Source organism: Streptomyces sp. NBC_00316, from assembly GCF_036158715.1.
Taxonomy (GTDB): domain Bacteria; phylum Actinomycetota; class Actinomycetes; order Streptomycetales; family Streptomycetaceae; genus Streptomyces.
Genome location: NZ_CP108023.1, coordinates 1 through 115343 on the forward strand (window position 1 = coordinate 1; position 115343 = coordinate 115343).

101 protein-coding genes, 1 tRNA gene and 13 pseudogenes are annotated in these 115343 nt (G+C 67.1%); 65 read left to right on the forward strand and 50 right to left on the reverse strand.

Going from position 1 to position 115343, the window contains the following annotated elements:
- Nucleotides 1-723 precede the first annotated feature (723 nt).
- Nucleotides 724-1368, forward strand: a complete 645-nt coding sequence (locus OG878_RS00005) for a hypothetical protein (RefSeq protein ID WP_328884794.1) — start codon at nt 724-726, stop codon at nt 1366-1368.
- 37 nt (nt 1369-1405) lie between these two features.
- A pseudogene (locus OG878_RS00015) lies at nt 1406-4068 on the forward strand (Helicase associated domain protein).
- A gap of 91 nt (nt 4069-4159) precedes the next feature.
- Here OG878_RS00015 and OG878_RS00020 read toward each other — a convergent pair.
- Nucleotides 4160-5365: an IS110 family transposase gene (locus tag OG878_RS00020; RefSeq protein ID WP_443049033.1), complete on the reverse strand. Its 1206-nt coding sequence runs from the start codon at nt 5363-5365 to the stop codon at nt 4160-4162.
- Between the two features lie 289 nt (nt 5366-5654).
- Here OG878_RS00020 and OG878_RS42085 point away from each other — a divergent pair.
- From OG878_RS42085 to OG878_RS00050, 5 genes and pseudogenes are all read left to right on the forward strand, one after another.
- Nucleotides 5655-6727 (forward strand): IS630 family transposase gene (locus OG878_RS42085; protein WP_443049034.1). Its coding sequence is split into 2 segments (ribosomal slippage): nt 5655-6101 and nt 6104-6727, totalling 1071 coding nucleotides; the frame shifts between segments, so codons are not numbered across the junction.
- 359 nt (nt 6728-7086) lie between these two features.
- Nucleotides 7087-7239, forward strand: coding sequence for a hypothetical protein (locus OG878_RS00035; protein WP_327340824.1), 153 nt, complete (start codon nt 7087-7089; stop codon nt 7237-7239).
- A 649-nt stretch (nt 7240-7888) separates the two neighbouring features.
- Nucleotides 7889-8346, forward strand: a pseudogene (locus OG878_RS00040) (hypothetical protein); the annotation flags it as partial.
- 347 nt (nt 8347-8693) lie between these two features.
- Complete coding sequence (locus OG878_RS00045) at nt 8694-9533, forward strand: hypothetical protein (protein WP_328884800.1); 840 nt, start codon at nt 8694-8696, stop codon at nt 9531-9533.
- Nucleotides 9530-9868, forward strand: a complete 339-nt coding sequence (locus tag OG878_RS00050; protein WP_328884801.1) for a hypothetical protein — start codon at nt 9530-9532, stop codon at nt 9866-9868. The genes OG878_RS00045 and OG878_RS00050 overlap by 4 nt, the downstream gene beginning before the upstream one ends.
- A gap of 156 nt (nt 9869-10024) precedes the next feature.
- On the opposite strand, the gene OG878_RS00055 is transcribed toward OG878_RS00050, so the two are convergent.
- Nucleotides 10025-10198, reverse strand: coding sequence for a hypothetical protein (locus tag OG878_RS00055; RefSeq protein ID WP_328884802.1), 174 nt, complete (start codon nt 10196-10198; stop codon nt 10025-10027).
- Nucleotides 10199-10625: 427 nt separating this feature from the next.
- On the opposite strand from OG878_RS00055, the gene OG878_RS42090 reads away from it, so the two are divergent.
- The gene (locus OG878_RS42090; protein WP_443049036.1) at nt 10626-10823 is read left to right on the forward strand and encodes a hypothetical protein; all 198 of its coding nucleotides are present in this window, start codon (nt 10626-10628) and stop codon (nt 10821-10823) included.
- A gap of 76 nt (nt 10824-10899) precedes the next feature.
- Here OG878_RS42090 and OG878_RS00065 read toward each other — a convergent pair whose 3' ends face one another.
- A complete protein-coding gene (locus tag OG878_RS00065) occupies nt 10900-11028 on the reverse strand; it encodes a hypothetical protein (RefSeq protein WP_267064037.1) in 129 nt (42 codons plus the stop codon).
- Nucleotides 11029-11415: 387 nt separating this feature from the next.
- Here OG878_RS00065 and OG878_RS00070 point away from each other — a divergent pair, with 387 nt between their 5' ends.
- The gene (locus tag OG878_RS00070; protein WP_328884803.1) at nt 11416-12423 is read left to right on the forward strand and encodes a PIN domain-containing protein; all 1008 of its coding nucleotides are present in this window, start codon (nt 11416-11418) and stop codon (nt 12421-12423) included.
- Between the two features lie 318 nt (nt 12424-12741).
- Here OG878_RS00070 and OG878_RS00075 read toward each other — a convergent pair whose 3' ends face one another.
- From OG878_RS00075 to OG878_RS00085, 3 genes and pseudogenes are all read right to left on the reverse strand, one after another.
- Nucleotides 12742-13503, reverse strand: coding sequence for an alpha/beta fold hydrolase (locus tag OG878_RS00075; protein WP_328884804.1), 762 nt, complete (start codon nt 13501-13503; stop codon nt 12742-12744).
- 717 nt (nt 13504-14220) lie between these two features.
- Nucleotides 14221-14979, reverse strand: a pseudogene (locus tag OG878_RS00080) (IS256 family transposase); the annotation flags it as partial.
- The gene (locus tag OG878_RS00085) at nt 14973-15137 is read right to left on the reverse strand and encodes a hypothetical protein (protein WP_328891531.1); all 165 of its coding nucleotides are present in this window, start codon (nt 15135-15137) and stop codon (nt 14973-14975) included. The gene OG878_RS00085 and the pseudogene OG878_RS00080, both read right to left, overlap by 7 nt.
- 273 nt (nt 15138-15410) lie before the next feature.
- On the opposite strand from OG878_RS00085, the gene OG878_RS00090 reads away from it, so the two are divergent.
- From OG878_RS00090 to OG878_RS00110, 6 genes and pseudogenes are all read left to right on the forward strand, one after another.
- The gene (locus tag OG878_RS00090; protein WP_328884805.1) at nt 15411-16205 is read left to right on the forward strand and encodes an SGNH/GDSL hydrolase family protein; all 795 of its coding nucleotides are present in this window, start codon (nt 15411-15413) and stop codon (nt 16203-16205) included.
- A 747-nt stretch (nt 16206-16952) separates the two neighbouring features.
- Entirely contained in the window at nt 16953-17351 is a 399-nt protein-coding gene (locus OG878_RS00095; protein ID WP_328884806.1) for a hypothetical protein, read from the forward strand.
- A 270-nt stretch (nt 17352-17621) separates the two neighbouring features.
- Nucleotides 17622-17735, forward strand: a pseudogene (locus tag OG878_RS42095) (DUF4158 domain-containing protein); the annotation flags it as partial.
- 76 nt (nt 17736-17811) lie between these two features.
- Nucleotides 17812-18288 carry an RICIN domain-containing protein gene (locus OG878_RS00100; RefSeq protein ID WP_328884807.1) on the forward strand — a complete coding sequence of 159 codons (477 nt, stop codon included), beginning with the start codon at nt 17812-17814 and terminating at the stop codon, nt 18286-18288.
- 479 nt (nt 18289-18767) lie between these two features.
- A complete protein-coding gene (locus tag OG878_RS00105) occupies nt 18768-19244 on the forward strand; it encodes an RICIN domain-containing protein (RefSeq protein WP_328884808.1) in 477 nt (158 codons plus the stop codon).
- 261 nt (nt 19245-19505) lie between these two features.
- Nucleotides 19506-19658 (forward strand): hypothetical protein, encoded by a 153-nt coding sequence (locus OG878_RS00110; protein WP_328884809.1) that lies wholly within the window; start codon nt 19506-19508, stop codon nt 19656-19658.
- A 130-nt stretch (nt 19659-19788) separates the two neighbouring features.
- On the opposite strand, the gene OG878_RS00115 is transcribed toward OG878_RS00110, so the two are convergent.
- A protein-coding gene (locus tag OG878_RS00115; RefSeq protein WP_328884810.1) for an IS3 family transposase occupies nt 19789-20957 on the reverse strand; the annotation gives its coding sequence in 2 pieces (ribosomal slippage) (nt 19789-20705 and nt 20705-20957; 1170 coding nt in all).
- Between the two features lie 68 nt (nt 20958-21025).
- On the opposite strand from OG878_RS00115, the pseudogene OG878_RS00120 reads away from it, so the two are divergent.
- Nucleotides 21026-21148 (forward strand): annotated as a pseudogene (locus tag OG878_RS00120) (RidA family protein); the annotation flags it as partial.
- 528 nt (nt 21149-21676) lie between these two features.
- Here the strand turns inward: OG878_RS00120 and OG878_RS00125 are convergent.
- Together OG878_RS00125 and OG878_RS00130 are read right to left on the reverse strand one after the other, a co-directional pair.
- Nucleotides 21677-22123 (reverse strand): hypothetical protein, encoded by a 447-nt coding sequence (locus OG878_RS00125; RefSeq protein WP_328884811.1) that lies wholly within the window; start codon nt 22121-22123, stop codon nt 21677-21679.
- A 595-nt stretch (nt 22124-22718) separates the two neighbouring features.
- Nucleotides 22719-23117 carry a hypothetical protein gene (locus OG878_RS00130; RefSeq protein ID WP_328884812.1) on the reverse strand — a complete coding sequence of 133 codons (399 nt, stop codon included), beginning with the start codon at nt 23115-23117 and terminating at the stop codon, nt 22719-22721.
- 133 nt (nt 23118-23250) lie between these two features.
- On the opposite strand from OG878_RS00130, the gene OG878_RS00135 reads away from it, so the two are divergent.
- Nucleotides 23251-23562 carry a transposase gene (locus OG878_RS00135; RefSeq protein ID WP_390838786.1) on the forward strand — a complete coding sequence of 104 codons (312 nt, stop codon included), beginning with the start codon at nt 23251-23253 and terminating at the stop codon, nt 23560-23562.
- The gene (locus OG878_RS00140; RefSeq protein ID WP_328884813.1) at nt 23559-24431 is read left to right on the forward strand and encodes an IS3 family transposase; all 873 of its coding nucleotides are present in this window, start codon (nt 23559-23561) and stop codon (nt 24429-24431) included. The genes OG878_RS00135 and OG878_RS00140 overlap by 4 nt, the downstream gene beginning before the upstream one ends.
- A 37-nt stretch (nt 24432-24468) precedes the next feature.
- Here the strand turns inward: OG878_RS00140 and OG878_RS00145 are convergent, their stop codons facing one another.
- On the reverse strand, nt 24469-24723 hold the full coding sequence (locus tag OG878_RS00145; RefSeq protein WP_328884814.1) for a hypothetical protein: 255 nt from the start codon (nt 24721-24723) through the stop codon (nt 24469-24471).
- 6 nt (nt 24724-24729) lie between these two features.
- On the opposite strand from OG878_RS00145, the gene OG878_RS00150 reads away from it, so the two are divergent.
- Together OG878_RS00150 and OG878_RS00155 are read left to right on the forward strand one after the other, a co-directional pair.
- On the forward strand, nt 24730-25242 hold the full coding sequence (locus OG878_RS00150) for a hypothetical protein (RefSeq protein ID WP_328884815.1): 513 nt from the start codon (nt 24730-24732) through the stop codon (nt 25240-25242).
- A gap of 253 nt (nt 25243-25495) precedes the next feature.
- Nucleotides 25496-26146, forward strand: coding sequence for a hypothetical protein (locus OG878_RS00155; protein ID WP_328884816.1), 651 nt, complete (start codon nt 25496-25498; stop codon nt 26144-26146).
- Nucleotides 26147-26183: 37 nt separating this feature from the next.
- Here the strand turns inward: OG878_RS00155 and OG878_RS00160 are convergent, their stop codons facing one another.
- Both OG878_RS00160 and OG878_RS00165 read right to left on the reverse strand, forming a co-directional pair.
- Complete coding sequence (locus OG878_RS00160) at nt 26184-27056, reverse strand: IS3 family transposase (RefSeq protein ID WP_328884813.1); 873 nt, start codon at nt 27054-27056, stop codon at nt 26184-26186.
- Complete coding sequence (locus OG878_RS00165) at nt 27053-27364, reverse strand: transposase (protein ID WP_390838786.1); 312 nt, start codon at nt 27362-27364, stop codon at nt 27053-27055. Before OG878_RS00165 ends, OG878_RS00160 begins: the two co-directional genes overlap by 4 nt.
- A 117-nt stretch (nt 27365-27481) precedes the next feature.
- Here OG878_RS00165 and OG878_RS00170 point away from each other — a divergent pair, with 117 nt between their 5' ends.
- From OG878_RS00170 to OG878_RS00185, 4 genes are all read left to right on the forward strand, one after another.
- Entirely contained in the window at nt 27482-27811 is a 330-nt protein-coding gene (locus OG878_RS00170; protein WP_328884817.1) for a hypothetical protein, read from the forward strand.
- Between the two features lie 322 nt (nt 27812-28133).
- A complete protein-coding gene (locus tag OG878_RS00175) occupies nt 28134-28517 on the forward strand; it encodes a hypothetical protein (RefSeq protein WP_328884818.1) in 384 nt (127 codons plus the stop codon).
- A gap of 20 nt (nt 28518-28537) precedes the next feature.
- Nucleotides 28538-29623: an IS3 family transposase gene (locus OG878_RS00180; RefSeq protein WP_328884819.1), complete on the forward strand. Its 1086-nt coding sequence runs from the start codon at nt 28538-28540 to the stop codon at nt 29621-29623.
- Nucleotides 29607-30775 (forward strand): IS3 family transposase gene (locus tag OG878_RS00185; RefSeq protein ID WP_328884810.1). Its coding sequence is split into 2 segments (ribosomal slippage): nt 29607-29859 and nt 29859-30775, totalling 1170 coding nucleotides; the frame shifts between segments, so codons are not numbered across the junction. Before OG878_RS00180 ends, OG878_RS00185 begins: the two co-directional genes overlap by 17 nt.
- Nucleotides 30776-31279: 504 nt before the next feature.
- Here OG878_RS00185 and OG878_RS00190 read toward each other — a convergent pair.
- Complete coding sequence (locus OG878_RS00190) at nt 31280-32668, reverse strand: N,N-dimethylformamidase beta subunit family domain-containing protein (RefSeq protein ID WP_443049038.1); 1389 nt, start codon at nt 32666-32668, stop codon at nt 31280-31282.
- Between the two features lie 785 nt (nt 32669-33453).
- Between OG878_RS00190 and OG878_RS00195 the strand changes: the two genes are divergently transcribed.
- From OG878_RS00195 to OG878_RS00205, 3 genes are all read left to right on the forward strand, one after another.
- Nucleotides 33454-33927, forward strand: a complete 474-nt coding sequence (locus OG878_RS00195; RefSeq protein ID WP_328884820.1) for a VOC family protein — start codon at nt 33454-33456, stop codon at nt 33925-33927.
- 290 nt (nt 33928-34217) lie between these two features.
- On the forward strand, nt 34218-35648 hold the full coding sequence (locus OG878_RS00200; RefSeq protein ID WP_328884821.1) for a dihydrolipoyl dehydrogenase family protein: 1431 nt from the start codon (nt 34218-34220) through the stop codon (nt 35646-35648).
- Nucleotides 35645-36700 carry an IS701 family transposase gene (locus tag OG878_RS00205; RefSeq protein WP_328891081.1) on the forward strand — a complete coding sequence of 352 codons (1056 nt, stop codon included), beginning with the start codon at nt 35645-35647 and terminating at the stop codon, nt 36698-36700. Before OG878_RS00200 ends, OG878_RS00205 begins: the two co-directional genes overlap by 4 nt.
- A gap of 481 nt (nt 36701-37181) precedes the next feature.
- Here the strand turns inward: OG878_RS00205 and OG878_RS00210 are convergent, their stop codons facing one another.
- The 5 genes and pseudogenes from OG878_RS00210 to OG878_RS00230 all read right to left on the reverse strand — a co-directional run bounded on the left by OG878_RS00210 (nt 37182) and on the right by OG878_RS00230 (nt 43581).
- Nucleotides 37182-38246: a CU044_5270 family protein gene (locus OG878_RS00210; RefSeq protein ID WP_328884822.1), complete on the reverse strand. Its 1065-nt coding sequence runs from the start codon at nt 38244-38246 to the stop codon at nt 37182-37184.
- Entirely contained in the window at nt 38243-38863 is a 621-nt protein-coding gene (locus tag OG878_RS00215; RefSeq protein ID WP_328891082.1) for an RNA polymerase sigma factor, read from the reverse strand. Before OG878_RS00215 ends, OG878_RS00210 begins: the two co-directional genes overlap by 4 nt.
- A 1128-nt stretch (nt 38864-39991) precedes the next feature.
- Nucleotides 39992-40330, reverse strand: a pseudogene (locus OG878_RS00220) (integrase core domain-containing protein); the annotation flags it as partial.
- An 85-nt stretch (nt 40331-40415) separates the two neighbouring features.
- Entirely contained in the window at nt 40416-42581 is a 2166-nt protein-coding gene (locus tag OG878_RS00225) for a SpoIIE family protein phosphatase (protein ID WP_328884823.1), read from the reverse strand.
- Between the two features lie 526 nt (nt 42582-43107).
- Nucleotides 43108-43581 (reverse strand): carboxymuconolactone decarboxylase family protein, encoded by a 474-nt coding sequence (locus tag OG878_RS00230; RefSeq protein WP_328884824.1) that lies wholly within the window; start codon nt 43579-43581, stop codon nt 43108-43110.
- A gap of 900 nt (nt 43582-44481) precedes the next feature.
- Between OG878_RS00230 and istA the strand changes: the two genes are divergently transcribed.
- The 3 genes from istA to OG878_RS00245 are packed head-to-tail and all read left to right on the forward strand — an operon-like array spanning nt 44482 to nt 47394.
- Entirely contained in the window at nt 44482-46077 is a 1596-nt protein-coding gene (gene istA, locus OG878_RS00235; protein WP_328884825.1) for an IS21 family transposase, read from the forward strand.
- Entirely contained in the window at nt 46077-46835 is a 759-nt protein-coding gene (gene istB / locus OG878_RS00240) for an IS21-like element helper ATPase IstB (RefSeq protein ID WP_328884826.1), read from the forward strand. Before istA ends, istB begins: the two co-directional genes overlap by 1 nt.
- A 34-nt stretch (nt 46836-46869) precedes the next feature.
- The gene (locus OG878_RS00245) at nt 46870-47394 is read left to right on the forward strand and encodes a DUF1877 family protein (RefSeq protein WP_328884827.1); all 525 of its coding nucleotides are present in this window, start codon (nt 46870-46872) and stop codon (nt 47392-47394) included.
- Between the two features lie 88 nt (nt 47395-47482).
- Here the strand turns inward: OG878_RS00245 and OG878_RS00250 are convergent, their stop codons facing one another.
- Complete coding sequence (locus OG878_RS00250; RefSeq protein WP_328884828.1) at nt 47483-48610, reverse strand: nitrilase-related carbon-nitrogen hydrolase; 1128 nt, start codon at nt 48608-48610, stop codon at nt 47483-47485.
- A 767-nt stretch (nt 48611-49377) separates the two neighbouring features.
- On the opposite strand from OG878_RS00250, the gene OG878_RS00255 reads away from it, so the two are divergent.
- Nucleotides 49378-49980 carry a DUF6518 family protein gene (locus tag OG878_RS00255; RefSeq protein WP_328884829.1) on the forward strand — a complete coding sequence of 201 codons (603 nt, stop codon included), beginning with the start codon at nt 49378-49380 and terminating at the stop codon, nt 49978-49980.
- A 286-nt stretch (nt 49981-50266) separates the two neighbouring features.
- Here the strand turns inward: OG878_RS00255 and OG878_RS00260 are convergent, their stop codons facing one another.
- Nucleotides 50267-51496, reverse strand: coding sequence for an IS110 family transposase (locus OG878_RS00260; protein WP_328891083.1), 1230 nt, complete (start codon nt 51494-51496; stop codon nt 50267-50269).
- Nucleotides 51497-52387: 891 nt separating this feature from the next.
- Here OG878_RS00260 and OG878_RS00265 point away from each other — a divergent pair.
- Nucleotides 52388-52603, forward strand: a complete 216-nt coding sequence (locus OG878_RS00265; RefSeq protein ID WP_328891084.1) for a hypothetical protein — start codon at nt 52388-52390, stop codon at nt 52601-52603.
- 113 nt (nt 52604-52716) lie between these two features.
- Nucleotides 52717-52893: a hypothetical protein gene (locus tag OG878_RS00270; protein WP_328884830.1), complete on the forward strand. Its 177-nt coding sequence runs from the start codon at nt 52717-52719 to the stop codon at nt 52891-52893.
- A gap of 104 nt (nt 52894-52997) precedes the next feature.
- On the opposite strand, the gene OG878_RS00275 is transcribed toward OG878_RS00270, so the two are convergent.
- Nucleotides 52998-53267 (reverse strand): YrhB domain-containing protein, encoded by a 270-nt coding sequence (locus OG878_RS00275; RefSeq protein ID WP_328884831.1) that lies wholly within the window; start codon nt 53265-53267, stop codon nt 52998-53000.
- Between the two features lie 61 nt (nt 53268-53328).
- Here OG878_RS00275 and OG878_RS00280 point away from each other — a divergent pair, with 61 nt between their 5' ends.
- The 4 genes from OG878_RS00280 (at nt 53329) to OG878_RS00295 (ending at nt 56629) form a co-directional block, all read left to right on the forward strand.
- A complete protein-coding gene (locus tag OG878_RS00280; RefSeq protein WP_328884832.1) occupies nt 53329-54096 on the forward strand; it encodes an IS5 family transposase in 768 nt (255 codons plus the stop codon).
- Between the two features lie 95 nt (nt 54097-54191).
- A complete protein-coding gene (locus OG878_RS00285; RefSeq protein WP_328884833.1) occupies nt 54192-54917 on the forward strand; it encodes a hypothetical protein in 726 nt (241 codons plus the stop codon).
- Nucleotides 54918-55236: 319 nt separating this feature from the next.
- Complete coding sequence (locus OG878_RS00290; protein ID WP_328884834.1) at nt 55237-55761, forward strand: cupin domain-containing protein; 525 nt, start codon at nt 55237-55239, stop codon at nt 55759-55761.
- Nucleotides 55762-55820: 59 nt separating this feature from the next.
- Nucleotides 55821-56629, forward strand: a protein-coding gene (locus tag OG878_RS00295; RefSeq protein ID WP_328884835.1) for an IS5 family transposase whose coding sequence is annotated in 2 segments (ribosomal slippage) — nt 55821-56165 and nt 56168-56629 — 807 coding nt in all. Because the reading frame shifts where the segments join, the coding sequence is not laid out codon by codon here.
- Nucleotides 56630-56638: 9 nt separating this feature from the next.
- Here OG878_RS00295 and OG878_RS00300 read toward each other — a convergent pair.
- A complete protein-coding gene (locus OG878_RS00300; RefSeq protein WP_328884836.1) occupies nt 56639-58327 on the reverse strand; it encodes a cytochrome c biogenesis protein DipZ in 1689 nt (562 codons plus the stop codon).
- Nucleotides 58328-59003: 676 nt separating this feature from the next.
- On the opposite strand from OG878_RS00300, the gene OG878_RS00305 reads away from it, so the two are divergent.
- Nucleotides 59004-59870: an arylamine N-acetyltransferase family protein gene (locus tag OG878_RS00305; RefSeq protein ID WP_328884837.1), complete on the forward strand. Its 867-nt coding sequence runs from the start codon at nt 59004-59006 to the stop codon at nt 59868-59870.
- An 8-nt stretch (nt 59871-59878) separates the two neighbouring features.
- Here the strand turns inward: OG878_RS00305 and OG878_RS00310 are convergent.
- Nucleotides 59879-60558 (reverse strand): annotated as a pseudogene (locus OG878_RS00310) (IS5 family transposase); the annotation flags it as partial.
- Nucleotides 60559-60737: 179 nt separating this feature from the next.
- Here OG878_RS00310 and OG878_RS00315 point away from each other — a divergent pair.
- Both OG878_RS00315 and OG878_RS00320 read left to right on the forward strand, forming a co-directional pair.
- A complete protein-coding gene (locus tag OG878_RS00315) occupies nt 60738-61352 on the forward strand; it encodes an FMN-dependent NADH-azoreductase (RefSeq protein WP_328884838.1) in 615 nt (204 codons plus the stop codon).
- A gap of 430 nt (nt 61353-61782) precedes the next feature.
- Complete coding sequence (locus OG878_RS00320; protein ID WP_328884839.1) at nt 61783-62970, forward strand: MalY/PatB family protein; 1188 nt, start codon at nt 61783-61785, stop codon at nt 62968-62970.
- 533 nt (nt 62971-63503) lie between these two features.
- On the opposite strand, the pseudogene OG878_RS00325 reads toward OG878_RS00320, so the two are convergent.
- From OG878_RS00325 to OG878_RS00345, 5 genes and pseudogenes are all read right to left on the reverse strand, one after another.
- A pseudogene (locus tag OG878_RS00325) lies at nt 63504-63695 on the reverse strand (sigma factor-like helix-turn-helix DNA-binding protein); the annotation flags it as partial.
- A gap of 118 nt (nt 63696-63813) precedes the next feature.
- Entirely contained in the window at nt 63814-64719 is a 906-nt protein-coding gene (locus OG878_RS00330; protein WP_328884840.1) for an NmrA family NAD(P)-binding protein, read from the reverse strand.
- Nucleotides 64720-64917: 198 nt separating this feature from the next.
- Nucleotides 64918-65721, reverse strand: coding sequence for a hypothetical protein (locus tag OG878_RS00335; RefSeq protein ID WP_328884841.1), 804 nt, complete (start codon nt 65719-65721; stop codon nt 64918-64920).
- A 98-nt stretch (nt 65722-65819) separates the two neighbouring features.
- Complete coding sequence (locus OG878_RS00340) at nt 65820-66020, reverse strand: hypothetical protein (protein ID WP_328891085.1); 201 nt, start codon at nt 66018-66020, stop codon at nt 65820-65822.
- 390 nt (nt 66021-66410) lie between these two features.
- Nucleotides 66411-66860, reverse strand: a complete 450-nt coding sequence (locus tag OG878_RS00345) for a MarR family winged helix-turn-helix transcriptional regulator (RefSeq protein ID WP_328884842.1) — start codon at nt 66858-66860, stop codon at nt 66411-66413.
- A 697-nt stretch (nt 66861-67557) separates the two neighbouring features.
- Here OG878_RS00345 and OG878_RS00350 point away from each other — a divergent pair.
- Nucleotides 67558-68331, forward strand: a complete 774-nt coding sequence (locus OG878_RS00350) for an alpha/beta fold hydrolase (RefSeq protein ID WP_328884843.1) — start codon at nt 67558-67560, stop codon at nt 68329-68331.
- Between the two features lie 308 nt (nt 68332-68639).
- Nucleotides 68640-69439 (forward strand): annotated as a pseudogene (locus OG878_RS00355) (IS5 family transposase); the annotation flags it as partial.
- 493 nt (nt 69440-69932) lie between these two features.
- Here OG878_RS00355 and OG878_RS00365 read toward each other — a convergent pair.
- A complete protein-coding gene (locus tag OG878_RS00365) occupies nt 69933-70166 on the reverse strand; it encodes a hypothetical protein (RefSeq protein ID WP_328884844.1) in 234 nt (77 codons plus the stop codon).
- 586 nt (nt 70167-70752) lie between these two features.
- Entirely contained in the window at nt 70753-71256 is a 504-nt protein-coding gene (locus OG878_RS00370; RefSeq protein ID WP_328884845.1) for an allene oxide cyclase barrel-like domain-containing protein, read from the reverse strand.
- A 1539-nt stretch (nt 71257-72795) separates the two neighbouring features.
- Here OG878_RS00370 and OG878_RS00375 point away from each other — a divergent pair.
- The 5 genes from OG878_RS00375 to tatC all read left to right on the forward strand — a co-directional run bounded on the left by OG878_RS00375 (nt 72796) and on the right by tatC (nt 76728).
- Entirely contained in the window at nt 72796-73269 is a 474-nt protein-coding gene (locus tag OG878_RS00375; protein ID WP_328884846.1) for a VOC family protein, read from the forward strand.
- A gap of 195 nt (nt 73270-73464) precedes the next feature.
- Nucleotides 73465-74586 carry an alpha/beta fold hydrolase gene (locus tag OG878_RS00380; RefSeq protein WP_328884847.1) on the forward strand — a complete coding sequence of 374 codons (1122 nt, stop codon included), beginning with the start codon at nt 73465-73467 and terminating at the stop codon, nt 74584-74586.
- 365 nt (nt 74587-74951) lie between these two features.
- Nucleotides 74952-75383 carry a Sec-independent protein translocase subunit TatB gene (locus OG878_RS00385; protein ID WP_328884848.1) on the forward strand — a complete coding sequence of 144 codons (432 nt, stop codon included), beginning with the start codon at nt 74952-74954 and terminating at the stop codon, nt 75381-75383.
- Nucleotides 75384-75532: 149 nt separating this feature from the next.
- Nucleotides 75533-75784 (forward strand): Sec-independent protein translocase subunit TatA, encoded by a 252-nt coding sequence (gene tatA / locus OG878_RS00390; RefSeq protein ID WP_328884849.1) that lies wholly within the window; start codon nt 75533-75535, stop codon nt 75782-75784.
- A 98-nt stretch (nt 75785-75882) separates the two neighbouring features.
- Nucleotides 75883-76728, forward strand: a complete 846-nt coding sequence (gene tatC / locus OG878_RS00395; RefSeq protein ID WP_328884850.1) for a twin-arginine translocase subunit TatC — start codon at nt 75883-75885, stop codon at nt 76726-76728.
- Nucleotides 76729-77071: 343 nt separating this feature from the next.
- On the opposite strand, the pseudogene OG878_RS00400 reads toward tatC, so the two are convergent.
- From OG878_RS00400 to OG878_RS00435, 8 genes and pseudogenes are all read right to left on the reverse strand, one after another.
- Nucleotides 77072-77468: pseudogene (locus tag OG878_RS00400) on the reverse strand (carboxymuconolactone decarboxylase family protein); the annotation flags it as partial.
- 177 nt (nt 77469-77645) lie between these two features.
- Nucleotides 77646-78098 carry a MarR family winged helix-turn-helix transcriptional regulator gene (locus tag OG878_RS00405; RefSeq protein ID WP_328884851.1) on the reverse strand — a complete coding sequence of 151 codons (453 nt, stop codon included), beginning with the start codon at nt 78096-78098 and terminating at the stop codon, nt 77646-77648.
- A gap of 642 nt (nt 78099-78740) precedes the next feature.
- The gene (locus OG878_RS00410) at nt 78741-82901 is read right to left on the reverse strand and encodes a carboxypeptidase regulatory-like domain-containing protein (RefSeq protein WP_328884852.1); all 4161 of its coding nucleotides are present in this window, start codon (nt 82899-82901) and stop codon (nt 78741-78743) included.
- A 32-nt stretch (nt 82902-82933) separates the two neighbouring features.
- Nucleotides 82934-83056, reverse strand: coding sequence for a hypothetical protein (locus tag OG878_RS00415; protein WP_328884853.1), 123 nt, complete (start codon nt 83054-83056; stop codon nt 82934-82936).
- Between the two features lie 131 nt (nt 83057-83187).
- On the reverse strand, nt 83188-86169 hold the full coding sequence (locus OG878_RS00420) for an ATP-binding protein (protein ID WP_328884854.1): 2982 nt from the start codon (nt 86167-86169) through the stop codon (nt 83188-83190).
- Between the two features lie 19 nt (nt 86170-86188).
- The gene (locus OG878_RS00425) at nt 86189-86488 is read right to left on the reverse strand and encodes a hypothetical protein (protein ID WP_328884855.1); all 300 of its coding nucleotides are present in this window, start codon (nt 86486-86488) and stop codon (nt 86189-86191) included.
- A gap of 668 nt (nt 86489-87156) precedes the next feature.
- Nucleotides 87157-87351, reverse strand: a complete 195-nt coding sequence (locus OG878_RS00430; protein ID WP_328884856.1) for a hypothetical protein — start codon at nt 87349-87351, stop codon at nt 87157-87159.
- Nucleotides 87352-87429: 78 nt separating this feature from the next.
- A complete protein-coding gene (locus tag OG878_RS00435; RefSeq protein ID WP_328884857.1) occupies nt 87430-87759 on the reverse strand; it encodes a hypothetical protein in 330 nt (109 codons plus the stop codon).
- 248 nt (nt 87760-88007) lie between these two features.
- Here OG878_RS00435 and OG878_RS00440 point away from each other — a divergent pair.
- Nucleotides 88008-88081, forward strand: a tRNA-Met gene (locus tag OG878_RS00440).
- Between the two features lie 59 nt (nt 88082-88140).
- Here OG878_RS00440 and OG878_RS00445 read toward each other — a convergent pair.
- From OG878_RS00445 to OG878_RS00455, 3 genes and pseudogenes are all read right to left on the reverse strand, one after another.
- A pseudogene (locus tag OG878_RS00445) lies at nt 88141-88254 on the reverse strand (IS5/IS1182 family transposase); the annotation flags it as partial.
- Nucleotides 88255-88264: 10 nt separating this feature from the next.
- Complete coding sequence (locus OG878_RS00450; RefSeq protein ID WP_328884858.1) at nt 88265-88675, reverse strand: RidA family protein; 411 nt, start codon at nt 88673-88675, stop codon at nt 88265-88267.
- 211 nt (nt 88676-88886) lie between these two features.
- Nucleotides 88887-90005: an FAD-dependent oxidoreductase gene (locus OG878_RS00455; protein ID WP_328884859.1), complete on the reverse strand. Its 1119-nt coding sequence runs from the start codon at nt 90003-90005 to the stop codon at nt 88887-88889.
- A 53-nt stretch (nt 90006-90058) separates the two neighbouring features.
- Between OG878_RS00455 and OG878_RS00460 the strand changes: the two genes are divergently transcribed.
- The gene (locus OG878_RS00460; RefSeq protein WP_328884860.1) at nt 90059-90751 is read left to right on the forward strand and encodes a TetR/AcrR family transcriptional regulator; all 693 of its coding nucleotides are present in this window, start codon (nt 90059-90061) and stop codon (nt 90749-90751) included.
- A gap of 210 nt (nt 90752-90961) precedes the next feature.
- Nucleotides 90962-91081 carry a hypothetical protein gene (locus tag OG878_RS00465; protein ID WP_328891086.1) on the forward strand — a complete coding sequence of 40 codons (120 nt, stop codon included), beginning with the start codon at nt 90962-90964 and terminating at the stop codon, nt 91079-91081.
- 396 nt (nt 91082-91477) lie between these two features.
- Here OG878_RS00465 and OG878_RS00470 read toward each other — a convergent pair whose 3' ends face one another.
- Nucleotides 91478-91855 (reverse strand): nuclear transport factor 2 family protein, encoded by a 378-nt coding sequence (locus OG878_RS00470; protein WP_328884861.1) that lies wholly within the window; start codon nt 91853-91855, stop codon nt 91478-91480.
- Between the two features lie 131 nt (nt 91856-91986).
- On the opposite strand from OG878_RS00470, the gene OG878_RS00475 reads away from it, so the two are divergent.
- Complete coding sequence (locus OG878_RS00475; protein WP_328884862.1) at nt 91987-92265, forward strand: hypothetical protein; 279 nt, start codon at nt 91987-91989, stop codon at nt 92263-92265.
- A gap of 289 nt (nt 92266-92554) precedes the next feature.
- Here the strand turns inward: OG878_RS00475 and OG878_RS00480 are convergent, their stop codons facing one another.
- Entirely contained in the window at nt 92555-92905 is a 351-nt protein-coding gene (locus tag OG878_RS00480; RefSeq protein ID WP_328884863.1) for a hypothetical protein, read from the reverse strand.
- A gap of 728 nt (nt 92906-93633) precedes the next feature.
- Between OG878_RS00480 and OG878_RS42100 the strand changes: the two are divergent.
- Nucleotides 93634-93876: pseudogene (locus tag OG878_RS42100) on the forward strand (TnsA-like heteromeric transposase endonuclease subunit); the annotation flags it as partial.
- 303 nt (nt 93877-94179) lie between these two features.
- Here OG878_RS42100 and OG878_RS00490 read toward each other — a convergent pair.
- On the reverse strand, nt 94180-94938 hold the full coding sequence (locus tag OG878_RS00490) for a DUF899 family protein (protein WP_328884864.1): 759 nt from the start codon (nt 94936-94938) through the stop codon (nt 94180-94182).
- A gap of 247 nt (nt 94939-95185) precedes the next feature.
- A complete protein-coding gene (locus tag OG878_RS00495; RefSeq protein ID WP_328884865.1) occupies nt 95186-95740 on the reverse strand; it encodes a MarR family winged helix-turn-helix transcriptional regulator in 555 nt (184 codons plus the stop codon).
- Nucleotides 95741-95806: 66 nt separating this feature from the next.
- Here OG878_RS00495 and OG878_RS00500 point away from each other — a divergent pair, with 66 nt between their 5' ends.
- The 6 genes from OG878_RS00500 to OG878_RS00525 all read left to right on the forward strand — a co-directional run bounded on the left by OG878_RS00500 (nt 95807) and on the right by OG878_RS00525 (nt 100334).
- Nucleotides 95807-96835, forward strand: a complete 1029-nt coding sequence (locus tag OG878_RS00500; RefSeq protein WP_328884866.1) for an alpha/beta hydrolase — start codon at nt 95807-95809, stop codon at nt 96833-96835.
- Between the two features lie 395 nt (nt 96836-97230).
- Nucleotides 97231-97557, forward strand: coding sequence for a PadR family transcriptional regulator (locus tag OG878_RS00505; protein WP_328884867.1), 327 nt, complete (start codon nt 97231-97233; stop codon nt 97555-97557).
- Nucleotides 97554-97910: a DUF1048 domain-containing protein gene (locus tag OG878_RS00510; protein WP_328884868.1), complete on the forward strand. Its 357-nt coding sequence runs from the start codon at nt 97554-97556 to the stop codon at nt 97908-97910. Before OG878_RS00505 ends, OG878_RS00510 begins: the two co-directional genes overlap by 4 nt.
- Nucleotide 97911: 1 nt before the next feature.
- Nucleotides 97912-98238 carry a DUF1048 domain-containing protein gene (locus OG878_RS00515; protein WP_328884869.1) on the forward strand — a complete coding sequence of 109 codons (327 nt, stop codon included), beginning with the start codon at nt 97912-97914 and terminating at the stop codon, nt 98236-98238.
- Nucleotides 98239-98544: 306 nt separating this feature from the next.
- Entirely contained in the window at nt 98545-99546 is a 1002-nt protein-coding gene (locus tag OG878_RS00520; protein WP_328884870.1) for an ATP-binding cassette domain-containing protein, read from the forward strand.
- On the forward strand, nt 99543-100334 hold the full coding sequence (locus OG878_RS00525) for an ABC transporter permease (RefSeq protein ID WP_328884871.1): 792 nt from the start codon (nt 99543-99545) through the stop codon (nt 100332-100334). Before OG878_RS00520 ends, OG878_RS00525 begins: the two co-directional genes overlap by 4 nt.
- A gap of 202 nt (nt 100335-100536) precedes the next feature.
- Here OG878_RS00525 and OG878_RS00530 read toward each other — a convergent pair whose 3' ends face one another.
- Nucleotides 100537-101763 (reverse strand): cytochrome P450, encoded by a 1227-nt coding sequence (locus OG878_RS00530; RefSeq protein WP_328884872.1) that lies wholly within the window; start codon nt 101761-101763, stop codon nt 100537-100539.
- Between the two features lie 267 nt (nt 101764-102030).
- On the reverse strand, nt 102031-102447 hold the full coding sequence (locus tag OG878_RS00535; protein ID WP_328884873.1) for a hypothetical protein: 417 nt from the start codon (nt 102445-102447) through the stop codon (nt 102031-102033).
- A gap of 359 nt (nt 102448-102806) precedes the next feature.
- Here OG878_RS00535 and OG878_RS00540 point away from each other — a divergent pair, with 359 nt between their 5' ends.
- Both OG878_RS00540 and OG878_RS00545 read left to right on the forward strand, forming a co-directional pair.
- Nucleotides 102807-103526 (forward strand): VOC family protein, encoded by a 720-nt coding sequence (locus tag OG878_RS00540; RefSeq protein ID WP_328884874.1) that lies wholly within the window; start codon nt 102807-102809, stop codon nt 103524-103526.
- 372 nt (nt 103527-103898) lie between these two features.
- Nucleotides 103899-104333 (forward strand): hypothetical protein, encoded by a 435-nt coding sequence (locus OG878_RS00545; protein ID WP_328884875.1) that lies wholly within the window; start codon nt 103899-103901, stop codon nt 104331-104333.
- Between the two features lie 523 nt (nt 104334-104856).
- Here the strand turns inward: OG878_RS00545 and OG878_RS00550 are convergent.
- Nucleotides 104857-105342, reverse strand: a complete 486-nt coding sequence (locus OG878_RS00550; protein WP_328884876.1) for a lamin tail domain-containing protein — start codon at nt 105340-105342, stop codon at nt 104857-104859.
- A gap of 678 nt (nt 105343-106020) precedes the next feature.
- On the opposite strand from OG878_RS00550, the gene thpR reads away from it, so the two are divergent.
- The gene (gene thpR, locus OG878_RS00555) at nt 106021-106605 is read left to right on the forward strand and encodes an RNA 2',3'-cyclic phosphodiesterase (protein ID WP_328884877.1); all 585 of its coding nucleotides are present in this window, start codon (nt 106021-106023) and stop codon (nt 106603-106605) included.
- Between the two features lie 138 nt (nt 106606-106743).
- On the opposite strand, the pseudogene OG878_RS00560 reads toward thpR, so the two are convergent.
- Nucleotides 106744-107492, reverse strand: a pseudogene (locus tag OG878_RS00560) (IS5 family transposase).
- A 585-nt stretch (nt 107493-108077) separates the two neighbouring features.
- Here OG878_RS00560 and OG878_RS00565 point away from each other — a divergent pair.
- The 3 genes from OG878_RS00565 (at nt 108078) to OG878_RS00585 (ending at nt 113304) form a co-directional block, all read left to right on the forward strand.
- Entirely contained in the window at nt 108078-111257 is a 3180-nt protein-coding gene (locus tag OG878_RS00565; RefSeq protein WP_328884878.1) for a S8 family peptidase, read from the forward strand.
- 702 nt (nt 111258-111959) lie between these two features.
- Nucleotides 111960-112778 carry a hypothetical protein gene (locus OG878_RS00580; RefSeq protein WP_328884879.1) on the forward strand — a complete coding sequence of 273 codons (819 nt, stop codon included), beginning with the start codon at nt 111960-111962 and terminating at the stop codon, nt 112776-112778.
- Nucleotides 112779-112974: 196 nt separating this feature from the next.
- Nucleotides 112975-113304: an antibiotic biosynthesis monooxygenase family protein gene (locus OG878_RS00585; protein ID WP_328884880.1), complete on the forward strand. Its 330-nt coding sequence runs from the start codon at nt 112975-112977 to the stop codon at nt 113302-113304.
- Nucleotides 113305-113416: 112 nt separating this feature from the next.
- Here the strand turns inward: OG878_RS00585 and OG878_RS00590 are convergent, their stop codons facing one another.
- Nucleotides 113417-113917, reverse strand: coding sequence for a nuclear transport factor 2 family protein (locus OG878_RS00590; protein ID WP_328884881.1), 501 nt, complete (start codon nt 113915-113917; stop codon nt 113417-113419).
- A gap of 378 nt (nt 113918-114295) precedes the next feature.
- Between OG878_RS00590 and OG878_RS00595 the strand changes: the two genes are divergently transcribed.
- Nucleotides 114296-115018, forward strand: coding sequence for a GNAT family N-acetyltransferase (locus OG878_RS00595; RefSeq protein ID WP_328884882.1), 723 nt, complete (start codon nt 114296-114298; stop codon nt 115016-115018).
- Nucleotides 115019-115343: the final 325 nt, after the last annotated feature.

Sequence of the window (115343 nt, forward strand, 5' to 3'; positions counted from 1 at the left end):
ACCACATCGCTGCGCGATGTGCAAGCGAACTGGGCTGCTTCGCAGCCCAGTTGTTCCCGCTTCGCGGGAACGGAGCGGTTCGCTTTGCTCACCGCGTTGCCCCCTTCGCTTCGCTTCGGGGGCAACTGCAGTGCGGGTGCACCGTGTTGCGGGTGCGGGGCCGGCCTTCGGCCGGCTGGTGGCCTGCGCTGCGCTCCAGCCACCTGGTGACGCTCCGCGTCACTGGGTGTGCCACGCTTCGCGCGGCACACTTGCGGGCCTTGCGGCCCGAGCAGCAGCAGGGGTGGTCGCTCTCGGGAGCCTGCATGAATCTCCGGGGCGGCCCTCTTGGCGGAGGAGGGGTCGATCGGCACATCTCACCGGTGAGCAGCTGCCGTCAGTGCTTCCAATACTTCGTCAAAAGGGCGGGGCCAGTGGGACGTGCAGACCTCCTCTCACACCATGCGAGTCCTCATCGTCTGCTCCACCACGTGCAGGGCGTCTGTCTTGTCGTCGGATGGCGTGACTCCCCTGCGGTTCCCCTGTCTGTGCGATTACGGGCTTCGCTCATCATGTGGTGACGGGTGGTCGGAAACCATCCGCCCGAGGGGCGGTGGTCGCTGTCCGGGTGTGGGGGCTGAGTGGGTGTCAGTGGGGGCGTGGGGGTGAGAACTGCAGGGGTCTCGGTGTGCTGCGATTGAGCGGTGTGTTCTTCACGGCAGCAGCACCTGTCGGGTGTTTGTGATGGTGAGAGTGCACAAGGTTTGCTTCAAAATTAATTGCAGATATAGTCTGGAACTTGTGGCCCTCCCTGATCCGAGGAGTGATGGAGTGCACCTCGCAGGTCTGAGGAAATGGTATGAGGACATGGAGCTGCTCGGGGTCGAGTTCGTGTCCGACTTCGAGGCGGTCCATGGGTACCTGCCCGGGGAGCACACTGTGTGCCGCGTCCCCGCCGGAGAGGGTCCCGTGTTGGTGGAAGTCTTGGCCCGGCAGGGCGTGGCGGGCCCGCTCCTGGAGTACTACGGGCATCTCGGTGGGGCAGAGCTGCCTCACCTCGGCAACGGGATCTGGATCGATGACGCCTCGTCCCTCATTGCCCAGGTCGCTGCAGGCAACTATCCCAACCGGCTCACTGGTGTTGTTGATGACACCGTGTCGGTGTTCGCCACAGACGGCGGTGGAGCCATGTACGCCCTCGGCCACACCAGCGGATACGTCTACCACCTCACCGCCGGCGCCCTCACGGGCAGCACCTTCGAGCTCGAGGAGAGCGGCTGCAGCATCGCTGCAGAAGACCTCGGGAGCTTCCTTGGGCAGCTACACGCTTCCCTCACCGCGGCCGTCGACGCGCAGCACGCCGCGCTGAAGGCGGCACACGGGCGGTAGAGACGGGCAGCAGGATTTCTGGGAAAGAGACGCCTCGATGGAAAAGAAAACACTCCGGCCGCATCAGAGAGAGGCCGTCGACGCGGTTATCCGTGCTCTCGAATTCCCTGCAAGATCACTTGTGCCCGAGCGAGGGCTCCGGACCCAGGTCATCATGGCAACCGGATCCGGGAAAACTCTCGTCGCCGTGCGCAGCGCGCAGGAGCTCCACGCGGGGCGTGTGCTCGTCCTCGTCCCCTCGCTGGACCTGCTGGCGCAGACCGAGGCCGCGTGGCGTGAAGGCGGCCGCACGGGCCCGATGATCGGGGTGTCATCGCTGCGGGGTGAGGAGGTGTCCTTCCCGAACACCACGGACGTGGACGAGCTGGTGGAGTGGACCCGGCCCTTCGACAAGGTCACCGTGTTCGCCACCTACGCCTCCCTCGGTCTGGGCACGCTGGAGCGCGCGCACACCGCGGGCCTTTCGGGCTGGGACCTGATCGTCGTCGACGAGGCGCACCGCACCTCCGGGCGGATCGGCAAGCCGTGGGCGGTCGTCCACGACAACCAGAAAATCCCGGCCCTGCGGCGCCTCTACATGACGGCCACACCCCGGCTGTGGCAACTCGGAGACGAGAACCAGGAACAGGCGCGCCGGGTGAGCTGGTGGCCTCGATGGACGACGATCCAAACGGCCCGTTCGGCAGCCGCTGCTACACGCTGACGCTCTCGGCAGCGATCGACCGGGGCATCTGCTCCCCCTACCAAGTCGTATGCGTCGACGTCACCGACACACAGCTCCAGGCCGCGCAGCTCCTCGGTGGTGAGGCCCGGTCCGAGGCCGTACGCGGGGCGCGGCTCGCCGCTCTGCAGACCGCCCTGGTGAAGGCGTCGGCCGAGGAGGGCTTCCGCAGGACGCTGGTGTTCCACCACGTGGTGAAGGAGGCCGAGGCTTTCGCGGCCGGCCTGCCGGACGTCGCTCAGCGGCTGCACGTGGCGGATCCGGAGCTGTACCCGAAGACGGTCTGGGCCAACTGGCTGTGCGGGGAGCACAAGCCGCTTCATCGCAGGCGGGTGCTGGACGAGTTCGCTACCGGGATCACGGGCGACGGCACCGTGGTCGAGAAGAGCTATCTGGGGTCCGTGAAAGTCCTCGGAGAAGGCGTCGACACAGCCCGATGCGATTCCGTGTACTTCGCCGACGTACGCGGCTCCATGCCCGACCTCGTCCAAGCCGTCGGGCGTGCCCTGCGGATGCAGCCCGGCGAAGGCAAAACCGCCTCCCTCGTGGTGCCCGTACTGCTGGGGCCCGGGGAGACGGCGGACAACATGCTCACGTCCCGGGCGTACGGCGGACTGGCCAAGCTGTTGGAAGCCCTCCGCGCACACGACACCCGGATCGTGGAAGCCCTCGCCGAACAGCAGGCCCCCAGCCGCTCCCCCAAGGGCCGCGAGCTGGGCGAAGAAGGCGAAGACCAGGAGCAGCAGGCGGCGTGGGAGGGCGTCAGCAGCCCGGCCAAGGCCCTGCTGAAATTCTCCACACCCCGCAACCCCGCCCAGCTGGCCGCGTTCATCAACCTCCGCGTCCTCAACCCCGAACACGAGCACTGGCGCCGCGGTGTGGAAGCCGCTGTCATCTACCACCGACTGCATGGCGACCTACGCGTCCCATTCACCTACCGAATCCCCACCCAAGGACAAACAGACACTGAAAACGGGACCCTAGGCAGCGCAGCAGAGGCAGGGGCCGAGGCAAGGGCCGAGGCAAGGGCAAGGGCCGAGGCAGGGGCAGGGGCAGGGGCAGGGGCAGGGGCAGGGGCAGGGGCAGGGCAGATCGTATGGCCGACCCCGCTGCACAGCTTTCCACTTGGCCAGTGGATCGCCGACGCACGCCGCTTCCACGCCCAAGGTCGCATGAACCAAGACCGCGCCGCACAGCTCGAAAAGCTCGGCATGATCTGGTCCCACTACGACCTCGCCTGGGAACAAGGCCTGGCCGCCGCCCGCGCATGGGCCACCGAACACGGACACCTGCTCGCGCCCCTGGACGCCACGTTCCAGGACGCGACGGTGGGCATCTGGCTGAAGAACCAGCGGGCCGCCGCCCGAAAGACACAGGAGAACGAACAGCGGAGTGCCGAAGGCCTCTCGGCCCAATCGTCGCCCGGGGCAATGTCGCAGGAGCGGCGCGAGCAACTGGAAGACATCGACCCCGCCTGGTGCCCGGCATGGCCCGTCACATGGCAGCGGTGCTTCCACCTCACCCGCCAGCACCTTGACGCCGGCGGGACGCCACCCACCACGCCGGGCGACGTCGTACGCCAAGGCGAAGACCTCGGACGGTGGGTACGGGCGCAGCGGCTCGGATGGGGCAGCCTCACCGCGGTGCAGCAATGGATGTGCGAACACATCCTCGGCATCACACCCGCCAGCGAGAACGAGAAACCAAAGCCACGGGTCAGCCAGGCCGACAAATGGGCCACGCACCTGGCCGCCGCCCAGCAGTACTACAAGCGCGAGGGACACCTGCAGGTCCCCCGCAAGCACGTAGAAACCATCAGCATGGGCGGCCCAAGCGACGGCGACGACCGCGACGGCCAGGAACAGCGGGACGTGCAGCTGAAACTCGGCGCCTGGATCAGCAACCAGCGAAGCAGGGCCGCGACACTGGCGCCCGAGCGGGCGGAACAGCTCACCGCCATCGGCATGCGCTGGACATGAGGGGCGTCGTCATCGCGGCCGTCGCGCTCACGGTCGGCTACTGATTCCCAATGAAGTTGTCAATCTCATCCGGTGACGCGCTGTGAGCGATTCATCCGAGGACGGCAGGTTTGGGCGGAGCGGTGATCTCGAAGACTCGGCCGTCGCGTATGAGGGCCCAGAGAACGTTCAATCGACGCCGCGCGAGGGCGATGACTGCTTGCCTGTGGTTCTTGCCTTCGGCTCTCTTGCGTTCGTAGAACGCCTTCGAGGTAGAGCAACAGCGGGCAGCGACCTGCGCGGACATGTAGAAGACCCGCAGCAGGCGCCGGCAGTAGCGTCGTGGGCGGCGCATATTGCCGCTGATCCGTCCAGAGTCCCTGGGAACCGGGGCCAGGCCGGCGACGCCGGCGAGGCGGTCAGGGCTGCCAAAGACACTCATGTCTCCGCCGGTGTGGGCGATGAACTCCGCGGCTAGAACGGGCCCTATGCCGGGCATGCTCAGGATGACCTCGGCATGCGGGTGTTCACGAAACCGGCCCTCGATCAGGACGTCGGTTTCGGCGATCTCTTCATCGAGGGCCATCACTTCCCTCGCGAGCTTGGCAACCATGGTGGCGGCCAGTTTCTCCCCGGCGACGGCAGTGTGCTGGGCCTCAGCGGCTTCGACGGCGGTGGCCGCGACGAGCTTGTAGTTGCGGGCCTTGCGGTTCTTCAGCCACTCGGCGAGGCGGTTCTTGCCGATCCGCCGGAGGGCGGCTGGGCTCTGGTAGCCGGTCAGCAGCACCAGGGAAGCCTTTGAAGTGCTGTAGTCGAAGGCCCGCTCCAGAGCGGGGAGGTACTCCAGCATCTGGGCCCGCAGCCGGTTGATGCCCCGGGTCCGGTCCGCAGCCAGGTCCAGCCGCCGTGAAGTGAGGATCCGCAGGTCGAGGGCGATGTCGTCGCCGTGGCGCATCGGTTGGAGGTCGCGGCGCATGCGGGCCTGGTCGGCGATGACGAAGGCGTCTTTCGCGTCGGTCTTCCCATCGCCCCGGTAGGAGCCGGAGGCGTGATGGACGGTGCGACCGGGGATATAGAGGACCTGTTGCCCGTTGCCGGTCAGCAGCGCGATCATCAGCGCGGCACCACCAGCGTTGAGATCAATCGCCCAGGTCACCGGCTCGTCTTCGCTCAGAGCGAGGACATCGCCAATCAGATTCAGCAGTGCGGTCTCGTCGTTGGCCACCCGCCGCGACAGCTTCCGCTGACCGTCGGAGTCGATCACCACGCAGTGATGCTCGGCTTTGCCAGCATCCGTACCGGCCCACAGTTCGGGCATGGCCACCTCCGAAGTCGTCCCAGTACTTGTCCCAGCAGACGACCTCGCCAGCGTGTCCTTACCAAGCGATCTTGTCGCGCGCATCCCAATCAGTGGCCGAGTCGTCGCGGGGCACCGGGCGGCCAATCAGTAGAAGCCACTCCTGCGGCATGAGGTTGACAGCCACACCCAGTGCCCCTGGGCCTCCCGATCCTACGAGTGACCGGAATCAACCCACCAACAACGTAAGGAGGTTTTCGTGTTGTCGTCGGGTGGTGACGGTTCATGATCCCTGCGGTATGCCGGTGGGGTGAGGTATTCGGAGGGTGGGGGCCTGACCGCTGAGCGTCGGGCGTTTCGTGAGGAGATCCGGCTTCAGGCCGGGCATCGGTTCGCGGCGGGTGAGAAGACCTCGGTGATCGCGAAGGACTTGCGAGTGAGCGTGCGGTCGGTGGAGCGCTGGCGCCGTGCCTGGCGCGAGGGCGGCATGGAGGGCCTGCGTTCCGCGGGTCCGGCGAACTCACCGACCATCACCGATACCCAGTTCGCCGTGCTGGAGGAGGAACTCGGCAAAGGCCCGGCGACGCACGGCTTCGAAGACGAACGCTGGACCCTGGTCCGGGTCCAGGCGGTGATCCGCCGTCGGCTGCGAGTGAGCCTGTCGGTGGCGACGGTGTGGCGGCTGCTGAAACGGCACGGCTGGTCCTGGCAGGCTCCCGCCCGCAGAGCACTGGAGCGTGACGAGCACGCGGTGGAGCTGTGGAAGAAGGAGGTTTGGCCCCGGGTAAAAGGCTCGCGGCGGCCTTTGGGGCCTGGATCGTCTTCGAGGACGAGGCCGGTTTCTCGATGACGCCGCCCCGTGCCCGCACCTGGGGCCGGCGCGGGCACACCCCCGTCATCCGCGTGCGTGGCAGGTCCCGCCGCCGGACCTCGGTTGCCGCGCTGTGTTGCTACAAGGCCGGCGAGAAGAGCCGTCTCATCCACCGGCCCCGCACACACCTCCTGCTCAAGGACGCCCGCAAGAGCTTCTCCTGGCAGGACTATCGCGACCTCCTGGTGCGGGCACACATCCAGCTCGACGGACCGATCGTGGTGGTCTGGGACAATCTCAACACCCACCTGGCCACGGGGCTGAAGCGGTACGAGGCCGAACACGACTGGCTCACCACCGTCCGGCTTCCGCCGTATGCACCCGACCTGAATCCCGTCGAGGCCGTCTGGTCACTCGTGCGCAGAGCAATGGCCAACACCGCTTTCACCACACCCGACGACCTCGACCGAAAGCTCCGCAGCGAGTTACGCAGGATCCAACTCCGGCCCCGTCTCATCGACGGCTGTCTCACCGCCACAAGACTGGCCATCAACCCGCCGACCCCACCCTGAAAACCTCAGTAACGCGCCGCAGAGCGGCCTCGCCGAGGAGAGAAGACGTCTTCGGCGGAGCACCGCGCCAACGGGTTCTCAGCGCACAGCAGTCCGGTTCGGTCGATTACCTGGAGGTGAAACGACTGTGGCCCCCCGCGCCAACGAGGGGCCACACAGCAGTCCGACGGGTCTTGTACCTGGCCTCGAAGCAACTTCAGCACTTCACGAAAGGACGAAGACCTATCAGTTCCAACCCCGAGGTTACGGGGCCGCCTGGCCTGCCGTCGACCCGTATCCCCCGTTGGACGGCGTGGCGGGTGGCCTCCCGTGCCTTCATCGCCCGGCGTTCCGCGCCGGTCTGGGCTCGCACGCGACGTGTGTGGGGAACCATCCGCGGCTTCATCAGAAGGCACCGCGTCCTGAGCACCGTCGCCGGAGCCGTCTTCCTCGGACTGTTCAGCGGATTCGGCAAGGTCTTCGGCCAGTACTTCGCCGAGGAGGTACTGGCCTGGATCACGATGCGGTTCTGACCAACCCGTCGTTCTGCACCCGGTCCCGCAACCCGGCTACCGGGTGCAGAACGACATCGACCTCATCATCTTCCTCATCATGTCGGCGCACGCTGACATCCGGCCGGTCGTTCAGCTGGCCGCCCGGCGGTGGTACGCCCAGGCCAGATGGGTCCGGCCGGGGGCATGGTGAGGTGATGACAGACTCCCGGAGTCGCGCAGCGCAAGAGCACGCCCCGGCGTGGCCGAGCACGGCCGCCAGCTCGCCCAGGCCGAGACGGAACACCTGCGGGCGCAGCTGGCGACCAGTGGTGAGCACATCGCGGTCCTCCAGAAGGCGCTTGAGGCCTTGATCCCCGCGCCGGAGCGGGCCAGTGCTCGCGAAGTCGTCGGCGCCGGGGCAGGCGGATCTGCGGGGGCCTCTAGGAACAACCGGTGGCTGGCGGCGAGCGGCGTCGGTGGTGAGGGTGTGGAGTACGCGATCGAGGCCGTCGACTTCACCTACAAGCTCGTCGAGACCGCCATGGGGATGGACGAGGTCAACGTCTTCGCCAAGGTGACCAAGCTGGACGTCGGTGGCAAGTTCGGCGAGACGTCCCGTTCCATCTTGCAGATGGAAGCTCCCGGGCATGTACGCCAACTCCCACACGGACCACAACGCCGACATCTCCTTGCGGTCTCCACCGGGTGCCCGTCCGGCGAGGTTGCAGACCGGCTCGGGCAGTTCGACGAGGCGGTCAAGGCGGCCTCCGACTACAAGGACATCTTCGGCGAGGGCAGGTACTTCCTGGAGCTGATGGACCACGGCATCGAGCGCCGCGTCCGCGACGGACTCCTGGAGATCGGCCGGAAGCTGAACATCCCGCCGCTCGTGACGAACGACTCGCACTACACCTACGCTCACGAGGCCACCGCGCACGACGCCATGCTCTGCATCCAGACCGGCAAGAACCTCTCCGACCCCGACAAGTACGAGGTGGACGTCATCACCAAGCTGGGGCCCCGATGTACTTCCTCGTCGTCGCCGACTTCATCATGCGGACCAAGAACAACGGCATCGCGGTGAGCCTCGGCCGCGGTTCCGGCGCAGGATCGATAGTCACATACGCACCCGACGTCGACATCGACCGGTGTTGGACCAGCACGAGAACGACTGGGTCCGTGGTGGCCCCGGTCGGATAGCGAGCGCGGCTATGCGGAGCTCGCTCGCGGTGGTCCGGCCGACCAACAGCGCCTCCTGGAGGGTGGCCAGGGGCACGGTCGGTTCGCCGGCCTGACCACGGCTCGCATTTGCCCTGGTCAGAGCCGTTCCCCAAGATTTCGCTTCGTTATTTTGAGAAAAGTTCAAAACACGGGTGACATTTCCAGGATCTGCTCGCACATACCTCCTCTACAACAAGGCATCTCCAAACCATCCTCGCGCGAGGAAGACATCGTCGAGGTTGGCAGGGGACCAGACCGAGGGGGGCTCTGCCATGAGGGCAGAAGACGAGATCAACGAGATCGTGACCGCGAACCTGGCCGAGGACCGGGCGGCTCGGATCCGACGCGACGCCGAGCGGATCGAGGAACTGGCCTACCACCGGTTCGAGGGGCGGGATTACAAGGTGTTCGAGGACGAGCTGTACCGAGAGGTGCAGCCGATCGTGCTCGGAATGCTCCGCAAGGGAACGCTCGCCCGGCTCGCCCAGAAGCATTCCGAGCGTCACGGGCGGGGGTTCATCATGCACCCCGACGACCTGGCCCTGCTGAAGAGCAGCAGCGAAGCGCGGGACACCATCATGGTGGACATGGTGATGAAGGCGCTGAAGAAGCTTCAGCGCGACCTGAAGAAGGGGCGTGGCTGGAGGGCGGACCACAACGGTCCCCGTGGGGCCAGCTGCCTGACGTCGTACTTCATCACCCTGTGCGTCTGGATGTTCCGCCGGGCGTACGTGGAGTGGGCGAAGGCCCGTGTGAAGTGGGCGCGCCTGCACTCCGTCTACGACTTCACGGAGGACGCGGCGAACGAGGTGGGCATCGGGCGCCTGCTCGCCACCACCGACTACGTGGTGGAGGACATCTTCGGCACAGCTTTCGAGGAGATCCTCGATGAGCAGACGCCGGCGACTCAGGCCGTCGTGCGGCTGACGGTCATGGGCTTCGGGGGAACGGAGATCGCCGACAAACTGAACATGCCCCACGGGACCGTGCGGAATCGGCTGACGCGCTTCAGGACGGCGCTCTACCAGGCCGCGGCCGATGGCCGTATCTGGATCCCGAGGGAACTGCACACGCGGAAGGCGCCGCGTCAGGCCGAGGAGGTTGCCGCGTGAGCGGGCTCAATTTCCTGGCTGTCCGCGCACGGACGTGGCGTGCTGCCCAGGTGCTGAAAAGGGTGTCGGTATTCGCGCGGCGTCGGCTGACCGCCGCTGACGTATGGGTTCAGGACCACCACGTGGGTGTGGGGGCCACCGTGGTCGTGTTCCTCTGCACGGCTGTGGGGCTCCTGCTGCGGTTCCGGATGGACCAGGTGCTCGAGCTGGCGAGGCAGTTCGCGCCGGTGTGCACCATCGTCTCCTTCGCTATCGGTGCGATCTTCAGTTGGATCAAGTGGGTCCGGAAGCGCAGGAAGGTCCGGCTGGCGACCACAGGTGTCGCCAGGCCGTGATGAGGGGCAGAGACGCCCTGCCGCACCGTACGGCTCTCGGCCTGCGCTCCCACCTTGGAGCGCAGGCCGAGAGTGTCACCCGGTCCTGAAGGGCTTTCCAGCACATCACGGACCTTCAGCGGTCCCTCACGGCGCCGCTCTGCGCCGGGCGTGCCGTCACCGGGCGGCGATCGGCATCACGACGGCCACCATGACCGCGGTGCCAGCCACGGCGAGCGCGAGCGGCTGGATGGCCCCGGGGTGGCGGTGCGCGAGGTAGGCGAGCGCGAGCGCCGTCTGGATGGTGACGACGACAAGGAGCAGCGCGACGAGCAGGTTGAGCGAGGACATGCTGGTGTCTCCAGACAGGCGGGACGGTCTCGGTCGTACCGCCCCGGCTGGGGCGGTGACGGCCATGCGGGAGACGTGGGCGAGGCCCGCTGCTCCCGCGCGGCACCCCTACTGGACTGTGTAAAGCCGCTCCAGGCCCAGCCTTTGAAGCGGTAGTGCCACAACCGACTAAACCGGGTGCCATGTCATCAGACAGGTCCGCGAGCCGGTAGTGCTGCTGTCCTTTGCCCCTGATGACAGACTCCCGGAGTAACAGAGAACCCGGGCGCCTGGGCGCAGTTTCTCCCCGAGCAGCAGGAGCGGTTGTCGAAGCTGGGCGTACAGCCCGACCAGGCCCCGTCCCCTGTCCCGGCAGCAATGCCTACGGCGAAGGGCCCGAGCAGCCCAAGCGGCGTTCCAACGCGGCCTGACCGCCCTCACGCAGTGGGTGGAGCGGAAAGGCACGCACCGGCCGGTACCGCGCGGGCACAGCGAAGAGATCACGGTCAACGGCGAGGCAGAGCCGGTGATCGTGAAGCTTGGCGTATGGATCTCCAACACCAAATCCAGAAGGGACCGGCTGGACACCGCCCAACTCGACGCCCTCTCCGCGCTGGGCATGGACTGGGCGAAGGCATCTGCCTGAACGGAAGAGAAGGTTCACCATTGCCCGGTGAACCTTCTCTTCGGAATGGGTGTGCGGACGGGCTCCGTCCACACACCTACTTCTTCTTGGGGGTCTCGTTGACCGTGGTCTTGGGATGACGCTTGACGGTGGACTGCTTGACGAACTTGCCGGTGATCGCGCTACGTCCGCGGCCGCTGCTGGAGGTGGAGGCCTTCTTGGGCATGGTGAGCTGCTTCCTTTCGAGCCAACCTCACCGTCTCGATTTCGAAACATCACGTCGAGACTAAGGGCTGTCCCGTAATCCCGGGTGGATCAGAGCGCGGCGTCAGATGCGGTGCATCGCAAGGCGGAGGGACGTCCGCATACTGGGCGTATACGGGCGTTCCGACAACGCGGCGAGGTGCCGTAGCTGTCGTCGTGCGCCCGCCAGGGGTTACGGGACAGCCCTTAGATCAGTATTGTTGTCGCCGAAGGTTGAGCGCGTGCCATCGCGGCCTGCGCCGAGGGCGGTAGGCGGTAGGGCTCAGCGCTCTCTGGAGGGGGCGGTGCGCCCTGCGCGCGGCGCCGGAATCCCGCACCGGCCGGTCAACGCCCGCAATACGATGCGCGGATGAGCGAGCTGGCGCCGGCCGGACGGCGCACCCTGTACCAGCGCGGGCCGCTGCGCCGCGCGCTGCTGGACACCTCCGTGCTGACCACGGACATCATCGCGGCCACCCGTCGGCGGGACCCGTCGTCGTTCGTCGCTGGGGCGCGGGCGGGGACGGTGCGGTGCCTGATCCCTGTTCACGTGTGGGAGGAGGTGCCGCGGGTGCTGGCCGACCGGCACCAGGAGGGCGGGCGGTTCGATCTGGGGCGGGCACTGGCGTTGTGGCAGTCCCGGTACGCGCCCGTCCTGTACGTCGTGGACACCGCCGGCCTGCCGATGACCCCCGAGGCAGAGGTTCTCGCCGGACGGGATGCCTCCGATGTGCCGATGCTGCTGTTGGCCGGGGTGATCGCCCCGGTGGTCATCATCGGGACCGATGCGGACCTGGTCGACAGTGGACTCGCGGTCAAGGAGTGGCGGGAGCTGCGCTCGGCCCTGGGGGACGTGGGGGTGACGGAGGGCAAGATGATCGACCTGGAACGGCAGGCCAGCGTCTTCCTGAATATCACGGAGCACCTGTTCAAGGGGGTGATCCGGCAGAGCAGCCCGAAGCATCTGGCGGCCGCAGCGGTGGTGGCCGGGGCGGTGGGCGGGGCGCTGTACTGGCGGCAGCGGAAGCGCCCGCGCGTCCCCTCGCAGCGGCAGCCGGTGTGGCCGGTGATGCTGGAGCACGTCTCGACGCGGATGGCCGCACACGCCGAGCGGCACACCCGCGGTGAGGACCGGTGGCGGCAGGCGGAGCTGGGGACGCCCGGCGCCACGCTGCTGCATCGGGTCGCACGGACATTGGTCAGGTCCCGGGAGCCTCTGACCCGCACGGCGATCGTGGAGCGCCTGGGCGAGGCCGTCCCCGGCGCCGGGCACACCGAGCGGATGGCGGCCGTCCGGGACGTGCTGAACGCCCACGCGATGTTCGTGGACGTCACGGGCCGGGGACACTGGCAGGTCGGCCGCCTCGGCAGCCGATAACTGGAGAGCGCTGAGCCCTACCGCCAGAACCGGTGCCGATAGTCCCTGCCCCTCTCTTCGGGGATCCATCTTTGGTCAGCTGCGGCGGATCCTCTTCAAGTTGTCCAACGACAGTTCGTGATGACCAGTGGCTTCCTTGCTCGATACCCAGGCCAGGACCTGCGGATCGGGGCGAGAGTCGCGTTGGCGGAGGCCTGCGGTCCACAAGCGGCCCCGCCCACTGGCGGAGGCGCACACCGTGTGCCCGCCATGAGGCGGCGGGCAGGTTACGGGGTGCGTCGGTAACCAGCCTGTCAGCTACCCACCTGGAAGGCGGGCTCAGGCCCGGTCTGCCTCCAACCGGCTCCCGGTTCGCGCGCTGCGCAGGACGTCCCGGATGGTCGTGACGACGAGTGAGGGCTCGTCCAGGTGCATGTCGTGGCCGGACCGCTCGGCCACGACATGCCGGCTGTCGTCTGACAGGCGGGCGAGCTCCTGGTGGAAGCCATGCCAGCAGCGCCAGGCGGCCGGTGCCGCCGTTCCGGCACCGTCCAGTTCGTTGGTCAGCAAGTCTCCGGGGGTACGGGTCAGCAGGGCCAGCGGCCGTGAGCCCAGTGCCCCTGGCTCCAGGCGCGCGGATGGTGCGAGCCTCATCCATCCCCGCAGCTCGCGCAGCAGCGTGCGGGGGTCGATGCCGCCCGGCTTCCTCCGCGACAGCGCTATGCCGACGGGAGTGAGCACCCGCTGCTCCAGCCTGGCCCGGAGGGGGAGGTGCCGGGCCAGCATGCGCCACTGGCCCTCGTAGGCGGTGTCGACCAGAACCAGCCCGGCTACCCGCTCGCCGTAGCGCGCCGCGAATGCCCGCGCGTACAAACCCCCAGCCGAGTGGCCAACCAATACCAGCGGCCCGTCGACGCCGACGGCGTCCAGCACCCCCTGCAGGTCACGGGCGACGTCGTCAGGGGTGCGCCGATCTCGCGCACGGTCGCTGGTGCGGTAGCCGGGACGGTCGTAGGTCACGACCGTCGTATCGGTGGCCAGGGCCTGGGCAATCGGCTCCCAGGACTCCACAGTGGCGCCCCAGCCCGGTTCGATGACCACTGCAGGTCCCCCCGAGCCCGTCACGAGGGCGCTGATGCGATGTCCTCCCACTTCCACCCGGTACTCCCCTGCAACCACCTGCGAGTCTCCCTAACGCCGTGGACAGGGTTACAGCCTAGGCGAGTTCAACTGTCTGGCCTGGCATACGGGGTGAGCAGTAGCGCACTGGTGCGGACTCTCCCGAGACTCCTGGCGTGGCTCAGGGCGAAGTCACGCTTGCCGTACTCGTCGAGTTCTTCCGTGGCGGCGCCGGTGAATCTCGGCCTTCGTGTGTGCCCAGCGCGGGGCCGCAGCAGGTCTCGAAGTTGGAGCGCCGGCACAGGTGGCTTCCGATGGGCTGCAAGGTGAGGGTGGCCGGGTCATCCCGGGCCGGGGTGAGATGCGCTTCTGCCGCAGGTAGGCGAATGACGTCCAACCGTCAGTTGACCGCAGATCCGTTCTCCAGATAGGCGGTCGCTGCTCGCGCGCGGGCATCGATACTGGCTTTCACCCGGCGGGCCAGCAGGGGTCAGCCTTTTGTCGAGCTGATCCGTCGTGGCGAATTCGAACGCGCGGAGCTCTTCAGGCTGCAACCGGCTTCGAGCTGCTCCGCCGACAGCTGGCCGCCGTCGAAGAGCATCACAATTCCTTCGCTGCGTTCGGGGCGGGGGCGATGTGGGCACGGGTTACCCGGGGCCGGGTCTGTAAAGCTAACGGCTGATCTTGGTTGTTGAGGTGTCAGTGGTTGGTGGGGGTGAGGCGGCCCTCGAAGGCGATGTGGAAGGCGTTCAGTGGTGCCTTCCAGCGCATGGTCCAGCGTCGTCGCCCCTGGCCAGTGGGGTCCAGGCTCATCAGCGCCATATACACGCACTTGAGAGCGGCGGTCTCGTTCGGGAAGTGTCCGCGGGCCCGGACGGCCTTGCGTATGCGGGCGTTGACGCTCTCGATCGCGTTCGTGGAGCAGATCACCTTGCGGATCTCGACGTCGAAGGACAAGAAGGGGACGAACTCGGCCCAGGCGTCGGACCACAGCTTGATCACGGCCGGGTATTTGGTGCCCCAGGTTTCGGAGAACTCCAGGAATCGCTCGGTGGCGGCGGCCTCGCTGGGCGCGGTGTAGACGGGCTTGAGGGCCTTGGCCATCTTGTCCCAGTCCTGCCGAGCGGCATAGCGGAAGCTGTTGCGCAGCAAGTGGATCACGCAGGTCTGCACCATGGTGCGAGGCCAGACGGTTTCCACCGCGTCGGGCAAGCCCTTCAGCCCGTCGCAGACCAGCATCAGGCAGTCGTCCAGGCCGCGGTTCTTCAGTTCGGTGAAAACCTGCAGCCAGAACTTGGCGCCCTCGCCGCCGTCGCCGGCCCAGATTCCGAGGATGTCGCGGGTGCCCTCGACGGTCACGGCCATGACGACGTAGATCGGCCGGTTCGCCACCTTGCCGTCACGGATCTTGGTTCTGGCGCGATTGCCGTGAAGGTGGGGGCCGAGGGCGTTCAGGGGCGCGGCCGGGTACGTCCTTCGGGGCGATCGATGTCGCTGGTGAAGCGCTCCAGGAAGGCGGCGAACGCGGCCACCCCCTCCGCGGCGGCCTGACTCTGGCGCTCGGCCCGGCCTCCTGGCTGCTGATTGCGACCTCGTACGACGCGGGGTCCTGCCACACCACCTGACGCCCTGTCCGACCGCGCCAGGAGCAAGGATCCCGTATCGAGACGATGCGAACCGCACCGGACTCGTCGGTGGCAAGTCCGTTATCAGGCCAGGTTGTTCGCCCCGGTCGAACCCCGACCGCACACGGCGCGGTCGTCGACCGATCCGTCGGAAAAAATCACCGGCGCCGGCTCCAGTCAGAAAAGCTGTTTGACATGAACACTTCCCATGGCTCCGATCGCTTGCTACCAAGTGGTAGCAAGTTTTCCTGTCAGGGAGGTTCCGTGAGACCGACCAAGTCGTTATCAGCCCTCGCCACGCTGATCCTCGCGATGGTGTTCAGCCTGTTGCTGACCGGTCCGGCGCATGCTGCCGGCCCGGCGTACGTAGCGCTGGGGGACTCCTACTCGTCCGGCAACGGCGCGGGTAACTACGACAGCGCGAGCGGCGGCTGTCACCGCAGCTTCAGCGCGTACCCGTACCTGTGGAAGAACGCCCACGCCCCGTCCTCGTTCGCCGACACCTCCTGCTCGGGTGCGGTGACCACGGACGTGACCAACAACCAGCTCGGCCCGCTGAACCCGACCACCGGGCTGGTCTCCCTCACCATCGGCGGCAATGACGCGGGGTTCTCCGACGTCATGACCACCTGTGTGGCCGGCTCGGACTCCGACTGCGTCAACCGGGTCAGCCAGGCCGAGGCCTACGCCCAGAACACGCTCCCCGCCCGCCTGGACGCCGTCTACAACGCGATCCGCGCCAAGGCGCCCAACGCCAAGGTCGTCGTGCTCGGTTACCCGCGCGTGTACACGCTCAACGTCTTCTGCGTCGGCCTGTCCGACACCAAGCACCGCAAGATCGACGAGGCCGCGGACGTCATCGACAACGTCATCTCCAGCCGGGCCGCCGCCCACGGCTTCGTCTTCGGTGACGTGCGCAGCACCTTCAACGGACACGAACTGTGCTCCGGCGACGACTGGCTGCACGCCCTGGTGGCCTCGCCGAGCTGGGAGTCGTACCACCCCACGGCCACCGGCCACTCGAGCGGCTACTTCCCCGTCCTCAACGCCAAAAGCTGACCACTCCCACGAACCGGCGCACCGCAGAGCCCCTGTCCGCCGCACTCCGCGAACAGGGGCTCCTTCCCGACCGGCGACCCCCCGCCCAGGCCGCGTGCAGCTCCCAGTAGACGGGGGAGATGGCCTACGGGCGGGGCCACCTGGGCCGCGCTTTCGATGACGGCGGTTCCGATGGATACGTCGACGCCGACGTGGGCGGCGCCTGGATGCCGGTCCCGGACAGCTCCTTGTACAGGTTGATCGCCCAGTTGCGCAGCGCTGCCGCGGCGGCGTTGATGTTGCCGACCTCCGGCACGGGGTCGATGGAGCCGGCGCCTGTGGTGTAGAACAGGGTGCCCGCGCCGGCCTCGCGCCAGCGGGCAGCAGCGACTTGGTGGCGGTGATCGCGCCGTACAGCTGGAACTCCATTTCGTGCTGTACGTGGGATGGGTCCGTCTGGCTCGGGGTGGTCAGGGCGGTGGGCCGAAGGTACCCACCGGGGAGTACTCCAGGACATCGATGCCGCCGAACCATGCAGCGGCGTCCTGAGCGCGTCGCGGTCGAGGACGTCCGCAGGAAATGCAGCGGCGGTGATGCCCTCGGCGGGCTGCGAGAGATCGGCGCGAGCGAGAGGTCGGCACCAAGCTCATGGCGAATTGCCGCCTCAAGCTGGTCAAAAAATGCGACAGCCTGCCTGTCGCAGCAGCATCTGCGCGATGTCACTCGCTCGCCCTGCTGCAGCTCTCTTTCTCACTGCTCCGCGCAGCGATGACGTCGAACATGGCCTACCAGATCCGCAGGATGGTTTGGTCGGGCCCCCACCGCTCGTACGACGGCATGCCGCCACCTGCCACCTCGGCTGCGAAGCACCAGTGCCTCGTCGAGGCACTGGGCTGGTTCGAGGCCGCCGTCTGCGTGGGCGAAGCCCTTCTGCCAGAGGACTTCACCGGTCTGTTGCCGAGGGATGACGGACCCAACAGCTGGTTCTACCGCGCTGTCGGCGGACTGGCCAACACGCTCTGGAGGCTCGGCCGGTTCAACGCAGCGGAGCACACGCTGCTGACTCTCCTGCACCTCAACCCGCTGGACAACTACGGCGCGCGCGATCTGCTGCCGCTCGTGCGCAGCGGCCGGCCCTGGACCACAGACCTCGTCGACCAGTGGTGACCACTCCTGTTTCGTCGAGGACGGCTTCCCCGGCAAGGACCGGGCGGTGTGGCGCCTGAGCCGGCGAGGCCGACGCCGAGGAGGTCTGTCGCTGGTCCGGTTGATTTTGACTCGATTGGCCACGCTCCTTCGGCGCGGCCGGGATCATGGCGCGCGTACGTGGCGATGCAGGGCGGGAGGGCTGTTCGCGGCTCTGATCGACGCTTTGACCTGGGCTGATCGTACGGCGCAGCCTTCGCGGGTCGATGTTGTCGATCTTCGGGGGACCTGGTGGCGGTCGAGTTTCTGTCGGATCAACAGGCAGCCCAGTACGGGGCGTTCAACGAAACGCCGTCTCGTGCGGAGTTGGAGCGGTACTTCTTCCTGGATGACTCGGATTTGGAGAGCCGTTGCCACGCCCGCTGGCATTCCTCTTTAATCTCCCTGGGTAGACGTCGTGTCACAAAAACGGGGAGGACACGTGCTGAAGAAGGTTGCCGCCATAGGTGCGGCCGCTGCGCTGTGTTGGGGCCTGGGTACCGCACCCGCACAGGCGGCGGGGATGGCGTACCAGCACGTGGGCAGCGCGGCTTATAACCTGGAGGATTGCCTCGATTACAGGGCCGACTACGGGCCCTACACGACAGGCTGCAACGGTGGCGCCTATCAGACCTGGCTGATGGTCGATGCCCTTGAAACGTTGACCGAAATTCGGCAGAACGTTGGTGACAAGCTGTGTTTGGTCGCCCGCAACGGTAAGCCCACGATGAGGCAGTGCTTGGCCAACGATCCGGCAGCCTTGTGGACCGTGCACAACATCGATGCCCGGGCGGGGTTCCAGCTGATCAACAACGCAACCAAAACCTGTCTTGTCGCGGGATCAGGGACGATCCGTCACGTAACCCTGAACACGTGCGACGGCGGTCTCTCCCGGCTGTGGGCCCCCTACTACGCCTGACCAATGCCAGCGGCCCCGGCCGTCTGCAATGGCCAGGGCCCCTGGCATTCATGGATGGGTCAGAAGAGATCGGTTAGGCTCGCGTCCTCGATGTCCCGCCGTGCCGCGGCCGCCTTTCCTGCGCCTCCTGCGATCACTCGATCAGACCAACGACGGCGCTCAAGACAGGGAAACGTGGCTCCTGCCTGCCACCCGACCTACCCTTGCGGCTGGTGTCTGGGCACGCCATGCCCGGCTGATGCGCGGCAACGACGCGATCTGTGGTCAGGACTCGCTGGTGGAAGTCGGCACCCTCAGCGTCCACCGGCTGAACCTGTCCTGGATCGGTTGCTGGGACAGAGGTGTCCCGATGAAATTCGACATCTCGCAGCACGAGGACGGCGTCATTACCTCGATCACCACCCACGCCACGTTCTCCGCCACGGCACGTGCAAGAAGCGGTAAAGTCTGGCGTCCTTCCACGAGACCGAGGAGAGCGCATGCTCAAGAAGACCGCTGCCCTGGGCGCGGCCACGCTGCTGTGCTGGGCGCTGGGAACCGCCCAGGCCAGTGCCACCTCGTCCTACCGCCACCTGCGCAACGTCGGCGCCGTGGGCGAGTGCCTCGACTTCCGGGCCGACCCCGAGTACGGGGTCTACACGACCGGCTGCAACGAAGGCGCCTACCAGACCTGGACCATGGCCACGCTTCCCGAGACCGCGACCGCGCTGCGCCAGAACGCGGGCAGTCGTCTGTGCCTGGTGGCCCGCAGCGGCCAGCCGACGATGAAGCCCTGCCTGGCAGGCGACCAGGCCGCCCTGTGGACCGTCCACGACTTGGGCCCCAGCACCACCGGATACCAGATCATCAACAAGGCCACCGGGACCTGTCTGATCGCCGGGTCCGGGGCGATTCATCACGTCTCCCTCGGGGCCTGCCCCGGAGGCGGCTCACGGCAGTGGATCGTGTACTCCTGACCTGCGAGCCGGGCTCCGTCCTCTGCGGAGGGCGGGGCGTTCGGGCGAACCCGACGGAGTACGCCAGGAACTCTGGGCCCTTCTCTGCGTCTATCAGGCACTGCGGACCCTGATCGCCAAGACCGCCGTAATCGCGGACATCGACCCGGCCCGCATCACTTTCCCTCCCGTCCTGGACGCCGCGAAAAGGTCCACCCGGACGGCTTTCCCCCTGAACTCCACGCCAGGACCCTGTCGTTCCTGATAGCTGACCTCCCCCGCATGCTCATCCGCGACCGCCCCACCCGCGCTGCCCCACGCACCACGAAGCGACCCCATCTCAGCTACAAGACCCGCAGCTCACCCGAGCCCGGCACCCGCCGCGTCACCCGCACCATCGTTCTCCCTCAACTGGCGCCCGCCGCCACGATCTAACTCATGGCCATTGGTGTCTGGGCTAGGACTCCAAGGCCATCACGGAGCGTGCAGACGCACGATCCGACACCAATGTTCCTCAACCCCTGAGGGGCCCTGCGCTTCTCGGACAGCGGTGTTGAGGTTCTGCCTATGCCGCTGCCTGCAACTCTTCGTACTCGGCGTGGACTTCTGCGGGAGTCTTGTAGCCAAGTCCGGAGTGGAGGCGCTTTCGATTGTAGAACATCTCGATGTAGCGGACGATAGCCCGGTGGGCATGTGCGCGTGTTGGGAACGTAGTTCGGTGCACAAGTTCGTTTTTGAGGGAGCCGAAAAATGATTCAGCCATCGCATTGTCCCAGCAGACACCGGTGCGGCCGACCGACGCTCGCAGGCCCAACGAACTGAGCTTGCAACGAAGTTCCCGAGACGTGTATTGACTGCCGCGATCGGAATGAAATATGCATCCTTCGGCGAGGTCGATGTTCCGGGCCGCCATATCGAGTGCATCCGATATGAGAGAGGTCTTCATGTGGTCGGCCATCGCCCAGCCGACCACCGCTTTGGTGTGGCAGTCGATGACGGTCGCGAGATAAAGGAACCCGGCCCAGGTGTGAACGTAGGTGATATCGCTGACCAGTTTGCGCCCGGGAGCGTCAGCGGTGAAGTCACGGGCCAGCAGGTCGGGCGTGGCCGGCGCCGCATCATCGGCGATCGTGGTCGCCCGCCAGGGCCGCGGCTGACACGGCACCAGGCCGAGCTCGCGCATCAGCGCGCGGACCAGTTCTGCTCCGGCCTGCACGTTCATCCGCTGGAGCGCGGCGTGGACACGCCGGTAGCCGTAGGTCTCCTGAGAGTCGGAGAAGACCTGGAGGATGACAGCCCTCAGTTCCGCACGACGCTTCGCGGTGGCCGACAATGGCCTCGATCTCCAGTGGTAGAAACCTGACGTGGATACTCCCGCCCAGGTGCACATCCGCTGCACAGGAAAGTTACCGGCCTCGCCGTCGATGAACTCGCACTTCTCCGTCACCGGTATTCCTGGGCGAAGAAGGCCGCCGCTTTTCCCAGGAACTCGGTCTTCATGCGGAGTTCCCGGTTCTCGCGTTCCAGTTCGCGCAGGCGAGCACGTTCGCTGATGTTCAGCGGAGGCTCCTCCCCGGCGTGCTCCTGCCGGTACCGGCTGACCCAGGTGCCCAGCGTTCCCTCGTTCACTTGTATCTCTCGGGCGACCTCGGCAATCGGGCGGGACTCCACGACCACCATCTTGACCGCCTCGTCCCGAAACTCAGGACTGAACTTCCTACGCTTCTGTGCCACGTGCTCTCTCCGCCGTTCTGGACTTCGATCCTATGGGGACCGCTGTCCGAGAACTTCGGGGCGCCTCACCCCTAGTCCGGGACTCGTTCGCTGACCATGACGTCCCCAGCACCTTGATGGGCGTCACCGTGCTCGGCTACAAGGATCAACTCGTCGAGATCGAGGCCGTCGCCGCCGTGCTCGATTCTTGAGCCCACTGACACGCTGTGGCGGCATGTGTGCGACATTCCGCGAGTTCCCCTGAGCCCCGCTGAGTCACTGGCCCGTGGCCATGGGGTTCTTCCTCCCTCGGGTGTTCTGCAGCTCTGTGACGTAACTTCGGAATTCTCGAAGCGTTCTCACTCCGTCCGACCGATCAGCGGTCGGACTGAAGGTGAGGAGGTTCGGGTTGGCGCTGGCAGTCGTACGCGACTGCGCGAGGCGGAGCAGGCATCGCAGTGAAACCCACTCGACCTGCTCAACCCACGGACGAGATCCGGCCTTGGGGCACTTCGGAACCATGGTTGGCGGTACCGCCAACCATGGTTCCGAAGTGCCCCAAGGCCGTACTCCCGCTTCAAAGCGCGTGCGCCCGCCCCCACGATATGGGGGCGGGCGCACGCGCGTTCTTCACTCTGGCACGGCCCGGGGATCCCCGGGTCGGATCATGGGCCAGCCCAGAGGAGAGATCAGGCCCCTGCCGGCGGACCCGTGCGCGGCGCGCAGGCCTGCCGCGGCCGTCAGTGGTCGTTGACGAAGCTGACGGAGTACGAGCCGTTACCGCCCTCCCCCTCGTAGGTGAGGCCGATACGCATTCCCTCGTCCGGGTTGTACTGGCTGCCGTCACTGGCCCGGCGGGTGGCGCAGCTGCCCTTGCCGCCGCTGGCCGTGACCTTGTAGCCCGAGCGGTTTTGGGTGAGGTCGTCGACGGTCACCCAGGCCGAGTGGCCGTTCGTGGACGTGTCGCACACCGAGATGATGTCCCCGTGTTCCTCCACGTAGACCCTGACACCCCTGCCGGAGTACGTGTGGTCCCAGCCGCTGCTGGGCGCTTCGACGGCGCCGGCGGACGGCGCAGTGACCGTGGTCAGCCCGGTCAGGGCGGCGGCACCGAGCAGGGCGGCGGCGGTGCGGCGGCCAAGACGGGCGCGCTTGGCGACGGTGGAGAGTGTGGTGATGTGAGACATGAAGCCTTCTCGGATCGGTGACGTGATGAAGTGATCACTCTATGAGCTGAGCGACGTCGATGTTGCACGAAGGAAGCTGGCTCTGCCTCAGCAGGCCCCGGCCCGCGAGACGGCGCGGGCTGGGGTCAGGTCCCCGAAGTGCCCCAAGGCCGACCCTTGCCTTTCTGAGCAACCGGCACAGGCAACACCGGTGCTCCACCTGCGAATCCAAGGCGCCTCGTGCGGTAGCTCTCTCGACACATAAGCGGAACCATCGCTACCGCCAACCACGGTTCCATTGTTCCAAGCGCCGCCAATTGCATCGGATGCGAACTGGCGACAGTTGGTGTGTCGGCGCCAGCGGAGGCGGATGACACCTCGCTGAACAGGGACGTCCGGCTCTGGCGCGTTGCGCGACCGTAGCGGCTGGCGAGGCTTGATGGCCAGCTGCCGTCACTCGTCCGGATGGATGGCCTGCGGTTTCGCCGTCGACTCGCATCCGATGCGGTTTTCTCGCATTGGATGCGAGCTACGGAGAGTGGTGGACGGTGAGGTTCAACGGGACGGTTCCGGGGAGCGAAGGCCCAACAACTGTTGCGAATGAGCTGGTGGGCAGTCAGATCGACTTTCCACGGGGCTGCGGGTAGCCGATCTCCGAGATGTCCTGGGCCAGGTCCGCCATGCTGACCTCTATGTTCAACGACGAGACGAGTTCCTGGCCCAGCGGCCGCAAGGCATACACATCGCTCACGGCTCCCAGGTCCACAGAGACTTCGTAGTAATCCTCGGCGAAGCGCTGGAACGCTTCAGGAGATCGGTCGACCAGGAGCTCGAACAGCCTCGTCGCCCCGTCAGGGTCAGCACGGTCCGAGGGGAAGTCGATCGTGCCGTGGTGCCACTGATCGTCCTTCGCCTCACGCCACAAGCAGGCCGTTACGACGGGCACACCGTCCTCGTCGGTAAACGCAGGCTCCTCGACGAAGGGCTTGAATGCCTCGGGAACATCGTCGATCACTCCCGGCCAAGGCTCGCCATCGTGGCCATACGGGCTCATCGGTGACTCGTGCCCAAAGCCGCGGACATAGTGGGCTTGATCCGCTTTGACGGACATTCGAGATCAGGGGTTCAGCCCCGGGAGGATGTCCATCATGGAGAGCATGGGGAAGAAGAAGCCTCGCCGCCCTCGTCGTTCGTTTACGCCGGAGTTCAAGGCCGAGATCGTCGGGCTGTGCCGACGGGGTGACCGCTCGGTCGGGCAGGTCGCCAAGGACTTCGAGCTGACCGAGACCGCGGTGCGGGACTGGGTCAAGCAGGCCGAGGTCGATGCGGGCGAGCGCAACGGGCTGACCAGCAGTGAGCGCGAGGAACTGGCCGCGTTGCGGCGGGAGAACCGCCGGCTGCGCGAGGATGTCGACGTACTCAAGCGGGCCACAGCTTTCTTCGCGAAGGAGACCCGGTGACGGTGCACCCGTTCATCGAGGCGGAGAAGCAGGCAGGTCACAGCGTCAAACGGGCGTGTGAGCTGATGAAGGTCTCCCGGACCGCCTTCTATGCCCGTCGCTCCGGCCTGCCTGGCCCCCGTGCAGTGCGGGATGCCGAGCTGACCAAGCAGATTGTCGAGGTCCATGCGAAATCGCGCGGAACCTATGGGGCCCCGCGCGTGCACGCCGTGCTCATGCGCGAGGGTGCCCGGTGCGGTCGCCGTCGTGTCGCACGACTGATGCAGGCCGCAGGACTGCAGGGCCGGCACCGCAGACGACGGCATTTGACCACGATCCCTGATCCCAGGGCTGCCTTCCGTCCCGACCTCATCGTCCGGGACTTCCAGCCCGACCGCACCGGGCTCGATGCCCGCTGGTGCGGCGACATCACGTATGTCCCGACCGAGGAGGGCTGGCTCTATCTGGCCACGGTCATCGACATCGCCTCCCGGCGCGTGGTCGGCTGGGCAACCGCCGATCACCTGCGAACCGAGCTGGTGGCCGACGCGCTGACAGACGCCTGCCGGCAGCGTCGCCCCACCCATCCCGTGATCTTCCATTCGGATCGCGGCTGCCAGTACACCAGTCAGCAATTCGCCTCGCTGGCAAGCGAGTTCGGGATTCGACTGTCGGTCGGCCGCACCGGTCAGTGCTGGGACAACGCGCTCGCCGAGTCGTTCTTCTCGACCATCAAACGCGAACTGCTCGGCACCTCCGCCTGGCCCAGCCGGGCCGCCGCCCGCACCGCGATCTTCGATTTCATCGAGGGCTGGTACAACTTGCACCGATTGCACAGCAGCCTCGGCTACCTCAGCCCCGCCGAGTACGAGACCGCACTCGCAGCCTGACCACCACACCAATGGTGTCCGTCAAAGCGGAGGAAGCTCAGTAGTACCGGCTTTCCCAGTCCGGGCTCAGGATCGCATCGAGCATCGCAAGCGAGCGGCACAAGTCTCGAAGGTTGGCGATGGTGGGAAGCTGGCGGGCTACGTCATAGACAGTCACGGGCACATCCAACCGGATGCCTCTGACATCCGCCGCCCGCTGGCAGGCGTCACGATCAGTAGCAATTCCAGAACCGGACAGGCCAACACGCGACAATTGAATACGCGAGCCCACCAGTACCGAGGCCGAGATCATGGACAGATGCTGTCGACCGAACCATCAGCCCGCGAGCTTCAGGACCGCGCCGTTCTCTGGAGCATGGGCGAGATCTGCGCAACCGACGTCGTCACTGCTGCCTGTGATGCACTCGTTGCCGGCCTCGACAGTCCTGCTCTGCGGACCCTGGCCGCGTGCACACGCGCGGAGGCGGATTACGACGTCCCCGACCTCCTTCCCCCAGCACTCGACGAACTGGGCCTCATCTTTCACCCAGTGGGCAGCGTTGCCGGACAGGAAGCCGTCGCACGGACGCTTGCCGCCCGGATGCTGGCCGGCGAGCTGACGCCTCGCGAGCTGGCCTTCCGGATCCACCAGCGCTTCGGGCACGAGCTGTCTCTGGCCGAGCGACTCGCGAATCTGGACGATGAGTACGACCTCTTCCAATACGACGGCGACGGAACACCGGCCCGGGTCGACGCCGATGTCACGGCCGAAGCTCTTCGGCTTGCGCAGCATCCTCGTGTTCCAACCGAACCCACGGGTCCGCCGGCCTGATGCAGACCGGTGGACCCGTGGGTTCAGGCTGAAGGGCCTTCGGTTTCCTTGAACCCACGGGGATCATGGGGCGTGACCCAGATGTCAGAAACCCGCCGCGGGGTGATCTTGGGCTCCTGACGGGTCGCCAACAGCGCGCGTCGTTATGGCGCCGGGGCCGCGGGTCCCACCGCGTGCATGGCGGGCTGGTGTGCCTGCGGCATCTTTGGTGAAGTCGTTGTCCCGAGCGGCTGCAGGACTCCATGATCCTGCCGTGGCCTTTTCATTCCTGCGCAAGCGCCAGGCCCCACGGGGCCGGTACACCCCGAACCTCTGGCCCGTATGGATCATGGCGCCGCTGGCCCTCGCCGCGGCCGGTGTCCTCGGGTGGGGCATCTTCGCCTACGCGTACGACCACTTCGCGATGGCGGCCGCTGACCAGAAGCCACCCCAGCCGGTCAACATCAATGACGTCCTCAAAGCAACCGTCACCGCCCTGACCCTGATCGGTGCCGTCCTCGCCGGTCTCTACGCTTACCGCAAGCAGCTGCTGTCCGAGGGCGACGCACACCGCGCAGACGCAAGCCAACTCGCCGACCGCTATACCGCTGCCGCCGAACAACTCGGCCACGAGCAAGCCGCCGTCCGCCTCGCCGGCATCTACGCCCTCGCCCGTCTCGCCGACGACTGGGAAGAGCAACGCCAGGTCTGCATCGACGTCCTGTGCGCCTACCTCCGCATACCCTACGAACCCGACCCGATGACCCCCGGCTACAAAGTGGGCGAGCGCGAGGTCCGGCACACGATCAATCTCGTCATTCGGGGCCACTTGCAGCAGCCGGACTCCCCCACTGCCTGGTGTACGTACCACTTCAACTTCAGCGGTATGGCTTTCGACCGCTTCGACTTCGACTTGTCGAGCTGAGCTTCCTCCGCTTTGACGGACACCATTGGTGTGGTGGTCAGGCTGCGAGTGCGGTCTCGTACTCGGCGGGGCTGAGGTAGCCGAGGCTGCTGTGCAATCGGTGCAAGTTGTACCAGCCCTCGATGAAATCGAAGATCGCGGTGCGGGCGGCGGCCCGGCTGGGCCAGGCGGAGGTGCCGAGCAGTTCGCGTTTGATGGTCGAGAAGAACGACTCGGCGAGCGCGTTGTCCCAGCACTGACCGGTGCGGCCGACCGACAGTCGAATCCCGAACTCGCTTGCCAGCGAGGCGAATTGCTGACTGGTGTACTGGCAGCCGCGATCCGAATGGAAGATCACGGGATGGGTGGGGCGACGCTGCCGGCAGGCGTCTGTCAGCGCGTCGGCCACCAGCTCGGTTCGCAGGTGATCGGCGGTTGCCCAGCCGACCACGCGCCGGGAGGCGATGTCGATGACCGTGGCCAGATAGAGCCAGCCCTCCTCGGTCGGGACATACGTGATGTCGCCGCACCAGCGGGCATCGAGCCCGGTGCGGTCGGGCTGGAAGTCCCGGACGATGAGGTCGGGACGGAAGGCAGCCCTGGGATCAGGGATCGTGGTCAAATGCCGTCGTCTGCGGTGCCGGCCCTGCAGTCCTGCGGCCTGCATCAGTCGTGCGACACGACGGCGACCGCACCGGGCACCCTCGCGCATGAGCACGGCGTGCACGCGCGGGGCCCCATAGGTTCCGCGCGATTTCGCATGGACCTCGACAATCTGCTTGGTCAGCTCGGCATCCCGCACTGCACGGGGGCCAGGCAGGCCGGAGCGACGGGCATAGAAGGCGGTCCGGGAGACCTTCATCAGCTCACACGCCCGTTTGACGCTGTGACCTGCCTGCTTCTCCGCCTCGATGAACGGGTGCACCGTCACCGGGTCTCCTTCGCGAAGAAAGCTGTGGCCCGCTTGAGTACGTCGACATCCTCGCGCAGCCGGCGGTTCTCCCGCCGCAACGCGGCCAGTTCCTCGCGCTCACTGCTGGTCAGCCCGTTGCGCTCGCCCGCATCGACCTCGGCCTGCTTGACCCAGTCCCGCACCGCGGTCTCGGTCAGCTCGAAGTCCTTGGCGACCTGCCCGACCGAGCGGTCACCCCGTCGGCACAGCCCGACGATCTCGGCCTTGAACTCCGGCGTAAACGAACGACGAGGGCGGCGAGGCTTCTTCTTCCCCATGCTCTCCATGATGGACATCCTCCCGGGGCTGAACCCCTGATCTCGAATGTCCGTCAAAGCGGATCAAGCCCAAACTGCCACTTTCAAGGTGGGCTCGGTTTCGGCGGCGCGACGTTCAGGGATGGTGTGGTCAACCTCCGGAACGCGACGTTCAGTGGTGGCGCGGCCACCTTCTTCCGCTCAGAGTTCAGCGGCGGCACGGTCGACTTCGCCCACTCGACGTTCAGTGGCAGCAGGGTCTTCTTCACCCGTTCAACGTTCAGTGGCGGCAGCGTCTTCTTCGAAAACGCAGAGTTCAGGGGCGGCACAGTCCTCTTCGCCGACGCAGAGTTCAGGGGCGGCACGGTCGACTTCACCCGCTCGGCTCTCACAGGCGGCACGGTCACCTTCGAGAGCCCCACATTCGGCGGCACCGTGTTTGGATGGGGCCCTCTTCCCATACCAGCGGGCGCCTAGACCATAAGGGTGCAGTGCCGGACACGGATGAGACGTGCCCGTGATCATTCCACGGCGGAGTTCAGGCATATCTGGGTTACGCCGCGTGATCAGCAGCCTTCACCAACGGCATCCCGATGCTGCGCTGGCAAGAGATCCAGTGCCTCCCAAACTCATCAACACCGCCCCTCCGTGGGTTGAGGCGCCTCCCAAACCCATCGACATGTGACTTCACTACTGCTCGACAAAGCCAGCCCGAGCCAACCCCTCTCTGTCAGCCTTGGGTGAGACATCCCGTTCTGCGGGGTTAGCCTGAGAGGGCACGACAGGAGAACCGTCCCTTATGCCCAGCACAGAGCCCGTCGGGTTCGACCCGGCGCCGAGGCCGAAGCGCCGCACTTTCACCTCGGAGTACAAACTGCGGATCGTCGCCGAGTACGACTCCGCGCCCAGGAACGAGAAGGGTGCGGTGCTGCGCCGGGAACGGCTTTACCACTCGCACGTCAAGGAGTGGCGGGCCGCCCGGGACGCCGGGGCCCTGGAAAACCTGGTCGACCGCCGGACCAGTCCCGCCCGGGCGAAGAAGTCCGCCGCGGAGGTGGAGAACGAAAAGCTGCGGCAGCAGGTGGAGCGGCTGCAGAAGGACCTGGCACGGAACAAGGCCGCACTCGAGGTGATGGGAAAAGCTTCTGCGCTCTTGGAAATGATCTCCGAGAGCGCGGACTGAAGCGTGCCGCCGACCCTGTCGTGGACGAGGCGTTTACCGGCGTCGAGGCTCAGCTGGGCATCACGGCCGCCTGCCGGCTGACCGGCCGCTCCCGCGCCACGCACTACCGCCGGCTCCGGCCGGCACCACCGCGCAGAACACGTACCCCGCAGGTGCAGCCGTCGGCCCTGACGGCCGAAGAGCGGTCTGCGGTACTCGAGTTGATGAACGGCGACGAGTACGCCGAGCTGGCGCCCGCACAGATCTGGGCCCGCGAGCTGGATGCCGGGCGCTATCACTGTTCCGTCTCGACGATGTACCCGATCCTGCGCGAGCAGGATCAGTCCGGTGAGCGCCGACGGCAGGCCACCCATCCCGCCAAGGCGGTGCCCAAGCTGGTCGCCACCGGGCCCTCGCAGGTGTTCACCTGGGACATCACGAAGGCGGCCGGGCCGGTCAAGGGCGTCTGGTATCACGCCTACGTGATCATCGACATCTTCAGCCGGTACATCGTCGGCCACACCGTCGAGCGAGCCGAGTCGGCGCTGCGGGCAGAGGAGTTGATCCGCGAGACCATCGCTCGTAACGGCATCGTGCCCCAGACCGTGCACGCGGACCGCGGCACCTCGATGACGTCGAAGAAGGTCTCCCAACTACTGATCGATCTGGGGGTGACGCGGTCGCACTCGAGGCCGAAGGTCTCCAACGACAACCCTTACAGCGAGGCCCAGTTCAAGACCACGAAGTACATGTCGGACTATCCCGAACGGTTCGATTCGCTGGCCCACGCCCGCGAGTGGTTCGACGCGTTCATCGCGTATTACAACCATGAGCACCGGCACTCGGGTATCGGCTGGCACACCCCCGCCTCCGTCCACTTCGGGACCGCCGAGGAGGTCCGCGACCAGCGCGCGGTCACCCTCGCCGAGGCATACGCCCGCCACCCCGAACGCTTCGGCCGCCGCCCCAGACCACCCGAGATACCCCAGACGGCCTGGATCAACGACCCGGCCAAACGCAGGGAACCCGCACCACAAACCTCTGAGGCGCCCCGAAGTTCTCGGACAGCGGTCCCCATAGGATCGAAGTCCAGAACGGCGGAGAGAGCACGTGGCACAGAAGCGTAGGAAGTTCAGTCCTGAGTTTCGGGACGAGGCGGTCAAGATGGTGGTCGTGGAGTCCCGCCCGATTGCCGAGGTCGCCCGAGAGATACAAGTGAACGAGGGAACGCTGGGCACCTGGGTCAGCCGGTACCGGCAGGAGCACGCCGGGGAGGAGCCTCCGCTGAACATCAGCGAACGTGCCCGCCTGCGCGAACTGGAACGCGAGAACCGGGAACTCCGCATGAAGACCGAGTTCCTGGGAAAAGCGGCGGCCTTCTTCGCCCAGGAATACCGGTGACGGAGAAGTGCGAGTTCATCGACGGCGAGGCCGGTAACTTTCCTGTGCAGCGGATGTGCACCTGGGCGGGAGTATCCACGTCAGGTTTCTACCACTGGAGATCGAGGCCATTGTCGGCCACCGCGAAGCGTCGTGCGGAACTGAGGGCTGTCATCCTCCAGGTCTTCTCCGACTCTCAGGAGACCTACGGCTACCGGCGTGTCCACGCCGCGCTCCAGCGGATGAACGTGCAGGCCGGAGCAGAACTGGTCCGCGCGCTGATGCGCGAGCTCGGCCTGGTGCCGTGTCAGCCGCGGCCCTGGCGGGCGACCACGATCGCCGATGATGCGGCGCCGGCCACGCCCGACCTGCTGGCCCGTGACTTCACCGCTGACGCTCCCGGGCGCAAACTGGTCAGCGATATCACCTACGTTCACACCTGGGCCGGGTTCCTTTATCTCGCGACCGTCATCGACTGCCACACCAAAGCGGTGGTCGGCTGGGCGATGGCCGACCACATGAAGACCTCTCTCATATCGGATGCACTCGATATGGCGGCCCGGAACATCGACCTCGCCGAAGGATGCATATTTCATTCCGATCGCGGCAGTCAATACACGTCTCGGGAACTTCGTTGCAAGCTCAGTTCGTTGGGCCTGCGAGCGTCGGTCGGCCGCACCGGTGTCTGCTGGGACAATGCGATGGCTGAATCATTTTTCGGCTCCCTCAAAAACGAACTTGTGCACCGAACTACGTTCCCAACACGCGCACATGCCCACCGGGCTATCGTCCGCTACATCGAGATGTTCTACAATCGAAAGCGCCTCCACTCCGGACTTGGCTACAAGACTCCCGCAGAAGTCCACGCCGAGTACGAAGAGTTGCAGGCAGCGGCATAGGCAGAACCTCAACACCGCTGTCCGAGAAGCGCAGGGCCCCTCAGACAGTCCCTGTGCGAGTGGGGACGATCTGACGGGGCAGGACACGCAGTCGCAACGTCTCGTACGGGGCGTCGAGCGCGGGGGCGGTGGTGACGCAGTCAATATCTCGATGTCCTTGTCAACATCGCTCATCGGAAGCAGCCGCATGCAGGCGAACACGCTCGACACCGAGGTAGGCAGTCGCAGCAGCACGATCCAGCAGCCTGACACGCCCATGCGGCGAACGTTTGCCACTCACGAGAACACACAGTTCAACGGCTATGGATGGGATCTCGGCACCCGCAGGTAGAGCATGACCTGCGGCTTGAAGTGGGGTCCTCCGCGCTCCTTGGCCATCATGGTGACGGCCGCGGTCATGTCTCCGCCCACCGGGTCTCGACGACTGCCTGCCGGCTGGGGGCGCCCACTTGGCGACGGTGCAGGCCTGCTCGACCGGGACCTCATCGGCGATGGCGGAGAGGTTCAGGATGTCGGCGATGGGTAGAGGGTGCTCGCATTCTCCTGGGGTTTGGGCCGATTCCTGCCGCACGGGCCCTCCGCGAACGCGCGGATCAGGTTTTCCGTGGTGCGGGTGACGAACAGTCCGGTGCGTGCGTCCATGCCATGGTTGCGGCCGTTGTCCTGAGTTCCGGCCATGAGGGCCTCGACCCATCGCATCGTCCCGGATGCGAAGACGCCCGCTCCGCTCGGCACGGTGTAGTACGCGGAGTCGGCATGGCTTGGCGCGCCCTTGCAGAAGACAGGGGAGTGCGCAATGACCTCGAGCGGCGCCGGGGTGGGCATCCCGGGGGTGACCCGGTCGTATTCCACCCCGACCAGATGGTCGAAGGAGTCTCCGCGTCTGACTCCGGTCCCTTCGAAGAGCCAGTGATCGTCGGCATGGACCACATACGGAGCGTCGACCGGATAGCCCTCGTAGAGGACGCCGGTCAGGGAGGATTCGGGGTCGGCTCCGGGCTGCCGTCGAAAGTCGTTGGTCGGCATGGTCGGATGGTCGGTCAGGTGCGGGTCCGCCCGGTAGTCGGTTTTGTAACAGACCACTGTGCGTGCGTCGCCGGTGGGTCCCCGCTCCAGCCTGATCCGGCGGAAGCAGGCATTGGCACCGAGGAAGGCCACATTGGTACCGGAGTCACGAGCCCGGGTCACGTGGTCCCGTTGCTGTTGGCTCCAGTACTCGTCGTGCCCGAGGGAGAGCGCCGCGCGCGCGCCGTGAAGCACGCCGGGTTCGCGGTGGACGTCCACTCCCGTGGTGTAGGCGAGCGGAATTCCCAGCCGCTCCGCGAGCACCACTACCGCCCTCTCGTAGACCATGAACTTCTCGGCGCCGCTGCGGTCATAGGGCCGGTCGAAACTGACCGCGAGCGACCGTGTCCCGTACGCACCGTCCTGGCCGTGATAGAGGCTGTACCCGCCCCACGCGTTGTATGCCTGCCAGGTCGACACCGCGTGCATCAGGACGGTCCTGCCCGCGCCGGACGCCGAACGGACGATCAACGGCACGTAGCGCTGGTGCCCATTGTCCGCTTCCAGTCGAAGCAGGTACGCCCCCTCCGGCCAGCCGTCGGTGCGTACGCCGAGCGTGCGGTTCCAGTCGGCCTGCACTGTACGAGTGACCTCCAGCAGCCGGAGCCGGGCCTGGACCGATCCAGGGATACGGCCCGAACGCCACACCAGGCGCGCTTGCTGTCCCCCATACCAGCCGACCCGGAAGGCCGAGACCCGGAAGCCGGAAGCGCTCGTAGACACGTACAAACCGAACTCCTCGCCCGGCAGCACGCTGAATCTGTCGGTGTATCCCTGGACAGCCTCGGGCGCTCCTTCCCAGCGGATACGCCAGTCGGGGTTTCCCACGCGCGTTCGCTCACCGTCCCCGGTGAACCGGGTAGAACCGGGCGAGGCGGTCTCGGTGCGGGCCCCCTTGGCACCGGAGGGGCGGCAGCCGGCCGCCATCGCACCAGCCACAGCAACGGCGAGAAAATGCCTGCGCTCCAGAGGACCAAGCGCTTCGGCATCCTGCCTTCCGGCCCGCTTCATGCCATCCACCACGTGTTCCCGCCGCGACACCGTCACAGCCCATCGTCACCCGGCGCGCGCCCGCGGACGAGTCAAATCGGGCACACGGGTGCGACCGTGAGGCGGTATATCGATACTCATTGATGATGCCGCCGACAGCCCTGGGCCGGATCCGGGGCCGTCCACAGCATCGCGCGTGCGCTGCTCCGCGGCGCATTCCGGCCGCTCGCGCAACCCGCCGCCGCCGACCCCCGACCGCGCCGCCGGGCCCGAACCGCAGGATGCCTCGCAGAAGCTTCCCCCCGAAAGCCCCGCACACCGGCTCCGCGCGACGACCGCCCGTGGCGCACCAGCAGCCCGCACGGCGAGAGCCCCGCCCAAGCCCTGGGATCGACCGCTTCCGGGGCCGCCACCCGGCCCCGGAAGCCGGGGCCGGCCCGCACTATTACCTTTGCCACACTTTCAGTGCTCTAGTTTTACTTGCGCACGACTTAAGTGCCGGATAGGTTCCTTGCAGGTTGAACCGCAGGGTGAGCCACTTCGCCGCCCATCCCACCACCTGTTGAACCGGTGACGCACAGATGCGTGAAATTCACCGACGCCAAGAAACAAAGGACATCCCCATGGATCTGAAACTCGAAATGATCGTGCTGCCCGTCTCCGACATCGACCGGACCAAGGCCTTCTACGAGGCGGTGGGATTCCGCCTGGACGTCGACTACACAGCCAGTGACGACTTCCGGGTGGTCCACTTCACCCCTCCCGGCTCCGAATGCTCGATCATCTTCGGCGAGGGAATGACCTCCACCGCCCCCGGCACGACCCATGGCCTGTACCTCATCGTCACCGACATCGAAGAGGCCCACGCCGAGCTCACCAGCCGCGGCATCGACGTGAGCGAGGTGTTCCACGACGCCGGAGGACTCCTCCACCACGGCCACGACGTCGGAAGCGCCGTCCACCACGGCACGGGCCAGGAACGACTGGCCGGCCCCCACCCCGACCGCACCTCCTACGGCTCCTACCTCACCTTCAGCGACCCGGACGGCAACGGCTGGGTGCTCCAGGAAGTGACGCAGCGCGCCCCCGGCCGCTGACACCACGTCCAACCACCCGACGGTGCAACGGCCATGACCAACCCGGACCGCGGCCACCCCCTTCAGCCCCTGGCCACAGCACCCGCAAAGCCGAACACCCGGACCCCTGCACCGACCCGCCAGGCGCAAAGGCGCGCCCCAACACCAGCGGTCCGACTACCACGCAACCGCGTCAACCGAGCACCGCCCTGCGGATCTCCCCAGTGAAAGCGGGGGAACAACGCGCGGCCAGTTGCCGGGCCGCCGAAACATCCGACCGAGTTACAGAAGCAGCGACGAACGGAGCAGCAATGAACGAGACCACCCGCACCTACGACGTGATCGTCATCGGCGCAGGCCCGGTCGGCGAGAACGTGGCCGAACGCGCCCGCGCCGCAGGGCTCAGCACCGTGATCGTGGAGCGCGAACTCCTCGGCGGCGAGTGCTCGTTCTGGGCATGCGACCCCAGCAAGGCGCTGCTGCGCCCGGTGGTGGCACGGGCCGACGCGCGCCGAGTGCCCGGACTGGGTCAGGCGGTCGCCGGACCGCTGGACGTCGAGGCGGTCCTCGCACACCGCGACAAGATGGCCTCGTACTGGAAGGACGAGGACCAGGTCGACTGGCTGAACTCGGTCTCCGTCGATCTGATCCGAGGCCACGGCCGCCTTGACGGCCCCCGCAAGGTGAGTGTGCAGACTCCCGACGGTGAGACCGTCGCCCTCACAGCTCGGCACGCCGTGGCCGTCTCCACCGGAACCAGCGCGGCTCTGCCCCCCATCCCCGGCCTGGACACCGTTCACCCCTGGACCAGCCGTGAGGCCACCAGCGCCGACAAGGTCCCCGGACGTCTGGCCGTGGTCGGCGGCGGTGTCGTCGCCGTCGAGATGGCCACCGCCTGGCAGGCGCTCGGCTCCCAGGTGACCATGCTGGTTCTCGAGGACGCGTTGCTGCAGCGGATGGAGCCGTTCGCCGGAGAGCTGGTCACCGACGGCCTGCGGCAAGCCGGCGTCGACATCCGGTTCGGGACCTCCGTAACCTCCCTCGCCCGCGAGGGCGGCGAGGTCCGGATCACCCTGGCCGACGGCGGACATCTCGCGGCGGACGAGATCCTGTTGGCCACCGGCCGTGCTCCGCGAACCTGGGACCTGGGGCTGGAGACGATAGGTCTCACCCCGGGCGACTGGCTGAAGGTGGACGACACCTTCCGAGTGACCGACGTCGCCGACGGCTGGTTCTACGCCGTCGGCGACGTCAACCACCGCGCCCTGATGACCCACCAGGGCAAGTACCAGGCCCGGATCGCGGGTGCGGTCATCGGCGCCCGGGCCAAGGGCGAGCCGGTCGACGACACCCGGTGGGGTGCGCACGCGGCCACCGCCGACAGCGCCGCCGTCCCGCAAGTGGTCTTTACCCACCCGGAAGTCGCCGCCGTTGGCCTGACCACCCGCGAGGCGGAGCAGAGCGGGCGTCGGATCAAGGTGGTGGACTACGACCTCGCACACGTTGCGGGCGCCCACCAGTACGCCGAGGGATACCGCGGCCAGGCCCGTATGCTCATCGATCTGGACCGTAACACCGTGGCCGGAGTCACCTTCGCCGGGCCCGGCGTAGGTGAACTGCTGCACTCGGCCACCATCGCCGTCGCGGGCGAGGTTCCGATCGACAGGCTCTGGCACGCCGTACCCGCCTTCCCCACGATCAGCGAGGTCTGGCTGAGGCTGCTGGAGACCCACCGAGGCTGAAGGCAGCCGCTGCGGGGATGCGTGATTACGTACGCGGGCTGCTCGCCCCGGTCGCCCGAAAGAACAGCTGGCAGCTGGCCGAGCAGGCAGGCCACGCCACTCCCGACGGTCTGCAGCACTTGCTGGCCGGCGCGAAATGGGAGCCCAACGACATCCGCGATGACCTGCAGCAATACGTCGCCGGCAAGCTCGGCGAGGACGACGGTGTCCTCATCATCGACGACACCGGCTTCATCAAGAAGGGCACTACCTCCACCGGGGTCCAGCGCCAATATTCCGGCACCGCCGGCCGCACCGAGAACTGCCAGATCGGTGTCTTCGCCGCCTACGCCTCCGGCCGCGGATGGGCCCTGGTGGACCGGGAGTTGTATATCCCCAAGTCCTGGGCCGAAGACCGCGAACGCTGCCGCGCGGCCAAAATCCCCGACGACCAGGCGTTCGCCACCAAGGGCGAACTGGCCCGGCGCATGGTGCTGCGTGCCCTCGCCTCGTCGCTGCCCATCACCTGGGTCACCGCGGATTCCGCCTACGGACAGGAAAGTCGCTTCCGCCGACTGCTGGAGCAGTCCGGCGTCGGCTATGTGCTGGCCGTCCCCAAGTCCCAGTTCACCGTGGGCTGTCCCCGCATCGAGGGTCTGTTCGCGCAAGCCCCGGCCGAGGCGTGGGAGAAGATCTCATGCGGCGACGGTGCGAAGGGACCGCGCGTCTACCACTGGGCGGCAGTGCGGCTGCCAGCCGTTGCCGAGTTCGACTACCAGGGCGAAGTCCCGCACCGGATACGGTGGGCGTTGGCCCGCCGCAGCATCTCCCGCCCGGACGAGATCGCCTGCTACCTCGCCTACACACCCGTGGAGATCACCGGCCGGGAGTTGGTGCGGATTGCCGGGTCCCGCTGGGCAATTGAGGAGTGTTTCCAGGCGGCGAAGAACGAGTGCGGGCTGGACCAGTACGAAGTCCGCCGTTACGTGGGCTGGTATCGGCACATCACCCTGGCCATGCTCGCCCACGCCTTCCTGGCGGTCACGGCCCACCAAGCCGACGACAGCCCTTAGGCGCGCTCCCTCTCGCTACCTGGCCTCTTTCGAGACCGGGGTAGCTGTGTCGACACTCGCCTTCCCACGTTCCATGCAGAAGCCGCAGACCGGACTCGCGCCGCCTCCATGCCGGACACCACCTGGCCAATAGACGGGAACCCGCCAGGCTCATCCCGGCGCCATTTAACCGCCCCGGTTTTGATGTCAGTTGCTTGTTTCGACACGTCGTCAGCGGTTCGCTCTCGCTCGCCTTTCCGGTCCCCACCTGACGCCTCTCGGACGCCTTTTCCTCAACGCTCACCACGGCGGACTTCAGCCAACGCAGCTTGAGGCGGTTTGGCGTCTCCCCCCGAAGGGCGACGCCGAAGGGCCACAAAACCTTCATCATCTGCACAGCACCGCATCAAGTGGGTCTACCTACATCAACCTCACTCTCTGCGCTCGTGGCGCACTTAAACGACAAGCCCATCGTGCCCCCGTTGCCGTCTATCGGCCGGAGTCAGCTGGCGGTAGTCGCGGGTACCTCGCCCTGCCGGTCGACAACCCCGCGTTCCATGACGGCGTCGATGCCGAGCAGCACGTCGTCCGTAGTACCCCTGGCGTTGGCCTTGTGGCTGATGAGGTACCCCTGCGAACCGGCGTAGGCGAGAGTGTCCTTATTGAAGATCAACACGGAGCGGGTGGCGGAACGGGTGTCCCTGCGGGTGATGCCGATGCCGTGTCGTCCGGCCGCGTCGGTGGCGTCGGGGATCCAGGTGATGCCGGGAATCTTCGCGGCGGCCTTGTAGAGGGCGGAGGCTGTCGCGGGCGGCATGATCACACTGCCCAGCAGGTCGCCGACCGTCCCGAAGACGGCCTCGTCCTTCGAGTCGCCCTTTTCCACCCTGGTCTGGGTGTAGAGCAGTTCGAGCAGGGCGTCGGGGTCGGTAGGCAGCGAGGCGAGCCACGTGTAGGTGGGGTACCACAGACCCGGTTGCACGGGAGATGTGGTGGTGATAGGACCCAGCTGACCAGGCATTACGGCGTCTTTCCCACTCGATCGAAGCCAGCCGACCGTGGTCACCGGGCCGGGCTTCTGAGACATCCACCGCTCTTCGTTGTGCGCCGCGCCGAGCACCACCCGGCCGCCGAGAGTTCCCTTGTTCTCGCGCGCCAAGCGCCGGACATATACGAACTGGTCTTCCTTCACCGGCGTCGCGTCCGTCTTCATGGCCGCGTCGGCAATCCGGCCAAGGGTGACTGACGCGTTGATTACCCGGGCCGGTGAGGAGACAGGGGGCTTGGCCGTCGGGGCAGAGGTGTGATCGCTGCCGGAGAACGTGACGACCAGGGCACCGGCCAAGGCCAGTGACGTGGCGGGCACCATCAGGGCCAGGCGCGGCAGCCGGCGGCGGGAAGCGGGTGACGTTTCGCCGAGAGAGTGGTGATCGCGATCGATCTGCTGCATCAGAATGTCCTTTTGGTGAAGATGGCGGCTCGGCGAGAGGTCCCAGTAGACCGGAGCAGCCAGCAGTTCTTCTGTCTCACTCCGGGCAAAGCCGGCGCGCGAGTGGTCGGCGTTCAACGGGTTTCCTCCTGCAGGAACAGGGCCGCGATTGCGGCTTCACTCTCTTTCTCTCCGCGACGGCCGCGCGGTTCCCGACGTTTTCGCGACATCGCGCTCAAGCTGTGGCCGGCCAGCCGGGCCCGGGCACGCGAGAGCCGCGACCTCACCGTGCCGACCGGAACACCCAACGCCTCGGCGGCCTGCTGGTAGTCCAGCCCGGCACCCACGCACAGAGCGAGCACCTCACGATCCGCCCGACCCAGCCGCCTCAGGGCGTCATGAACCAACCCGAGGTGACGGGCATCATCGACCCGGCCGGCCGTCTCATCCGCGAAGTCCTCCACCGGCCGGGGCTCCGGGCTACGCGCCAGAAAATTGAGCCGCCGGCGCAGAGCGCGGTTGGCGTTGTGCGCCTTGTGCGTGGCGATACCGAGCAGCCACGGTGCGAGGGAACCACCGTCCAGATCCACCGACTCCCGGGTGTGCCAGGCACCGAGAAAGGTCTCGGACACCACTTCCTCGGCCTCCGACCAGTTGCCGGTCAGCCTCAGGGCATGTCTGTAGACAGCGCGAACGTTCTGGTCGTACAGGTCGGCGAACGCCGCACGGTCCCCCGCCCGCACGCGCGCTCGCAACGACTCACTGGGTTCTGTATGCCTCACACCTATTAACTCTCCGCCGACACGACCTCGTTCCCGTGTCCTGCGCCACACCACCGCGAGAGGGACAGGACGAAGTGCCGCCGAAACACGAACAGGACAGACCCCCGGCAATACGCTCTCATTGTCCACGGACAGCCAGGACGAACCAGGGTCGGGGTCAGCCCCTCGTGAACCCGTTCGCGGTCCAGTGAAAAAGGTCGCTGATCTCGCTGGGCGTCTCCCGCACCCGTGAGCAACCGACGGCACTATCACGACTGGCATCGTTCACCGGGCCGTCTCAGTTTCCGTCTCATTCATCCACGGCCAAGGCCGTTCACGGGGGTCCACAGCTCCGAACCATGTACCTCCGCAAGCGACCACGTAGATCCCGCAGGTGCCCCAGGGTCCCGCTCGAACTCCTAAAGCGGATGTCATCGCACCACGGAACGCTCTCCCGGGGCCCATCGAGATTCCACCGACCTCAGTCGCCTATGCGGCGATCGTTGCCCGAATGGATGAGCAACGTGCGCCGACGCGCTTTCTTGAGCTGCTCCAGAAGGGCGGCATACACGTCATCCGGCGTCTGTCATCGCGAGTCGTCCCAGTCCACGCCACGTATGGCTCAACTGCTGCCAATGCCCTGCGCATTTCTTGGGTCGCCTCATAGAACCTCTCAAACCCCCTGAGAGGAAGTTCAAGGAAGTAACGAATAGCTTCGTCGCTAACTCCGAGCTCATGCTGGTTCACAGACCTCGGATAGTTTGCTGCCAGTTGCGCTCGCCTCACACATGCAATCGCGTGATCGATAGCCTCTCGACGAGACGTCTGCCAACCGAAGCGTGTAGTGGCCAGCGGAGCGAACACGGCGCCCACTAAGGGCTGTCCCGTAACCCCTGGCGGGCGCACGACGACAGCTACGGCACCTCGCCGCGTTGTCGGAACGCCCGTATACGCCCAGTATGCGGACGTCCCTCCGCCTTGCGATGCACCGCATCTGACGCCGCGCGCTGATCCACCAGGGATTACGGGACCGCCCTTAGAACACCTGTCAGCGCGAGCACAGGTCCGAGCCAAGGCATGGTTTGCATGGTCCCTTGAACCGCTCCGGGATCGGTGGAGGCTCTATGCGTTGGCTCCAGCCGCCGGTTGGGGCGGGTGTTGAGCGTAGTAGTTGGTCTCGTGTTCGTGGGGCGGGATGGTCCCGATCGCGGTGTGCAGACGCTGGTTGTTGAACCAGTCGACCCATTCCGCGGTCGCGAGCTCGACATCGGGCAGGCCGTGCCAGGGCTTGCGGGGCTTGATCAGCTCGGTCTTGTAGAGGCCGATCTGGGACTCCATGAGGGCGTTGTCCAGGGCGTCGCCGACAGTGCCGATCGAGGCGTCGATCCCGGCCTCGAGGAGGTGGGCGGTGAAGGCGAAGGACGTGTACTGACTGCCCGCATCGGAATGATGTATCAGCCCAGGTCCGGCGGGGTTTCCGGCCCCGGCACCTCATACACCGGGGGGATCACCGCAGGTGTCGCTAGCCCGCCCGGTGCAGCCCGCTTCAGGCATGAGGGATGGGTAGGTCCAGTGCGACCGTTTTACCCCGGCCGTTGGGAGTGCTGTTCCACGCGGTGCTCAGGGCTTCCACGATGAGGAGGCCGCGGCCGTGCTCGGATTCCGCTTTCTCTTCCTCGGCCAGGGCCAGGGGTGAGGGGACGGGCGGGTTGCTGTCGGAGTCCCGTACCTCCAGCCGGACGCGGTCGGGGAATGCCCGCAGACATACGTCGACGTCGCTGCCCGCGTGGATGAGGGCATTGGTGACGATCTCGCTGGCGATGAGCTGGAGGTCCTCCGACAGAGCTTCCAGTCCCCAGGAAGTCAGGTGGTCGTCGACGAAGGTGCGTGCCGCCTTGACCCCGTGCAGGTCGCGGCGCTGGATGCGCAGGCGCCCTGTCCGCAGCACGCTCTGGCCACCGGCCCCTTCGTAGCGGGCCAGGAGGAGTACCGCGTCGTCGCGACGTTGGCGGGGGCCCAGTGTGTCGGCAATGAGAAGGTCGGCCAATTGTTCGAGGTCAGTGTCGAATTCGCGACTGCCGGAGTCGAAAAGTGCTCGGGCGTCGGGGTCGGTTTCGTCGCAGCCGGTCAGCCCGTTGGAGTACAGCATCAGTACGGATCCGGGCTCCAGGGTGTGCTCGCGTTCCCGGTAGGCGTATTCCGTGGTGACACCCATGGGCAGGTTGGCCGACGCCTGGAGGGTGCCGATGCTTCCGTCGGGCCGTTGCACCAGCGGTTCAGGGTGGCCGGCCAAGGCCACTTTGGCCGTGCCGTCGGCCGTGTCCAGGGTGATGACGCAGCAGGTGACAAGAAGATCCGTCCCGAGTTCGGCGAGCAGCCGGCTGGTCCGGTCGATTACGGCCGTGGGTTTGTGCCCTTCGGTCGCGTAGGCGATCATCGCGCTGCGCGCCTGGCCCATGACGGCGGCGCTCTCTATGTCATGGCCTTCCACATCGCCGACGACCAGTACGACCCGTTCGCCCGGCCCCTTGATCACGTCGTACCAGTCCCCGCCCACGCTTGAGGTGAGCGTGGCGGGCCGGTATCGCGCCGTGGTGGTCAACCGGGGCAACTCAACGAGTGTGGACGGGAGGAGACGTCGCTGAAGACATTCGGCGACTTCGTGCTGCTTCGCGCTCAGTTCGACCCGATCCACCGCTGCGCCCAGCGATCCCGCCATCATGCCGAGGACGGCTCTCTCCTCGGGCGGGAAATAGCGGGGCCCATCGAAGGCCAGGCAGCAGACGCCGACGATGTGGCTGCTCTCGGTGATGGGCAGGTCGATGACGTGTCTGCTCCCGACGAGCGGAAGGTAGGCCTCCAACTCTTCACGGCCGAAGGGTTCCGAGGCGTCGGCCGACTGACGGTCGCCAGAGATGAACAGTGGACGCCCTCGGAGTGCCTCTGCCGCTGGTGTTCGGACGTCCAGTCTGGCGCCATGCAGGTTGCGGACCAGGCCGGAGGAGGCCCCGCAATGTCCCAGGACCCACAGGCGGCCCTCGCTGGCTGAGGCCAGGGCCAGGGCCCGGGCTCCGAACGGGGACACGATGCAGTGCTGGGCCGCTGCGACAATGTGGTCCAGAGTCGTGGCCTGGTTCAGCATGTCAGAGAGCCGTCGCACTGGGTACATGAGGCTCAGGCCCGCGGAACCAGCGACGCCGGGCACCCCCCAATCCGTCGTGCCGGTGCTCGCATGCCCGTCGAACACCGGCACGAGCGCGGGCATATGCCCCGGTGTGATCACCGTGCCACTGTCCGCCAGCTCGGCGAGAGCCATGGCCAGGTCGTCAGCGATCTTCTTCAAGCCGGTGCAGATCTCCGCCTCGCAGCTGCCGTGGGTTTCCGGTCGGAGGACCGTCAGAGAGCCGAAGCGGTGATCGGCGGCGATGACAGGGGCCGAGAGAGCGATGTACGGATAGGGCAGCACATGCTCCTGGTCCGCATCCGCCAGGTCGGGCTCGGCCAGTACCGCCACGCTTTCCGAGGCCAGGGCACGTGCCGAGGCGTAGGGAGCGTCCAGGCCCATCCGGCCGGGAAACGTGAAGAGGGAAGGCGCGTTGCCGCCGATCATCGCAACCCTGATTTGGCTGCGCTCATCGTCCAGCAGGTAGACCGCCGCCGAGGCGACACCCAGTCGGCGCACCGCCTCACGGAGGGCGCGGTGCAGCGCCACCGCCAGATCGCTGCCGCCGATCCGCGCGGACTTGCCTGTGCCGCAAAGATCTTTGACTGCGCTGCCCGCCTTTCACAAGGCTGCCCCCTATACCGTGAAGTATAGGTTTAGGTCAGCCGACGGGCGGGTCCAACGCGTCGAATGGGGCTGTCCGAACGTGGGGAGTAAACGCTTGAGTTTCGGAGGGTGTGTCAGGCCAGCACACCTTGCGCGAGGCGTCCCGCTGACTGCACGCGTCCCGAGCTGCCACATGCATGGGCGAATGGGGCTGACACGGGCACTGAGGCAGCGAAGGAGCAGGGGAGAGTGGATACGCCGGCGATCGGGTTCTGTGTCCGGCCGATGCTGCCGCCGCCGGGCACTGCGGCGTGCCTCGTGAAGGTGCCACGCAGAGACGGACCGGCCCCCCATATACATGGGTGATGGAGTGTCCTGCATGCCCGACGCCATCAACACATGGGGGCGACCTCGAAGGACTCGTCCTGGGACGACAGCACTCGCATGCCCGTACGGACTGCAAGCTGGTTCACTTGCCGGCGACCGGGTATCGGCTTGTGATCGCGACGCGGTTGAAGGCGTTCATCAGCGTTGACAGCCAGGCGACCGCCGAGACCTGATCTGCAGAGAGGACGGCTGCTGCCGCGTTGTAGTCGTCGTCGCTCACGTGCCCCTCGGACACGTGAGCGATCGCCTCTGTCAGACGTAGGGCCGCGCGGTCGGTCTCGGAGAAGTAACCAGTCTCTTCCCACGCGGGCAGCACTGCGATCCGGTCCGGGTTCTCGCCCTTCTTGAGCGCGTCGCGGGTGTGCATTTTGAGACAGAACGCGCAGCCGTTGATCTGGGACGTGCGGATCTTCAAAAGCTCGACCAGAAGCGGGTCAAGACCTGCCGCGGTGGCGGTGTCTTCCACTGTCGAGGACAGGGCGATAAGAGCCTTGTAATTGGCCGGGTGCTGCTTTCCGATGTTAACGCGCTGCTTCTCAGTCTCTGACTCAGTCATGGGTTCCTCCTCTTCACACGGCCGGACGACCCACAGGGTCAATCTGTGCCATCGCTACGAGCGGCAGTGATACTCAATGGGAATTGCGACTTAAAGCTTCTCGCCGCGCTTTTACTCCCGTCTGACGCCGACCAGGTGCCCGGTCCCATCCGGTGCGCGACAGCTTTCGGCTAAGGGCTGTCCCGTAATCCCGGGTGGATCAGCGCGCGGCGTCAGATGCGGTGCATCGCAAGGCGGAGGGACGTCCGCATACTGGGCGTATACGGGCGTTCCAACAACGCGGCGAGGTGCCGTAGCTGTCGTCGTGCGCCCGCCAGGGGTTACGGGACAGCCCTTAGCTTCGGGCATCCGGTCAAACGTGGAACACCTCCATGGACCAGCAGCCCTGGTAGTCGGCGAGCTTGAGGATGGCATCGGCGCCGCTGACGGGGCAATATCCCTTCGGCTTTGATCCGACACTTGTCGCTCAGCCGTTCATCCGGGCGCTTCCCAGGCGCGGCGGGAAAACCATGAAGCGGATTCGCGGCACCGCGACGCATTAGGCGCATATTTTCTTAATGGAAAGTCCCAGCGCCTGCGCCGCCCATCCCCTCTTGCCGCAAGTTGACAATGGGCGACATGAGACCGCGCGCCGACTTACGAGCGTGCACTCCTACTGTCCGGTTCGAGCCCCGGGCAGGACCTCCAGGCTCGGCAAACAGCTTGTGAGCGTTCACGTTTTTCCCCACGACGAGTGGTTTGAGCGTCATGTAATTCCCCATCCCGAATTCTCCTAATTCCCCAGGGGTACGACGGAGTTCGGGATCGAGGGACCTGGTCATCGCGGAGGCGCGTGGGCAGCTCTCGGCCTGTAGTGCGGATGGCCGATGGGCAGCCCGGATGGCGAGGAGAACGTTCGTCGTGGTCGACATCACCGAGATCTATGTCCACTGGTACGCAGGCCGATCGAAGAGCGAGCTGGCCGCGTCGCTGGGGGTGGACCGCAAGACGATCAGGAAGTACTTGGCACCGGCGGAGGCGTCCGAGATCGTCCCGGGCGGTCCGCCGATGCGAGAGGCCGACTGGGCCAAGCTGATCAAGAGATGGTTCCCTGAACTGTCTGACCGGCGGCTGCGGCAGATCACCTGGCCCGACATCGACCAGCACCGCGACTACATCAAGAACCTGCTGGGGACGGTGACCGTCTCCACGATCCACCAACGGCTGCGGGACGAGCACAAGCTCGACGTGTCGATCTCCTCGTTCCGCCGGTGGGTACATGCCACGTTGCCCGATGAGACGACAAGGTCGCAGGTCACGGTCTTGCGCGATGACGTCGAGCCGGGCTCAGAAGCTCAGATCGACTACGGCCACCTGGGCCAGTGGACCAATCCGAAGACCGGCAAACGGCACCGGATCTGGGCCTTCGTGATGGTACTGCCGTGCTCGCGACACATGTTCGTCCGCCCGGTCCTCTACCTGCACCAGCACGCCTGGACCGAGGCCCACGTCGCCGCCTTCCGCTACTTCGGGGGCGTCCCGCGCCGCCTGGTCCCGGACAACCTGCGGACCGGCGTCGACAAACCCGATCTCTACGACCCGAAGATCAACAAGGCCTATGCCGAACTCGCCACCCACTACGGCGCCTTGGTGGATCCAGCCCGCGCCGCCCGGCCCAAGGACAAGCCGCGGGTCGAGCGGCCCATGCCCTACATCCGGGACTCGTTCTGGCGTGGACGGGAGTTCACCTCGATCGAGCACATGCAGGCCGAGGCTGTCGCCTGGAGTCAGAAGGTGGCGGGCCGACGACAGTGCCGGCCGCTGCAGGGAGCCTCACCGATGGCAGTGTTCGAGGCCGTCGAAGCCCAGACCCTACTGCCGTTGCCACCCACTCCGTTCGTCCTGGCTCGCTGGTCAACAGCGACGGTCGGACCGGACATCCACATCAAGGCCGGCCGCACCCTCTACTCGGTGCCCTGGAAACTGATCGGCCGCCGGGTCGACGTCCGCTCCACCGCCACGATGGTGCAGGTCTTCCTCGACGGCGACCTGGTCAAGACCCACGCCTCGCTTGACCAGGGCAAACGCACCGACAAGGGTGACTACCCGCCGGAGAAGATCGCCTTCCAGATGCGCACGCCAATCTGGTGCCGGACCCAGGCATCCGAGGTCGGGGACGCCTGCCGGACCGTCGTCGACCAGCTACTGGAGGTCAACGCGCTCTACCGTCTCCGCGCCGCCCAGGGGGTCGTCGGGCTGAGGAAGAAGTACGACGAGACGCGGCTGGAGGCCGCCTGCGCGAAGGCAATCACGGTCGGTGATCCGTCCTACCGCACCATCAAGGGCATCCTGATCGCCGGCACCGAGACCGACCCGGAGCCCGAATCAAGCGGAGACGCGGGAGCCGCAGCCTTCCTCCACGGGCCCCAGCGACTGTTCGCCTCCGTCGCCCCGGCCGAGACGGCGGACGACATGCACGACGACCAGGTCCACGGCGAAGCTGAGGGAAGCATCTGATGAGCGTGATGGACACCGCCCTGCGCGAGTCGCTGAAATCCCTGCGGCTCTCGGGAATGCTGGAAACCCTCGACGCCCGCCTCGCCCAGGCCCACGGCGGCGAACTCGGACACCTGGACTTTCTCCAGGTCCTCTGCCAGGACGAGATCACCCGCCGCGAGACCGTCGCCTTCCAACGACGCCTGACACGGGCGAAGTTCGAGCAGCAGGTCACCCTGGAGGAGTTCGACTTCAACGCCTCCTCGAAGCTCCCAGCCGCCCAGATCCGAGATCTCGGGGCCTTGCGCTGGCTCCACTCCGGCGAGTCGGTCATCCTCTTCGGGCCGGTCGGGGTCGGCAAGACCCACGTCGCCCAGGCCCTCGGCCACCTCGCGATCCGCCAGGGCGCCCACGTCCGCTTCGCCAAGACCAGCCGCATCCTCGCAGACCTCGCCGGCGGCCACGCGGACCGCACCTGGGACAAGCGGATCCGCGAACTGGTACGGCCCGACGTGCTCATCCTCGACGACTTCGCCATGCGCCAGCTCAGCGCGGCCCAGGCGGATGACCTCTACGAACTGGTCAGCGAACGGCAGGGACGGTCCCTGATCATCACCAGCAACCGGGCACCCAGCGACTGGTATCCGCTCTTCCCCAACCCCGTCGTCGCCGAGTCGCTCCTGGACCGCCTGATCAACACCAGCCACCAGGTGATCATGAACGGCCCCAGCTACCGCCCCAACAAGCGGCCAAAGAACCCCACTGACAAGACCAAGTAGGAAAATCGGTGGACGTCGTCGGGATACTGCCCTCATGGCCGTCACTCAACAACTTGCCCGCATCCCTGCGGAGTACCTCACCTCCTGCCAGCAGTCAGCTGACGAGTCACCGGATGGAGATCCTCACTGGGATCCACCCACGGCGGACACCCTGGACCTGGACTGGGCGCCGACTCTGCTCGAACGGATCTGCGAGCTGGGAGGTCTCGATGACGTCCACCTCAACGCTCTGCGGCAGTCCACCGAGGGCGATGTTGCAATCGACCTCGGCTTCCTCAACACACACCCGCATGCCATCGGTCCCTTCGGGCCCGCTCCCACGGCCCTCTCCGCGGCTCAGGTGGCTCGCGTCTCGGAACTGCTCTCGCAGATCGACTTGACCGCCCTTCTGGCCGCCTTGCCGACCGACGAGACAGAGGCCGCTTCCTTGATCGGCGACGGGCCGGCCAGGATCGTCGGCGGCCCGAGGAAGTACCTGCTGGGGCACTTCAATGCCCTGCGAGAGTTCTACCGTGATGCATCCCAACGGCACCTTCTTCTCGTGCTGTGGTGGGACTGACACCGGGCGTCCTCCAGTCAGATCACAGCAGCACCCTGGGGAATTACGTGAACTTCCGCCTGGGGAATTGCGTGACCGTCCACACAGCTCACTGGGCTTCGACGGGGCGGCCTTCTTCAGCCGACCGGGCGGTCTGGACCGGCAGGCGAGTGCTGCGCTCGTGGACGTGGGGCGCCGGCGTGCGTTCGATCTGCAGGCTGAGCAGTTCCGGGCGGCTGTAGTGGCCGCGCGCATCCATCAGGCGCTTGCGCAGGTCGATCTGTGCGAAGTCCAGGTCGGCGATCACTTCGCCTTCCCCGGACGTGAGCGGCTCGCCGATGATGCGGCCCTCGGGATCGACGATGGCGGTGAAGAAGCCGCCGGACATCGCACCGACGGGGCCGCCGGTGTCCTTGGCGATCTGTGCCTGCTGGCCGGCATCGAGCCAGGCGGTGGCGTTGACCACGAAGCAGGCCGACTCCAGCGCATGCTGGCGGATGCTGACCTCCATCTGGTCGGCGAACTGCTGGCCGCCGAAGGAGCCGGGGTACATCGCGGCGTGGATCTGCTCGCCGTCGGCGATCAGGGCATAACGCGCCAGCGGCAGGTAGTGCTCCCAGCATGCGAGCTGGCCGATGCGGCCGACGGCACTGTCCACCGCATGCAGGCCCGAACCGTCGCCCTGGCCCCAGACCATCCGCTCGTGATAGGTCGGCGTGATCTTCCGGCGGCGCTGAATCAGTGTGCCGTCCGCGTCGAACAGCAGCTGCGTGTTGTAGATGGTGCCGCCGTCACGCTCGTTGACGCCGATCGAGACGACCATGCGGGCCTCCCGGGCCGCTTCGGCGATCGCGTCGGTCTCCGCGGACGGCACGGTGACCGCCTGCTCGAGCAGGCGCAGGTGTTCCTTGGCCATGGTGTAGGGCGGCTGCACGAAGGAGAAGTAGGGGTAGTAGGGAACGACGGTCTCGGGGAAGACCGCGAACTGAACGCCCTTCTCTCCCAGTTCACGGATCTTCTTCACGACTTTCTCGACGGTGCCGGCACGGCTGTAGAGCACGGGACTGATCTGGACTGCAGCGGCTTTTACGATAGTCATGGTGATACTCCTTGCAAATGTACGGTCGGTAAGACCTCGCGATGCTGCGCGCGCCCGGACAGACACGCGATAAAGAGCAGTCGAGGCGGTCCGGGAGAGATGGGGTCCGGCCGAGCGGACAACACCAGCTTCCGCCATGTGACTACTGACGGCTAACGCGAATCGCAGGGACTCACCAGCCAATAGGAGCATATGCTCTTATTGGCTGGCGGGCAAGGAGCCGAGCCTCCCGGCGCCTTTCGCGACTCGGCGACGCCGAGTCGCCCGGGCGCCCATCGCTGCGTCCCGAAGGGGTGGCCGCACCCGTTCTTCACATGGCGTCGTCTTTGGCGACATGTCACATCTGTGACGCCTGGCGCCGGTGACATACCGATATCACCGCGCCCACGACGCCTGTGCCGATCTGTAGATGCACTCCGAGCAGCACAATCGACCGCAGTCGTACAACCTCTGCGATCCGTCGCGGACCCGCGCCGAAGAAGCGCAGCCCCCAGCATGAGTGAGGACCTGAACCCCACACACCGCCGGCCCGGAACGGCGTTCCGTCCCGGGCCGGCGGCACCCGTCGGCGGTAGAACACCGCCCCAGAAACACAGTTGATGCCCAGGCGAGGAAGTACGCCGTGCAATAGACGCCCGGGCCCTGTACCGCTGGCTGACCTCTGGGCCTCCCGCGCCGGCCACTATCCCAACAGGCCGGGGCTTCTTCTTTGCGTCCTGGTGCGGTGCGACAGGTCGAACGCCGCCGTCAGGGCGCGCACCGGCGTCTCCGAGCTAATTAGGTAGATGATAACCTAATCATTCGAGTGTTTGATGATCATTAGTCGAGGGACTGACCGTATCAGCGCGACCCGTCCCGAAACGCCCGTTTGCACAGATGTGCGCGCACCTCAGCTGGAGTAGTTGATGATCGGGATACGCGCAACGGCGGGGGCGCTGAGCGGGGGGCTTCTGCTTGGGATCCTCACCAATCTCGCCCAGGGCTGGATCTGGATCCCTGATGCCTGGGGTCAGATCGCCAATTCCGGGGCGGTCTGGTCGGTCGCTGCGTTCGCTGCCGGATCCCTGTTGGCCAAGCGTTTGCCCACGGCGGCGGTGGCCGGCCTGTGCGCCGAGGTGGGCCTAGTCGTCGGGTACTACGGCTACGCGGAGTTCGGCCGCGATGGCATGGGGGACCTCTCCTTTCCCCTCGTGTGGCTAGCCCTGGCCTGCATTGCCGGCCCACTGTTCGGGATCGCCGGCTCCTGGTGGCGGCATGGCTGCACCACAGGGCGCCGGGCGATTGGCCTGGCCGCGCTTGCGGGCGTCTTCGGCATGGAGGGCATCCACTACGCGTGGACGCTCCACTACCACCCCCAGGCGTGGGCCTGCCTGACGGTGATGGTCCTGATACCGCCGCTAATGGCGCGCAGCCACAAGGAGAAGGCGCTCACCCTGGCAGCGGCCGTTTCCTTCTCGCTCCTCGCCTACACGGCCATCATGTTCCCTCTCAACCACATCTCCGCTTGATCGAGGGCGAGTTCACGGATTCGCTGAGGCAGGCCTCACCTTGGAATCGAAGGCACAGGCCAGCATCCGCATTCACCCTTCGTACAGGGCCTGGCCGATGAGGAGGTCGATGCGCGGGCCGTGGACCTGCTGGGACTTCGGGACGGCCACGACGTAGGAAAGCTGGTGACCTTCGAGGAAGCGGCGGCAGTGGGAGTCCTGGGGGAGTCCTGGCCTAAGAAGCCGTATCTCAACCGAACGTGATTCCTTGATTTCTCCTGGTCAGACATCCCATGCCGTTTTGGTGTCAAGTGGTGGCCGAGAGGGTCGCGTGGTGTGACCACCCGGTGGACTCGTCGTAGGGGGTGCGTGTCTTGAGGCATCCGTGGAGGATGCCGACGAGGCGGTTGCCGAGCTGACGCAGGGCGGGGTTGTAGCCCGCGTCGCGGGCGCGCTGTTTGTCGTAGTAGCGCCGGGCTCCGGGCGAGGTGTTCAGCGCCGAGAACGCCTGCCGGTGCAGGGCGTCAGCGAGGCGGTTGTTGCGTGCGTAGCGGGCCTGAACGGCGTGTGTTCGGCCGGAGGCACGGGTGATCGGGCTGGTGCCGGCGTAGTTCTTGCGGGCCTTCGCGGAGGCATAGCGGGTGGGGTCGTCCCCGAACTCGGCCAGCACCCGGGCGCCGGTGATCGCGCCGATGCCGGGCATCGACAGGTAGATCTCAGCGTCCGGGTGCTCACGAAAATGCGCGCTCACCTGCTCTTCCATCATGGCTATCTGCTCGTTCAGGGCGATCAGGAGCCTGGCGTGCGCGGTCGCGGCGGCGCCGTAGGCGGCCGCGACCGGGGTGGCGACGCCGAGCTGGGGCTCGCGGAGTGCGGCCTGGATCGCGCCGGCCTTCTGGTCGCGGTGGTGGCGTCGGTGCCGGGCCAGGACCGCGGTGATCTGCGGCTTCGTGAGCTTCGCCGCCTGCTCCGGGGTGGGCGCCTTGACCAGCAGTTCCAGGGCATCGGTGCTGGTCAGCTCCAGGGACGCGTAGGCAGTCAGCGCGCCCGGGAAGTACTCGCGCAGTGTGTTGCGCAGCCGCTGGAAGGTGCGGGTGCGTTCCCAGATCAGGGTCTGGTGGGCGCGGGCGACCACGCGGACGGCCTGGGCTTGGTCGCTGTCGCCTGCGACGGGTCGCAGCTGGGGGCCGTCGATGCGGACCATATCGGCGAGCGCGTGTGCGTCGCCCTTGTCGCTCTTGGCCCCGGAGGTGCCGTACCGTTCCTTGAACCGCGCGGCCTGGCGCGGGTTGATCGCGTAGACGCGGTAGCCGGCTGCGATCAGCGCCTGCACCCAAGGGCCGCGGTCGGTCTCGATCCCGACCGCTACCTTCTCGGACTCCAGGTCCTCGCCGCCGTGCCGGGCTATAAGCGTGTGCAGCTTGGCGATGCCCTCCACACCCTCGGGCAGCTGGGCTGAGGCCAGTTTCCGGCCTGTCTCGTCCTGCAGCTCGACATCGTGGTGGTCCTCGGCCCAGTCATCGCCTATGAACAGCAACAACACTCAACTCCTTGCCCTCGTCCGGTACTTGCCTGCAGCCGACGGAAGGCACGGCTCGCGCCCTAATGGATCCAGTGCTCACGCCCAACCGCCCGGCGGGCACGCCATCCCATCAGCAGTCAGGCCTCCCGGCCGACCAGCAGGGGCACGGTCTGACCACAGAGCTCGAATGGCTCCGGCATGGAGAGTGCTCACCTGCTGGCGGCTACGGACCGTAGTCTCTCTCACGGCCCGATGAATCCCATTAGGCATGGTCTCGCTCGGGGTGAGGGAGGCATGCGGCGTCTTGTGTCCGCTTCATGGCCGAGGGGTGCGCGGTGGCGTCGGTGCTGGGAATGCTGGAGGAGCGGGAGGCGGCTGCCCGTGTGCGGGTGTGGAGGGCCTGCGGGAGGAAGTCACGCGGTTGGCGGAGGTGTTGGAGGCCGCGGAGATGGAGCTGGACCGGCGGGTGATCGCGCGGGAGGAGCTGGTCGAGGCCCTGGCAGTCTCTGCGGCCGAGTCCACGGCCGTGACCGGGACCTGGGCGGAGGAGGAAGTGGCGCCGTCGCGGACGGTGACCGGGCCGACCTTGTGCCCGAGGCGGCGGAGTTCGCCGTGGACGCGCCGGCAGCGCTCGTACCCCTGCGTCCTCGAGGGGATGTCTCCGGCGCTGTACCTCCGAGTGGGCACCGACACAGCACACCTCCCTGCAATAGGCCTCCATATTGACTATAAAGTCATTCAATGAATATCATTTTCCCATGGTGCAAGACTCCCCGAACGCTCGGCAGCGGTCATTGAGACTCGCCTTACCCATCAGGTCCACCGTGTTGCCACCACCCTGCTGGCCGAGGCCGCCGTTCACCGCTCCTTGCCCTGGCGCAGCTGCGTGACTTCCTCGTCGCGAACCTGCGCCATCACCACGGGACCGAGGACGGCGACCTGTGGCCGCGGATCGTTGCTGTGGCGCCGGCCGCGGAGCGCGGGCTCGGCACTCTGCGTGAGGAGCACGAGCCGCTGGACGCGGCGCTCGACCTGCTGGCCGCGGTGAACCTGGGCGGCGACGAGGTTGAGGACGGGGTCGGTGAGGCCGCGCCGGCGCAGGTCTCGGTGGCGGCGGCGTAGCTGGACGGCTTCCGGGCCACACTGCGGGGTGCGGCCGTCGAGGTGCACGATCACCTGGCCCGTGAGGAGCCGATCCCCTTCCCCGCGTTCCGCGACCACATCAGCCCTGCGGAGTGGCAGGACTTTGCGCAGCGGGTGATCGCGACTGCGCCGCCGGGGCCGGACATGTGGTGGTCGGTTTCCTCGACGTGGGGACACTCGCGGAGGCGGAGCTGCTGCTCGCGGGTCAGCCGGAGACGGTGCGTTCGCTCCTTGCCGCTATGCGCCTGCAGACCACGGAGGACCTGTGAGTCCTGCGCGGCGTCCGCGCCTGACCTCCGTCCTGCTTGCTCCAACGATAAGCGCAAATCTAAGGGCTGTCCCGTAAGTGTCGTCACGGGCAGCCACAGCGCCGTCAGGTACGCGGGTTTTTCCACAGATGCCGCTCGTCCAGAGTCCCGAACCGTACGCCTCCGCTTTCTAGATCGACGAGGAGGGGCCAGCAGTCCAAGAGCTGCTGTCTCACATCGCGCGAGGCGAGGTACTGCAGGGAGTTGTAGGGCACGATCAGGAGCCCGTTGTTCTCGCGGACGCGCTCGGCGTCGATCGCAAGGGGCGGCTCGTCGTCGCGCTGGCTTTGTGCGAGGAACGCCACCGCGAGTTTCAGGGCTTCGTCCTGCTCCATCATCCGTCTCCCGTCCGTCGACACGACGAAGGCACCCTAACCGTCCTGGAATGATCTTCACGTGGCTGGTGTGATCACGGCGTCGGAGCCGTCCTGGATAGCCCCGTTCACCGGGCTGAGCCCCCGCCTGTTCGGGAAGCTGGTGACGGTTTTGCGGCGCGAGGGGGCGGACGCGGTCCGCAGGGGCCGGCCGTGGGGCTTGCCGCTGGAAGACCGGGCACTGCTGGTCGCGGCGTACTGGCGCACGAACCTGACCATGCGCCAACTGGCTCCGCTGTTCGGGGTTTCCAAGTCGGCGGCGGACCGGATCATCGATCACCTCGGGCCGATGCTCGCCCTCCAGCCCCGCAAGCGGTTCGCGAAGGACGCCGTGCTGATCGTTGACGGCACCCTGGTGCCCACCCGCGATCACACCGTCTCCGAGCAGTCGAAGAACTATCGGTACTCCACCAACCACCAGGTCGTCATCGACGCCGACACCCGGCTCGTCGTGATGGTCGGCCGACCGCTGCCGGGCAACCGCAACGACTGCAAGGCGTGGGAGGAGTCTGGCGCGAAGGCTGCCGTCGGCAAGACGATGACGATCGCCGACGGCGGCTATCCGGGCACCGGGCTCGTGATGCCCCACCGCCGCCGCAAAGGCGAAGAACTGCCCGACTGGAAACAGGCCCACAACAAGTCCCACAAGCAGGTCCGCGCCCGCGTCGAGCACGTCTTCGCCCGCATGAAGACCTGGAAGATCCTCCGCGACTGCCGCCTCAAAGGCGACGGCGTCCACCACGCCATGCTCGGCATTGCACGTCTGCACAACCTCACCCTCGCCGGATAACCGAGCGGGCCACACGGCAGCCAGCGCGTCCGCATCACCTCGAAGATCATTACGGGACAGCCCTTAGGAATTCAACATCAGAAAGGAACGCAAGTATGACGACGGTACTTGACCGCTATTTCGAGATCGTGAACTCGGCCGACAACGGCCATGCTGCCCTGGAAGACCTTCGTGACATCTTCGCGGAGAATGTGCTGCTGATGCACAGCGGGGAAATGGTCCAGGGTCGGGAGCTGGCCGTCGCCTTCCACCAGGACCAGGCGGCCAAGTGGCAGGAGTCCAAGCACCAGTGGACGGCTTCCGTGGATGCCGCCAACTCCATCACCGGCAAGTGGACCCAGGCCGGATTGGACCTGCAGGGCAACGGGTGCTCCGGAATCGGCCATGTCTCCGTTTCTCTGGACTCCGACGGGCTGATCGCCCACCTCCACCTGTCTCTGACCGGGGGGTCGGACCAGGCCCGGGTGCTCATAGCCAAGCACCTGGAGGTCTGGATGATCCCGGATGCGGCCGAGCGCGCCAAGGCGATGGAGGGCGTCTACACCGAAGACATCAAACTCATGGAGCCTGAGGATGTCATCGCAGGCCGAGATGTCATCAACGACTACATCAGCGTCGTGCAGCGCAAGGCTCCGCCCCTGAGCGCCCGGCTCGTGAGCCACTTTCAGAACAAGGAATTCATCCACTGGAGCTGGGATTTCGGATTCCCGGGAAACAAGAGGGCGCTGGGATCTGAGGTCCTCCACCTCAAGGGCGATCTGATCGAGAGGGTCGTCATATTCAGCGCGGACAGTGATGTCTTCACCGAGGGCACGCGGTAGGTCTCAGCACACGGTGTTGAGCCGGGCTGCCCGGCTCAACACCGTGTGCGGAACCGCACGCCTCGAGCAACTGCCGCTTGCTGTGAACCGGAGGCCGGCCAGGCTTCACGCCTACCAGCAGCAGCCGTTCCGACACCCTCCGCTGAGCGTCTGACATATCTCCGCGAGCCGCAGCGGGCCACAGCTGCTCACCGCACCAACCACCCGATCAACTCCCGAAGGGCTTCCGGAGCCGACCACTTGGGGTCTGTTTCGAAGGTGGACGAAGCCTGTGTCGTGATCCCGCCCATGTCACTCCAGAAATCAGAATTGAGATGCCATGACCTTTTCACTGGCCGAGCCGGACCCCCACGACCCGCACTGGAACACGCGAGGTGCGCTCTACATACCGTCCGGCAAGGGCCCGACGGTCTGGGCTGCGGGCGATGTCTACACGATCAAGGCCACGGGCGCACAGACGAACGGCGGGCTGGGCTTCATCGAGGCCACGGTTCCAGCAGGCGGTGGACCCATCCCCCACGCCCACCCCGAGCAGGAAGAGACGTTCTACATCCTCGATGGAGAATTGGAGTTCCTGGACGGCGATCACATCTTCACAGCCGTGGCAGGTGACTTCGTCCACATCCCGCGAGGGGTTCGTCATCGCTTCACGAACAAGGGCAACCACGCCGCCAAGATGATCTTTATTTTCACGCCTCCGGGTCTGGAACAGATCATCGCCGATCATGCACTTCCCGCCAGGCCCGGCGACGCGCCGCCGTCGGTTATCGACGACGATCAGCTCGAACGATTCCACACCATGACCCGGCTGGCGAAGTCGATCACTCTGCCGGAACCGTCCTGAATCCCGTACCACCTCTTTTAGAAGTCATCTCATTTGGTGGGGTCGGCAGGCTGTCGTTCATGGCGGGGATCGTTGAGCGGCTGGTGCCGGATGAGTTGTGGGAGCTGTTCCAGCGGGTGGTGCCGGAGGCGCCGTCGCGGCCTCAGGGTGGCGGTCGGCGCCGGCATGGTGATCGTGAGGTGCTGGCCGCGATCGTGTTCGTGGCCACGTCGGGCTGCACGTGGCAGCAGTTGCCCACTGCTTCGTTCGGGCCGTCGGGAGCGACAGCTCATCGGCGTTTTTCCGAGTGGACGAAGGCCAGGGTGTGGGCGAAGCTCCACCGCCTGGTCCTCGACGAGCTCGGGGCCTGCGGCGAGTTGGACTGGTCGCGGTGCGCGATCGACTCGGTGAACATGCGGGTCCTGAAAAGGGGGATCTGACGGGTCCGTATCCTGTTGACCGGGGCACGTACGGGTCGAAGATCCACTTGATCACCGAGCGGACCGGTCTGCCCCTGTCCGTCGCAATCTCGGGGGCGAACCTGCACGACAGCCAGGCCCCGATCCCCCTCGTGCAAGGGATACCGCCGATCCGCTCCCGCCACGGACCGAGACGCCGCAAACCCGCAAAGCTCCACGCCGACAAAGGCTACGACTACCCCCACCCGCGACGATGGTTACGCCAGCGCGGCATCCAACACCGCATCGCGAGGAAAGGAATCGAATCCTCACAGCAACTGGGCCGCCACCGCTGGACCGTCGAACGCACCATGGCCTGGCTCGCCGGCTGCCGCCGCCTCCACAGGCGCCACGAACGCAAAAGCGAACGCTTCCTCGCCTTCACGAGCATCGCCTGCACCCTCATCTGCTACCGCAGGCTCACCAATTGAGATGACTTCTTAGCCGAACGTGAAGGAGTAGGCGCTGAGCCCCGGGGAGAGGCTGAGAGTCAGGACACCGTGCCGTGAGGTGCTGCCGCGAACCACCGTGTAGGTGTTGGGCGCGCCCGACACTTTGTAGGTGATGGTCTTCCCGTCCAGCGTGGCGGTCACAGTGCCCGTACCGCCGACGTCGAAGTAGGCCTCTCGGGCGGAGAAGTCCAGCTTGATACCTGCGTTCCTCCTGCTGGTGAGCGCCTCCCGGCCGACGTCCCAGGTGCCGGAAAGAGAGAATGCGCCGGGCGGGGGCACGGCAGGATCGGAGAAGGCGAAGGTGCCCAGGCTGAGCGGACCGCCGGCGTGGGCCTCGGCGTGCTCCGCACCCAGGTCGACCTCCGGGGTGAGATTCGGGTCGGTCGGCGTGGTGTCGGGCACATCGGTGGGAGGTGCCAGCACGACGCCGGGCCGGGCGTCGGTCAGCAGCTGCCGGATCAGCGATTCGCTGGTGGTGTAGTCGCCCTCGCCGACGGAGACATGCCGCACACGACCCTGGGCGTCGATGAGGTACTGGGCGGGCCAGGCGTTGTTGTGGAAGGCGTCCCAGGTCCGGTAGCCGTTGTCGAGCGCGACCGGATAGGTGACGTGGAGCCGTTCGGCGCCTGAGGCCACGTTGCCGGGCACGCGTTCGAAGGTGTACTCGGGTGTATGGACGCCGACCACCGTCAGTCCGTCGTCCTTGTACTTCTCATACCAGGCGGCTACATGCCCGATGGCGCGCTGGCAGTTGATGCAGGAGTACGCCCAGAAGTCGACCAGTACGACCTTGCCGGCCAGCGAGTTTTTGGTCAGCGGCTGATTCCCCGGTGTGTTCAGCCACTGCTGGATACCGGATATGTCAGGCGCTTCACCGCAGTCGGCGAGCACGGGCGTCGGCTGCTCAGCGCACTGCTGCAGCGCATCGTCCGCGCCCGTCGAGCCGAAGGCGCCGGTGAGTCCGGAACCGTCGAGCGCCTTGTTGAGGCGGGCAGTGTAGTCCGGCACCGCACGCTGCAGGGTGTCGGTGACACTGAAGGTAAGGGCGAACGCCAGCGCGATGACAGCGAGGCCGGCCACGAACCGGACGCTGCGCTGCCGGTCGCGGAAGGCCCGGACCCGTTCCGCGACACCCCTTCCGGCGAGCGCGAAAAACAGCAGCGGAGCGGCCGCGCCGAGCGCGAAGGCGACGGTCAGCGCGACCGTCTGCAGGCCGATCCGGTGTGTGGCGCCGGCGACAGTGATCGCTGCGAGAACAGGACCGGCACAGGGCACGTAGACCGTGCCCAGAGCGAGCCCCAGTACGAAGCCGTTGTGTCCGGAGCCCACTTGCCGTTGCCCGATGCGCATGAACGGGCGCTCCAGCACATCCTGCACGGAGGGGAACATCATGGCGAAGCCGAGGAGGATCAGCACTGCGAGGCCGGCCCAGCGGATGATGTCCTGCGGCAGGGGCAGAGCGTTCAGCACAAGTGTGCCGAGCAGAGTGACGAGGCTGAAGCTGAGGGCGAGGCCCGCCACCACCAAATAGGGCCGTCTCCTGTCGGCCGGCCTCTCTGTGGTGCCGGCGACTTGAACGCCACCGGACAGGAAGACGACGGGCAGCACGGGCAGCACGCACGGCGAGATGCCGGTGATGAAGCCGCCGACCAAGCCGATGAGTACCAGCGTGAGCAATGAAACCTCCGGACAGGAAGGATCCGTACAGCCGGGATGCACGGGTTGCGCCGCCGGTACGTGTCCGGAGGCCCCACCCCGCCCGGTTCCTCGATGAGGGCACGAGCGCCCGGCTCGTCTGCGAGATACCGAGTCGCGGTGAGGAGAGGCGCTCTCCGGGGACGTCCCGGGAGAGCGCCTCTCATCACCGCTCAGAGCGGTGATGAGTCTGGCACACCGTCTATCACCCGTCAAACAGGTGACGTTATGTGCGTCGCCTCAGGCACCCGATGTCGCCGCCCTTCGGTCGGGCATAGAGATATCCGCGCGACTCCTTGTCGCGTCCGTGTCCGCTCAACGAAAGGCGAGTTGGACACCGGATCGGGCCAGGCGCCGCTCCTGGCCGGCGGATTCCGGCATCTTGATCCCCCTGCACCACCCAGCCGGGACGCCATCCTTGCCACCTCCACGAATGAGAGTATATGCTCGTAACAGAGACGGGTCCCCGCCTGTCGCGACCGTCGTCAGCCAGACCGAATATCGCCGCGCGTGATCACAAGCGTTCGGTCAGGCGGACATTGCCACCAGACCCGCGAACCCGGCTGGAGTGCCGCCTGGCCGCGCAACCGTGCCCGCAGGGGCCTTTGGGCCGCCCACAATTCGTATTGATTCAATTAGCTGAGGTCATATCCCAATCATGCCTTTTGAGTCCTTCGTCGAACCTTATTTGCTACGCCTCGGCCTTTCTCTTGATAAACACCGCACGCCCTCGGCCGCCGGGCTGCGGGCGCTGCACAGGGCCCATATCGAGCGGGTGCCCTGGGAAACCTTGGAAGTCCACTTGGGCCGGCCGACGACCGTGGATCCTCACGAGGCGATAGTCAGGATCCTGCGCGGGCGCGGCGGGTGCTGCCACCACCTCAACGGCGCCTTCGCCACTCTGCTGACCGCGCTGGGCTACGACGTCACGTGGCACCGAGGCGGGGTGCAGTCGGACACCGACTCGCAACCGCCCGGCGCCACCGGTGGACACCTCGTCCTCACCGTGGACTGCGACGGCCAGACCTGGGTCGTCGACGTCGGCTTCGGCGAGGCCCTGTACGAGCCGATGCCTCTGCGCGCCGGCAGCTACCGCCAGGGGCCCTTCACGTACCGGCTTCGGCCGTCGCAGGTCGAGCCGGGCGGCTGGCGGTTCGACCACGACGAGCGCGGCGATTTCGCGGGGATGGACTTCACTTTGGAGCCCGCTGCACCGGCGGACTTCGCCGAGCAACATGCGGCGACGTTCACCTCGCCGGACTCTCGACTCGTCCGCATCGCCTCGGTAATGCGCCGACGGGCAAACGGCGTTGACCACCTCCGGGGCTGCGTGCTGAGCAGCACCGACGGCACCGACCGTACGCAGCGGGCGCTGACCACCGCCGACGACTGGTTCGGCGCCCTGGCAGGCACCTTCGGCATCACGTTGGCCGAAATCGACCCAGCGGAGCGTACCGCCTTGTGGGAGAAGGTACGCGCCGCCCATACGGCCTGGCAGGCGAGCCGTGCCGAACAATCCGCCTAGAAGTCATCTCATTTGGTGAGTCTTCGGTAGCAGATGAGGGTGCAGGCGATGCTCGTGAAGGCGAGGAAGCGTTCGCTTTTGCGCTCGTGGCGCCTGTGGAGGCGGCGGCAGCCGGCGAGCCAGGCCATGGTGCATTCGACGGTCCAGCGGTGGCGGCCCAGTTGCTGTGAGGATTCGATTCCCTTACGGGCGATGCGGTGCTGGATGCCGCGCTGGCGTAACCATCGTCGCGGGTGGGAGTAGTCGTAGCCCTTGTCGGCGTGGAGCTTTGCGGGTTTGCGGCGTCTCGGTCCGTGGCGGGAGCGGATCGGCGGTATCCCTTGCACGAGGGGGATCGGGGCCTGGCTGTCGTGCAGGTTCGCCCCCGAGATTCCGACGGAGAGGGGCAGACCGGTCCGCTCGGTGATCAAGTGGATCTTCGACCCGTACGTGCCCCGGTCAACAGGATACGGACCCGTCAGATCCCCCTTTTCAGGACCCGCATGTTCACCGAGTCGATCGCGCACCGCGACCAGTCCAACTCGCCGCAGGCCCCGAGCTCGTCGAGGACCAGGCGGTGGAGTTTGGCCCACACCCTGGCCTTCGTCCACTCGGCGAAACGCCGATGGGCCGTCGCCCCCGACGGCCCGAACGAAGCGGTGGGCAACTGCTGCCACGTGCAGCCTGACGTGGCCACCATGAAGACAGCCTACCGACCCCACCAAATGAGATGACTTCTTAATCTCGCCAACTACGACGACACCTGGTCCATGGAGGAAGTCGTCGCCTGACCGGCAACCCGAGCAAAGTGACGCTTGGAGCTCGGGCTGGCACCCTGCTCCAAGCGGTCCCGCCCCCTGCCGGCCTGCTAACGAAAGCCAAGACAACATGCCTACGCTCCTGCAGATCGACAGCTCCATCTGGCCCAGCGGGGCCTCCGCATCGCGAGATGTGACGGCCATGTTCCGTGAGGAATGGGAGGCCCAGCACCCTCACGGCACGGTTATTTACCGCGATCTGGCGGCCGAGCCGCTCCTACACATCACCGGCGATGTGTTCACTGCTGGTGACGAGGATCCTCTGCGTGACACGCTGGCCTCCGAGCTCGAACAGGCTGACGTCGTCCTGATCGCTGCCCCGATGTACAACCTCACGGTACCCAGTACGCTCAAGGCCTGGATCGATCAGGTCATGGTCTGGGGTCGCACCATCGGCGAGCAGCCGTCCGCCGCCGGCACCCCGGTCGTGGTCGTCTCCAGCCGCGGTAGCTCTTACCGGCCGGGCACCCCTCGTGACAACTGGGATTTCGTCGTCCCCTACCTGACCACTCTCTTCGCCGGCTACTTCGGCATCACCGAAGTCGAGTTCATCATCCCTGAGCTCACTTCTGTCTCTAAGCAGGCCTCCAAGGCCGAACTCATCCCCCTGTACGAAGCTTCCCGCGCCCGCGCCTACGAGGACGCCGTCGCCAAGGCCAAGGCGTTGGCAGCTCGCTTTTCCTGAAGGCGTGCGCTGACCAGATCAGCCAACGCGCCCGTCGGCATCGTGCGCAGCAAGTTCGGCGGCGAATCGTCCGCACCAGAAGAGGACTGGGTTGATCAACGCGGCGCCCATCACATATTTGCAGGAGACGTGTTAAAAGATGCCCGATCTGCGATAAACAACATACCGGCCAAACAGTGACGCGCGCGCAGTGTACTGCTGGAATCAAATTCGCGCCATATGTCATTATGTGCGACTGGATACTCGAATGAAATTACCGAATCAATCGATGCGGAACTCATTCTTAATGATGATGCACCCCGCCGCTCGCCCAGCGTTCGCCGCGGAGGATGAGCAGAGGTCGAAAGCCCCGCCGACAGTTCCCACTGATGGGGCCGGCTGGGCAGACGCGAGCCGGCCCGAATCGCATGTCCATCGGAGGGAGGTCCGCATGAAACCCGCAGGATTCGAGACATTCGGTACAGTGCGGGAAGCGGGTAATCCGCTTCGTAGGCTTACGATCGACGACCTGCGCCGCCGCAGGGGCATCAAGTGGCGTCGCTATCCGGAGGACGTGCTGCCGCTGTGGATAGCCGACATGGATGCAACACCGGCCCCCGCCGTGGTGGACGCGGTGAATTCGGCCTTTGAACGCGGGGACACCGGCTACCCGCGCTTCGACACAACGATGGCGAAGGCCTGGGACCAATTCGCCGCGGAGCGCTGGGGCTGGCGCGTGGCGACGGAGCGGACGATGGTCGTTCCCTCCGCGCTGACGGGCATCGCCGAGACGCTCAAGGTGACAACGGCGCCCGGGGACGTGGTCGTCGTCAACTCCCCGGGGTACGGCGGCCACCGGCAGATCGCGGAGGGACTGGGCCGCCGCGTCGTGGAGGCGCCGTTGGGGCCGGACCACCGCATCGACGTCGACGCTCTGCGCGCCGCCTTCAGCCGGACCGCCGACGGCGACCGTCCCACGGTCTTCCTGCTGTGCAGCCCCCACAACCCGACCGGAACGGTTCACACCGCGCAGGAGTTGTTCACGGTGGCGGAACTGGCGCGGGAGTTCGGAGTGCGGGTCGTCTCGAACGAGGTTCACGCGCCGCTCGTGCCGGCCGGCGCGCGCCATGTGCCGTACCTCTCGGTCCCCGGCTCCGAGGACGCTGTCGCCGTCTACTCCGCCTCCAAGGGGTGGCATCTGTCGGGCTTCCGCGCCGGGATGCTCGCCTGGGCGCGGGAGGCGGATGACATCATGCGGCGCATCCCCCTGAGCATCGCCTACGACCTGAGCGGTGTCGGTGTCATCGCCCAGATCGCCGCCCTGCGGCTCGGCGGCGGCTGGCTGGACGCACTGCTCGCCGGCCTCGACGAGAACCGCCGCCTCCTTGCCGAACTGCTCGAGCTGCACCTTCCCGGCGTCCGGTACCGCCGGCCCGAGGGGACGTACCTGGCGTGGCTGGACTGCCGCTCGCTCGGTCTTGGCGACGATCCTGCGGCGGCCTACCTGGAACGCGCCCGGGTCGCCCTCTCTTCCGGTCTGGAGTTCGGAGCGAGCGGCGCGGGGCACGTACGCCTCAACTTCGCCACGTCGCCGGAGATCCTCGCCGAGGCCGTCCACCGGATGGGGACGCTGGTCTGATCTCGGCAGCCCCAACACAGGCGGCAGGCGCCAAGGGCCGTGCGTAAGCGGCCATCTTGGTCCGTACGCAAGAGCGCCGATCCCTCTCCAGGTCCGCGGCGAGCTTGGAGTCCAGCAGACGACGCACCACCAACGCCCTCGGCAGCACAGCCCCCCGGTCGGCTCCTACGCCTTGATCCACCCCACGATCACACCGGCCTCCCCCACCACACCGCATCAGAACTCACGAACCTGAGACAGCAACACCCACCATCAGACCCACGACAGCAACACCCAACGCGGCGAGGTGCCGTAGCTGTCGTCGTGCGCCCGCCAGGGGTTACGGGACAGCCCTTAGGCCGAAGGCTTCCGGCCATAGACCGGTCGCGACAACCGCGCATCCCACGGTGAGCGCCGCCCCGCCCACGGTCATTCGCCTGCGCCGCTGAACCCGCCGCCTGACTTGCGCCATCCGGTCGGGGGGCAGGGCCAGTTGTGGCAAGGCACGTTCCAGAAGGATCGGAAGATGCCTTTCCATCTCGTGGGGCTCCCTCTCAGGCACGCTGTGCATGCCGCTCACCGCCTTCCACCAGGCTCGGGACAGTTACCACCTTGGTTCGCAGCACGGCCAGCGCCTTGGACGCCTGGGTCCTGACCGTACCGGGCCGACAGCCCAGCACCTGTGCGGTCTCCTCCACGCTCAGATCCTCGAAATAGCGCAATATGACCACGGCCCGTTGCCGCGGCCCGAACAGTTCGACTCACTCGCCCATGCCCGCGAATGGTTCGACGCAGGGCCAGGCTCCGGAGGTGGTCCGCCCGCTCGTTACGGCGGCGGTGGACGTAGACGCTGACGCCAGCGCATCAGCCCAGGTAGAGATCCCTGCGGGCGGATACGAAGGCCTCGATCGTCTGCGGCAAGACACCCGTCACGCGCTCGACGTCGTCGGATGTACGGTCGTAGCGGTTCTGCTGATGCAGACGCGCCATGGTGACGATATGCGACTCAATGTGCGCCGGCAGACCCATCTTTGCCAGCCCCTCGGTATGCCACTGCTCCAGCGGCACGTCCACGTACGACACAGGGCGTCCCAGAGCTCGGGAGAATTCCGCCGCCATCTCGTTCATGTCAACCGAGCGGGGTCCGGTTAGCTCGTAGGTCTGACCGACATGCCGGCTCGGTTCGCGGAGCACCGCGGTGACCACTCGGGCGACGTCGTCCACGGCGACCGGCGATGTACGCCCGGCTCCGAACGGCAACGCGATCGTGCCGTTCGCCTGGATCGTGCGCGCTGCGAGTGACGTGAACAGCGGATTGTCCAGGAAGGACGTCGGTCGGACGTGCACCAGGGGGAGCCCCGACCAGTCGAATACCTGTTCCGCCAGCCAGTGGAGCCGCTGCTGGTGGGACTCATCGGTGCTGGTCGCAGTCATCTGGGACACCGTCATCTGGGACATGCCGACCAGGGCGTCGAGCCGCCCGTACTCACGGGCCGCAGTCGCCACCACCGTTGCCGCAAGGAGGTGGTCGGGCGACACAGGCATCGCGAAGTACATCCTGTCCACGCCCTCCAGAGCAGCTGCCACGGTTTCCGGGCGCGTCAGGTCGCCGACCACGACCTCAGCGCCGAACGATCGCAACGCTTGCGCGCGGTCGTCGTCGCGGCGCACCATCGCCCGCACCGGTATGCCCAGTGCACGCAGCTGCTCAAGCACCAGCCGGCCCACACCGCCTACGCCAGTCATGAGGACAGGCTTGCTCGTCACCATTGATTCGTCTCCTTGCGCGTTCGGTCTCTTGAGGAATTTCGTCCCGGCGCCGGGCGCGTGCCTTCGGGCGGGGGGATGTGCGGTGCCGCTGTGCCGCGGCCGCAGTCGGGCTGCGGCTCGGTCGCTTCGTCCGAAGACCTTGCCGGTCGGGCCATATGCGAGCGGAAGCGCGCCGCACACGCAGCGCCGTGGGGTGAGTCAGATGAACAGGACGCTCTCGATGTCGATAGCGACGAGTTCCACGTCCCGGAACACAGTGCCGTTCTCTCCGCGCCGGTAGACGCGCCGCCGGGTCGGAATCATGATCCCGTCAAACTTCCTGTACTCACCGACGTAGTGTGCGGCAAGTCCGGCGTTGATGACCTCAGGCGTGTAATCATGCCTGCGCAGCAACCCATCCGGGTCGAAGTAGAAGACCTGCTCCTGGCTGTGCGTCGCGATGTGGTCGGGGAAAGTGACCTTCAGGCGCCTCCACTTCTGTCCCTGCTCTGTGACAGGAGACAGTTCCACAGCCCTGAATCCCGGCCTGGTGAACGTGAACGGAGCCGTGAGGTACGTCCACATTGCATAACCGGCGAAGTAGGCAACGTGCAGATCGTCCCACGCAGCACGCACGTCAGCCGGGAACGAAGCACGAGGGTCGAATCGCTCGGCCGCCACCTCCCCCGCGTAGGTCTCGACGGCCACTCGCTGCGGGGTAAAGGAGGTCCGCAGGTGGGGCGCGGTAAAGGGAAAGTGGCTGACGCTCTGCCGGTACAGGTCGAGCGAGACAGCCGTATGACTCAGAATCCCCTCCTGCCCCTTCAGCCCCCACAGCGAACCTCCGACGCGGAGATGCGCGGTCGCTGAGCTGAACTGGTTGAAGCGTGCTAGGCCTCCATGCGCCTCAGTGGCAACTGTAACGAGATCACACATATCGAACATTCCTTCGATTATCGCAATGACCGGGGCCGCGCGCCCGCGGCCGACAGCAGACGACCGCGAACCCACAGTTAGGAGCATATGCTCCTAACTGCTTTGCGGCAAGGGTGGGTAGACGTGGCCGTTCATGGCTGGAGCCACGAGTCATCATCTGCGCGCCGCCATGATCTGCGGCCGAGCTACTGGAGCCGGCCCAGCACAGCGGGAGGATCCAAGGTTTCGAGCCGCAGTTCGCTGACGAGCCCGGCCACCCGCAGATGGCCGGCAACGTGGCGCGCCCAGTAACTCCAGTCGACAACCAGCCCATGCATCGCAGGATCAAGGAAGAATTGCCGTGCCAGGCCGGGCCGTCCGAAGCGGTCCAGGAGTGCAGGTCGCAGGAGCCGGCGCCACTACTCACCCGCGCTCGACGCCTGCCAGAAGAGCCGGGTGGCGCGGACGATTCAACAGGTCCGGTCACGTCCACAGGGCGGTTGAGCCAGTCGATCTGCGGCACATTCTCCGTGGCACTCAGAGCGGAGGTGTCAGCACGAGCAGCAACGGCGGCCCCGACTATTCCCCGCTCGCGGGGTGCTCAGCCACCTACGCAGGCCGTCATTCAATGCTGCTATCTGGATGCAGGTAACACGGTGCGTGATCCGGACACCAGCACGGACGAGGCACTTTGCCAATGGTTACGATCCGGTGGCGCTACGCACCGAACAGGGCGTCCACATTCCGCACGGGTGCCGCCCAACCAGCAGTGCTCGTCCCCAGGCGGCCGCAAACACTCACTCGGCCCAGGGATCGAAGCCAGTGCCGAGGACATTCTCGAGAAGAGTGCGCATCCGAGCCGCCGGCTCAGCGCCGAACTTTTCCTCGAACTCGGCTTGCACGCCCTCCCAATAGGGAAGCGCCGCCTTCATCCGCGCCAGACCTTCCGGTGTGATCATCACACTCCGCGCTCGGCGATCGGCGGCCGCCGTCTCAATGGTGACCAGCCCCTCACGCGCGAGCGGCTTGAGGTTGGACGCCATCGTCGTACGGTCCATGGCGATCACGTCGGCGAGACCGCTGATCGTCATTTCTTCGTGCACGCTGAGCTGCTGCAGGATGCTGAACTGCGTGGCCCGCAGGCCCAGCGGTGCCAACGCCTTGTCGTAGGTCGCGCCGAGATACCTCGATGCCTTTCGCAGCGCGAGGTTGTTGCACTCATCAGCCTTCGACGCCACAGCATTCATCGTCTCCTCCAGAGCTCATCCGCACTATACGAGCAACTACTCTTAAGTGCAAGGTTGCGCCCGCGCACCGCAGAGGCGGAGTGCCTCTCAGGCGGCCAGTCCTTACCCCTTCAGCAATACGCGCATATGCTCGCAATCTGTCGGGGGGTGTCGCCTCGACGCCCGTACCAACAGCCGCCGGGCCTGCAGAGGAGCTCACGCGCGCAGCTGACAACCCGCGTGGTCCACCCATACCGGCGTCGGAGCACTACGCGGCTTCCGCGCAGCAACACCGATCCGAGCGCTGGGCCTGAGCGCTGCGCTGCTGAACCTGAGCAACTCCACGAAAGGAACCAGCATGAACCCGTCGTCATTCGAATCGCACGACCAGGCAGACCCTGGCGCGATGCCGCCGTCGCATGAGGGCCAGCCCTCACCCCGGGTCTCCCGCCGCGCCTTTGTCGGCGGCGCGGCCGCGGTCGCCGCTGGTGCCGCACTCACCGGAGTTGCAGCGCTGCCCGCCGCGGCCACTCCCCGGCAGACACCGAAGCTATTCGGCTCGGTATCCGGCGTCCCGTGGCTCCCCGCAGGGTTTCGGCAGACATTCACCAGCCAGCTCATACACGCCGGCGGAATACGTCAGCACGCCGTCATCGGCGGTGACGGGCCTCCCCTGCTCCTGATACACGGCTGGCCTCAGAACTGGTACGCCTGGCGCATGATCATGCCGGTGCTCGCACGGCAATACACGGTCATCGCCGTCGACCAGCGTGGTATCGGACTGACCGACAAGCCCCGCGACGGCTACGACACCGCCACGCTCGCAGGCGATCTGGCCGCACTGATGGACGCCCTGGGCCACGAACGGTTCGCCGTCGTCGGCCACGACACCGGCATGCCGATCGCCTACGCGCTCGCAGCCGACCACCGCGACCGGGTCGACCGCCTCGCCGTGGCAGAGGCCGTCATCCCCGGTGTGACAGCTTCACCGCCCCTGCTCGGCCCGGCCCAGGCCAACAACATGCTCTGGCACTTCCCCTTCAACCGGCTCAACGACGTCAACGAACGTCTAGTGGCAGGCCGGGAAGACATCTACTTCGGCTGGCAGCTCGACATGAAAGCCGCGCGCAAGCTGCCCGCTTACGCCATTCGCTACTACATCGAATCCCTCACCTCGCACCGCAACGCCCTGAGCGGCAGTTTCGGCTGGTACCGCGACCTCGACACCACGTTCACCCAGAACGCCGACCGGGTGAAGCGACACCTGACCATCCCCGTTCTCGCGATCGGCGGAGCCGAAAGTGTCGGAGAGGGGGGTCGCGAACACAATGAAGCTCGCAGCCGACGACGTACAGCCTCTGGTCATCCCCGGCAGTGGCCACTGGGTCGCCGAAGAAGCCCCTCAGGATCTGCTGGCAGCACTCATCCCGTTCCTGGCCTCCTACCGCGCTGCCACCAGTTCCAGGACACGCCGATAGGCAATCGTGGGTAGCCTCAGGGTGTCGGTCATGTCGTGCTCCGCGGAGTTTCGGGGCTGGGCGGGTGGGGTGGGGGCCGCCTGCCGTGGCAGGCGGCCCGGGTGGTCAGGCGGTGGCCGGACCGCCGTCCTCGATTTCCATGCTGTCGGTCACGTTGAGGAAGCGGCACATGCCCATGTCCTCCTGGTAGCAGTCGTGTTGATGACTTGGCTGGTTCGAGAACACCCGGACGTCCTCCACACTCTGGGCCTTACTGATCGTTTCGGAATGAAATCGGTGTAGTGGCTTGGAAGTTGGGTGTTGTGTCGGCAGGATCTGTTGGGTGTCTGCTGACCTTGTGCCTGATGACCTGTGGGAACGCATAGCCCCGCTGCTGCCTCCTCGTCCGCCTCGTCGGCATCGGCATCCCGGGCGGTTGCCGGTGGATGACCGTGCTGCTCTGCGAGGCATTGTTTACGTGCTGTGCAAGAGCGTGAGCTGGCGGGACGTCCCCGCGGAGCGGGTCGGCTGCAGCGGGGTGACGGCCTGGCGGCGTCTGCGGGACTGGACCGAGGCCGGAGTGTGGCCCCGCCTGCACGAGGTCCTGCTGGCGGAGCTACGTGAAGAAGGCCTTCTGGAGATGGACGACGCCGCGATCGACGGCTCGCATGTCCGGGCGCTCAAAGGGGGGCTCACACCGGACCTTCGCCGGTTGACCGGGCCCGGCCCGGCAGCAAGCACCACCTGATCGTCGACCGGCACGGAACCCCGCTCGCCGTCTCTCTGACCAGCGGAAACCGTCACGACGTCACCCAGCTCATGCCGCTGCTGGACGCCATACCGCACATTCGTGGCCTGCGCGGCCGGCCACGCCACCGGCCCCGGCGGTTGTTCGCCGACCGCGGCTACGACTTCGACAAATACCGCCGTCTCGTCCGTGCTCGTGGGATCACGTCCAAGATCGCCCGCCGTGGCACCCCGCACGGCTCCGGCCTGGGCAAGACCCGATGGGTCGTCGAGCGCACCTTTGCCTGGCTCCACCAGTTCAAACGACTCCGCATCCGCTACGAGATAAGCGCCGACCTCCACCTCGGACTGCTCCAACTCGCCTGCAGCATCATCTGCTTGAGACGACTCCGAACCGCATTCCGAAACGATCAGTTAGTCCATGTGGTGAACCGACGGTGTGCCGTGGCCCCGGACTGCTCGTACGGCGCGGTGGGATGCTGCTGACACGTGCAGTCCGACCTCGCGACGAACACGATCGCGGCCGGCACCTCCCGATCGCCGTACCGACGCTGTTTGCTCGTGATGCGTTCCCGACCGAGGGACTGCGGCCTTGCCCATGCCCGGCGCGATGTCGCCCCAGTCGGAGGCACCGGGGTTCGGTTGGTGAAGGGGGTATCAACGGATCGGGCGGTCGGGCTGCCGGTCGAGCATGGAGTAAGAAGCGGGCATGAGTGCACAGAGCATCCAGCAATGGTGAGTTGGTCACTCTGGGGACTGATGCTCCAGCGATTGCGTGAGGCCTGGCCGGCGCGGGGGCCTCCGCTTGTGCGGCGGGTGCCAGAGGCTCGGGCCTCTGACACCCGCCGGAGAACGGCTGAACCTGTCCGCGTTGCCGTTGCTCTGCCTCTCAGGCCACGCCGCGGTGCAGGTAGGCCCGGTCCACCGTCTGCTGGACGCTGTTCCCGGCCGCGTCGGTCGCGGTCACACGCAGCGTCACATAGGTGTCGCCATGCACACGTGACGGCCGTTCGACGGTGGCGGTGAAACCGCTGGCCTTCCGTACCGTGGTGGCTTCGGTCCAGCTCTTTCCGTCGTCGTACGAGGTCTCGACCTTGAGCCTCACTCCTCTCGGGGCGTCCATCCCGTCGGAGGCCGCCAAGGTACGCCGGGTTCGGAGAGCAGCCTGGAGAAACGGGCCGGTGGCAACATCGGAACCGCGCTCCAGGCCGACTCAACCGCTCGCAGACGAACGCGTCCTTGAGCGCACGCTCAACAATCCCTTCACGCGCTCAGACCTCCCAGGGTGGATGCGTCGAATCGATGTCTGAACCTCCAGCCGTGCCCAGTTCTGACCAACATCCCCAGGCACGTCAGGCCAGAACTGCTGCCAACGCTGGCCAACAATCGTTCTTCGGTTTCACCTGTGCAGCCACCCGGCACCTCATGCACCGGGGGGATCACCGCAGGTGCCTCGCCAGCCCGCCCGGTGCACCCTGCTTCAGGCATGAGGGATGGGCAGGTCCAGTGCGACCGTCTTACCCCGGCCGTTGGGAGTGCTGTTCCACGCGGTGCACAGGGCTTCCACGATGAGGAGGCCGCGGCCGTGCTCGGATTCCGCCTTCTCTTCCTCGGCCAGGGCCAGGGGTGAGGGGACGGGCGGGTTGCTGTCGGAGTCCCGTACCTCTAGTGGGCCGGCCGTGGCGGCGAGGGCGTACGGCAGCCAACCGTCAGCGCTTCAGGTGGACGGTGAAGTGCCTCTCGGTGTCACCGGCGGGAACGGTGCGAACAAAGCCCCGGGCGTTGCGGTAGTCGCCTGATCCGCCGGTGATGCCGACGTCGACGTAGGACGGGGCGGGCAGGTGGAGCAGCGCCTGCGCGGCGAACTGCCCTTCAGGCAGAGAGAAGGTGCCCAGACACTGGAGCACGGCCGGATCGACGTGGGTATAGGTGCAGACGACACTGTGATCGCCGACCTTCTCGCCGTCGCGGTAGAGGTCTTCATGGATGACGCGCTGGTCACCCGGGCTGATTCCCGCCCGGCCCAGATCGAGGTCTTCGAGCGAGGTCTGTTTGCCGACCAGCTCGAAAGTTTTCGCGCGCTGGTCAACGACGTGCGCACTGATGGAAGTCGATGTGTCGGCCGACGCCAGCGGGGCGATGGCGACGCCACCGGCGACGACAGTGGCGATGCCGGCGGCTGCACTCAGGTAACGCAGCTTGTTGATCTTCAATTTAGTCGGCAACTTGCCGCTCCGTTCCGTGATGTGTCGATTCGGTGGCGGCAGAAGGGTGTAGAACCTCGGCCCGGATACGCGGGGCCGACGCCTGCTCCGATCGACTTGTGAACAACCCCTGTCGGGGTGGCATTTCGGCACTCACACAACCTACGTCACCTGCCAAGGCGGTGACGTATGATCAGGTGGTGACTGCCCCGGGTGCCGAGCCATGCTTTTGCTGGTGCAGACCTTGCGCAGCGCCAGGCTGTTGCACGTGTCGGCGAGATCCGTCTGCATCGGGGCCACGTCGCCATGACCGGGCTTACCGATAGAGACGATAGGAGCACATGCTCTCATTATCGAAACGGCAAGAGGCAGGCCTGGGGCGACGCCCACCATGGCCCCCAGTTCATCGCCGGGGGGCCACACCCGCCCGCGACGGACCAACCGGGACCTCGCCGAACAACTCGACCTCGCCATCGCCGGGATCCAGCACCTCGGCATCGACAAACGACCGCCCACGCGCGGCACTCCACGCCGAACGCGGCATCAGCCTCCTGCCACGGCAACCCCGCCGAACACCAGACTCAGGGCATCTTCAGTGCGCCGCAGAGCGGTCCCGGGCACGGCCGCATCCGGGGGCGCGCGGCCGTGGTGGGAACAAGTGACCATCCCGCCTGTCGCGAGGACCAGGAGCGGCACGACGTACCCACTCCGCCTGGTGGGGCGACAGGCCCGGTGACCGCCATCCCGTCCCGTCGCATCGCCGGGCGGCCACGACCGACGACGGAGATGCGGGGGCGCCGAGCTGGACGGCGGGGTGAACGCGGTCACCCCGAACTGGCAAGCCGTCCCACCTTCCGGGCCGCGCTCGTGGCCGCAAGCGCGCACCGCCGGCCGTAGGTGCGGCGCCTCCGGTCGCCGGGGCGCCGGTTCCCTCAGCTCGCTCGCCGACGTGCCGGGGAAGCGGCTGCCCGCGACTGCCGCCGTACCGGTGACGCGGGCCGGCGGCGGATCGCTTCGGCCGGCCGTTCGATGCGGGGGCGGGGGCAAAGAGCGGCGCCCCCTTGCCGTCCGGCCCGGTGACGGCACCCGCTTCCCGCACAGCGGCGAGGCGCCTTGGACCGGTTCGTCGTCGAACTGCTTGCCGCGAACCTCTCTCCACAGAAGGTTGCACGTTGCGAGCTAATGACTTACGGTCCTAACTGTGACGGCGCGGGAATCGCTCAGGAAGCACCGCTCAAGGGCTTCGACGACTGGGCAATTCGCTCGCGAGTGGACAAGCGCTTCGCGACCAGGCCGCATCCGCGCCGGCGACAGCGAACGCATCCATCGCCGTGGTCCGATGGGATCGACCGGAAGAGCCACCGCGCCACGCGGGGCGTACGCCCTGGTCACGGTTTCCCGAACACCGGGGGCGGACATCGTCCACCCCCCCCGGATCACAATCCCCGAGCCGGTGGGCAACTCGTACCGCTCCGCCGCCCCCAGCCCCCATGGACCGGTGACTCGCAGGTGTGAGATTCACCGACATCAAGAGAGAAGGACCCCTACATGTACATGAAGCTCGAAGTCACCATGCTGCCTGTCTCCGACGTCGATCGAGCCAAGGCCTTCTACGAGCAGATGGGATTCCGCCTGGACCTCGACAAGGCCGCCAGCGAGAACTGGCGCGCGGTGCACTTCACGCCGCCCGGCTCCGCGTGCTCGATCATGTTCGGCACAGGGATCACCTCCGCCGCACCCGGCTCGGCCCAGGGCCTGTACCTCGCCGTCTCCGACATCGAGGAGGCCCGCGCGGAACTCGTCGGTCGCGGCATCGAGGTGAGCGAGGTCTTCCACGACGCCGCAGGACTGCTCTACCACAGCCACGAGGCCGGAGAGGTCACCCACCGGGTCGAGGGCCAAGGCCGGCTTGCCGGCCCGCACCCCGACCGCGCCTCCTACGGCTCCTTCGCCACCTTCAGCGACCCGGACGGCAACGGCTGGGTGCTCCAGGAGATCACGCAGCGGTTCCCCGGCCGCTGACACCTCGTCAGTCACCCGGGGATGACAGGCGACGACCAGCCAGCAGGGCGGCCGGCCCCGATCACCCCCTGAACACAGCCCCGGCGCACCATCAGTCGGATCCCGAAGCCGGCACAAATACGAGTATATGCTCCTTAGCCTCGAGGGTTCTGGCTGCGCCCTGACGCTCAAGCAACGTTCGAAAGGAAAATTTTCATGACCATGTCTCCCATGGAGCCGCCCGCGCAGGAAGGCCCCGGATCAAAGCCGGTGTCACACCGTGCCCGGCGCGGGCTGTCCCGACGCGGCTTCGTCGGCGGCGCGGCTGCTTCTGCTGCTGCCGCAGCCGGTATCTCGCTGGTGGGCGGATTGACGCCGTCCGCCACCGCCTCTCCCGTCATGCGCAGGCCGAGGGGTTTCGGTTCGGTCTCCACGGCTCCGGGGCTGCCTGCCGGGTTCGCCAAGACGTTCACCAGCCGGTTCGTCCACGCCGGCGGACTGCGCCAGCACGTGGTCACCGGAGGCGAAGGTCCGCCGCTGCTGCTGGTGCACGGCTGGCCGCAGAACTGGTACGCGTGGCGCCTGCTCATGCCCGAACTGGCCCGCAACCACACGGTCATCGCCGTCGACCAGCGTGGCATCGGACTGACCGACAAACCCCACGACGGGTACGACACCCGCACCCTCGCCAACGACCTGATCGCACTCATGGACGCGCTCGGCCACCAGCGGTTCGCCGTGGCCGGCCACGACACCGGCCTGATCATCAGTTACGCGCTGGCGGCGGATCATCCAGAGCGTGTCGCCCGCGTGGCCCTCCTGGAAGTCCCCGGGCCCCCGACGCTGGAGGCCTCGCCGCCGCTGTTCATCGACGAGGCGCACAACAACAGGCTCTGGCACATCCCCTTCAACCGGGTCGACCACCAGCTGACCGAGCAGCTCGTCAGCGGGCGGGAAGAGATCTTCTTCGGCTACGAGTTCGACATCCAGGGCGGACAGAAGCTGCCCGGCTACGCGCGCGAGTACTACTTCCGTCTCTTCTCCGACCCCGAAACCCTGCGCGGCAGCTTCGGTCTCTACCGCGCGTGGGACGCCACCACCACGCAGAACGCGACACGCGCCGAGAACAAGCTGACGATGCCCGTCCTGGCGATCGGCGGATCGGAAAGCTGGGGTGACCTGGTCGGGAAGGCGATGGTTCCCCTCGCGAACGACGTGCAGCAGGTGGTCATTCCCGGTGCAGGCCACTGGGTCGCCGAGCAGGCCCCCAGGAAGTTGCTGTCGGAACTGACGGGCTTCCTGGCCCCGTACCGCCGCACCGCCGGCCCGTCCCGCTAGCGGACGGCCAGACGTCCGGGCCCGCCCGGGCGTGACGGAACGCGCTCGACCGGGCGGCAGCGTCGCCGCCTTCGAGCAGCCGGAGCTCCTCACCGAAGAGCCCGGTATATCCGCCCGGCTCCTGCGCTGATCCCACCGCAGGGGCTCTCGACCGAGGTCGTCCTGTCCGCCGGGTGTCCCGGCGGACAGGACCGGAGCGAACGATCTTGCGTAGTCGTACGCGGGGTGGTCAGCCCCCGGGGAGCCGCACGCCGTCGTGCGGCCGGCCTGCCTTCGGCAGGCTCCCTTTCGGACGACTGACGCGCCACGGTTCGCCTCCTGTTCAGGAGCGGCGGAGCCTTCACTATCCCCAACGGGAGGCATGGATGTTTTCCGACATCGGCCCACTCGAAGTTGTGACGCTGATCGTGCTCGCCGTCATTCTGGTCGGGCCCGACAAGCTCCCCAAGATGGTGTCCGACACCGTGCGGGCCCTGCGTAAACTCCGCGAGCTCTCGCAGAGCGCTCAGGCGAGCATTCGCGACGAACTCCCCGCCGAGCTCAAGGACCTGAATCTCGAGGACCTCAACCCGAAGACCTTCGTGGCCAAGAACCTGCTGGGTGACCAGAGCCTGGGTCTGGGCGACCTGACCGCCGACCTCGGCCTCGGGGACGAACCGCTCGACCCCGCCGGGACCAACACCTCAAAGGGCCTCGGAAAGGGCGCCGCACCCGGCCCGCTTGCCGCGGCCACCGGCCACCGGCCTCGGGAAGCCACCGGCGAGGGGCGCTACAGCCTCGACAAGAACGGCCCGTAATCGGGAAGGACCACAGCCGCCTCGCCGTCGGCCCGGCCCGTCAACACACCGACCGGCACGCAGCGCCTGGCTGCCGCATCCGCCCGCAGCCAGGCCACCGCGCAGGAGCACCGCCCCTGCGCCTTCAGACCCTCGGAAAGGAAACGCCCATGTTCGGAAGGCTCGGAGCACCCGAGATCATCCTCATCCTCCTCGTCGTCGTGCTCCTGTTCGGCGCCAAGCGGCTCCCCGATATGGCCCGCTCCTTCGGGCAGTCGCTGCGGATCCTCAAGAGCGAGACCAAGGCCATGCAGAAGGACGACGCGGACGAACCCCCGACCGCTCACGCCACCGCAGCCCACCAGCTCGCGTCCGAGAGCCGGCACACGGCCCCGGAGGCATACACCTCCCACCGGCGCTGAAACGCCGAAGCCACCGACCGGCACCCGCGCGGCTGGTGCCGCACTTGAAGGGACCGGGACCGCCCATGCCGATCCAACCAGCACATGACGCCGCGCCTATGTCCCTGGGGGAGCACCTGCGCGAGCTGCGCAACCGCCTGCTCAAGGCCGTCGGAGCGATCCTGCTCATCACCGTCGTTGCGGCTCTGTTCTACAAGCAGCTGATCGGATTCCTCATCGATCCCCTGCCCGGCTGCGCTCCGGGCCAACCGGCCGGCGCGGACGACGCGGGCCGCTGCGGCGTGATCTCCCTCAACGGCCTTCTGTCACCCTTCACCCTCGCGCTGAAGGTATCGATCACCGTCGGGGTCGTCGCCGCGAGCCCTCTGTGGCTGTACCAGCTGTGGGCTTTCGTCGCACCAGGACTGCACCGCAACGAGAAGAAATACACCCTGGCCTTTCTCGGGGCGGGCATCCCCCTGTTCCTGTCGGGCGCCGCCGTGGCGTACTGGAGTCTGCCGACCACGACACGGGTGCTGATCTCCTTCACCCCGGACAACGCCACCAACCTCCTGCCCGTCGACGACTTCCTCGACCTGGCCACCCGCATGGTCCTCGTCTTCGGACTCTCCTTCGAACTCCCCGTCCTCCTCGTGCTGCTGAACCTCGGCGGCCTGATCAGCGCACGCCGGATGGCCGGCTGGTGGCGCGGCATGCTCATGGGCATCGTCGCCTTCGCGGCGCTCGCCACCCCCAGCACCGACCCGCTCAGCATGCTGCTGCTCGCCACCCCCATCAGCCTGCTGTACCTGGCGGCATGCGCGATCTCCTGGTGCAACGACCGCCGCCGGCAGCGCACCGGCATCACCGGGCCAGGCGGAAGCCCGGACACCGAGGCATCCCCCATCGACCTCACCCCGGCCCCCCTCGACGCCCCCGACGACATCTCCGTCAGCCGACCCTGACGAGCCCCCTCTCAAGGAGCGGCCCGCCGCCGGCGGTCAAGGAAGTTGCTTGCGACGGGCCCGGGAGGCCCGCAGATTGACGGCGTTGCCGCAGTGCATACGTCGTGCCAGATCCCGCTTTGTTACGCGAGCGGTCGTAGAACGCCACGGCGCACTTGTTCGTGGTGACACGCCGGTTCCGGGGCGCCGGGTACCGAGGGCGTGACCGCGAGACCTGCGCAACGGCGGACCTTGCCCTGGGCATTCGGATCGACTCCGTAATCGAGTGTGGATGGGGTTGAGGAAGAAGGAAGCGAAGGCCGCGCTGCAGGGCGTGATGCCGTGGCCGCCGCCGACCGGAAAGTCAACGATGGAGGCGTCGAAGCCGGACCGGCCGCTGAATGATGACGTTCATGCGGTTGTAAGCGTTGATCAGGGCGATGAGGGACACCAACCTGGCCAACTGGTCCTCGTCGTAGTGGTTGGCCGCGTTCGCCCAGGCCTCGTGGGTGACGCCACCGGCCGCGTACGCGCGTGCCCTGTTCCGCCAGTTCCAAGGCCGCCCGCTCGGCCTCGGTGAACACCATGGCCTCACCCCAGGTCGCGATCAGGTTGAGACGTACCGAGGTCTCCCCGACGCGCATGGCGTCCCTGGTGTGCATGTCGGTGCAGAAGCCACAGCCGTTGATCTGGCCGGCCCGGATCTTCACCAGTTCCTGCGTCGCGGCCGACAGAGTCGACTCCGTGATGATCTTGCCTGCCCGCCCTGCCGCCGACACCCGATCTCACACACCCTCGACGACTCCCTCATGCGCCCGCTCCAGGGAAGCAGCCGCGTCAAGCGGGCAGGGGTACGTCGCGCCCGGCGTGTTCACGGGCACTTCGGTGACGTCAGGGCGACCGGCGTCAGCCCTCGGGAACGCCAGAAGCGTCGTGTCCTACTCGGCCCAGGGCTCGAATCCGGTGTGAAGGACGGCTTCGAGGTGCGCGCGCAGATGGGCTGCCTCGTCGGCGCCGAAGTTCTCCTCGAACTGGGCCTGCACGGCATTCCATAGTGGTAGCGCCGTCTTCAGTCGGGTGAGGCCGTCCGGCGTGATGGCGGCGATCCGTGCACGGCGGTCGGCTGCCGATGATTCGACGGTCACCAGACCCTCGCGGGCAAGCGGCTTGAGGTTGGAGGCCATCGTCGTGCGGTCCATGGCGATCACGTCGGCGAGGCCGGTGATCGTCATTTCTCCGTGCACACTCAGCTTCTGCAGGATGCTGAGCTGCGTCGCACGCAGACCGACGGGGGCCAGGGCCTTGTCGTAAGTCGCACCGATGTACCGGGCCGCCTTGCGCAGGGCCAGGTTGTTGCACGAGTCGCCGGGATCCGTCGGCGCAGTGGTCATTGTCTCCTCCAGAGCTTCGCCCACCCATGATACGAGCAGGTACTCCTAGATGCGACAGAGTCGCCCGCCGTCGACGGCGGGCCGACGGGTCCACTCCGAGCCACCCACTCTTGCCAACAGATAAATGCGAGCATATGCTCCCAATCGCGGCGTGGATGCATGCCCCCCCTGACCCCTCCCGCGAGCCTCGCACTCCCCCATTGGACGTGGCCGCCCGCAGGGGCTTCTACCTGGGCTGACCCGCTCCGGCCGGGGCCAGACCCGGCCGCACAAGCACGGCTTCGCGGCGCACCCCGGCCCGCGCCGGCCATGTCGGCCCACAACCGACCGGGAGCCGTCACCAAACTGCTGAGGAGACGATGCAATGCAACCTGCACCGGAGAGCCCCGACCCTGCCGAAACGGTGCGCCGCGCCCGGTTCGGCGAGCTGCCGAAGCGAATCCTCCCGAAGAGATGATCGAAGAACGGGCGGCCACGGTGCCGAACCCGATGGCTCGAACGGCTTCCGCGCCCCGCGCGGTGCCCTGCATCGCCGGAGCCACCTCCCGGAAGCCAGAGGCGCGCCCACCGAGGTTCAGAACGCGTACGGGGATGCTCCCGCCGGAAGTCTCCGGCGGGAGCATCCCCTGAGTGCGTCGGCGCTCAGCTGGCCGACAGGGCGAAGTCGGCCTTCGTCAGGCTGCCGCGCTTCATGCTCACCTTCTTGCTGCGCTTGCCGTATCCGTCATCGCTGACGGTGATGGCCGGCGCGGTCGCCTTCAGCCACACGTCGTACACGCCGCGGCTGTCGGTCGTGACCGTGATGAGGTGCTTGCCCGCGTGTGACAGGGAAACCGTCGCTCCGGGGAGGATCTTGCCGGTGGCCGCGTCGGTGACCTTGCCGGAGATCTCCGCCCAGGAGGCGGGGGCGGTCGCCTTCAGGGTGACCGGGACGGGCCGGTACACGTACGGCGAGTCGGTGATCATGGAGAGTCCGGCCGCGTATCCGCCGGGGGCCGCGAGGGCCTTGGCGTCTGCGGTGACCCGGATCCGCGTCGAGCGGCCGGGTGCCAGGTTCACCGTCGTCCTGTTCTCCGACAGCCAGCTCACATCGTCGCCGCCGCACTGGTCGAACCCGGTCAGCATCGCGGCGCCGGTGGTGGTGGATATCCCGAATGCGTCAGCTGTCCCGCCGATCCGGGAAAGCCCGCAGCCGGTGCCACGCCCGGCATCGGCGACCGCTTCGGGTGCGCCGGGCAGGCCGGTCCAGACATTGGCCACCGGGTCGTACTGCATGGCCCGGTGGGTCGTCGCCGCCACGCCGAACGGGGGAACGTCCACTCCCCCGACGACCTGGAGTTGACCGTTGGCGGAGCTGTACGTCGCGCGGAGCTGGGTGTGCGGCATGTCGGTGGCCCGCGTCCAGGTGTCGGTCTTCGGGTGGTAGATGTACGTGTTCGCCAAGGCAGTGACGAGCCCGTCCGAATCGTTCAGGCCGCCCGCGCACACGATGCCGCCGTCGATCCCACCGCATCCGCCGGCGCTCATGGCGACCGGATAGTCGGCGATCCGGCTCCAGGTGTTACGAGCCGGGTCGTAGCGGTAAACGGTCGAACTCGATGACCCGTCGGCCGGGACTCCTCCGATCACGTACAGCTTGCCGTCCAGTACCGCGACGGCGGCGTCAGCCAGTGCCTGCGGGAGATCCGCGACCCGTGACCAGCTGTCGCTGTCCGGGTGGTACGCGTAGGTGGTGGATGTCCATCCGACGGCCCCGCTCGCGTCGTAGCCGAAGCCGCCGGCCACGTACAGCGTGCCGTTCACGAACGCGCCTGTGGCGGAGTTCCGCGGCTGCGGCAGGTCGGCGATCCGCGACCAGGACTCGGCGGCCTGTTCGTACACGTAACCGTGGCTGAGTACGCGCCCTCCCCAAAACTTGTCCATTCCACCCACCGAGTACGTCTTGCCCCGGTATGAACCGACGACACTGCCCCTGACCGGCTCGGGGTAGTCGGGCAGCGTCTGCCACGACCCGTCGGCCGGGGCCGGCTTCGTGGCGGCGTCGGACGCAGGGGCGTTCTGCTCGACCACCGTGACCCTGAGCGGCGCGTGTCCGGTGTTGGTGAGCGTGATGTCCTGGCTCGCCTTGCCGCCCAGCGCGGTGTTCAGCGACACCTTGCCGGGCTCGACCTTCAACCGTCCGGCCTGCAGCGCGGGGCTGTAGGTGTGCACCGTGTCGGAGGCGGTGACGGTCGCCTTGTCCGTCACGTACCGCGGAGCGGTCGTGGTGAGCGTGTTCTGCCCAGCCTTCGAGCTGTACAGCCAGTAGAAGCCGTCAGACAGGTTGGGGTCGTTCGGGGTGGCGGTGCTGACTGCGGTGGGGTACATGTCCACGGCGTCGGCGGAGGTGTTCTTGACAGTGGCGCCGTTGACCGGCTGATGAGTGTTGGCCTCGCTGACGCTCCCCTGGATCAGCCCGCCGCCGAGCGTCCGGCACTGGCCGACCGACACACTGGACACCTCGAAGATCGACTGGCCGTCGCCGCTGAAGTGGAAGCGGACCTGGACATTGCGGTGGCCCAGTGCCTGGGTGAGCGGGACCTCGACGTGTCCGAAGAATTCGGCCTCGCCCTTGTACACCCGCGTCCAGGTTGCGCCGCCGTCGGTGGTGACGGACACGTCCGCCTCGGAGCCCGCCGGCAGCAAGGAACCCACATTGAACCGCAGGTCGGCATTCTTCTGCCCGGTCAGGTCGAACGGCGGCGAGATCAGAGCCGTGTCCTGCGCCTTGCCGCCGTTGCCGAACGGGTTGGCGACCGCGAAGCCCGCGTCGCCGATGACGTTCCACGACCCGTCGAACTGCCAGCCGAGTGCGGAGGGGTCCTTGTTGGTGACGGTCCACCCGTACTTCGGATCCGTGGTCCAGCCCTCGAAGGAGGCTTGTGCGGGATAGGCGAATCCGGGCGCGGTGCACTGCTCGAGGTCCGCGGCCACGGAGACGTTGCGCTGTACGTCGCCCGTACCGATCTTGATGGTGGAGTCGGACGACTTGTATCCGGGATAGACCGGCGTGAGGTGAATCGTGTAGTCGGCCTGTTCGGGCAGGTCCACCGAGTAGGCGCCGGTCTTCGGGTCGGTGTACACCGGCCCATTCGGGTAGCCGTCGATGGTGATCTTGGCGTAGAGCGGCCAGCCGTGCCCGGACCCGTCGGTCACCTTGCCTGTGACCTTGCGGTTCGGTGTCTTCGCCAGCGCCAAGTCCGCGGTGGCGGTGTGGTCGGCGGTCACGGCGATGCCGCTGCGGGTGCCGGTCCCGTAGCCGAAGAGCGACGCCGACACGTCGTAGGTGCCTGCTGGGACGGTGACGCGGTAGGTGCCTGCGCTGTCCGTCTTGGCGTGAGACAGGAACTGGTCGGCCTTGTCCGTCAGCGTGACGGTCGCCCCGGCGAGCGGCGTACCGGTCGTCCGGTCCGTGACGCGGCCGTTCACGACCCCGGTCGGAGCCGGGACGAGGGCGGAGACGCCGTCCGGTGTGCCGAGTCCGGTGGGCCCGTCCCAGCCGGGTCCGGCCTCGCACAGCACGTCGCCGCAGGCGCCGTTGACGCCCTCGGTGATGTCGAAGAGGCCCTTGGTCTGGTGGGCGTAGGGGGAGCGCACCGGGTACGTGCCCGCGGCCGGGGTTCCCGCCAGTGCGTACATCGCGGCGATCAGCGGCGAGGACAGGCTCGTGCCGCCCACCTGGAGCCAGCCGTCGTTGAGCGAGTTGTACACCGCCAGGCCGCTTTGCGGGTCGGCGACCGCGGAGATGTCTGCGGTGGCTCTGCGGGGACAGTTCGTCGCCGATCCGCTCTGGTAGTCCGGCTGCGGCTCGAAGGTGGAGCAGCCGCTGCCGGCGCCGGACCAGGCGCTCTCCGTCCAGCCACGTGCGGTGCCGGGGGCACGGGTCAGCAGCGTACCGCCGGTGGCGACGACATTCGGGTCGGAGGACGGCCAGATGACCTCGTTGCCGGTGTCGCCGGAAGATGCGGTGACCACCACACCGGGATGGTCGTAGTCGGCGCCGCTCAGGTCGGACGCATTGGCGTCCGCCAGACCGTAGGAGTTGGACACGAACTTGGCGCCGAGCTCCACCGCGGTATTGACGGCGGTACCCAGGTCACCCACGCTCGCACTGTCCCCCTGGACCAGCAGGATGTGGCAGGCGGGGCAGGCCGACGAGACCGCGTCGAGGTCGAGAGCGGTCTCCAGCGACCATCCCTGGTCGTCCGACGGGTAGTTGACGCCGCCTCGCTGGTCGACCTTGCGGAAGCACCCGTTCTCCGTGGTGCACGCGGGCAGTCCGAACTGTTCGCGGTACTTGCCGAGATCGGCCTCCGCGTCGGCGTAGCCATAGGCGTCCACGATCGCGACGGTCTGGCCCTGGCCAGTGGCCGGAAGGTGGTAGGCGGACTGGATGTCCGTGGGAGTCAAGGCCGTGGACGGTGGGCCGGCCGCTCTGACCATGACGCGCTGGTCGGATGTCGTCCGCACCAACGCCTGGCAGCTCGCGGTGTGCTTCTTCGGCGTCGGGGTGTTGCAGTCGGCGGGCGCGTAGCGGTGAACCAGGCCCGCGATTTTCGACGGCGAGGGCTTGTTGTCCTGCCGGGCCGCAGTAGCGGCCTTTTCTGCCTGCCGTGCCACCTCCGCCGGGACGGCGGCGGTGGGTTTCCGGGCCCCGGCCGCCGGATCGGCCGCGATGGCGGGAACCTGGGCCGCGGCGAACATGCCGAGGCATGCGGCTATGAGGAACGAAACAGGAGCGCGCAAGCGCCCACGTCTTGTCATGAAAACAATCCTTCAGTCGGGGTGGGGCGGGGTCAGAGCGGTTCGTAGCCGGAGGGCTCCTCGCGTTCGGCGTCCTCGTCGTCCGAGCCCTCCAGCTCGTTCTGATCGCCGTGAAGTTCGTGCTCGGACGAACTCATGTCCTTGACATCACTCATGAACAACCCTCAGTTGCTGCGCCCCCGGATGAACGCCGTGCGCCTGCGAGTATGGGTCTGGTGAGCGGACACGAGCGATTGGCCAAATGGGCTAAAGAATGCGTGGACGTGCACGAACGAGTCCGTGCCGTTCAGACGCTCCGCGCTTGCGTCACGTTCACGGCCAACGCCGTTCTGGACGTCACCCCGTACTTGCGCATGGCCGACTTCAACTGCGCCGTGACGGTGCTGGGCGACCTCGACAGCTCGACAGCTATCTGACGGTTCGTCAGGCCTTGCAGCATCAGCCGTACCACCTCCAACTCCCGCGGTGACAGCTGGTTCCCGTATCCGCGCCGCCCGCCCCGCGCGGCTGGCGTGCAGCGCTCGACGCCCTCCTGTGCCCGTGCCGCTGCATACGGCCTCGGCAGCTGCGACCAGGCCTGGGCCGCGTCGCCCCAGGCCCGCGCCGCCGCTTCGAACTCTCCCCGGCCCTCGGCGAGCGCAGCCCGGCACTCCTCCAGCCCCGCATGCGCAGCGGGCGCGCGCCGCCCGCTCAGCCCGTCCTGGAACGCAGTCACGAGGCGTTCGGCCTCCGCATGCCGCCCGGCCGCTGTCAGAGCGGTCACTCGCGCGGGTGCGACATCCGTCGCCATGAACCAGATGCCCTTGCGCATGACCAGCCGTATGGGGTCCTCGGTCAGTGCGAGTGCCTCCTCGGTGTCACCCGCGGCGAGCCTGAGTCGTGCCTGTGCCGCGGCGGGTTCCAGCCACAGGCTGATGGCGCCGCGCCGTTCGCCCTCCTCGCGCACCGTCCGCAGCAGAGCTTCGACATCCTCGTCCGCGCCAGTCGTCGCCAGTTTCACCTGGGCCACCACCAGCAGGGCCTGCAGCCGGCACAAGGGCTCTTCGGCCACGTCCGACCACTGCCCGGCCCGCTCGGCCAGGCCCTGCCACGTGCCGGTCAGGTAGTCGAGGTGGAGGAGCGTCACCCCTGCCAGGTCCGCGAGCAACTGGTACCCGTGCCGCCCCGCGACATCGACGGCGCTCGTCAGCCGCCGCCGGGCCTCTGCGTACCGTCCCCACCGAATCGCCGCGTCGCCGATGTTCAGTTCGGCTCGGCCGCGTTGGAGGGCCAGCTGCGGTGTCGACTCGTCGTCGCCCAGTTCCCCGGCAAGCACCCAGCCCGATTCCTCGCCGAGTTCGAGCAGCGCGGCCGTACGATTGACCAGCAGGGACAGCCGTTCGTGCGGGGAGAGCGTCGCACCGGCGGTGAACCGTCGAGCCCGCTCCAGCCAGCGCAGATGGGTCGTGGCCGGCCATGTTCCGCTCAGCACCGGATATCCGAGCGCGGTCATCGCCCAGGCGCCGGCGTACGTCCCGCCGACGAGGTCGGGTATCGCCGGCTCCAACTCCGCTGCCGCAGCCGCGTACTCACCGAGCTGGATGAGGATCTGGGCGAGCTGGCCGCGCACTTCGGCGCGGTCGCGCGCGCTGAGCCGGTCCGTTTCGAGGACGGCGCGCAACGTGGCCAGGACATCCGCACGCCGGGTGTAGCCGGTGAACGCCTGGAACGGCATCTTCCGCACCAATGGGGCGACCGCTTCCGCGGGCAGCCCCGATTCGTTGATCAATTCGTGCAGAAAGGTGAGGGCGGTGACGTGGTCACCGGACGCGAGGGCGATGTCCGCCGCCTGCTCGGCGTACTCGCACCACCGCGCGATCTCGCCGGCCTGCCGGAAGTGACGGGCGAGCCGGCCGACGGGCCGGGGCCGGGCGGTCTCCAGCAGCGCGGCGGCGCGGCGGTGGGCGGCGCGCCGTTCGGACGCCGGCGCCCGGTCGTACACCGTCCGGGCGGCGAGCGTGTGCCGGAACGCGATATGGCCCGAACCGGAGTCGTCCTCGGCCAGCAGGCCACTGCGTACCGCGTCGGAGACGGCTGATTCGACCACCGTGGCGGCGGACCCCTGAGCCGGCGCGATGGCGGAACCTGCCGGACGGCCTGTCCGCCCCTCGGGGTTCGCCTCCTGGCCGCTCCCGATCTCGGTCAGACCACTGACCGTCCCCAGCGTTCTCTCGTCCGCCGGATCGCTCAGGACGGCAGCCGCCAGCAGCACCCGCCGGGCGTCGGCCCCGAGCCGGGCCACCCGCTCGGTGACGGCGTCCCGGATAGTCGGTGGCACGGCGATCTCGTCGAGGGTGCGCCGCATCCATTCGCCGTCCCGCCGGACCAGGTCGGCCCGGTCCCGCAGCAGCCGGACGCACTCCTCCAGCGCGAGCGGCACGCCCTCGGTCCGGTCGTGCAGGAATGTGGCGAAGGCGGTGGAGACGTGTTCGTCGTCCAGCATCGACGACACGAGTTCCGCGGTGTCCGACACCGCGAGTCCACCCAGGCCGACGCGTGCGTGGCTGATCCCCGCACTCGTCGGTACCCGGGAGGACAGGCGCAGCAGCAGGGAGTCGGCGGCCACCTCCTCGGGCCGGCAGGTCATCACCAGAGTGAGCGGGAACGGCTGCCGGGAGGCCAGGAACAGCAGGAACTCCAGCGTCGCCTCGTCCGCCCAGTGCACGTCCTCGACGACCAGGACGTCGATTCCGAGACGGTCCAGGAGTTCGGCGAAGGCCCGGATCAGCCGGTGCCGGGCGGCGCCGGCATCGGCCAGCGGCTCCGGCGCGGACGGCAGGCCGTGCGCCCATTCCGGGAACAGCGGCCGCAGCGTACCGGCCAACGCCGACAGTCCGAGGACTGCCACATCGGTGCCGCTCGGTGCGGCCTGCCGGGCGGCATCGACGATCGGACCGAGGGGCATGCCCTCCCGGAACGGCGGGCACACCGCCACCAGCGTGCGCATACCCCCGGTGGCGACCGCCGCCAAGGCCTCCCGCACCAGGCGGCTCTTGCCGATGCCCGCCTCGCCCTCCACCAGGACAAGGGCGGGCAGTCGCCGCAACGCGTCCGTCACACGCCTCAGTTCCGCATCGCGCCCGACAAAGCGGGGGCGGCGGCATACCGCGGATGTCGCCGGTTCGGTCACGGATCTCACGTAACGCTTCCAAGGGTTCGGCAGGCGGATGGGCAGCAACTCGCCGGCTGTCCCGGTGTACTGGGGTTTCTTGGCACGCAGCTGGTCCACGGAAGTCGTTCCGGGTCTGTCAGGCGGCCGACGTCACGCCGACCGGGCGGACGGGCGTGAGTAGCGCTGCGGCTTGGCCCTGCCCGGTCGACAGGCATGTGTCGGTACGGGTTCGGACGCCGGCAGTGGAGTACCGGTAACCGCCCCGGCGGTAACCGGCGCGGACCGAGGAGATGGCGGTGATCAGCCATATCCAGCTGCCGGGCACGTCCTCGGGGGCGAGGGTGTGGCCCCGGACGCCGACGGACGCTTCGAGTTCGACAGAGCGGGTGCGGACGGTGGCCAAACCTTCGGAGGCCGTCAACGTGGTGCCCACCAAGCGGTGCCGATCGTGACCTTGTCACCGGTGATCAGGGTGACGCTGCGCGTGCCACCGCTCCCTGCCGGCTGGTGAACGACGCCGGCAAACGGCATGAGACCGGTGTCCGCCGCTACCGCGGCGGTGGCCGGTATGACCCCTGTCGTCAGAGCGGCGACCGCGGAAGGCGCGATCGGCCCTGGCCGGGAAATGGGAACGCTGCGCACGGAGACCCCTCGGGTGAGGTGAAACGCAGGAGCACATACGTTGTCGGGCGCCCTCCGCCACCACCCGGGGGTTCATGCGTCGATCACGCACCCGGGCCCGGGGTTGTATCGGTCATGTGGCTGCATGACCAACTCGTGGCTGCTCAGGTACCCGTGCGCCGTCGACTCCTGCTGACTGTGCGATCACCCTCACCTGCGAACGCCACGATCTCGACCTGATTCGGCCTGGCCCGAAGGACGACATTCCGGAAGGACCACTCCAGACTGTCAGGGTCTGCTGAGGGGCCTCGCGCATTCCGGACAGGCGCGTGACCGCCCATGTCACGCGGGGATCCCCAACTCCTCGTACCCAGCGTGGCCTTCGTGCGAAGGACGGTAACTCTGCGGGTGCCGAATATTACGTCCTCGCAGGTCAACCGGCATGAGCGTACTCATGGATGGGGGTTTTCGGCACGTGCAGGTTCACAGTGCTGTCCTCAGCCGGGTGGCCGCGAGGTCGGTCGCGGTCGCGAGCGTCGTCCGGCCGGCACGATCAGCGTTTGTGAGAATCTCGGCGAGCGCAGCGCCGATGTCGTGCACCCGGTCGATCGCCTCGTCGTGCCCGGCGCCCTCGACCTCGCGGGCCAGCGCATAGATCACGCCGCCGGCGTTGGCCACGAAATCGGGCGCCCAGAGTATGTCCCGTTGCCGAAGGGAGTCCGCGACGTCGTCGGTGACGAGCTGGTTGTTCGCCGGTCAGACGATCGCCGCACAGCGCAGTCGGGAAACCACATCGTGGTGCAGGATTCCGCCGACCGCGGCCGGGACGAGGATCTCGGTGTCGGTGGTGATCGCCTCTCCGGGTTCAACCCATGCCGCGCCGAGTTCCTTGGCCAGCATCCTTTTTTGATCATCCACATCGGACACCTTCAGCTCGGCGCCTTGCTCGGCGAGGCCGCGAGCCAGTCGCGGGTTGACGTTGGACCAGAACAGTGTGGTCAGGCCGCTTCGGTCCTCGTCGCTCAGCTTCTTCGCCCAGGCCGGATCGGCGAGCACCTGCTGGACCAGCAGCGTGTTGACATGCACGAGCGCGGCCGGCCGGGGAGCAGGTGCAGGGCGAGCATCGAGGTCTCGGCGCGCTCCTTGTCCGGGCTCGGAACGCGACCGCGAGCACGCCGCCCGCACCGCACACCGGCTGGCGCCTCATGCGCACCCCGCCCACCAAAACACGGGCGCCAACACCGGTACACGACCCCAACTGAGCCCCGCTGCAGCGCAAGACCGGCTGCCGATTCGGCCGAGCCGGGTCGGTGCCGTACAGTTCACCGTACCGACGCGGGGTGGAGCAGCTCGGTAGCTCGCTGGGCTCATAACCCAGAGGTCGCAGGTTCAAATCCTGTCCCCGCTACTCGAACGTGAAGGCCCGGTGGATACCGGGCCTTCACTGCATCTGGCCCCTGTCGAACCCAGAGGCCTGTCTGTCTGGCCGTCGTGGGTGTCGGCCGCGGAGAGTGCGACGCTTGGGGGCGGTCCGGTCGCGTCGGACAGGACATGCATCTTGGAACCGGGCTTACCTCGGTCCCCATGGATCTCAAGCATCGAGCACAGCGGCGACGGCTTCGATCTCGACGAGTTGGTCCTTGTAGCCGAGCACCGTGACGCCCATCAAAGTGCTGGGGACGTCATGGTCGGCGAACGAGTCCCGGACCACCTCCCAGGCCGCCACCAGATTTTCCCGCCGGGACGACGCGACGAGAACCCTTGTACTGATGACGTCCTGGAGCGATGCACCCGAGGCCGTGAGAGCAGCCTGCATGTTCTCGATGGCCTTGGTTGCCTGGCCCGCATAGTCCCCGACCGCTGCCGTGGAGCCGTCATCGTTCAGCGGACACGCCCCGGCGAGGAAGATCAAGCGTGACTCTGCGGGCGCCGTGGCCGCGTAGGCGTACTCGGCAACGTCGGACAAAGAGGCAGAGCGGATCAATGTGACGGCACGAGCCATAGTCGTCGGGTCCTTCCCATCGGGTGTCGAGCTCGGGCATCCTCCCAACGCCCCGTCGGTTCCCGCCCCCCTTTTCTTCACCGCCCCCACGGTGAATTCAGCAAGGGCGTCCGAACCGGGGGTGACGGGCGCGCAGCACGGTGATGGCCCCGGCCGGCCGCCGCACAGAAGCGGGCTTACGAGTTGGTGCTGGTGCTCTCGCGCTTGGCGGTCAGGATGGCTGGACTTGGTCGAAGAGGGCGAGGGCTTCGGCGGGGTCCGGGCTCACGAGGCGTTCCAGACCGGCCATCGTGATCTTCGCCCACCTGTCGGCCCGTGCCCACATCGGTTCCTCGAAGGCGCGGACGGCCTCGTCCAGATCTCCAGGGCCGGTGGCGATGGACTCGGCGAGTTCGGCGCCTTCCAGCATCGCGAGGTTCGCGCCCGCCCCCAATGGGGGCATCAGATGGGCGGCGTCGCCCAGTAGCGTCACCCCGGGGACGTGGGTCCAGGTGTGGGACACGGGCAGGACGTAGAGGGGGCGGTGGACGAAAGCGGTGCCGTGGCGGAGGAGGTCGAGGACGGGAGCGGCCCAGCCGTCGAACAGAGCCAGCAGGCTCGATCGCACGGCCTCGACGTCGGCCGGGTCCAGGTTCGTGTGCCAGTCCAGCGGCGCGCGGAACTGGGCGTACACCTTGACGTGGCCGCCGCTGTTGCGCTGGGCGACGAGAGCTCGGTTCACTCCGTACACCGCCACGGAACCGTCGCCGATCAACCGGGCGAGGTCGGGGTGGCGGGTGTCGACGTCGTCCAGGGAGGTCTCGACCGAGGTGACGCCGGTGTAGTGCGGCGTCACCGGCGAGACTGCCGGGCGGATCCGGGACCAGGCGCCGTCCGCGCCGACTACGAGGTCGAATGTCTCCTGTCGCCCGTCCGCGAAATGGACCAGTACGCCATCCCGGGTCCCCGGCACCACCTGCGTCACGCCCCGCCCCCACTGGACGTCGAGAGGGCCGAGCAGCAGGTCCCGGAGTTGCCCGCGGTCGATCTCGGGATTGGCCCGGTCATCTGGACGGGGTCGCCAGTCGCGCAGGACGGTCCCGTCCGCGTCCAGGATGCGCATGGCCTGCCCCTCGGGACGGGAGAGCGCCTGGAACTCCGCCAGCAGCCCCGCCTTGTCCAGCGCGAGTTGACCCATCCCTTCGTGCAGGTCCAGCGTGCCGCCCGGGGGGCGGGCGTCGGGGGCGGGATCGCGTTCGAGGACGGTGACGGGGTGATCATGGCGGTGCAGGACGCGGGCGAGGGTAAGGCCGGCAGGACCGCTCCCGACCACTGCAATGCGATGTCTCATGTCGATACACTGTATTTCTTCATTACGATGCATCGCAACGGTACGGTGTGACTATGACTGTGTGGGACCGGCCGGAGCCGCCGACTCAACCCGTGCCGCTCGACCGGGAACGAATCGTCGCCGCCGCCATCGCGCTGGCCGACGAGGGCGGGCTGGAGGCGGCGTCCTTGCGCAAGGTCGCCGCCCGTCTGGACGCCGGCCCGATGCGGCTGTACAGATACATCTCCACCAAGGAGGAGCTGTTCGACCTCATGGTGGACGAGGTCCAAGCCGAGATCCGCCCCGAGGAGCAGCCCGGTGACTGGCGGGAGGCGCTGCGCGTCCTCGCCCAGCGCACCAGGCAGGCCGCTCTCCGTCACGAATGGCTGGCCGACCTGCTCGGCGGCCGCCCGGCCCTGGGTCCGAACGGCCTCGCCGTGACCGAGGCCACGCTGGCCGCCTTCGACGGCCTCACCGATGTCGACACCGTCATGCGCGCCGTGGAGACCGTCAGCGCCTACTTCATTGGCGCGATCAGGCGCGAGACCGCGAACCTGCGGGCCGAACGCGCCACGGGCCTGTCCAAGCGCGACTGGCAGCGCGCCTCCGGCCCGCATGTGACGAGAATGTTGGCCACGGGTCGCTTCCCGGCGCTGGCCAAGGCCGTGTACGACGGCACGGACGTGGACGCCGAGGCATCCTTCGAGACCGGCCTGGACTGGGTCCTCGACGCCGTGGCCGCCAAACTCACCCGGCCGCCGGCGTGACGCTCAACTCTTGTCGAATGTGAGCGAGGTCGGGGTCGGTGTCCACGGGCCGTGCGGGCCTGCACCGCCACCACTTCATAACGTTGGTGCTGCCATCGGGACGCCGGGAGCGTCCGTCGCCGTGCTGGGCCGAGGCAACCCACCGCCGTCGCCGACCTGCACGAAGGCGAGCGCGTCCTGGACCTCGGCTCCGGCGGCGGCATCGACGTCCTGCTCTCCGCCCGCCGCGTCGGCCCCACCGGCAAGGCGTACGGCCTCGACACGACCGAGGAGATGCGCAAACAAGCAGGGCAGGCGGGCGGGCCGCTGACCTCTCGCAGCGAAGCTTGAGCGATTCTCAGCGAAGGTTGGTGACAGGTGCTTTCTCACCGATGGTTCAGCGAGCATGGCCTGGCTGCGGTATCCATCCTCTGTTCATGAAACTCCGCCGCCCGACCGGGCGATGGGGTCCGCGACTTCCCCGGCGGTGCCCGCGAGGTCACCCTTACCCGCCGCCACCGGAACGCGGAGGTCGAGGTCACCAGCCAGACCCTTGACGAACCTGGGCTACGCCATCTCCTGAACACTCTGCACCCGCTGTCGGACACAGAACTGGGGAAGCTGATGCGGGAAAAGAAGATCGACCACAGACTCTGAGCCAAGTGCGCCCCGGGACTCTGGCACCAGGTCCTGCGCGCTCACGACCTTGGGAGCAATGAAGGTCGGGGCTCAGAGGGGCCCGCCGCACTACATCGGTTCGACGAAGGTGGCCCGCCATTCAGGCTGCGGGTCCGCTCCCAGGCTCGTCCAGTACTCCGTCCCACGGACGATCTGCCCGTCACGGACAGTCCAGAACGATGCCGCACGGAAGACGCCAAGACTGTCGTGTGGCACTTCGACCTCGGAGACGACTTCGTCGCCCTCGGCCACCACCTTGAGCACCCGAATCGACCAGCCCTCCGGATATTCACGGTTCACCGCGACGAAGTTTTCCCGGCCGATGATGCGTTCGAGGCTGATCGGCCACTCGACAACGACATCCTCCGCGATCAACTCGGCGACGCCTGCCCAGTCCCGAGCCTGGATCCGGTCCCACAGTGTCTCAATCACCTTTGAAGATTCCATCGACGGAGCCTCCCACAGCGGTCTGACAGAAGCCGCACCAACGGCGAGTCGATCGTTCCCCAGGTCGTTACGATCTTGGGGGCAATGAGGGTCGGCTTGGTCCGTGACATGAGAAGGGCCGTGCGGGTTATGTGAGTTGTGAAGCTGACCTGGGCCCGTACGGCCTGCTCCCGTCGTCGGCGGGGGCGCAGTGGGTCCACGGCAGAGTGCTCGACGAGAGCTTGGTGCGCGCCGACTCTGCAAAGCTCTACTTTGACCCGGCCTCGGACACCGTCTACCTCTCCGCCACCAACGTGCACCTGCCGAATGCCGTCACGGTGCACGTCGGCCCGGACGGCAACCAGGTGACCATCACGCCCACGCCGCCGGCACTGGTCATTCATGGAATCCTGCCCCTCCCCGCGCCCTGACCCAGCTTCCGCCCGCGCGAGGGCCTCCAAAGCGTTGCCGCGGCGCGAGGTGGACGCGCTTCGGAGCAGTGCGCCGTCGTCGGCGCCGCCGACGAAGGCTAAGGGCTGTCCCTTAATCCCGGGTGGATCAGCGCGCGGCGTCAGATGCGGTGCATCGCAAGGCGGAGGGACGTCCGCATACTGGGCGTATACGGGCGTTCCGACAACGCGGCGAGGTGCCGTAGCTGTCGTCGTGCGCCCGCCAGGGGTTACGGGACAGCCCTTAGGTGCCGGCCGCATGTTTGGCCGCTCAGGTCTGGCACTGTGCCGTGCCGGCGGTGGACCAGCCGCTCCAGGCGCCCCCGTCGGCGCGGGCGTGTACGCGAATCTCCACCTTGAGGGGCGCGCACGGCCGGGTTGAGCTTCCCACCTCCGTGGGCTCGACGGTCCCACCCGCAGGGATGTAGGTACGGCCGCTGCCCAGCTTCACCCAGTAACCACCGTCGACGACACGGAAGAACGCCTCGTAGGAGACGTTCACCGCCCTCGGCCCCGTGTTGCGCGCTTTGATGTACGCGGTGATCTCCCGGGTATAGATCCTGCCTTCCTTTCCGCGCTCGGCGCTGATGCAGCCGTTGACGGCCACCCTGCCGGTCGACACACCACCACCGCAGGCGACTGCTGCGGCGTGAGCGTTCGCCGGAATGGCCAGCATGGTAAGCGCGGCAGCGCTCAGAATTGTCCCGATACACCTGACATGCAAAATCTTGCTCCTTTCAATCCTGATTGCCTCAGATAAACCATTACGCGTTGAGGGGTGGAGGGCAGCGGCTCATCGAGTTCTTCACTCCAACGGAAGCGGTGTGGACTGAACACAATGACTTGACAGGGAACAGTGGTCCGTGGCGAACAGGAGCAGCTGCGGGGTTCGGCTCTTGGCGAAGATGTCCCAGGCGCCGAGGGCCAGGACGTGCGTGCCGGCCGCCGGCGGGTTGATGAGTGTGTCGAAGGCGGAGCGCAGCAGAGCTTCGAAGCGTTCGGTTCTCGCGGGTACGCCCGCGGCGAGCCCGGCGTACGGGCCGCCGCTCGTGCCCTCGTGCCCTCGTGCGCGATGCGCTGGACTGTGCCGTTACAGCGCGACCGGGTGAGTGATCAGCGTCTGGGTGCGGCGTAGTTCGTCTGACCACAGGTGGCCGTCGGGCCGGATCTGGCCGATGCCACGGCAGCCCACAAGGGGCCGCGACCCGCCGAAAAGTGGGGGGCACCATCGGCAGGACAAACTGGCTGGACCATATGCAGCTGGCCGATGAGACGGTCCCCTTTGGACGGTCAACTCGACGCAGCAGGCGAGGGCAGGAGTGGAACCGGCGGTTCGAGACCGCTGCTCCGATGCGCGAGTTCCGCTGGGCCAAGGACGAGCTGGGCCTCGCGGGCTCGTGCTTCTCCGCGACGGTGGGCGACCACGTCGGCTACGAGTCGTGGCTGGAGCGCGACAGGCTGATCCTGCTGGACCGCAAGCCCGAGGTCGCAGGGATCGCCTCGCGGCCGTTCTGGCTGCACCGGCCCGACAGGAAGCGGCGGTGCCGGCACGCGCCGGTCCACTTCGTGCGGCTCGCGGACGGCCGGGACCGGGTCGTGGACGTCCGGGCCTGTGACCGGGTCGACCAGGCGGACGCCGAGGCGCGGGTGGTCAGCGGCAACCGCAACGACGTCACCCAACTGATCCCGCTGATCCAGCCGTCCCGCCGATCCGCGGCAAGCGCGACCAGCCACTGCGCCGCCCCACGTATCTGTACGCCGACAGCGGCTATGACCACGAGGTCTACCGGGACAAGGTCCGCCGGTTCCAGATCACCCGCGGAGCGGGGTGGGCACACGTGCTGTGCCCACCGCGGTCTTCGGACGGTGGTTCCGCTGTGGCTGTCGGGCCCGTGCTCAGCCGCAGCAGCCCGAACTGCCCGTGCTGGACTGTTCGCCGTGGAGGTCGTCGTCGTGCCCGGCCGCGATCCGTGCCCACTGCGCGGTTGGCCGTCCGTCCTTGCGGAACTGCTGGCCGCGGACCTCATACGGCTGTGGCCAGCCCGCCGGGGAGTCCTCCCAGATCTCCTGCCGTCCGTGGACGGTCATGTCGAGGATGCCGTAGGAGGGCGTCATGGGCTCGACTCCTCGGCCGGTGGTCCAGTACGTCTCGTAGACGCGGTCCTCGTCTCGGAGGTAGCACGCTTTCATGCCGAAGTGGCGGCCGGCGAGGAGCCGGTCGTGGGACTCGGCGGGTACGGAGTACCAGGGCATCTCCCAGCCCATGAAGCGGCGGTAGCGTTCGGACTCCTCATAGGGGCCCTGGCAGAAGGCGGCGAAGGTGACGTCGCGCTGTTGCAGATAGGACAGTTCGCGTACCTGGCCGGTGAAGAAGGTGCAGCCTTCACATTGGTCGGCGGCGGGGCGGCCGTCGTGCCACATGTGATACGACGCGAACAGCTGGGTACGGCCGTCGAAGACGTCGATCAGGGGAACTTTTCCGTTGCCTCCGACGAGCGGAGTCGACGGGTCGACCTCGGTCATGGGCATCCGTCGCCGTGCGGCGGCGATCGCATCGCCCTCCCGGGTGTGCGCCTTCTCCCGGCCGCGCAGGGTGTCGATTGCGGCCAGCCACTCCGAGCGGGAGACGACCGGCGGCTTGTTCATAGCAGTCATGCCCGTACTGACTCGGCAGCCGACAGAAACTCATCGGCAGTGCCCGAAGCGGGCGGGTCAAGCGTCCGCAGCCCGTCCCCGACCCTGCGCCTGCGCCTGCCGAAAACTTCATCCGCGCAGGTCGTGCGGCATGGTGGTACTCGTGGAGGATGCCGCCGAGCCGTTCACGTCTCCGTATGCCGAGGCGAGCGACAAGTGACCAGGCGCAGTAGGTGAACGGGCCGCCCTGGCCGGCGATCGTGGGGGCTCAGTCGTGGTGCGGCATGAGGGGCGGGCCGTTCTCCTCGACAGCGAGGACCACGACCCGAAGCAAGGCACTCAGGTGCTCCAACTCCTCCTTGGCCAGGTGAGCGAACAGCGTCGCCTCGGCTTCCCGCTGATCGTCGATCACCGCTGCCCATGCCTCGGCTCCCCGGGGAGTCAGCCCGACGAGAAGACTGCGGCGATCCTCCGGCGCGTGCTCGCGAGTGACCAGGTCCGCCGATTGCAGGCGGTCGAGGCGGTTGGTGAGGGTCGCGGGGTGGACGCCGAGCCCTCGAGCGAGATGCGTCGGTGACATGCGGTACGGCTTCCCCGCCGAGCGCAGGCGCCACAGGATCTCGTATTCCCAGAGTTTCAGGCCGTGCCGCGCCAGGGCGGCTTCCTTCTTCTGCTGCAGATGCCGGACGAGCATCTGCATGCGGGTGACGGCGCCCTCCAACTCCGGCACCAGACCGGTGACTTCACGCCCCCAGCGATCGATGTGCCGGTCGATCGAGTCCCGTGGATGCGCCGATTCCGCGGCCGAATGCTGTGATGTCACGTCGCCACCATACCTTCTGGACATTACGCATTCAGATATTTTGAAATCGTAGTACTGTCCGGGGGCATGTCGACCTTCAAGCTTGCCGGCAGCATCGACGAACACGTCATCGACAGCGCGCTGCTCCGAGCCAACCCGCTCAACGACCCGACTCAACGCCCGCTGTGGGTCTACACCCCGCCCGGCTACGACGATGCGCCCGAACGCCGCCACCCCGTCACGTATCTCCTGCTCGGCTACGCGGGAACACTGCCGGTCTGGCGCAACCGCACGGCCTTTCGTAAACCCGTCCCCGAGCTCGTCGACGAGATGTTCGCCCGCGGGGAGGCACCCGGGATGCTGCTGGTATTCGTGGACGCCTGGACCACCTACGGCGGCAGCCAGTTCATCGACTCGCCGGGGACCGGCCAATACCACTCCTACCTGTGCGAGGAGGTCGTGCCGTACGTCGACACCCACTACCGCACGCTCCCGCAGCGCGAGCATCGAGCCATCGCGGGCAAGTCCAGCGGCGGACTCGGCGCCGCGATCACCTCGATGCTCCGCCCGGATCTGTTCGGAGCCTTCGCCACCCACTCCGGCGACTCGCTGTCAGAGGCCCAGTACGTCCCGCACTTCCTCACCGCGGCCCGCCAACTGAGGCCCTACGACGGCGACATCTTCCGCTGGTGGGAGGATTTCAACTCCAGGGTCGCCTTCACCAAGGAGGAGGACCTGAACCTCCTTGAGATCCTGGGCGTCTCCGCATGCTTTTCGCCCGGCCCCGACGGCTCCCCCATCCTTCCCTTCAACCCCCGCACCGGAGCTCTGCGCGAGCACGAGTGGCAGCGCTGGCTGGCTTGGGATCCCGTACGGATGGCCACCACGCACGCCGACGCCCTCCGCTCCCAGCGCGGCATCTGGATCGACGCCGGCATCCGCGACGAGTGGTTCCTCGACCTGGGCGCGCTGGCGTTCCGCGACGCGCTCACCGAAATCGGAGTGGCTGACGACAGCGTGCACTTCGAGCTGTTCGAGGGCGGCCACCATGCGGTCGAATACCGGATGCCACCCGCCCTTGCCTGGTTGGCGCACCGCATCGCCGATCGCCCTTGACCTACGTGACCATCGAAGGGATGGCCCATCGGCCGTCGAGACCCGGCTTCCGGCTCATAGGCGACAGGGCCGGCGCCGGCGCCGGCTGTGACGATGAATACGCGGCCCCGTCCTGCCGATTCTCCGTCAAGTTCAGCGTGTTGGGATCGGGGTGGGCGCCAAGCCTGCAGAGGGCAAGACGGCCGGTGGAGGTTTGGCGTGCGGCGTGGCAACCGGTGAAGTCCCCTTCGAACACCGGAGGACCGAGGTCCACGTCACATCCGATCTCCTCCTTCGCTCGCGGATCGCAGAGTCCGGTCCGCGTTCGCCGATCGCTGGCAGCCCCCACTACTCGGTGATACCGTATAGTGGTACTCAGTACTACGCAGTACCGATACGGCCGAGGAGGACTCGCGATGGACGACCTGACGGAGATGCTGAAGGGCACGCTCGAAGGGTGCGTGCTCGAAATCATCGGCAGCGAGGAAACCTACGGGTATGCCATCACCCGGCAGCTGAACGAGCTCGGCTTCACCGACGTCATCGAGGGGACGGTGTACACCATCTTGCTGCGGCTGGAGAGGAACGGACTCGTCCAGGTGACGAAACGACCATCCGGGGTCGGTCCGCCGCGCAAGTTCTACGCGCTCAACGACGCCGGACGCGAGGAACTCGCGAAGTTCTGGACGAAATGGCAGTACGTCTCATCACGCATCGACAGGCTCAAGGAGGGCGGGAGATGAACTTCTGGGAGACGATCACAGGCAGCGATCTCACCAGGGAATGGAAGGCGTTCGAAGCCCGGGCCGAGGCCCTGCCAGACGAATACCGGGCGGCGTGGGAACAGATCAAGGTTGATCTCTTTCCCCATGGGGACTTCACCGGCCGCAACCTGATGCCGATCCTCGACGCAGCCCTGGGGCTGCTCGAGGAAACAGCGGCGGACGGGCAGAGCGTCCACGAGGTGCTCGGCGACGACATCCGAGGCTTTTGCACGGCGCTGGCCGGCGGAGAAGGGGCTCGAACCTATCGCGACCGGTGGCGCGAGCAGTTGAACAGGAACGTCGCAAGGAAATTGAGCCGGCTGGGAGGCTGACGTGGGCATTCAGGACATCATCGAGGGCAAGAAGCAGTGGCGGGCGCACACGGCTCGGGTCAAGGCGCTCCCGCCGGACTACCAGATCGTCTACAAGGAGATTCAGAAGTACCTGTTCAAGGTCGGACCGATCGACCTGCCTGACGGGCCCCTGCTCCCCGGGATCGTCGACTTCTTCCAGGAGGGCGCTGCCGCGGGCAAGGGGGTCTTGGCGCTCATCGGCAAGGACGTCGCCGCGTTCTGCGACGACCTGGTCAAGGACTCACGCACCTATGCGGACGTCTATCAGGAGTCCATCAGCGGGGAGCCCGGCACGGCCGAGAAGTAGCACCCGTCGCCTCATGCCGGTGGGCGTGGCCCGCACGCGGTTCGTTCGCCAGAGCGCAGCGCGAACAGGCGACGGGCCGACCGGCCACCAGAAGCCGCCGGAGACCTTTCCACCGGGTGGTTGAGCCGGCCGGCGAGACCTGGCTCAGCCCTGCCAGTGCCCCCGGCGGGCGGGTCTCCGGCGGCGGGCCGCTCAACACCATTCCCCATGACGACACGAGTGACGTGTAGTCACGGACAGTCTCAATTCGAGTTCCGAATTAGCTTCCACTCCCCCTGTGTCTTCAGCCTTCGGAAGGAAGTCACCATGCCTTCATTTGTCATGCCCACGTCCAGCCCAGGTGACGGTCACCCGTCGCCGACCGCGGTTTCCGCCGTCGGGCTACGCAAGTCATACGGCGAAAAGGTCGTCCTCGACGGTATCGATCTGCGCATCCCTGCCGGGTCTGTGTTCGCGCTGCTCGGGCCGAACGGCGCCGGCAAGACCACCGCCGTGAAGATCCTGTCCACGCTCATCACCGCCGACGCCGGTGACCTTCACGTCGGCGGGCACGACCTGGCCGCCGACCCACAGGCGGTCCGTGCCGCGATCGGTGTCACAGGCCAGTTCTCCGCCGTCGACGGCCTGATCACCGGCGAGGAGAACATGCTCCTCATGGCGGACCTGCACCACCTGTCCAAGCGCGAGGGCCGGCAGGTCGCCGCCGAACTCCTGGAGCGCTTCGACCTCGTGGAGGCCGCGAAGAAGCCTGCCTCCACCTACTCCGGCGGCATGAAGCGCCGCCTCGACCTTGCGATGACGCTGGTCGGCAGCCCGCGGATCATCTTCCTCGACGAGCCGACCACCGGACTCGACCCCCGTAGCCGACACAACATGTGGGGCATCATCCGCGGCCTCGTCTCCGACGGCGTGACCGTCTTCCTGACCACCCAGTACCTGGAGGAGGCCGACGAACTCGCCGACCGCATCGCTGTGTTGAACGACGGCAAGATCGCCGCCGAGGGCACTGCCGAGGAACTCAAGCGGCTCATCCCGGGCGGGCACATCCGGCTCCGCTTCACCGACCCGGTCCTGTACCAGTCCGCCGCTGACGCCCTGCGAGAGGTCAGCCGGGACGACGAGGCACTGTCGCTGTCCATCCCCAGCGACGGCAGTCAGCGCGAACTGCGTTCCATTCTCGACCGGCTCGACTCCGCCGGCATCGAGGCGGACGAACTGACCGTCCATACCCCCGACCTCGACGACGTGTTCTTCGCCCTGACGGGCCCAGCCAACGTCCCCGACCAGGCCAAGGAGACCGTCCGATGAGCTCCCTCTCCCTCGCTGTACGCGACTCGAACACGATGCTGCGCCGCAACCTGCTGCACGCGCGGCGCTACCCGTCAGGGACCCTGAACCTGCTGCTCACGCCGATCACGATGCTGCTGCTCTTCGTCTACATCTTCGGCGACGTGATGAGCGCAGGCATCGGCGGCGGCGGCGCCGACCGCTCCGACTACGTCGCCTACATCGTCCCGGGCTTGCTGCTGATGACCATCGGCAGCACCGTGATCGGGGCCGCGGTGTACGTCTCCATGGACATGACCGAGGGCCTCATCGCCCGCTTCCGCACGATGGCGGTCTACCGCCCTTCGGTACTCATCGGGCACGTTCTCGGCAGCGTGCTGCAATCCGTCATGAGCGTGGTCACCGTCGGCGCCGTCGGCGTGGCCATCGGCTTCCGTTCCACGGACGCAACCGCCCTGGAGTGGCTGGCAGCATTCGGGCTCATCGTGCTCTTCGCCCTGGCGCTCACCTGGATCGCGGTCGGCATGGGCCTGGCCAGCCCGAACCCCGAGGCGGCCAGCAACATGGCCATGCCGCTGATCCTCCTCCCCCTCATCTCCAGCGCCTTCATCCCGGCCGGCACCATGCCCGGCTGGTTCCAGCCGATCGCCGAGTACCAGCCCTTCACCCCCGCCATCGAGACCCTCCGCGGCCTCCTCCTCGGCACCGGGATCGGCAACAACGGCTGGATCGCGATCGCCTGGTGCATCGGCCTGATCGCGCTCGGCTACCGCTGGTCGACGGCGCAGTTCAACCGCGACCCGAAGTAAACGCGACCGCGCCGGCCGCCTCCCGCGACTCGTCCCGCCCCGTCCGCGTGCAGGTCTGCACCCGTATGCCCGACCGGCGGAGGGGCTGATTGATCGCCATAGCCCTTGGCGGGCCGGCTCCGGCCCGCTCCCGCCACATCGCACTGAGCCCATTCCAATTGCCCGGCACGCGAAGAGGGTGGGCGCGACGACGGGTGTGCGCTCAGCCGGTGACCGGGGTGAACCGCACCGGCAGCGACTGCGGGCCTCGGGTGAAGACGCCCTGTTCACGCGGGTCGAAGCCGTCGGCGAGACGGAGGTCGGGCATGGCGTCGAGCAGCTGGTTCAGACCGATTTCGACCTCTGCCTTGGCCAGCAGCGCGCCGACGCAGAAGTGCCGGCCGAGCGCGAAGGCCAGGTGGTCGGCCGCGGCCGAGAACGCCGAGGTCGTGGTGAGGTCGTCCCGGAAGATGTCGAACCGGTCGGGCTCACGGTAGCGGCGCCCGTCCCGGTTGGCGGCTCCGATGAGGCAGGTCACCGTGGCGCCCTGCGGGATGGTGCCGCCGCTGACCTCGACGTCGGTGGCCGACTGCCTCATGATCATGTGGACCGGCGGGGTGTAGCGCAGCGTCTCCGCGAAGGCCGCGGCTATCAGGCTCCGGTCCTCACGGACCGCGGCAAGTTGCTCGGGGTGCTGCAGCAGATTGGCCAGGATGCTGGCGATCGCCTTGTCGGTGGTCTCACCTCCGGCGGCCAGCAGAAGGCTGCAGAACGCCTTGATGTCCTCGTCGCTCATTCGGACGCCGTCGACCTCGGCAGCACACAGGCTTGACAGCAGGTCGTCACCAAGGTTGTCACGCCGCTCGCGGATGATCGGGATCATGTACTCGGCGAACTCCACACGCGTGCGCTCGCCGGCAGCGGTCACCTCGGCATCTCCGGAGAGGTTGCCGAGGAACGCGATCACCGCGGTGTACCAGCGGTGGAAGCGCGCATGGTCGGCCTTGTCCAGACCCAGCATGTCCGCGATGACGTTGACCGGGAGCCGGGTCGCGTAGTCGCTGACGATGTCGGCCGCGCCGGAGTACCGGAAGACATCGATGAGTTCACGCGAGTTGCGCTCGATGACGGGCAGGAACTTCTCCTGGAGGTCGCTGCCGCGGAACGCGGGCGCGACGAGCGCGCGGCGCACCGCGTGTTCCCGGCCGCTGACCTGAAGGATCGTCTTGCCGTGGACGGGCTCCAGCTGCCAGTTGTAGTTGTCGGTGGTGAACTCGGACTGTTTATCCTTGAAGACTCGTTCGACGTCGTCGTAGCGGGAGATGATGTAACTCTGCGTGGCCTCGTGCCAGATCAGCGGTTCCTTCTCGCGCATCGCCGCGTACGCGGCATAGGGATCCGTCGCGAACTCGGGCGAGAGGATGTCGGACACCTGGGGGGCAGTGGACACGGCACTCCTTGAGGTAGATGCGTATCGTCACAGTGCAGATTAATGATCTCTTGTTGACTCAAACAGTCTGCGCTTGAACGAAGTTGAGTGCCCGACAGACGATGTCTTGACAACAACGAGGTTGACGCGTGGACGGGCACTCGGCCTCGGCACAGGAGCCGGGGCAGAATCGTCCTGACGGCTGCCGGACCGGTGCAGGCCACTCCTGCTTCCAGTGAGCGGAGTCCTCGTCCGCTCTGGTGGTGGCCGCATAGCTCGCCTCGTCGACTACACCGAAGGCTGCACCCACGGAGCAAAGCGCCGGCCGGGGGCTGCGTCGTCCCGCCAGTACCTCAGAACGGTCTCATGCACGACCTCGAACCGGTCCGCGGCAATGAGGCAGGAGACAGGCTCCCCACCGCCCGCGTCCGCTTCGAAAGCGACGAGGACCGGTGGTTCCTCACCGAGCTGGCGAGCGACTCGCATCAACTCCTCGCTCGTCGGCACCCGGAAGACCGGATCATGAAACGTCGTCGGGCAGCTGACGAAAGCCGGATCGCCGAAGACCAGCTCCAAGCCGTGCTGATAGGTGAGGTCATGACCCGCTGCCAGACGAAACTGACCGGCATTCCAGGTGATGACGTCCCAGTCCCACCAGGACCCCTCGGGGAGCTGGACGCTGACGTGCTGGCGTTCCCTGCCCACCCCGGCCCCTCATGCCGTTCGAATAGATCGACAGGCTACACACAGACTCAGCACTCCGAACCTGACTTCTTACACGTGTGCGATCTCTCGCGCCCACGACAGCAGTTCACCGGTTCGGTAACGACTCCCGCTGGGGGCGAAGCCCTCTTCGAGATCCAACCGGTGCCCCACAGTCACGGACCACAGAAGTCGAGCCAGAACCCGAGTTCTGACGGCACGGCCCCGGCACGCCCGACGCGTGACCGCGCTCCCCCGCGACGGAAACTCTGATGCGGGTACCGCACGGCCACCCCTAGGCTGCGCTCGCGCGGCGGGCGAGACGCCGTATCGACCGTCAGTGGATCGGAGATGTTCGGGGTATGACCAGTCAACTGTTCGCGATCTGCTTCAATGCGACCCGGCCGTCGGGCCTGGCGCGGTTCTGGTCGGGGGTCCTGGGCTGGGAGTTGGCCGACGGTCCGGACGACGACGTCGCGATCCTGCCCCCTGATTCCGCCGGGTTCCGCGTCCGGTTCCTGCCGAGCCAGGAGCCGAAGATCGGCCAGAACCGGGCGCACTTCGACCTGACGAGCAGCTCCCCGGAGGATCAGCAGCAGACGGTGGCCAGGGCACTGGAACTGGGCGGGAAGCACATCGACGTGGGCCAGCTCCCGGAAGAGGGGCATGTAGTGCTCGCCGATCCGGACGGCAACGAGTTCTGCGTCATCGAGGCGGGCAACAAGTTCCTTGCCGACACCGGCGTCATCGGAGCGCTGGCCTGCGACGGAACGCAGGAGGTCGGTTACTTCTGGAGCGAAGCGCTACGGTGGCCGCTGGTCTGGGACCAGGACCAGGAGACCGCGATCCAATCGCCGAACGGCGGTACGAAGATCACGTGGGGTGGTCCTCCGGTGGCGCCGAAGACGGGCACGAACAGGCTGCACTTCGAGCTGGCGCTCCCTGCCGCCGCCGACTGGGAGGCGGAGGTCGACCGCCTGGTCTCGCTCGGCGCGACGCGCACCGACACCGGCGAGGGCGGCGGCCGGGCGCTGATGCTCGACCCCGACGGCAACGAGTTCTCCGTACAGAGGACCCGGTAGCACGGCTGTCTCGTGACAGGCTCTAGCCACCCGCCTCCATGTCCGCCAGGCATTTCCGGGCGCCCCGGGCCGCACCCTTCGGGGCCGCCCCTGTTGCCGCGCATGTCTCGCCTTTCTCGCAGACTCCACTCGCCGCACCTGGCGACGTGGCCCGCCCACCTGGCGCGCCCTCATTCGGAATTACCTGTTCCGAATGGGGGCACGCGACATTCCAGCCATTTGCATTTCACCACCCGAAATCCTCGTACCGAATAATTCCCGCCCATCGACACCCAGCCGCCCGATAACGCTCTTTCCGCCCTTGACAGCCGACTCGGCAAGGGAAAGACTGCCGATCTCGATCTTTGAATTAACTTCAAGGGGGATAAATTTATGCGCAAGTACATGATTCCGCTGAGCGTCGGCGCCGCCATGCTTCTCGCGGTGACCACGGCCGGCACTGCGCAGGCCGGACAGGGCAACTCCGACTGGCGCTACCTGGACTGCACCTCCTCCGGGGCCCAGGGGGAGCTCGGCTACCGGTGGTACAGCAAGGGCACCACGGGGGAGGTAGACCTGGAGCTCACCGCCCTCGACATCAACTCGGACGGCCACCACCCCGAGGTCAGGTTCGTTTCGAGGAACTACCCCGGGACGATCAAGTACTGGAGCTGGCATTCGTACGACGGCGGCGCCGGGAGCGGGCAGGCCTGGTACACGACGGCACAGAGCTCCGAAGGCCTGTACGCCATCGGAATCCAGGTGGCCAATGTCGAGGGCAGCGAAATCCTGACGTACAAGACCTGCTGGGTCATCGAATCAGCGTGACGCATCAACCCATTCATTAATTCACGCGGATTCGCATGACGCATGCCCCGGAACAGACCCGCACGGATTCAGAATCTCCTGTGAGTTCATGAGGGCTCCTGTGAATTCGAGGGCTCGTACGCGGCTTTCCGCAGCCGCGCACGAGCCTTCGCTGTGCCTTCATGCCTTGCCGTCCCCAAATGACTTCGCCCGAATGATTGCGCCCTTTCACCGTTCAAGCTCGAAGGTGAGGACGGCCATGGCTGCCGACGTCAGCCAGTTCGGGCTGCAACGAGCATGCCGGACGATCCGCCGGCGCTCGACGGTGGCCACACCACGTTCGATGGGGCAGCGAAGTCGGGGGTGACCTGCAGCACCGCGGGGCAGGCAGGGCTGCGGTCGCGCCCAGCGGTGCCGGCTTGTCGTGGCACCGCTGCGCGCGTGCGTGTGCGCCGGGCAGATCGGACTGTCCCGGCGCACGGCCTGCATGGATGGCGGAGCGCTCAGCCCGTCACGGGGGTGGGCAGTCGCTCAGCGCCGGGGGTCAGCGGCGGTGGTGGTGGCCCCGACCCCAGCCCCAGCCCCAGGACTCGGTGTCGACGGTGCGGCCACGGTCATCGCGCAGGGTCGCGGTGTCGGAGCGGTCGTCCCACACGTAGTTGCGGCGGTCCTGGTAGAGGTCGGTGCGGGTGTCGCGGCCGACACCGGTGTGGATACGGACGGTGGAACGGCCGGCGAGGCGGACGTTGTCGAAGCGGTAACGGTGACCGTCCTCGCCACGCAGCGTCCAGCCGTCCAGGTTCACCGCGCGGCGGGCGTTGTTGGTGATCGCGACCCACTCGGCGTTCAGCGACCGGTTGGTCCGGGTGTCACGGCCGGGGCTGTCGGCCTGGACAGCGCTGATCTCGACCCGCGGGTGCCGGTGACGGTCGTTGTCATGCGCGGACGCCGGCAGAGCGACGGCGGAGACGACGGCCCCGGCGGCCAGGACGGTGGCCGCCACACGGCGGGCGGTGACAGAAGCAGACATGGTGATGCCCCCTCAAGAACAGTGCCCCACCAGCCGATACAGGCTGCAGGGCGGTGCGGGTTCCCGGCCTCTCGTGGGCCGAGGACCCAAACTGTGACCCGTCGGCGAGGCCGACGGCACGCCCACCGCGACCAGTTACCGATTACGGACATTTCCGTTACCGTCGCCTGCAGCAAGCACCCACACGCCGCGGACACGGCCCCGACGTTCACTGATCACTACACCCACCCTTTCAATGATCAACAGCAACCGCTTGCGCGCTCCGGCGCACCACCGGTCGCGTCAATCGGCGCGTCACCGGTGCGGTGGACTTGATCTCGGTAACAGACGTCCCGCGCGCTTCTTCGCACACCTGGTAGGACATCGCACACGGGGCCGGACGCATGCGGCCTCTGCGACGGCGGAGAATGCCCCGGCAAGACCTCACCGAGCCGTCTGCCCGGGACACCGTCTGTGGCTTCTTCGATCCATGGCTGTTCTCACCGCATGGCCTGCCCTCATCGCCACGCGACTCGAGGGGCTCCCCCGTCACTTCGCCTCCGTAGTGAAATGTCGCTGCGCACGCTGCGTCCACCGCCGTGGCCAGGGAGAATGATGCGGATGCGGGGGTTTCGGCGGCCCCGGAGCCCGGTTCCTGCGCGGTGGAGGACATCGCCCGGATGGGGTACGAAGTCCGGTGTGAACGAACAGAATCAGCCCGCGCGCGTTCGCGTGTTCATCGCCCTCGCCCCGCCCGACCACGCGAAAGAAGAACTCGCCCGGGAACTGCGCCCCGCTTACGACACGCACCCCCACATGCGGTGGAACCGCATTGAGGACTGGCACATCACCCTGGCGTTCCTCGGGGAGCTTCCGGCCACGACCGTTCCGTTTCTGCGCCCGCCACTCGCCGACCTCGCGGCCGCCCACCAGCCACTGTCCCTGGCACTGCGCGGCAGCGGACACTTCGACGACCGGGTGCTGTGGAGCGGAATCGACGGGGACCTCGACGGACTGCACACGCTCGCCGCCGACGTGCGTACCGCGGTCAGGAACTGCGGTGTCGCCTTCGAGGGCCGGCCCCTGCGCCCCCATCTGACACTGGCCCGCGCCCGCCGGGGCGACCGGACCTCGGCGGCGGAGATCGCCGCAGGCATCACCGGGTTCACCGGTCACCGATGGCCGGCCGAACGTCTGCACCTGGTCGGCAGCAACATCGCCCGTAGCCGAGGACCGATCCACTACCGCGACATCGAGTCCTGGGCTCTGGGCAACGCGAACTGACTGCGCCGTCTTGTGCCCCCGCAATGCCGTCGGCCACCGCTTCGGCCACCTCAAGCAGAGCCTGGCCCGTTGCGCGTGGCAGCACAGCGCTGCGACGCCCGGCTCGTGCTCGGGCCGGGGGCCGGCCAAGAAGTCATCTCATTTGGTGAGCCTGTGGTGGCAGATGAGGGTGCAGACGATGCTGGTGAAGGCGAGGAAGTGCGTGGCTTCGCGCGCGTGGCGTCGGTGGAGAGAGCGGCGGCCGGCGAGCCAGCACATGGTGCGCTCGACGGTCCAGTGGTGGCGGCCCAGTCGCTGTGGGGACTCGACTCCTTATCCTTGCGATGCGTTGCCGAGTGCCGCACCGGTGCAACCATCGCCGCAGGTGGGAGTAGTCGAAGCCCTTGTCGGCGTGGAGCTTGCCGGGTTTGCGGCGCCGCGGTCCGCGGCGGGAGCGGATCGGCGGTATCCCTTGCACGAGGGGGATCAGGGCCCGGCTGTCGTGCAGGTTCGCCCCCGAGATTGCGACGGAGAGGGGCGGACCGGTCCGCTCGGCGATCAGATGGATCTTCGACCCGCACGTCTCCCGGTCGACAGGATCCAGACCTGTCAGGTCCCCCTTTTCAGGACCCGCATGTTCACCGAGTCGATCGCGCACCGGGACCAGTCCAACTCGCCGCGGGCACCGAGCTCGTCGAGCACCACGCGGTGAAGCTTGGCCCACACCCGGCCTTCGTCCACTCGGAGAAACGCCTGTGAGCCGTCGCCCCCGACGGGCCGAACGAAGCGGTGGGCAGCTGCTGCCATGTGCAGCCTGACGTGGCCACGAACACGATCGCGGCCGGCACCACCCGCTGAAACAACTCCCACAACTCATCCGGCGCCAGCCGCTCAACGATCCCCGCCATGGCCGGCAGCCTACCCAACAAACCAAATGAGATGACGTCTTGTCGTGTCGACGGATCGAGGTCCGGCGTTGATGGGTGATCACTTGCCGCCGATGCGGCGCCGACCGGAACGAACGTATTCCTCCCGCTCCGCGCCCGGCCCGGAACTGCATACCCCTGTTGGGAGTCAGTTTGAGCACTCGTCACCTCCAGCGGCCACTTGTACGGCGCATGGGTTCCGGGTGGCGCTCCTGGCCGCTCACGGGTCGCCTCGTTCGGCCGGCTCCCACTGAAGAACACACGGTTGACACCCAATGATGATCACACCGTTGACACTCTCTGTGGCTGGTGCTTCGCTGTGCGCCGTACCCCGGTCCGGCCATGCGATCCATGGGCCGGCACGGGGCGACTGAGCGAAAGGAAACCGTGAAACTCACATCCACGAAACCTGCGTTCGGCGCGGTCGTGGGGTTCAGTCTGCTGTTGGTCGCCGTTACCCCGTCGGCGTCCGTGGCACTCGCAGACCCCACCAACACAGCGCCGTCTCCGACGTCGGCTTCCGCTTTCAGGCCCGGCCCCGAGATCCAGGGCGCACCCCGGAGCCCCGTGCGGCGGTGGATCCCGCTGATCACCGGCGACCGGATCGAGGTGAACGAGAAGGGCGAAATAGTCTCCCTGCGTCGTGCCGAGGGCCGGGAAGACATGGCGATCCGGGTGGAAACCGTCGGCGGGCACACCTACGCCATGCCCGACGACGCGCGGAGCCTGGTCCAAAGCGGCCGGCTGGACCGGCAGCTCTTCGACGTCACCGCACAGAGTGCGCCCGCCTACGCAGATCGCCAGGGCCTGAGGCTCATCGTGAGGTACGAGGCGGACCGTCCGGCGGCCAGGACGGCGCTGCGGTCCCTCGCGGGTGCCAAGGTGCGGCGCACCTTGGCGAGCATCAACGCCGACGCCGTCACCGCCCCCGCGAACGGCACAGCGGACCTGTGGGCCACGCTCACCAGCGGGTCGGCAGACGCCACGAACCGCACCGTCGTGCCGGGCGTCGCCTCGGTGTGGCTCGACGCAGTCGTCCAGGCCTCCTTGGACAAGAGCGTGCCGCAGATCGGCGGGCCCGAGGCGTGGGCGGCCGGTTTCAACGGCACCGGTGCTCGCATCGCCATCCTCGACAGCGGCATTGACGACACCCACCCCGATCTGGCCGGGCAGGTCGTCGCCGCGCACAACTTCTCCGACGCGGCGAGCATCAAGGACCTGTACGGTCACGGCACGCATGTCGCGTCCATCGCGGCCGGTACCGGAGCCAAGTCCGGCGGCACGTACAAGGGTGTGGCGCCGGGAGCCCGCATCCTCAACGCCAAGGTCCTCAACGACTCCGGCAGCGGAACCATGTCCCAGGCCATCGCGGGCATGGAATGGGCCGTGGCCGAGAAGGCGGACGTCGCCAACCTCAGCCTCGGCACGACCAACGGCCCCCAGATCGATCCGATGGAAGCGGCCGTCAACAAGCTGTCGGCCGAGAGCGAAACTCTCTTCGTCATCGCGGCCGGCAACCTCGGCGCGTCCGGAGCCGGATCGATCGCCACGCCGGGCAGCGCCGAAGCCGCCCTCACCGTCGGCGCAGTGGACAAGCAGGACCGGCTGGCCCCGTTCTCCGGCATCGGCCCGCGTGCCGAGGACGGCGGGATCAAGCCCGACGTGACGGCGCCCGGCGTGGCCATCGGAGCAGCGGTCGCGCCCGGCAGCCGTTTGGAGGGCCTCGGGACTCCGGTCGCGGACGGCTACATGGCCCTCGACGGCACCTCCATGGCCAGCCCACACGTGGTCGGCGCCGCCGCCATCCTCGCTCAGCAGCACCCCGACTGGACCGGCCAGGACATCAAGAAGGCGCTGATCGCCTCGGCGACACCGGGCGGGTACACCGCGTTCGAGCAGGGCTCGGGCAGAATCGATCTGCGGACAGCGATCAAGCAGACCGTGGTCCCCCGGGAGACGTCGCTCTCGTTCGGTGTCGCGCAGTGGCCGCACACCGACGACCAGCCGGTCGGCAAGGGCCTCACCTACCGCAATCTGGGCGACTCTCCCGTCACCCTGAAGCTGACCATCGACGCGACCGGCCCGGACGGCAATGCCGCGCCCAGTGGCATGTTCACCGCCGACGACCAGGTCACGATCCCGGCGCACGGCGAGCAGACCGTGAAGGTCACCGTCGACACCCGGGTCGGCGGTGACACGTTCGGAGCCTTCAGCGGCCGGATCACCGCCGCCGGCGACGGGCAGACCGTCGGCACCGCGCTGGCCGTGGATCGCGAGTCGGAGCGCTACACCGTCACGGTGAAGCCCCTGGACCGCAAGGGCGAGCCCGCTCCCGCCGCATCCTGGGACGCCAACCTGGCCGGCCTGACCGGAGCCGCTCAGGGCCTCGAGAACATCGTGCTGTCCGGAGAGACGTACGCGGTGCGCGTCCCCAAGGGCCGCTACTTCCTCAACTCCTCGATCCGGGTGGACCCGGCGGGTTCGTGGACCCAGGGTTCGGACTGGTTCAACCAGCCCGCGCTCGAGGTCACCGGCGACACCACGGTGACGGTGGACGCGCGCACCGCCAAGCCGATCGATGTCACCGTCCCGGACCGCACCGCCCAGCAGTACCAGGGCCACATCAGCGCGGGCAGCGAGGCACCAGGCGAACGCTACGCCAGGTACGGGCTCTTCATCAGTACCTTCAAGGAGTTCCGCACCGCCCACCTCGGCCCGGAGGCGCCCGCGGGCCACGTGATCCAGCAGCTCGAGCTCGACTTCGTCAAGGGACACGACGAATACCACCTGGTGTACAAACCGCAGGGCGACAAGGTCATGACCGGCTTCACCGACCACGTCCAGTCCGGCGAGTTCGCCAAGGTCAAGGTGAAACTCGGAGCATCGGCGAAGAACAAGTTCGGAGGCGTCTCGACGGGGACCGCGGACGGTGCCGGCCTCCCTTATTACCATGCCCTCCCGTACATCGGCACCATGCACCTGTTCGCAGAGGACCCCTCGTGGAACACGGTGTTCTACCAGTGGGACGCGAACGGCGCAGAGCCGGACAGCCGCTATGAATCAGCCGTGCAGCCGTCGTTCCAACCGGGCCGTACGTACCAGCAGGTGTTCAATGTGGGTGTCTTCGGGCCCGATCTCCCGCCGGGTGCGGGCTTCAGTCGATTCAACGAATGGCTGATGGGCGATTTGCCCATGTTCTCGGATCACTACGACAGGTACAGCTACAACATGTCGCCGTACGACAGCGCGCTGACGACTTGGCACCGCAACGGAGTACTGGTCTACCGGAGCATCTACCCGATGGACACCCGCTACATCGCGCCGGACGAGCGGGCGGAATACCGGCTGACGGCCTCGATCGACCGCAGTTCGGTGGCCGACGTCTCCACGAGCGTCGAGGCGAGTTGGACGTTCTCCTCCGAGTACGCCCCGGGGTTCACCGCCCTGCCCACTTCCGTCGTGCGGTTCACCCCTGAACTGGCTCTCGACAACACCAGCAAGGCGCGGGCCAGGATTCAGGTGCCGGTGACGGTGAAGGGCTCCGCGGCGGGGAAGAACCTCAAGTCCCTGACCGTGCAGGTCTCCTACGACAAGGGTGCGCACTGGCAGAAGCTGGCCGTGTGCGACGGACGGATCAAGGTCACCAACCCCAAGGCCGGCGGCAGCGTCTCGTTCAAGGCCGAGGCAGTCGACCGACAGGGCAACACCGTCAACCAGACCATCTACGACGCCTACCTGACCAAGTAACCGTTCCTAGCCAGTGCGCATGAGTGAGTCGTGGGCCCACTGTTGCGTACTGGGCGCATCCCGAACGGTGTTGGATGCGCTGGGTTCCCGCTTTCGCTTCCCGCTCGGCGACGGCCCTTCGGGGGCCGGTCCGTGGTGGGTGGGCGGGTTCCCTCACGCCCCCGTGCGCCTGGTCCGGCCTGGGCGGTCCGATGCCCCGCACGATCACTCCGGTCGTGTGGGGGCGGTGCCGTCCGACGCCGGACCGGATGGCCGAGGGCGCGTCTCCCGATCGCGATACCCGCGGCATCGTGACGGGACATGGTGCGGTGTGGGGTGGTCAGCGGTTTCTGCCAGTGCTGGGCACCCCACAGGCTGGTGTAGGCCGGGTCGACCGCGACAATGTTCGGAGCCCTCGTGCCGAAGCCGGCTGAACCGGGAGACCGCGGGCTGAGCAGGAGCGGTCAGGTCATGGTGCGGCGGCCTGGTCGTGGGCGTCGGCAAGGCCTGCACGACCTCGTCGGCGAACTTCTCCACCCGAAGAGTTCCGCACCCGCTGGGGCTCCCACACCGTCCGCCACCACGGCACCGGGGTTCCGTCGTCCGAGAGCTCACCCATCGCCTACGAAGCCCGGAAATGGCCGCCGCCCCCGGACGGCAATGTGATTGACAGCGGCACCGAGTACGTCGGAAGGTGCATGCTCGGACGACTGGGGTGGGAACGTGGAACGGCAGCAGTGCGTGGAGCGGTGTTCAGAGCTTTTCGCGGTGGGTGGCTATGCCGCTGTGAGAGCAACGGCGGTGGCGGGACTCGAGGAGTTCGGACCGGATCCGGTGCTCTTCCGCTGGCTCGGACAGGCACACGCCGCGGAGGATGAGGACGATCACGACCGCGAGGCTGAGGCAGCGTATCGCAAGGGCCTCGCACTGACACCCGACGATCTCGGGCTCCTGGTGTCGTTTTTGGAACTGTGCCTTCGCGCGGACTCCTTCGACTACCCGGAGCGGGCGCACCGGGCGGTGGGCCTGCAGGAAAGGATCGAAGAGCTGGCTCCGCCCGGGTCTGCTGAACGCGAGCGCGTCGACGATGCGACCGGCTGGGCCGGACGGGGTTACTGGGACGACCTGCAAGCAAGCGCTGCTTGGGGGCACGCCCAGCAGTCGGCCCTCGCGGAGCAGAGTGTGCTGGTCACCGACGCGCTGCGGCGAGCGGCTCGCGGTGAGTCCGGCGAGGACACCGGTGAGGACCTCCAGGCGGCTGAACTGGCTGCGGCGGTTGAGTTGCTGCAGGGGGCCCGGAACGCACCGCTGCGCCTGCTTCTCGCCCACCGGGTCGCAGCGTATGTGCTGACATTCGCCCTGTCGTTCGGCCTGAACAAGGCACTGGTGTGGAGCGGAACGCTGGACTTCAGCCTGTGGGGCTGGGGGTTCTGGGTCCCCGTTTTCGTTGCCGAAGCCAAGCTCCGCCAGGCCAAAAGGCTGGGGCGGGAGCGCGTCATCGCGCGCATACAGGCGCGCCACGACGTAATGGACACCGTCTGACAGCCGACCCGAGCAAGCGGATTCGGGGGTGATGAGGTGCGCGCCGCTTGGCACCTACTGACCGAAAGCGCTGCCCACCCCTACCGCCCGCAGCTGGTCCGGGGAGACGCCGAGGCCGATCAGTACCTCGCGCGCCTGGTCAGCTCTCTGGCGCGCGAAGCCCGTCTGCCGGCATCCCATGCGGCAGGATGGGGCCATGAGCGTAGTCAAGATCAACGTACTGACCGTCAGCGCCGAGCAGCGGGAGACGCTGGAGAAGCGCTTCGCCTCCCGTGCCCATGCCGTGGAGGGCTCTGACGGGTTCGAGTGGTTCGAACTCCTCCGGCCGGTCGAAGGCACTGACAACTACCTCGTCTACACACGGTGGCGTGACGACGAGTCCTTCCAAGCCTGGATGGAAGGCCCCATGAAGACGGCTCACCAGGGCAGTGGCGCAAAGAGCGGTGAGCGCCCTCAACCAGCGGCAAGCGGGTCCACGCTGTGGTCCTTCGAGGTCGTGCAGCAGGCCGCGCCGACCAGCGCGTAGACAGGTCGTGGCGGCCGGCAGGGCGCAGGCGTGTTCGGCCCCCGGGGTCACCTTCTGAGCAACCTGATGACCACCGGCTTTGATCACCAGAACCGGCGGTCCTCCTGTGCGGTCAGGACATGACCTTGTCCCGCAGGAATCGGGCGGCCTCGGTGAAGTCGGCCATGGGTAGGTCTGTGGCGGCGATCAGACCGACCTGGGTGAGCACGGCCGCTTGGTCCCAGTAGAGCCGTTCGCTCTCCATCAGGTCGTCGCGGAATTTCACGACCACCACCAGTGGCACTTCGACGGTCCGTCCGGTCGCAGCCAGTCCAGGCAGCAGGAACGGGATCTCCTGGTCGTGAGTCATCCGCATGATGATCTCCTCGACGAGGAAGTCGCTGCCCACCGACCGATGGACTGTCTCCGTGGTGGTGTTCTGCGGAATGCCCGGAATGAAAACGTCGCGGTAGTAGCCCCGCAGGTGGTTCTTGCCGAAACCACCGCTCATCGTCGGCAGATGCATCACGCTGGCGTCCTCCACCATGGTGGCCACCGTCGGGTCGGCGTCCTTGATGTCGAACTCGTACGCCGTGTGCTGCTCCCACAGCGCGACCATTTCGTCTTGGTTCACGATGTCTCCTCCACGGATCCGTCCCGTCGGCCGGGGCTCTTTACTGATCAGCCCCAGCCGACCAACGAACACCGCCACGCACAGGATGCGACCAGGCGTCCACGAGAACGTACGAGAGCCGTCCCGGTGGCACGGGCCGCCGCCCACCCCTTCCGAGTCCGGGGTCGACCTGCGACTGACCATCCGTCATGTCATGAGTCGCATCGCGAGGGTTGGCCAGGACGACAACGGATCACTCAGCGTCACAGCACCACGGAAGCTGAGCCGGAGCCACGACGCGTGAAGCCGGCCTTGCCCTGCTCAGCCCCGTCGGCCGATGGCTGTCTGGCCGGTTTATTCCGCAGGTCAGTCGGGTGTTCGGACTGGCAGAATCGGGTCATGCCGATAGATCCCTTGCTGGTCAGAGCCCGTGGGCTGTGGGAGGACCTGGCCTCGGTGCCGGTGTCGTTCGCGCCGGACGGGGGTGTGCGCGTGGTCGTCTCGCCGGAGTCGGGCCTGTGCCCGGCCGGCTGGGTCGGTGTGGTGATGCTGGGAGGATCGGCGATCGTGACCGCGCCCAGCGAGGACGCTGCTGCGATCGTTCGGGGCGCTTTGGCGGGGTTGGCAGCGGAGGCTGTTGCCGATGCGGGTGCGGTCCGCGAGGTGCTGTCGGTGGCCCGGGTGCTCGGGCCGGCAGCGTTGGCGTACGTGTCCGCGGACGCGTTCCGCCGGGTGGAGCCCGGTGTGCTGATGGTGGAACAGTTGCCGGGCGAGCACCCGGACCTGCGGGGCCTGGAGAAACAAGCGGGCGAGGAGGACACCGGTGAGGCCGGCCTGGAGGAGATCACCTCGCCCGCGTTCGTGGTCCGCGAGGGCGGCCAGGTGGTCGCCGCTGCGGGATACCGGGTCTGGCCGAGCCGGACCGCTCAGATCAGTGTGCTGACCGCCCCCGCGTGGCGGGGCCGGGGGCTGGCCCGTGCGGCGGGCTCGGCAACGGTGGCACACGCGCTCGCGGCCGACCTGCTGCCCCAGTGGCGGGCCCGTGTGCCTGCCTCCCGACGGGTCGCACTCGCGCTGGGCTTCCGGGAACTGGGCGCCCAGCTCAGCATCAAGCTCGCGTGATCGGAGCGTTCACGGGGGACGGCGGCAACGCACCGGATCGCCTCTCCCCCGGCCCTCATTGGCTGCCGCAGCATGTTGCTGCTCGCTCTTTCGGTGCCTGCTCAGCGGCCGTGTGACGGTGAGCATGCCGTGCCGTCCCGCCCCGGCCGCCACGAGATCGGTGTCCGGGCGGGTGCAGGCTCGCCCCCCAGGGCCGGTGCACCCGACGACCTCGGCGTCATTCATGTCGGCGTGCCGGACCGTCACCCTTGACTGCACCAGGCCGCGTGGAGCAACGCTCTCGAAGCTCTGGAAGCGATGGTTAACCGATGGCCTTCGCAAGAGG

What these genes read in the sequence shown, in the direction of transcription:
- OG878_RS00005 (WP_328884794.1), top strand. Translation starts at nt 724, where the DNA reads ATGGTGAGAGTGCACAAGGTTTGCTTCAAAATTAATTGCAGATATAGT.
- OG878_RS00020 (WP_443049033.1), bottom strand. Translation starts at nt 5,365, where the DNA reads ATGCCCGAACTGTGGGCCGGTACGGATGCTGGCAAAGCCGAGCATCAC.
- OG878_RS00045 (WP_328884800.1), top strand. Translation starts at nt 8,694, where the DNA reads ATGAGGGCAGAAGACGAGATCAACGAGATCGTGACCGCGAACCTGGCC.
- OG878_RS00055 (WP_328884802.1), bottom strand. Translation starts at nt 10,198, where the DNA reads ATGTCCTCGCTCAACCTGCTCGTCGCGCTGCTCCTTGTCGTCGTCACC.
- OG878_RS00065 (WP_267064037.1), bottom strand. Translation starts at nt 11,028, where the DNA reads ATGCCCAAGAAGGCCTCCACCTCCAGCAGCGGCCGCGGACGTAGCGCG.
- OG878_RS00070 (WP_328884803.1), top strand. Translation starts at nt 11,416, where the DNA reads ATGAGCGAGCTGGCGCCGGCCGGACGGCGCACCCTGTACCAGCGCGGG.
- OG878_RS00095 (WP_328884806.1), top strand. Translation starts at nt 16,953, where the DNA reads ATGACGTCGAACATGGCCTACCAGATCCGCAGGATGGTTTGGTCGGGC.
- OG878_RS00105 (WP_328884808.1), top strand. Translation starts at nt 18,768, where the DNA reads ATGCTCAAGAAGACCGCTGCCCTGGGCGCGGCCACGCTGCTGTGCTGG.
- OG878_RS00110 (WP_328884809.1), top strand. Translation starts at nt 19,506, where the DNA reads ATGCTCATCCGCGACCGCCCCACCCGCGCTGCCCCACGCACCACGAAG.
- OG878_RS00125 (WP_328884811.1), bottom strand. Translation starts at nt 22,123, where the DNA reads ATGTCTCACATCACCACACTCTCCACCGTCGCCAAGCGCGCCCGTCTT.
- OG878_RS00135 (WP_390838786.1), top strand. Translation starts at nt 23,251, where the DNA reads ATGGAGAGCATGGGGAAGAAGAAGCCTCGCCGCCCTCGTCGTTCGTTT.
- OG878_RS00145 (WP_328884814.1), bottom strand. Translation starts at nt 24,723, where the DNA reads ATGATCTCGGCCTCGGTACTGGTGGGCTCGCGTATTCAATTGTCGCGT.
- OG878_RS00150 (WP_328884815.1), top strand. Translation starts at nt 24,730, where the DNA reads ATGCTGTCGACCGAACCATCAGCCCGCGAGCTTCAGGACCGCGCCGTT.
- OG878_RS00165 (WP_390838786.1), bottom strand. Translation starts at nt 27,364, where the DNA reads ATGGAGAGCATGGGGAAGAAGAAGCCTCGCCGCCCTCGTCGTTCGTTT.
- OG878_RS00175 (WP_328884818.1), top strand. Translation starts at nt 28,134, where the DNA reads ATGCCCAGCACAGAGCCCGTCGGGTTCGACCCGGCGCCGAGGCCGAAG.
- OG878_RS00195 (WP_328884820.1), top strand. Translation starts at nt 33,454, where the DNA reads ATGGATCTGAAACTCGAAATGATCGTGCTGCCCGTCTCCGACATCGAC.
- OG878_RS00200 (WP_328884821.1), top strand. Translation starts at nt 34,218, where the DNA reads ATGAACGAGACCACCCGCACCTACGACGTGATCGTCATCGGCGCAGGC.
- OG878_RS00230 (WP_328884824.1), bottom strand. Translation starts at nt 43,581, where the DNA reads ATGACTGAGTCAGAGACTGAGAAGCAGCGCGTTAACATCGGAAAGCAG.
- istB (WP_328884826.1), top strand. Translation starts at nt 46,077, where the DNA reads ATGAGCGTGATGGACACCGCCCTGCGCGAGTCGCTGAAATCCCTGCGG.
- OG878_RS00245 (WP_328884827.1), top strand. Translation starts at nt 46,870, where the DNA reads ATGGCCGTCACTCAACAACTTGCCCGCATCCCTGCGGAGTACCTCACC.
- OG878_RS00250 (WP_328884828.1), bottom strand. Translation starts at nt 48,610, where the DNA reads ATGGCGGAAGCTGGTGTTGTCCGCTCGGCCGGACCCCATCTCTCCCGG.
- OG878_RS00255 (WP_328884829.1), top strand. Translation starts at nt 49,378, where the DNA reads ATGATCGGGATACGCGCAACGGCGGGGGCGCTGAGCGGGGGGCTTCTG.
- OG878_RS00275 (WP_328884831.1), bottom strand. Translation starts at nt 53,267, where the DNA reads ATGGAGCAGGACGAAGCCCTGAAACTCGCGGTGGCGTTCCTCGCACAA.
- OG878_RS00285 (WP_328884833.1), top strand. Translation starts at nt 54,192, where the DNA reads ATGACGACGGTACTTGACCGCTATTTCGAGATCGTGAACTCGGCCGAC.
- OG878_RS00290 (WP_328884834.1), top strand. Translation starts at nt 55,237, where the DNA reads ATGACCTTTTCACTGGCCGAGCCGGACCCCCACGACCCGCACTGGAAC.
- OG878_RS00305 (WP_328884837.1), top strand. Translation starts at nt 59,004, where the DNA reads ATGCCTTTTGAGTCCTTCGTCGAACCTTATTTGCTACGCCTCGGCCTT.
- OG878_RS00315 (WP_328884838.1), top strand. Translation starts at nt 60,738, where the DNA reads ATGCCTACGCTCCTGCAGATCGACAGCTCCATCTGGCCCAGCGGGGCC.
- OG878_RS00320 (WP_328884839.1), top strand. Translation starts at nt 61,783, where the DNA reads ATGAAACCCGCAGGATTCGAGACATTCGGTACAGTGCGGGAAGCGGGT.
- OG878_RS00330 (WP_328884840.1), bottom strand. Translation starts at nt 64,719, where the DNA reads ATGGTGACGAGCAAGCCTGTCCTCATGACTGGCGTAGGCGGTGTGGGC.
- OG878_RS00335 (WP_328884841.1), bottom strand. Translation starts at nt 65,721, where the DNA reads ATGCTCCTAACTGTGGGTTCGCGGTCGTCTGCTGTCGGCCGCGGGCGC.
- OG878_RS00345 (WP_328884842.1), bottom strand. Translation starts at nt 66,860, where the DNA reads ATGAATGCTGTGGCGTCGAAGGCTGATGAGTGCAACAACCTCGCGCTG.
- OG878_RS00350 (WP_328884843.1), top strand. Translation starts at nt 67,558, where the DNA reads ATGATCATGCCGGTGCTCGCACGGCAATACACGGTCATCGCCGTCGAC.
- OG878_RS00365 (WP_328884844.1), bottom strand. Translation starts at nt 70,166, where the DNA reads ATGGACGCCCCGAGAGGAGTGAGGCTCAAGGTCGAGACCTCGTACGAC.
- OG878_RS00375 (WP_328884846.1), top strand. Translation starts at nt 72,796, where the DNA reads ATGTACATGAAGCTCGAAGTCACCATGCTGCCTGTCTCCGACGTCGAT.
- OG878_RS00380 (WP_328884847.1), top strand. Translation starts at nt 73,465, where the DNA reads ATGACCATGTCTCCCATGGAGCCGCCCGCGCAGGAAGGCCCCGGATCA.
- OG878_RS00385 (WP_328884848.1), top strand. Translation starts at nt 74,952, where the DNA reads ATGTTTTCCGACATCGGCCCACTCGAAGTTGTGACGCTGATCGTGCTC.
- tatA (WP_328884849.1), top strand. Translation starts at nt 75,533, where the DNA reads ATGTTCGGAAGGCTCGGAGCACCCGAGATCATCCTCATCCTCCTCGTC.
- tatC (WP_328884850.1), top strand. Translation starts at nt 75,883, where the DNA reads ATGTCCCTGGGGGAGCACCTGCGCGAGCTGCGCAACCGCCTGCTCAAG.
- OG878_RS00405 (WP_328884851.1), bottom strand. Translation starts at nt 78,098, where the DNA reads ATGACCACTGCGCCGACGGATCCCGGCGACTCGTGCAACAACCTGGCC.
- OG878_RS00410 (WP_328884852.1), bottom strand. Translation starts at nt 82,901, where the DNA reads ATGACAAGACGTGGGCGCTTGCGCGCTCCTGTTTCGTTCCTCATAGCC.
- OG878_RS00415 (WP_328884853.1), bottom strand. Translation starts at nt 83,056, where the DNA reads ATGAGTGATGTCAAGGACATGAGTTCGTCCGAGCACGAACTTCACGGC.
- OG878_RS00450 (WP_328884858.1), bottom strand. Translation starts at nt 88,675, where the DNA reads ATGGCTCGTGCCGTCACATTGATCCGCTCTGCCTCTTTGTCCGACGTT.
- OG878_RS00455 (WP_328884859.1), bottom strand. Translation starts at nt 90,005, where the DNA reads ATGAGACATCGCATTGCAGTGGTCGGGAGCGGTCCTGCCGGCCTTACC.
- OG878_RS00460 (WP_328884860.1), top strand. Translation starts at nt 90,059, where the DNA reads ATGACTGTGTGGGACCGGCCGGAGCCGCCGACTCAACCCGTGCCGCTC.
- OG878_RS00470 (WP_328884861.1), bottom strand. Translation starts at nt 91,855, where the DNA reads ATGGAATCTTCAAAGGTGATTGAGACACTGTGGGACCGGATCCAGGCT.
- OG878_RS00490 (WP_328884864.1), bottom strand. Translation starts at nt 94,938, where the DNA reads ATGACTGCTATGAACAAGCCGCCGGTCGTCTCCCGCTCGGAGTGGCTG.
- OG878_RS00500 (WP_328884866.1), top strand. Translation starts at nt 95,807, where the DNA reads ATGTCGACCTTCAAGCTTGCCGGCAGCATCGACGAACACGTCATCGAC.
- OG878_RS00505 (WP_328884867.1), top strand. Translation starts at nt 97,231, where the DNA reads ATGGACGACCTGACGGAGATGCTGAAGGGCACGCTCGAAGGGTGCGTG.
- OG878_RS00510 (WP_328884868.1), top strand. Translation starts at nt 97,554, where the DNA reads ATGAACTTCTGGGAGACGATCACAGGCAGCGATCTCACCAGGGAATGG.
- OG878_RS00520 (WP_328884870.1), top strand. Translation starts at nt 98,545, where the DNA reads ATGCCTTCATTTGTCATGCCCACGTCCAGCCCAGGTGACGGTCACCCG.
- OG878_RS00525 (WP_328884871.1), top strand. Translation starts at nt 99,543, where the DNA reads ATGAGCTCCCTCTCCCTCGCTGTACGCGACTCGAACACGATGCTGCGC.
- OG878_RS00540 (WP_328884874.1), top strand. Translation starts at nt 102,807, where the DNA reads ATGACCAGTCAACTGTTCGCGATCTGCTTCAATGCGACCCGGCCGTCG.
- OG878_RS00545 (WP_328884875.1), top strand. Translation starts at nt 103,899, where the DNA reads ATGCGCAAGTACATGATTCCGCTGAGCGTCGGCGCCGCCATGCTTCTC.
- OG878_RS00550 (WP_328884876.1), bottom strand. Translation starts at nt 105,342, where the DNA reads ATGTCTGCTTCTGTCACCGCCCGCCGTGTGGCGGCCACCGTCCTGGCC.
- OG878_RS00585 (WP_328884880.1), top strand. Translation starts at nt 112,975, where the DNA reads ATGAGCGTAGTCAAGATCAACGTACTGACCGTCAGCGCCGAGCAGCGG.
- OG878_RS00595 (WP_328884882.1), top strand. Translation starts at nt 114,296, where the DNA reads ATGCCGATAGATCCCTTGCTGGTCAGAGCCCGTGGGCTGTGGGAGGAC.